This window comes from Arthrobacter citreus, from assembly GCF_038405225.1.
Taxonomy (GTDB): Bacteria; Actinomycetota; Actinomycetes; order Actinomycetales; family Micrococcaceae; genus Arthrobacter_B; species Arthrobacter_B citreus_A.
In genome coordinates, this window is sequence record NZ_CP151657.1 from 454,288 (window position 1) to 569,630 (window position 115,343).

A 115,343-nucleotide genomic window follows, 5' to 3' on the forward strand; every position below is an offset into this window, starting at 1 on the left:
GGCTGATCGGGAGTAATGCCGAACAGGGCTTCGAGTCCCTTAATGTAGTCGTCCTGCTGTCCGCTGGCAGCGAGCTCGCGTGCGCGGACCGTGGGGACGTGCAGCAGCTGCTTGACCATGCGGCGCATGGCGAATTCCACTTCCTCGGCGGCACCGGTGCAGCCGTGCTGCGCGCGGACCTTCTCGAGCTCGGAATCCAGGACGTTGAGGGTGTGCCGGCGCAGGGCCACAATGGCGGAGTCCATCTGCCGGCTTAGCTGCAGTTCGGAAAAGGCCTTGGCGGCGTCAGCCACTATCCCGCTGGCCTGCTTCAGGGATTCGGCCTGCTCCGCGGGAGCCGCCAGGCGCACCGACTCGAGGGTGATCAGGTCCACGCCCTCAACTTCGCGCACGGCGGGCTCGAAGTCGTGGGTCAGCGCCAGGTCAATGATGATCAGCGGCTTGTTGCTGTGCGCCCGGACCCTGCTGATGTCCCTTGCGCTGACCTGGCTGTCGCTGCCGCTGCAGCCAATGACGACGTCGGCGGCGGCAAGGGCGGCGGGAAGCGAATCGCGGGTCAGCGGTGTTCCGCCGCGGGAAGCCGTAAACGACTCAGCCCGGTCGGAGGAGGAATACACGCTGATGTCGGTGCAGCCGCGCTCCTTGAGCAGCGACATGGTGGCCCCGGCGTAGGCGCCGGTGCCGAAGACGACCACCGACTTGTTGCGCCAGTCGATGTCCACTGACAGATCGGTGGCCAGCTCCAGCGCCACAGACACAATGGAAAGCCCCCGTTTGCCGAGGGCTGTCAGGGCGCCAACATCTTTGGCGGTGCGGGAAGCGGTCTGGAAAAGCCTGGTCAGGCCGCCGCTGGCTGTGCCTTTTTCCTGGGCTTCAATCAGCGCCCTGCGGACCTGGCCGGCAATTTCACGTTCGCCGACGACGGCGGAATCCAGTCCGGCGCCCACGGCGAAGAGGTGCTTGGCCACCGATTCACCCGTGTTTGTGGTGAAGGAGCGCGACACCAGGTCTTTGTTCAGTCCGGAGTGCCGGCTGATTTCCGCGACGACGGCGGAGCGGGCTGCTTCGATGTCCGCCTCCGACCGCGCTTCGCAGTAAACCTCGAAGCGGTTGCAGGTTGCCAGGACCACGGATCCGGACACCGGCGAGCCGGTTTCGAGCAGGGAGGAGGAGACCTGGGATGCACCGGCGCTGAGGCGGGCAACAGTTTCCAGATCAACATCGGAATGCGTCGCAATAAGGGAAAGTAGAACCACAGTGCCTCAATACTAGCCACCGGGGTGGTGTTCACCCCAATAGGGCGCCCTAACAAACACCCCTTTCCGGGGTGTTTCCCATCACCCCTGATGCCATCCGGGCCCCGGCCCGGGACCCTGGTTATCCTTCGGCGGGGATTTTGGAGAGAATCAGGGTATGACTCTTAGCGCCTCTCATCCGCTCATGGATGGCCGCACGGCCGATTCCCCCCTGATTACCGCTTACCGCGGCGGAACTCCGTCCCGCCGGCCGGTCTGGTTTATGCGGCAGGCCGGCAGGTCACTTCCGGAATACCGCAAGCTGCGGGAGGGGACGGCCATGCTGGATTCGTGCCTGGACCCGGCCATGGCTTCGGAAATCACCCTGCAGCCGGTCCGCCGGCACGACGTGGACGCCGGGATCTTCTTTTCGGACATCGTTATTCCGCTCAAGCTCGCCGGCGTTGACGTGGACATCGTTCCGGGTGTCGGCCCGGTCCTGGGAGCGCCGGTGCGGACCGCAGCCGACGCAGCCGCCCTGCCGGTCCTGACCGAGGAATCACTGGAACCAATCCGTGAAGCCGTCCGCCTGACCGTGGCCGAGCTGGGCAGCACGCCCCTGATCGGCTTTGCCGGTGCGCCCTTTACGCTTGCCGCGTACATGGTGGAGGGGAAGCCGTCCCGCGACCACCTCGGCCCCCGCACCATGATGCACGCCGATCCCGAGACCTGGCAGGCATTGACGCAGTGGGCCGCCGACGCTTCGGGCATGTTCCTGCGCGCCCAGCTTGAGGCCGGAGCCAGTGCCGGGCAGCTGTTCGACTCCTGGGCGGGATCCCTTGGCCTGGCCGATTACACCCGCCATGTGGCACCGGCCTCGGCGCGCGCCCTGGACCATGTCCGTGACCTGGGTGCCCCGCTGATTCACTTCGGCACGGGCACCTCCGAACTGCTCGGAGCAATGCGCGACGTCGGCGTTGACGTTGTCGGCGTGGATTACCGACTGCCGCTTGATGAGGCCAACCGCCGGCTGGGCGGCACCACGCCGCTGCAGGGCAACATTGACCCCGCTCTGCTGGAAGCTCCCTGGCCGGTGCTCGAGGCCCACGTCCGGGACGTGCTGGCAGCCGGAGCGAATGCGCCGGGCCATGTGGTCAACCTGGGCCACGGAGTTCCGCCGGACACCAATCCGGACGTCCTGACGCGCGTCGTTGAGCTGATCCACTCGGTGGAGCCGTAACCATGCCGCACCGCCCGGTTCTTCCCCATTTCCCGGCCGTCCGCAAGCCCGCTCCCGCGGCTGAACCCGTATCCGTGCCCATCACTGAGGCCCGCAGCGCCGTGGTGGTTGGCGGCGGTATTTCCGGACTCATCGCAGCGCGGGACCTGGCCCGCCGCGGCCTGGCCGTGACGCTGCTCGAGGCCGGCGCTTCCCTTGGCGGCTGTGTGGGCACCCATTCGGTTGCCGGGCTGACCCTGGACAGCGGAGCGGAGTCCTTCGCCACCCGGTCCCGCGCCGTGCCCGACCTGATTGAGGAGCTGGGACTCAGCGGCGCCGTCGTGAACCCCAACCGGGACGGCGCATGGCTGCAGCTGTCCGGTGACGACGTCGCAGCTGCCGCCCAGCGGATGCCGCAAACCGGGATGCTCGGCATTCCCGCGGACCCGCGCGCTCCCGAGATTGTCCGGGCGATTGGACGCGCCGGTGCCGCACGTGCCGCCCTGGACAGGATCCTGCCGGTTGGCTCCCTGGCCCGGAAGGAAAGCCTCAGCCTCGGCGAGGTTGTCCGTGCACGCATGGGTGATGCCGTGCTGCGCCGGCTCGTGGCACCCGTGGTCGGGGGCGTCTATTCCTCGGATCCGGACGTCCTGGACGTGGACTCGGTGGCACCGGGACTGCGCGCGGCGCTGGCAAAGCACGGTTCCCTTGCAGCCGCGGTGGGTGCCATGCGGGCCGCGGCTCCGGCCGGGTCCACCGTTGCCGGCCTGGCCGGCGGCATGGGCATGCTCAGCAGGGCGCTGGAAGAGGACCTGGCGGCGCTGGGCGTCAAGATCGACACCGGGGTGGCCGTTGAGTCGGTCCAACGCGGCGCTGACGGCTGGATTGTGTCCGCCGCCGGCCGCACGCTGTCCGCTGATGCGCTGGTGATGGCCACCGACGGGCCCACCGCCGTCGAACTGCTGGCCGACACCGTCCCGGAACTCGCAGCCGCGCGTCCCGGTCCGGGGCCCGGCGTCGCCCTCGTGACCCTGGTGGTGGACCAGCCGGACCTGGATGCCAACCCCCGCGGCACCGGTGTCCTGGTGGCGGAGGACGTTGAAGCGGTGGACGCCAAAGCGCTGACGCACGCCACGGCCAAGTGGCAGTGGCTGGCGGACTCCACGGGACCGGGGACGCACGTTCTGCGGCTGTCCTACGGGCGCGCACTCAGTGCGGCCCCCGCCGGCGCGCAGACGCGGCCAAGCCCGGTGAACCGGGACGACGAGGACCTGTTTGCCCAGGCGCTGGCGGACGCGTCCGTGCTGCTGCAGGTCCCGCTGGGCGTTGACGACGTGGTGGGCTGGGATGTGGTCCGCTGGGTTGGCGCTCTGCCCTCCGCCGCCGTCGGGCACCGGGAGCGGGTCACTGCGGTCCGTGCGGCGGTGGACGCCGTGCCCGGACTTGAAGTGGTGGGAGCCTGGCTCGCCGGCACTGGACTGGCTGCCGTGACCGCCGATACCAGGACCCGGATAACGGGCCTGGCGGAGCAGCTGGACCAACTGTGACATTAACCACTTTCTACAAGAAGTAGAAGTGGAGTATTTCGTCTAAGCCTGCCCGGAAGGGCAGACTGTTAATCATGAGTGAGCCCATGGGTCAGACCACCGAAGAAACAGCCGCCGCCGAAGAGCAGTTCTTTACCCTCTGGACCGTTTTCAAGCGGTCAGCCGAGGGTGGAGCCGGCGCTGAACCCGCCGACGCCGAAGAGAACATCAGGGCCTTCGAGGCCCTGACGCAGGACCTCTCCTCACGGTCAGTAACCCTGCGCGGACTGTACGACGTATCCGCAATGCGCGCAGACGCCGACATCATGGTCTGGCTGCACGGCGGCCGGGCCGAGGACCTGCAGGCGGCGATCCGCGAAATCCGCCGGTCCGGACTGTTTACCGGCACTGAAATCGTCTGGTCCGCCATGGGCGTGCACCGCGACGCCGAGTTCTCCAAGAACCACTGGCCCTCCTACGCCCGGGGCATCGCTCCCGAAGCATGGATCTGCGTGTACCCGTTTGTCCGCTCCTACGAGTGGTACATCCTCCCCGCCGAGGAGCGCGGCAAGATGCTGCGCGACCACGGCATGCTGGGCCGCGAATTCCCCCAGGTCCTGGCCAACACCGTTGCCTCCTTTGCCCTGGGTGACTGGGAATGGATCCTGGGCCTGGAAGCACCCCAGCTGGTTGACCTCGTGGACATGATGCGCCACCTTCGCTCCACCGAGGCACGCAACCACGTCCGCGAAGAAACTCCCTTCTACACCGGCCGGCGCATCGCCGCCGCCGAAGTTGCCGAGGTACTGAAATGACAACATCCCTGAACAACGACTCCAGCAGCGGGTCCGAAGCCCTGAACCCGTTTGAGGGCGTTGACGAGAACGGGCGGATGGCTCCCAAGCACTACGACGCCATTCTGCTGGCATCCTTTGGCGGCCCCGAAGGGCAGGAAGACGTCATCCCGTTCCTGCGCAACGTCACCCGCGGGCGCGGCATCCCGGATGAGCGTCTGGAAGAGGTGGCAACCCACTACCGCGCCAACGGCGGCATCAGCCCCATCAACGAGCAGAACCGCGCCCTGAAGGCGGCCCTCGAAGCCGAGCTGAAGCGCCGCGGCATCGACACCCCGGTGCTGTGGGGCAACCGCAACTGGGCTCCGTACATCAAGGACGTGCTGCAGGAAGCGTACGACTCGGGTTACCGGCGCCTGCTGATGGTTACCACCAGCGTGTACTCCTCCTACTCCAGCTGCCGCCAGTACCGCGAAGACCTGGGCATGAACCTGGTCGCCACTGGCCTGGACAAGAAGCTGCAGGTGGACAAGGTCCGCCAGTACTTCGACCACCCCGGTTTCGTGGAGCCCTTCGTTGAAGGCGTCCGCGACTCCCTGGCGAACGTCCGTGAGCAGCTGGCCGCTCGCGGGGACGAAGACGGGAAGATCGAGATCCTGTTCTCCACCCACTCCATTCCCACCGCCGACGCCGAAGCCTCCGGCCCGCGCGACCGCGAGTTCGAGGAAGGCAGCGCCTACGTGGCGCAGCACCTGGCCAACGCGCGCGCCATCATGGACCGCATCCCGGAAGCCGCCGGCGTGGACTGGCAGCTGGTCTACCAGTCCCGCTCCGGATCCCCGCACACCCCGTGGCTGGAACCGGACATCAACGACGCCATTGCCGAACTGCCCGCCAAGGGCGTCAAGGGCGCCGTCATTGTTCCGCTGGGCTTCGTCAGCGACCACATGGAAGTTCTGTGGGACCTGGACACCGAGGCCATGGAGACCTGCAGGGAGCTGGGCCTGGCTGCGCACCGAGCCCCAACCCCGGGCATCCATGAGACCTTTGTCGCAGGCCTCGTGGACCTGCTGTGCGAGCGCACCGAGGAAAACACGATTACCGACCGGCCGGCCCTGACCAAGCTTGGCCCCTGGTACGACGTCTGCCGTCCGAACTGCTGCGCCAACCTGCGCGGCGAGAAGCCGACCATCGCCGGCGCCGACTCCACCGTGGGTGTGCAGTAGTGGCGCATGATCCGGTGCTGGTCGGTACCCGGGGCAGCGCCCTGGCCGTCACGCAGACCACCACCGTGGCCAACGCGCTGTCGGAACTGGGCGGGTTCGACGTCGAACTGGTGCGCGTGCGCACCGAAGGCGACATCAACCGCGCCGCGCTGTCCCAAATTGGCGGCACCGGAGTTTTTGTCGCGGCGCTGCGTGACTCGCTGCTGGCAGGGGACTGCGACGTTGCCGTGCACTCATTGAAGGACCTGCCCACCGGGGCTGCCGATGGCCTGACCATCGGAGCCATCCCGGCACGGGCCGACGTCCGGGACGCCCTGTGCGCCCGGGACGGGCTGACCCTGGCCCAGCTGCCGGAGGGTGCCAAAGTGGGGACCGGTTCTCCGCGCCGGGCCGCACAGCTGCGCGCCGCACGCCCGGACCTGGACGTGGTGGATATCCGCGGCAACGTGGACACCCGGCTGGGCCGCGTGGCCGGCCTCATTGAAGGAGCTCCGGGTGATCTTGACGCCGTTGTCCTGGCGGCAGCCGGCCTGGCCCGGCTGGGCCGGCTGGAAATGGTCTCAGAGTTCCTGGACCCGTCTCTCATGCTGCCGGCACCGGGCCAGGGAGCGCTGGCGGTGGAATGCCGCAGCCCCGACGCCGCCGAGGGCCGGCTGAGCCGCGCCCTGGCCGCGTATGACAACAATGCCGCCCGTCTGACGGTCACCGCTGAACGGGCACTGCTGAACCGGCTCGAAGCCGGCTGCACCGCACCCATTGGCGCGCTGGCCTCGCTGACCGAAACCCGCCTGCACCTGGAAACCGTGGTGTGCAGTGATGACGGAACCCGGGTTATGCGGCGTTCGGCCGCAACCGCGGTGCTGGATGAGGACGGCGCGCGTGCCCTGGGCGTCCGCCTCGCCGAGGACCTGCTCGCTGCGGGTGCGGCGTCCCTGACGGACCTCGCGGTCAGCTGATGCGCCGCGCTCCGGGCTGCTGACGTGGCAGCGAGGAAACCCGGTTCCGGACTGGCCGGGCTGACCGTGGTCCTGCCGCGCACGCCCGACCGCGCGGCGGCCATGGCCGCCGAACTTGGACAGCAGGGTGCCAACGTGGCCCTGATGCCGCTGATCGACTTTCAGTTTCCCGCCGACACCGCCGAGCTTGACCGGGCGTTAAAGGCGCTGCGGTCCGGACGTTTCGCCTGGGTGATCTTCACCAGCGTTACCACCGTCCGGGCCATGGTCCGGCGCTGCGCGGCGCTCGGTGTTCCGGTGACCTCCGCCGTACCTTCCGCCACCTGCATTGCGGCTGTGGGGGCCGGCACGCGGCAGGCGCTCGAGGACATCGGGCTGGACGTTGACCTGATGCCGGAGGGAGACCAGTCCGCCCGCGGACTCGCTGAATCCTGGCCCCATCCCTCGGGAACGGATCCCGAGGGCCGCGGCCTGAGGATCCTGCTCCCGCAGGCTGACCTGGCTGACCCGGCCCTGGCAGCGGCCCTGACCGGCCTCGGCTGGGAGGTCCGTCCGGTGACCGCCTACTGCACCGTTGATTTTCCGGCAACCGGGGTGCGCTTCACGCCCGCCCTGGAGGGCAGCCCCGCCGGCGGCCCCCGCATCCTCACTCCGCAGGAGTTCCTGGCCGACATTCCGAAGGGACCCCGCGCCGTCGTCCTGACATCGCCCAGCATCGCCAAGCGTTTCCTGCAGCAGTGCTCGCCGCTTCCGCAGGGGACGCTCCTGGTGGCCATTGGCGACAGCACCGCCGGCCGGATGGCGGAGCTTGGCCAGCCGGCGCACGCCGTGGCGGAGCATCCAACACCGGCGGGAATAGCGCAGGCCCTGGCCGTTGCTGTGTCTACGGGCCCCTCAACTTAACCAACCCCAGATCCGGAAGGCAGAACTTCATGAGCTTCCCCCAGCACCGCCCGCGCCGACTGCGCACCACGCCCGCCATGCGGCGCCTTACCGCCCAGTACCGGCTCGATCCGGCCGAACTGATTCTTCCCGCCTTTGTCCGCGAAGGCCTCACCGAGCCCAACCCCCTCTCCTCGATGCCCGGCGTCGTCCAGCACACCCTGGACAGCCTGAAGAAGGCCGCGTCCGAAGCGGTTGAGCTGGGTGTGGGCGGCATCATGCTCTTCGGCATCCCTTCCGAGCGGGACGCGGCCGGCAGCGCCGGAACCGATCCGAACGGTATCCTGAACCGCGGCATCGCCGCTGTCCGGGAGGAGGTCGGCGATGATCTGGTGATCATGAGCGATGTTTGCCTTGATGAATTCACCGACCACGGACACTGCGGCGTCCTCGATGACCAGGGCCGCGTGGACAATGATGCGACGCTGGAAATCTACGGGCGGATGGCCGTGGAGCAGGCCCGTGCCGGCGCGCATGTCCTCGGCCCGTCCGGCATGATGGACGGACAGATCGCCGTCATCCGGCAGGCTCTCGATACGGCCGGCCACACGGATGTCTCGCTCTTCGCCTACGCGGCGAAGTACGCTTCGGCGTTCTACGGCCCGTTCCGCGAGGCCGTGGATTCCCAGCTGAAGGGAGACCGCCGCACGTACCAGATGGACTCCGCCAACCGCCGGGAAGCACTCCTCGAAGTTGAACTGGACCTGGAAGAGGGCGCGGACATGGTGATGGTCAAGCCGGCCATGAGCTACCTGGACGTGCTGGCCGATGTGGCCGCCATGTCCCCGGTTCCCGTGGGTGCTTACCAGATCTCCGGCGAGTACGCGATGATTGAAGCGGCCGCCGCCAACGGCTGGATTGACCGCCGCCGGGCCATTGAGGAGTCCGTCCTGGGCATCAAGCGGGCCGGCGCCAACATGATTCTCACGTACTGGGCCACCGAGCTGGCGGCCTGGCTGAAGGAAAGCAAGTAATGACCTCACCTGTCACCGCCCACTCGTCCTCCGAGGAACTCTTTGACCGTGCCCGGGCCCTGATGCCCGGCGGAGTGAACTCCCCGGTCCGCGCGTTTGGCTCCGTGGGCGGCACGCCCCGGTTCATGGTTTCCGCCAAAGGCCCGTACATCACGGATTCCGAGGGCCGCGAATACGTGGACCTGGTCTGCTCCTGGGGTCCGGCGCTGGTGGGGCACTCCCATCCCGACGTCATCGCCGCCGTGCACGCAGCCGTTGACAACGGCCTCTCCTTTGGCGCCTCCACTCCGGCGGAAGCCGAGCTGGCGCAGCTGGTGATGGACCGGGTACCCGCCGTGAAGCGCCTGCGGATGGTCTCCACCGGAACCGAGGCCACCATGACGGCGGTTCGGCTGGCCCGCGGCTTCACCGGCCGGAACCTGATCATCAAGTTTGCCGGCTGCTACCACGGCCACCTCGACGGCCTGCTGGCCGCCGCCGGCTCCGGGCTGGCCACGCTGGCGCTGCCCGGATCCGCCGGGGTCACCGAGGCCACGGCCGCCGAAACGCTGGTCCTGCCCTACAACGACATCACCGCCGTCGAGGCCGCCTTTGCCGAGCACGGCGCGAATATTGCCGCCGTCATCACCGAAGCGGCACCCGCCAACATGGGCGTGGTCACGCCGGAGCCGGGCTTCAATGCAGCCCTCTCACAGATCACCGCATCCCACGGTGCCCTGCTGATCCTCGATGAGGTCCTTACCGGCTTCCGTACGGGTCCGGCCGGCTACTGGGGCCTCACCGGCATGCAGGAAGGCTGGACTCCGGACCTGTTCACCTTCGGCAAGGTCATCGGCGGCGGCATGCCCGTGGCAGCCCTGGGCGGCCGCGCCGACGTCATGGACCACCTTGCTCCGCTGGGACCGGTCTACCAGGCCGGCACCCTCTCCGGTAACCCGATTGCCATGGCCGCCGGCGTCGCCACCCTGAAGGCAGCCACGGCAGAGGTCTACGCCACCGTGGACGCCCGCTCCGCCGAGCTGTCCGCCGCCGTGTCCGCCGCTTTGACGGACGCCGGCGTGGACCACAGCATCCAGCGTGCCGGCAGCCTCTTCAGCGTCGCCTTCGGCACCTCAGCCACCGGCGTGCACAACTACGAGCAGGCCCAGGCGCAGGAGGCCTACCGCTATAAGCCGTTCTTCCACTCGATGCTGGAGTCCGGGGTCTACCTGCCGCCGTCGGTCTTCGAGGCCTGGTTCCTCTCCGGAGCGCACGACGACGCGGCCATGGAGCGCATTTACGCAGCCCTTCCGGCAGCGGCGAAGGCAGCGGCCAACGCCAAGCCGTAGCCCTGTACGCCAAAAAGGAGCCCCGCACCGGTTGGACCGGTGCGGGGCTCCTTTGACGTTCGGGACCGAAACCTAGAAGGCGGCGGTGACGTCGCCGTTGGGCCAGGTTTCCTCGATGTAGGACTTGACCTCGGGGGAGTGCAGCAGCTCTTCGAGCTTGTCGATGCGGGCGTCTTTGTTGCCGGTCTTCCAGGCCAGGAAGTTGGCGTACGGGTTGTCCTCGACGGACTCCACCAGCAGGGCATCATCGGTGCTTAGCTCGGCAGCCAGGATGTAGTTGCCGTTGATGATCGCCAGGTCGACGGTGGCGTCCGAGAGGTCGTTGACCAGCAGCTCGGGCTGGTTTTCGACGAATTCCAGGCCCTTGGGGTTCTGTTCATCCGTCAGCGAGAGCACCGAAGCCTCGGCATCGACGTTTTCCAGCAGCCCGGCTTCTTCCAGCAGCGTCAGCGCGCGGGCCTGGTTGGAGGGGTCGTTGGTGATGGCGACACGGGCACCCTCGCCAACCGAGGAGATGTCCTCGTGCTTTTCGGAGAACACGGCATACGGTTCCACGTGCACACCGGCACCGTGTTCAAAGTCGTAGCCCTGGGACTCGACCTGGGACTCGAAGTACGGCAGGTGCTGGTAGTAGTTCGCATCCAGGGAACCGTCATCAAGGGCGATGTTCGGCGTGACGTAGTCGTCGAATTCCTTGATTTCCAGGTCCAGGCCGGTGTCGGCCACCAGGTTTTCGTCAATGAACTGCAGGATCTTCCCGTGCGGCAGCGGGCTGGCGCCGACGGTCAGGGTGACGGGATTGGCCGGATCAAGGGTATCCACGGTGGACGACGCTTCGCCGGATCCTCCGCAGGCGGAAAGGGCCAGGGCAGCGGCCACACCGGTGGCAACAAGAGTCAGAGATTTACGCAAGGAAAGCGTTCCTTTCAAGTGACCCGGGCATGGAAACTTCAGACCCGGACAGGGAGCAGCTAGCGGCTACTGGCTGCGGCTTCGCGGGCCGCCGCACCGCGGACGGCGGGGACGGCGGACCGGAAATTCTGGATGGCAACGGGTGTTGCCTCTCCGGCGGGGTGCTCAGCGCCGGACACGTGCTTCGGAGACAGCGGAGGAGTCCTCAGCGGAAACGGACTGGGCGGAGCCGGCGGATTCTGCCGGCACTGCCGCCACACCGGCGGCCGCCGCTGCGGGCTCCGGGCGGCGCCGGCGCTTTCCCGAACCGCCGGCCGAGCGGTGGTCCACGCGGCGGGCAACGATGTCGCCGGTGATTTGGATGACCTGGACAATGGCCACGATCACGATGATGGTCACCACCATGACACCGCTGTCGAACCGCTGCACGCCGTAGTTGTACGCCAGGCGGCCCAAACCGCCGCCGCCCACGATGCCGGCCATGGCCGAGTAACCGACCAGCGTGACCATGGTGGTGGTCAGCGCGGCCACCAGGCCGGGCATGGCTTCGGGCAGCAGGACCTTGGTGACGACCTGCATCTTAGTTGATCCCATGACCAGGGCGGCGTCGATCTTCCCGCCGGACACATCCCGCAGCGCCGTTTCGACAAGGCGGGCGAAGAACGGAATGGTGCCGATGCTCAGCGCCACGCAGGCAGCGATCGGCCCGATCGAAGTGCCGGTGATGATCCTTGCCAGCGGAATCAGGGTGACCATCAGGATGGCAAACGGAATGGAGCGCGTGATGTTGACAATGATGTCGCTGACGATCCGGTTGATCACGGGGAAGGGCCGCAGCCCGCCCGGAGCACTGGTATGCAGGAAGATGCCCAGCGGAAGGCCGATCAACAGCGTCACGATGCCGGAAATAGCCACCATCTGCAGTGTTTCCACAATCGATTCGGGCAGCGCCTTGGTAATGCCGGGATTGTTCAGGAGTTCGGTGAGGAAGTTCATGCTGCCACCTCCACGGCAACGCCCTGGTTGGCGAGATAGTCGGTGACGGCCTGCATGTCCGTATGGACATCAAGCTGGATGCGCAGGCGGCCGAAGCGGCTGCCCGCGAGGGTTTCGACACTTCCGGCCAAAACGTTGACATCCGTGTTGAAGCGCCGGGTCAGGGCGGAAAGGACAGGTTCGGTGGCGCTGCCGCCGGTGAGCAGCAGCTCCAGGACCGGGCCGGTGGGGTCACCCGGAAGAAGCGGGGTGGGCGGCAGCGGAATGAGCGCCTTGGCCAGCCGGCCGCGAAGGTTGGAGGCAACTTCGTTCAGGGGGCCGTGCTCGGCCACGCGGCCGGCTTCGAGCAGCGAGACGGAATCGCAGATGCGCTTCACCACGTTCATCTCGTGCGTGATGATCAGCACGGTCAGCCCCAGCCGGTGCGACAGATCGGAGATCAGGTCAAGAATGTCGTCGGTGGTGGCCGGATCGAGCGCGGAGGTGGGCTCGTCGCACAGCAGGATGTCCGGGTCCGAGGCCAGGGCCCGGGCAATGCCCACCCGCTGCTTCTGCCCGCCGGAGAGCTGGGCGGGGTAGGCATCGGCAAAGCTCTCGAGGCCAACCAGGCGCAGCAGGGCTGAGACCTTGTCCCGGATGTCCTGCTTCTTGGCGCCTACCAGCTCCAGGGGATGGGCGATGTTTTCCGCGGCCGTGCGCGAATCCATCAGGTTCGCGTGCTGGAACACCATGCCGATGCGGCGGCGGGCCGTGCGGATTTCAGAGTCTTTTACCGCGGTCAATTCCCGGCCGTCGATGGTTACCGAACCCGACGTCGGCCGGTCCAGGAGCGTGAGGCAACGCACCAGTGTTGACTTGCCGGCGCCTGAATGTCCGATGATCCCGTGAATGGAACCCTTCGGGACGCTCAGGCTGACGCCGTCGAGCGCGGTGACATCGCGGTCGCCCTGGCGGTATACCTTGCGCAGGTCGGTAACTGTGATCATTAATCCTCGTGGTCTACGTATCGGGGCTGGTCAGCGGCCGGATGAGGGCACAGGAAAGTGCCTTGCACGTCCGGGTGCTGAGGCCTTTGCGGGGTGTCTGCCAATCACGTGGCACGAGACGCCGGTCCGCCGGAGGGTCCTGAAACGCAGGTCTCCTTGGTCGCGCCTGGGGCGCCATCAGCGCCTAACACAGGTGCAAGTATCTCATGTACAGGCCGCCGGACAGGACTCGAAGGCACACTGCGAAGTGATGTTGCGCCCCATGACGTTCACGGGCCCATGTGTCAGGAACGGGTGGGCCACGCACCGTCCACCACTGCCGCCGGATCCTTGCGCCGGAGGTAGTCCTGGAAGCTGGCGGCCTGCGCGCCGGCCCATCCGATCTGCGCCCGGTGCAGGTCCGCGGCATCTCCGTGCAGTACCGGATACCGTCCGGCCATGGCGCGGGCGACACCCAGCGTGGCCATCACATCGGCGGCTGAGGTGTGTGCGTTCTCGAAACCGACGCCGTAGTGCTCGGTCAGCGCAGTCAGCGTTCGCTTGCCGCGGCGGTACCGGTCCACCTGCTTGTCCAGGATATAGGGATCAATCACCGGTGCCGGCGCCGGTGCGGTCAGCCCGAAGCGTTCGCATTCCCGGTTCAACACGGTGAAGTCGTAGCAGGCGTTGAACGCCAGGACCGGGACGCCTGCCGCAAAGAAACCGCCGAGCACCCCGGCGATTTCTGCGGTTACTTCCGGGGCCGGACGGCCCTCGGCCCGGGCCCTTTCGGTGCTGACACCGTGAATGGCTGCGGCCTCATCGGGGATGTCCTCTTCGACGGCGGCCAGCCACTCGTGGTGCTGCAGGACCACGCCCTGCCCGTTGACCAGAATGACGGATGCGGTGACGATGCGCGCGGTATGCGGGTCACGGCCGGTGGTCTCAAGATCAAAGGCCGCGTGGGGGAGTTCATGCCAGCTGTTCATGAAGCAAACGTACCGGCGGGCACTGACATTCGAAGATTCCCGGGCGCCGAGCGGCGGGGACTAGGCTGGTGGCATGCGCGATGAGTATGTCGAAGCCGTCCGTTCAGTGGTTGCGCTGATACCGGCCGGCAGGGTCCTTTCCTACGGGGACGTCGCCGAGATTCTGCACGCCGGCGGTCCCCGCCAGGTTGGCGCCGTGCTGTCCGGCAGCGGTGCGGGGCTTCCCTGGTGGCGCGTGATCAGGGCCGGCGGTGAACCGCCGCGCTGCCACGAAAAGCGCGCCCTGGACCACTACCGCAGCGAGGGAACTCCGCTGTCCGGAAAGCCTGACGACGACGGCGGGGGATACCGGGTGCGGATCGGTCCGGCCCGGTGGTTCCCGTCGGAGGGGGACTGGACCGTGATTGAGAGCGTCCGCGCGGAGCTTGCGGGGCGGGAAACGGGAATGTCGGCGGGACATGATGAAGTAGAGGCATGAGCGTAAAACTGCAACTGGTTGGACCGTCGGCCGGAACCGCCGAAGCCCCGCAGCTGAGCCCGGACCAGCAGGCCGTGGTGGACCTGCCGTCGGGCAGCGGTCCGGTCCTGGTCCTGGGCGCTCCCGGCACCGGGAAATCGACGGTGCTGGTGGAAACGGCCGTGGCACGGATTGACGCCGGACTTGACCCGTCAGGCCTGCTGCTGCTTGCGCCCACCCGGCTGGCTGCGGCTGCGCTGCGGGACAGCCTCTCCGCCAGGCTCCGCGGCACCCTGAGCACGTCCCCGGCACGCACCTGGGCCTCCTACGCCTTTGACCTGATCCGCCGGGCCAAGGCCGAGGGCCGGCTGCCGTACATAACCCGGGCGCCCAAGCTGCTCTCGGGAGCCGAGCAGGACGTCATCATCAAGGAGCTGCTGGAAGGGCACGGACAGCAGGGCGTACCCGCCCTGCCCTGGCCGGATTCACTGGACCTTGCCCTGCCCACGCGCGGTTTCCGGCAGGAAATCCGGCAGCTCTTCGACCGCATCATCGAATACGGGATTTCCGCGGAACGGGTCGCCGACCTGGGGCGGCGGCACAACCGCCCGGACTGGGTGGCCGCCGGCGCGCTGTACGCGGAGTACCGCGATGTGCTCGACATCCGCATGCCGGAAGCCTTTGACCCGGCCGGCATCATCACCACCGCCCTGGAGATCCTGCAGTCCGACCCGGAGTTCCTGGCGGCGGAACAGGCGCGGCAGCAGCTGATCCTCGTTGATGACCTGCAGGAGGCCAATCCGGCCATCCATGCCCTGCTCGGGCTGCTGGGCCGGGGACGGGACACCGTGGTGACGGCATGCCCGGACACCGTGGTGCAGGGCTTCCGCGGAGCCCGGCCGGACCTGCTGGGCAAGCTCAGCGACACGCTGGGAGAAGGACTGCGGACCTTCGTCCTGTCCGGACCGCACCGGCTGACCGGCTCCGTTGCGCTGGCCTGGCTTCGGACCGCTTCCCGGATCTCCGTCGTCGGGCAGCTTCCGCGCTACCGGGCCGCGGTGCTGCCGGCGGCGCCGCAGGCCGAAGCGGACGTGCAGGAGCCGGACGTGCAGGCGCCGGGCGAGCGGGAACCGGTGGCGGAGGAGAGCGGAGAGGACGCCGGACCCGCCGTCGGCCGGGCAGAGGCGCACATTGTCGATTCGCCCATGCACGAACTGCGCTACATCGCCCAGCGCATCCTCGAAGCCCAGCTGCTGGACGGGCGAAGCCTGGAAGAGATTGCCGTCATCGTGCGCACCGGCGGCCAGCTGGCCCGCATCCAGCGCTACCTCAGCGGGCAGGGAATCGATGTCAAGGTGCCCGTCGCGGAAAAGGCGGTGCGCGATGAAGCCGCGGTGAGGCCGCTGCTGGAGGCGTTCGCCGTCGTCCTGAACCCGGACCTGCTCACCCCCGAGGCGGCGGTGTCGCTGCTGACCTCACGGATCGGCGGGGCCAGCTCGATCGAACTGCGCAGGCTCCGCCAGTCGCTGCGCCGCGAGGAGATGCGCGGCGGGGGCGGTCGCACCAGCGATGCCCTGCTCGTGGAAGCCCTGCTTGATCCGCTGTCGCCCAGCGGGATTGCGCTCGCCGGACTGTCCTGGGAGGCACGCTCGGCCCAGCGCACCTCAGCCATGCTGCGGGCTGGCCGCGAGGCTGCCGAACAGCCCGGCGCCACTGCCGAAACGGTGCTGTGGGCCCTGTGGTCGGTTTCCGGCTGGTCAAAGAAATGGGCCGAAACGGCTCTGTTCGGCGGGCCGGCGGGGGCCAGGGCAGACCGCGACCTGGATGCCATCATGGCCCTGTTTCAAACGGCCGAACGCTACGTGGACCAGTTGCCCGGCTCCACACCGGCGCAGTTCCTGGACTACCTGACCAGTTCCGAGCTGCCGATGGACACCCTCGCCGCCCGCGCGCAGCGCCGGGACGCCGTGGAACTGCTCACTCCGGCCAGCGCCGCCGGCCGGGAATGGCCTCTGGTGATCGTTGCCGGCGTGCAGGACGGTGTCTGGCCCAACCTGCGCCTGCGCGGTGAACTGCTCGGCAGCGGAGACCTGGTTGCCGCCGTCGAACACGGTGACGGATTCGCCAAACACCGCAGCCCGCAGTCGCTGATGCATGCGATCCGGCACGATGAACTGCGTAGCTTCTCCACCGCGGTCTCACGGGCCCGCGAGCTGCTGATCTGCACCGCGGTGTCATCCGACGACGAGCAGCCCTCAGCGTTCCTGGACCTGGTGGATCCGCTGCCCCCGCAGGCCGTGAAGCGCGAACGCACCGAGGTGCTGCGCCCCCTGACCCTGCGGTCCCTGGTGGCGGAACTGCGCGCCTACACGCAGCAGGCGCAGGAGAAGCCTGAACTGGCCCGTGAAGCGGTGCACCATCTGGGCACCATGCTCAACCACCCGGTCCGGGTTCCCGGCGCTGCCCCGGCGGACTGGTGGGGTCTGGCCGAACTGTCCACCACCGCTCCAGTCATTCCGGAGGAGACACCCATACCGGTGTCTCCGTCCAAGGTGGACGCCGTGATGAAGTCGCCGCTGAGCTGGTTCGTTTCCGCCGCCGGCGGGGAGCAGGCCACCGACTTCGCCCGGTCCCTGGGCACCCTGGTGCACCAGATTGCGCAAGATATGCCCGACGCCTCCGGCGGCGAATACGTCCAGGAACTTCAGCGCCGCTGGCCGACACTGGGCATGAAGGACAACTGGGAAGGAAAGCTGGATTTCCGCCGCGCCGAGACCATGGTGCGCAAGCTTGCCGCCTACGTCATCACCATGCGCCAGGAAGGACGTTCCCTGGTCGACGTGGAGCGGGACTTCGCCGCCGAGGTGCCGGTGGAAATCCGGGGACGGGAAAGGACGGCACTGCTGCGCGGGCAGATTGACCGGCTGGAGATCGACGCCGAGGGGCGGCTCTTCATCGTTGACCTCAAGACCGGAAAATCAGCTCCGAAAAAGGACGACCTGGAAAAGCACCCGCAGCTGGCCGCGTATCAGGAGGCGGTGCGGGAAGGCGCGGTAAACCGCGAGGCACCCGACCCGGAGAACCTGGCGGCCGCGCCGGCGCAGCCGTCCCGGCCCGGAGGGGCTGCCCTGGTCCAGCTGGGAACCACCAGCAAATCAGTCGCCGTGCAGCAGCAGCCCCCGCTCGACCCCGCGGACACCACAGCCCGGGACATGGTCCGGACAGCGGCCGAACTGATGTCCGACGCCAGCTTTGAAACCGTCCATGACCCCACCCGCAGCGGATTCGGCGGGCACGGCTGCCGGCTGCCCGAAATATGCCCGCTGTGCCCCGAAGGAAAGCAGGTCACCGAATGAGTGTCTCCCTGACCGAAACGCTTCCCCCCGAAGTTCCGCAGCCGCCGCGCTATTCCGCCCGGGAGCTGGCGGAAATGCTGCACACCGACCCGGCCAATCCCGTGCAGTACCCCACCAAAGACCAGATTGGCATCATCGAGGCACCCCTTCAGCCGCTGCTGGTGATCGCCGGCGCCGGTTCCGGCAAAACCAAAACCATGGCGGACCGGGTTGTCTGGCTCGTGGCCAACCAGCTGGTGCGTCCGGAGCAGATCCTCGGCGTGACCTTCACCCGCAAGGCCGCCGGCGAACTGGACTCCCGGATCCGGCAACGCCTGGATTTGCTGTACCGGGTCCAGGCCGCGGGCACCGCGGACCCCGGCCTCATTCCGCCGGGAAGCGGACCGGATGTCACCGAGGACGCCCGGCTGGATCCCGCCGTCTCCACCTACCATTCCTACGCCAACGGCATCGTCAATGATTACGGACTGCGCCTGGGGGTGGAACGGGATTCCGTGATGCTCGGGGGAGCCCAGTCCTGGCAGCTCGCCACTGAAGTGGTGGAGGCCTACGCCGGAGACTTTGAGCATTTCACCGCCGCAAAGTCGACACTGGTCAACGGAGTCCTGCAGATGGCCGGTGAATGTGCCGAACACCTGACCAGTCCGGCGAAGGTCCGGGAGAACCTTGTTGAACACCTCCAAGCGGTGAGCAGTTTGCCGTACCTGGCGGGCAAGCCCAAGGCTGCCACTGCCGCCGTGCAGAAACTGCTGGACCGGCTGCGCACCCGGATCTCCGTCACCGAACTTGTCGAGGCCTACCGCCGGGCGAAGTTCGAACGCCGGCAGCTGGATTTCGGCGACCTTGTGGAAATGGCCGCCACCATCGCCGAAACCATCCCCGAAGCGGTGGAAATGGAGCGGGCCAAGTACAAGGTGGTGCTGCTGGATGAATTCCAGGACACCTCGCACGCCCAAATGGTGCTCTTCTCCCAGCTCTTCGGTGACGGCCGTGCCGTAACGGCCGTGGGAGACCCGCACCAGTCCATCTACGGATTCCGCGGCGCCTCCGCCGGTCAGCTGGGGACTTTCCGCGACCAGTTCCCGCTGTTCCTGCCGGACGGCTCCCGTGCCCTGGCGCCGGTTGCCAACCTTTCCGTCGCCTGGCGCAATTCAACGTCCATCCTGGCCGCCGCCAACACCGTTTCCGCGCCGCTGAACAGCACCGCGCCGTGGCTGACCCGCCAGCGGCTGCCGCACGTTCCCGAGCTGCAGGCCAAACCCAAGGCGCCGGTGGGGGAAGTCCTGCTCGGCCGTTACCTGACGGATGTATCGGTTCCCCCGGAAGGCGGGGCCGAGGGCGTTGTGGGCGAGGCCGACGCCGTGGCGGATCAGGTGCAGCGGTACCGGAACCCGCGGCCCGGGTGGCGCGGCTTTGAAACGGACGACGCCGGACGGCCGCTGCAGCCCACCGTGGCCGTCCTGTGCCGCGGACGCAAACAGTTCGGGCCAATCCGGGAGGCGCTGGAAGCGCGAGGCATTCCGGTGCAGATTGTCGGCCTCGGCGGGCTGCTGTCCACCCCGGAAGTGGTGGACGTGCTGGCAGTCCTCCGGGTCCTCGGAGACCCGGGCCGTTCGGATTCCATGCTGCGGATCCTGGCAGGCGCGCGCTGGCGCATCGGCCCGGCGGACCTGATGGCCCTGGCCGACTGGTCACGGCATCTGGTCCGGGTCCGTGAGCGCGCGGTCTCCGTGGCCGACGCCGCCAATGTCCACCGGCCGGATGAGCAGCAGGACGGCTCCGAAACGGTTGTCGAGGCGGACATGGCCGAGGCCGGGTCGCTGGTGGAAGCCGTTGACTCCCTGCCGCGTCCGGAGTGGGTTTCCAGCTCCGGACGGTCCCTGTCAGTGGAAGGGCTGCGCCGGCTGAAGCTGCTGCGCGATGAGCTGAGGGACCTGCGCAGCTACGTGGGCGAAGACCTCACCACGCTCATCGGCGAAGTCGAGCGCCGCATCCTGCTCGATATCGAAGTGGCGGCAAAGCCCGGCGTCTCCATCCATGAGTCGCGCCGGAACCTTGACGCCTTCATCGACGCCGCGGCCACGTTCAGCTCCTCCAGCGAACGGGTGGACCTCACGGCCTTCCTGGCCTGGCTTGAGGCCGCGAACGATGAGGAAAACGGACTCCCCGTTACCCAGCTGGAGGCCAGCCGCGAAGCAGTGCAGCTGTTGACCGTCCATGCGTCCAAGGGGCTGGAGTGGGACGTCGTGGTGGTTCCGGGCCTGAACGAGGGGCAGTTCCCCAACGACCGTGATTCCCGGTGGAGCAGCGGAGAGGGCTCCATTCCCTGGCCGCTGCGCGGCGATGCTCCCGACCTGCCGCAGTGGGACTGGGAACAGGAGGACCAGAAGGGCTGGGTGGACAGCGAGAAGCTCTTCAGTGAGGACGCGCGCGGGCATGCCGAGCGCGAGGAACGCCGTTTGGCCTACGTGGCCTTTACCCGCGCCAAGTACGTGCTGATCTGCACGTCAAGCGTATGGGGCGGCGGACGGTCCAAGCCGACGGCGGTCTCCCGCTATCTGCAGGATCTTTACGACCTGGGTGCAGCGGGCGCCCCGGGTTTCACTCTGCTGTCCTGGGTACAGCCGGATGAGGAGGGCGATACCAACCCGGCAAATGCCGACATCCGCCGGGAACGCTGGCCCATCGATCCGCTGGGGAACCGGCGCGGATCGATGGAAGCGGCAGCGGCGGCCGTGCTGGACGCCGCAGCCCGCCAGGCCGGCCGTGTCGGCCAGGCGGAAATCGACATCCTGACCGGTGCCGGGGACCTGGCGGAGGAACCTCCGCGGGAGTCTTCACCTTCCGTTTTTGAACCCACCCGGTGGGCCCGCGAAGTGGAGCTTGTCCTGGCACGCCACCGCCCGCCGAATCAGGTGGTGGAGGTCGAACTGCCGGCGCACATCTCTGCGTCACTGCTGGTGGACCTCAAGGACGATCCTGATGAAGTCACGCGCCAGCTGCGGCGTCCGGTTCCGCGGGAGCCGGGCATGGCCGCCCGCAAGGGCACGGCCTTCCACGCCTGGGTGGAGGAGTTCTTCGGCACCAGCGGAATGTTGGACATTGACGAGCACCCCGGCGCAGCGGATGCCTACGTGGACGAGGCTTACCAACTCGAGGACATGATCGCCACCTTTGAGTCATCACCCTGGGCACAGCGCACTCCGGCCTTCATCGAAGTGCCGGTGGAGACCCGGGTGGACGCCGTAGTGGTGCGCGGCCGCATTGACGCCGTGTTCCAGGACCCCGACGGCACCTGGGACTTGATCGACTGGAAAACCGGGGCTCCGCCGTCCAGGGACAAGCTGGAAATCCGGGCCGTGCAGCTGGCGGTCTACCGCCTGGCCTGGGCGCGGCTGAAGCAGGTGCCGTTGGAGAAGGTCAACGCCGCGTTCTACTACGTGGCGGCGGACAAGCTGATCCGGCCGTTCAATCTGCTGGGCGAGAAGGAGCTCGAGGACATCATCCGGACGGCGAATTCTCCGTCCTAGCGCACCGAACCCCCTGCCCGGAACCCAGACAGGTAGTTGGCCAGAAAAGTCGGGTATTTGAGGTGTCAGAAAAGGGATCTTTTGGGCTTTTTGAGGCTCTTTTCCCGGCGGAAATGTCAGAGGCAGGTGAAAGCCTGAAGGCATGGATCAGCCCAGGACTTTTCCCGGCCGCTCGGTTTTCCACGCTGTACCGGTTCCCGCTGCCGGTGTCTCTTCTGCTGATGTTTCCGCCCGCCCCGATACCTCGCCTGCTCCGGACGGCTTTCCTGCTCTTTACGGCCCTCCTGGTCCGGGGGACGCTGCCGGTTTCTCAGGCACGTTGGTCCTGCAGGGCGCGGACGGGCTGGATGAGGAGACCGCCGGTATTGTGCTCTCCCGCCTGGATCATCTGATCCGGTGGGCGCAGGCCCAGCAGGCCAAAGTCCTGCACAGGATGGAAAACATCTTCCAAAACGAGATGCACTTCCCGTCCGGAAAGCCTGACAACGGGATGGCCTTCAGCCTTGCGGCGTCCGAGGCAGCTACGATCCTTTGCCTGCCGGATACTGCAGGGCAGCGGCTCATGTCCGAGGCGGGGAGTCTCTGCAAGGCGTACTCGGCGACCCTGGCCCGGCTCGAGAAGGGCACAGTCGGCTACAACCATGCTCAGACCGTGTTGGACCAAACTCAGGGCATTGAGCTCGAAGAGCTCCCGGCTTTCGAAGCGAAACTGCTGGATGTTGCAGAAGGCCAGACCCCGGCTCAGTTCCGGGTGGGGGCACGGAGGCTGCGGGAAAACCAGTATCCGCAGAGCATCGTCGGGCGCCAGCTGACCGCGTTTGGAAAGCGGAAGGTCTGTTTGGAGCCCGCGGCGGACGGAATGTCGTGGCTTTCGGCGTTCCTTCCGGCGGAGAATGCGCAGGCGATCTTCACTCAGTTGAGCAGAGCCGCCCGGGGTGAGCAGGCCGACGGTGATCCCCGCAGGGTGGACGAGCTGCGGGCGGACATCCTCTCGGATCTGCTGTTGTCCGGCGGAGGTGCCTCATCCAGCGCCGGCGGCCCATCGGGTATGGGGCGAGTCGGACGCAAGGGCACATCCGACAACGGAACCAGCTGTGGCAGTGACGCCAGAGCCGACGCCCGGGCCAGAGCGAAGGCCCGACGGAGATCCTGGTGCTGATCAGCGCCGAAACCCTCGTCGGCGCCGATGACCAACCTGCCGAGCTGCTTGGCTACGGGCCGATCAGTCCGCAAACAGCCCGCCGAATGGCCCGCGAGGCCATGAAGTGGACTCCCGTGGAGAGGGATCCTGACACCGAGGAAATCCTGCGGGTTGGGCGCCGGAGGAAAGTTCCGTCAGGACTGCAGCGCTGGCAAAGAGCCCGGGACGGGACCTGCCGTTTTCCTGGGTGCCGGACCAACGCGGTGATATCCGAGATTGAACACACCAAACCCTGGGTTCAAGGTGGAGCCACGGATCATGACAACCTTGAACATCTGTGCCGGCGGCACCACATGTTCAAGACGCAGGGATTCTGGAAGGCATGCCAGCCGGTGGCCGGGATCATCGAATGGACATCCCCGGGAGGACGGATATACCGCACCGAACCGCATCTGGAACTTGCCCCGGTCATGTATGAGGGTCGTACGGATGGCGTCGGGGAGCGCCCCGGTCCAGGGCCGACGCACACGGCCCCGGCCACAGATACAAGGGCGGGCAGCAGTTCGGATGACTACGGGGGAGATCCGCCGCCGTTCTAGGAGATTCTCCTGCGCGGTTGGGCTCAGCCGGTTACGCGGGGTAACGGCGGCATGACGATTAAACGACATGAAAGACCTCCGGTTCGGCGGATGTTCTCAACAAACACCACCTCATCCGGAGGTCTTTCTATGCAACTCAGGTGCGCAGCCCGTTCCAAGCGTCTGCGGCCAATAGCGCTACGGCACTGCCCGCCGCAGTGTTCCGTACGATCCGGCGGCCAACGCCACTCCGCCCAGCAGCAGCCAGCCGGTGAGGGCGAGCGGCGTCAGCTGGACGAACCATGCTCCCACCGCTGCCCAGGACTCCGTCCAGGTCGCGGACGCCACGGCGGCCAGCAGAATCAGGGCAAACGCGACAAATGCGGCAACCAGGCCGCCGGCGCGCCACCGCTTGTAAACGGTCGCGAACCAGAAACCGAACATGAACAGCAGGGTCGACAGCGCGAAGTACAGCAGGATTTGCGTGTACCACGCAGCCTCCGCTATCCACGGCAGGGCGAAGATGTGGGCGTTCAGTCCCCAGCCGCCGGTGGCTTCCTCCACCAGGCCGAGCAGCCAGTAGAGCATGCCCAGGCCAAGGGCCATCACCGCGAAGAGGCCCAGCGTGCCCAGGTAGAAGGAGCGGCGGCTGACACTCATTGCCTGCGAGAAGGGGAAGGTCAGGGTCAGCGCTTGAACCCCGATGCCCAGGAAATACCACATCACGGCTTGGCCGGAAAATGCCAGATTGGGTGCCCCGCTGTCGGGAATGATCGCGATGATGGCCAGGGCAATCAGGGTGGAGGAGACAAGGATGATTGCCGGTATTCCCAGATAGATCCATTTGTTGAGCAGCTGCATGCGCGCCACTGCCAGCGGCCGGTTCATTGCAGTACCTCCAGATCGGTGTCGTTGTTCGCAGGCGCGGAGCCGTAGGCTTCGTTGGCCTTGAGGGTCCGCCGGATAATCAGCTGCTGCAGGGAAACCGGAGCAAGCTCCAGGCCGAGGCTGCGTGCAAGTGCCCGGTCGTCGTCGGACAGCGGGGTGTCCACCGTGAGGGAACTCAGTGCTCCCAGGCCCTCCCGGTGCAGCACCGGACGGCCGCCCACAAACTTTTCCACGGCGGCGGAGGAGCCGGCGACGGCAAAGGCGGAGCCGGTGATGGCGTCCACTTCGTCATCCATGACAATGCGTCCGTGGTCGATGACGATCACGTGTTCGAGCAGGTTCGCCACCTCATCAATCAGGTGCGAGGAAAGAATGATGGTGCGGGGATGATCGGCAAAGTCGGTCAGCAGGCGGTCATAGAACAGCTGCCGCGCAACGGCGTCCAGGCCCAGATATGGCTCATCAAAGAAGGTCAGTTCCGCCCGGGACGCCAAACCGATGATGACGCCCACCGCCGACAGCTGACCGCGGGAGAGTTTCTTGATCCGGTGCTTCTTCGGGTTCGGCAGCTGAAAATCCTCCAGCAGCGTCTGTGCCAGTTCCTTGTTCCAGTGGGGAAAGAAGAAGGCCGCAGCATCGAGGGCGTTGCGGATGGTGAAGTCGTCCGGGTACTTCTGTGATTCCCGGACAAAGCAGAGACGGGACAGCACCTGTTCATTTTCGAACGGGTGGGCTCCGAAGACCCGCACGTCTCCGGAGCTGGCAAATTCCTGTGCGGTGAGGATGGACATCAGTGTTGTCTTGCCGGCTCCGTTGCGGCCAAGCAGTCCGTAGATCCGGTTGGCCCCGACGTTCAGGTTTATGTCGTCCAGGGCCAGCTGGTCGCGATAGCGGCGCGTCAGTCCGCGGGTTTCGATGACGTTCATGGTGCCGGGGTCCCTTCATGTTCAGCGGCACTGCGACGGATGAGTTCGGTCAGTTCTTCCGCGCCGATTCCGAGTTTCCGTGCTTCATCGGCGACGGGTTGGACGTACTGGCGGTAAAACTGTTCCCGGCGCTTGGCCAGGACGACGGCGCGGGCGCCGGGAGCCACAAACATGCCGATTCCACGGCGTTTGTACAGCAGGCCCTCGTCAACCAGCAGATTGACGCCCTTGGCCGCCGTCGCGGGATTGATTCGGTAGAACGCGGCAATCTCGTTGGTGGAGGGCACCTGTCCCTCCTCCTGCAGCACACCGTCCAGGACATCCCCTTCGATGCGTTCAGCAATCTGCAGGAAGATGGGACGGCTGTCTTCAAAAGTACTCACGGTGTCGGCCTGTGGTTCACGTGGCGGTCTCCGTTTCAAGGACCGGGAACCGCCGTGTGCGGCCCTTCGGTCAGCTGGTTAGTTAGTTATGTAGGTAACCATAGGACCTAGCGGGCGATTGGGCAAGGAAGATGCGAAAGAGTTTTCAGGGAAGGGGGAAGGCCGCTTCCCGGGCACATGCCGGTCCACCAGGACGAGCGCGGACTGACGGGCCCGTACGGACGGACCGGCGCGTACTGACGGGCGCGTACTGACGGGCGCTTAACGGAGAAAGGGCGGGGAAACAACGTTCCCCGCCCTGTCTGTGTTCGTACGTTACTTGCCTGTTCCCGCGGACTTGGTTTCTGGATCCTTGCCCGCCGGTACTGTGGGCTTGCCTGCCGGTACTGCGGTTTTGGTTGCCTGTACGGTCCCTGACGGCTCTGCCTTGCCCGGGCCGGAGGCCGGATGCTTCGTGGGGGACGTGGAGCCGGGGACGGGGCCGGGGCCGGGCTTGGCATGGGGGAGCGGCTGGGCCGGCAGCGCCGTGACCCGGGCGATGGGGCCCGTGGCGTCGCCGGGTTCCGGGACCTGGGCAGCTGCAGCCGTGGAAATCGGTGTCACACTGACGCGGTCCGAGCCGGGGCTTACCGACACGGCCTTGGCGGCCGGCTGACTTGTGGGGGCGGCCGGACTCTTTGACGCTGCTGCGCTTGGGTCCGAAGGGTCCTTCTCCTGAGCGGGGCGGGCAGCGGAGTGCGGGGCGGTACTGGCCACGGCCTGCTCCTGGGCAGCCGCAGCCCCGGCGGCTTCCTGCTCGGCCGAGACGGCGGCAGCCTTGGCGGCTGCCGCTGCCTCCGCTTCCTGAGCCTTGGCGGCAGCATCCTGTTCGAGGATGTCCGCTTCCAGGGTGGCCAGCATTTCTTCGGCTTCGGCAACCATCGCCGGGTTCTCGGCTGCGACGCCGCGCACCAGCCACTGGGCCAGGGCGAACTCGGCGGACAGCGCCGCGCGGCGTATCAGATGCGGGTCGGGAGTCTCGGGCCGTGCCGCGTTATACGCCGCATGCACGGCTTCCGTGAACGCGGGATCGTTTGCGGCAACCAGCCAGGCAAAGTCGTCCGCGGGATCACCGATGCGCAGATCGGTCCAGCCGGTAACCGCACTGATGCGTCCGTTGGAAACGAGGAGGTTGTCTTCGTGCAGGTCGCCGTGCACCACGGACGGATTGAACCGCCACAGGGTGACGTCCTCCAGGGCATGCTCCCAGCGGCGCAGCAGCACCGGGGGAATCTTGCCGGTGGTGGCGGCCTGGTCCAGTTCGTTGAGCTTGCGCTGCCGGAATTCGTTGGCGGAGTAGCTGGGGAGGTCCGCGTCGTTCACCAGGTCCTGGGGCAGGCTGTGGATGGCGGCCATGGCCCGTCCCACCTCCAGCGGCAAAGCTCCGCCTTCAGCCACCAGCGAATCGATGTCCCGGGTGGATCCCGGCAGATGCGAGTAAACAAATGTGCACAGGTCGCCCTGCCGGACGGTCCCGGCAACATGCGGAAGCGCGAAGGGCAGCTCCGCCCGGACAGCGGGGACAAACGCCCGCAGCACCAGCAGCTCGGTTTCCAGTCTCATGCTGGCATCAACGTGCTTGGGGGAACGTACCCGCCACTGCTTTCCTGCTTCGTCAACCAGCACGGCAGCGTCGAAGTCCGCAGCGTCGTCGGGGGAGCCGGCTACGCCGGTGGGGGCCAGCCCGGGGACGGCGGCGCTGGCCATAGCGGCCAATTCCATGGGGGTGCGTTTCACATCTTCAACCGTAGAGGTAGATGTGGCACGAATAACCATAGGCTGGCGGCGAGTCGCCGGATGCGTGAGCAATAACTCAGCACGGGCAGGTAGTCCTGTTCCAACTACAGGTTGGGGGGTGCAAGTCAGTACGGTAGAGACATGAGCAGCCCAGCACCGTCAGCAGTTGTACCCCCTCTTGGAATTTTGCCGCTGGCCCGGACCGCAGTGGACCGCGGATCGGACCGGCGTGTGGCCCCGGACCTGTTCGAGCAGATCCGCGAGAACCCGGGCACCCGCGTTATGTACATGGCCGGCGGCAAGGCCCTGATCAGCGACACCGAGGTTGTGCTGGCTCCTGTTGCCGAGGCCGGTTTTGGTGATGGTCCCGTGTACCTGGGCCGCATCCTTGCCGACGCCCAGGAACCGGCCGGCACCGACGTCGTGCTGGTCACCCTCGCGGAGGAGGATCCCCTGCTGGAAACCGACGGTGCCCGGTGGGCAGCGCTGCGGGAGGTGGCGGTGCTGCTCGGCGAGCTTGACGCCGCCCTGTTTGTGCAGGCCGCGGCGGTCTCCAACTGGCACGCGGTCCATACCCACTGTCCGCGCTGCGGCGCCCCCACCGTACCGGAACAGGGCGGCTGGGTCCGCCGCTGCACCGAGGACGGAAGCCAGCACTTCCCGCGGACGGATCCGGCCATCATCGTTGCCGTTACCGACCCTGATGACCGCATCCTGCTGGGATCGGCCGCTGCATGGAAGGGAAACCGGTACTCCACCCTGGCGGGATTCGTCGAGCCCGGGGAATCCCTGGAAGGCGCGGTGATCCGGGAAATTGCCGAGGAATCCGGCCTGGTGGTCCACTCGCCGCAGTACCTGGGCTCGCAGCCCTGGCCGTTCCCGTGCTCCCTGATGCTGGGTTTCACCGCCCGGACCGAGGACCCCGCAGCCGCCGTTCATGACGGCGTCGAAATCTCCGATGTCCGCTGGTTCACCCGGGATGAGCTCCGCGACGCCGTCGGCAGCGGTGAAATCACCATCGCCAGCGGGATTTCCATTGCCCGGAACCTGATTGAGCGCTGGTACGGAGGGCCGATCGCCGAACCGGAAACCGGAGCCGGGGTATGAGCGGGACCTCTGTCGAGGCTCGGATCCTGGCCGGGCTGGATGATGAGCAGCGCGAAGTGGCCACCTCCCTGACCGGGCCGCTGTGCGTGCTCGCAGGAGCCGGCACCGGCAAGACCCGGGCCATCACGCACCGGATGGCCTACGGCGTCCACACCGGCGTATACAAACCCCAGCGCGTGCTCGCCGTGACCTTCACCGCCCGGGCCGCCGCGGAAATGCGGACCCGCCTGCGGGATCTCGGCGCCGGGGGAGTCCAGGCCAAAACCTTCCATGCCGCAGCGCTGAAGCAGCTGCAGTACTTTTGGCCGCAGACCGTTGGCGGGCAGATGCCGGACCTGCTCAGCCACAAGGCCCAGTTCATTGCCGAGGCCGCGCGCCGCCTGCGCCTGTCCACCGACCGCGCCGCCATCCGTGACGTTGCGGCCGAAATCGAGTGGGCCAAGGTTTCCATGCTCACCCCCGAGAGCTACGTGTCCGCCGCCAAGGACCGCGACGCTCCCGCCGGTTTTGACCACATTGCCATTTCGCGGATCTTCCAAGCCTACGAAGACGTCAAAGTGGACCGCAACGTCATCGACTTCGAGGACGTCCTGCTGATCACCGTGGGCATCCTGCAGGAGGACGCCCGGGTGGCCGCAACGGTCCGGGATCAGTACCGGCACTTCGTGGTGGATGAGTACCAGGACGTTTCCCCGCTCCAGCAGCGGTTGCTGGACCTGTGGCTGGGCGGACGCGACGAGCTGTGCGTGGTGGGCGACTCCAGCCAGACCATTTATTCCTTCACCGGTGCCACCTCCAAGCACCTGCTCGGTTTCCCCTCCCGCTTCCCCGAGGCGCCGATCGTCAAGCTCGTCCGGGACTACCGCTCCACGCCCCAGGTGGTGGGCCTGGCCAACCGCATCCTCGCGGCCCGCACGGCCGAGGGAGAGCGCTCGCGGTTTGCCCCGCCATGGCCCAAACCGCTGGAGCTGATAGCCCAGCGCCCCGCCGGCCCGGAACCCACCTTCACTGAGTGCGCCGACGACGACGCCGAGGCCGCCTCCGTGGCGGAACGCATCAAGGCGCTGATCAAGGACGGCGTGCAGCCGGCCGAGATTGCCATCCTGTTCCGCACCAACGGGCAGTCCCAGGCCTATGAACAGGCGCTGACCACCGCGGGCATCGGTTATCAGCTGCGCGGCGGCGAGCGGTTCTTCGCCCGGCGCGAGGTGCGCGACTCCATGGCGCAGCTGCGTGCAGCCTCCCGGGCCGTGGGCAACGACCCGGTGCCGCAGCTGGTGCGGGACATCCTGGTGTCCCTGGGGTACAGCCCTGAGGCTCCGGCCGGCGGCGGAGCCGTCCGGGAGAAGTGGGAGTCCCTGGCCGCCCTCGTGGCACTGGCCGATGAGCTTCACGCCGCCCGCACGCAGGACCCCGACGCCATTTTTACGCTGATGGACTTCGTAGCCGAGCTCGACGAGCGTGCCGCCTCACAGCACGCGCCGACCGTCCAGGGCGTCACGCTGGCATCGCTGCACTCGGCCAAGGGCCTGGAGTGGGACGCGGTGTTCCTGGTGGGACTGAGCGAGGGACTGATGCCGATTTCCTTCGCAGATACCCCCGAGGCAGTGGATGAAGAGCGCCGCCTGCTGTACGTGGGCATCACCCGTGCCAGGGAACACCTGCACCTGTCCTGGTCCACCGCACGGACCCCGGGCGGCAGGGCGAACCGGAAACCGTCGCGGTTCCTGGACGGGCTCCGTCCGCAAACGGCCCGGGACGTCCAGCGCACGGCGGCTCCGAAGACCGCATCGCGCCGCAAGGCCAGCGGTCCGGCCAAGTGCCGTGTCTGCGGAACGCTGCTGACCACGGGTTCGGAACGCAAGGTGGGACGCTGCGCAGAGTGCCCGGTGACCTACGAGGAAAGCACCTTCGACGCACTGCGGGAGTGGCGCCGCGCCGCGGCTTCCGAAGCCGGTGTCCCGGCCTTTGTCGTGTTCACCGATTCCACCCTGGTGGCCATCGCCGAGGACCGGCCGCCGTCATTGAACCGGCTGGCCACCCTTCCCGGCGTCGGTCCCTCCAAACTGGAACGCTACGGGGAAGCCGTCCTGCGCGTGCTGGCGGACAACTAGGGCGCCCGCCCGGCCACCCCGCGGGCCGGCCACCCCGCGGGCCGGCCACCCAGCGGCCCGGCTGCCAGAGGCCGGCCGCCAGAGGGCCGGACGCCGTCAGGACGCCCGTGCCGGGGAGTCCTGGTGCTGCAGCCGGCACCCGCAGCCGGGGTGAAACGAGAGGCTTTTCTGTCCGAGATACCCGTCCGCCGCCCGCAGCGACACCACGGCGGACCACGTGGTTGGTTCGACAACACCGTCCAGGAAGGCCAGCACCTGCCCTGCGGCGATGCCGGCGGCAACAACCGCCGCCGACGTTTCAACTCCGCTGGGTGCGGCCTCGATGCGCTGCCGGGCCAGGGCTTCCGCCGCGGAGTACCACGCGCTGTTCCCGTCTGCCTGCTGCCGGTCCAGGCATTCAAGGCAAGGGGTCAGTCCCGGAACCACCAGCGGACCGACGTCGACTCCGGTCTCCCGCACGGTGACCGTCAGGTGCGGATGTTCGCTGGCCGGGCCCGTGCTCCGTCCGGTTGGGGGTTCAGTCCCCATCCGGACCCCCAGATCCAGGTGCGCCCGCACGGTGCCCGGGGAACTGATGAGCACCTGGACCGTGGGATCCAGCCGGTAAATGTGCCGTTTCACGGCTTGGGCCCGGCGCATGCCCTGATCTGTCAGCGGGTATCCCGGTCCAATGTCGGTGGGGAGCACCACCCCCGGGTCCGACAGCACCAGGGTCCCCACCCCGGCACCGGCCAGAGTTTGGGCCAGCAGTGCTCCAATACGGCCCAAGCTGTTCACCTCCACCGCCGAGTGGGACCGGCGCCGGAGAACGGATGAACCGTTGATGCGGTAGGCAGCCGAAAGGCGGCCGCTGTCAGCTGACAGGCGTTCTCCGCGCAGCGCCGGCACGGCGGACTCGCCCGGCCCCGCCGTGTCCGGGAAGGGGAGGAGCACCGGGGACAGCGCCTGGGTCAGCGCGCGGGCACGCTGGGGCGGAACATTGTGGCGGCCGCCCTCGGCCATTTCCCTGCCGTCCTGCAGGCCCTCGCGGAGAGCAGCCAGAAAGGCCAGATCACTGTCCTGGAGTCCGCGCAGGACCAGGGCCTCCGGTCCCAGGCCAAACTGCCGGGCCGACGGCGATAGCGCCAGGACATGGAGTCCGGGGTTGATCCGCACGGGGACCTCCCTGTTGGTAGCCGGTCCGCCTGTTGGTAGCCGGTCCGCGCAGGCGCCGATGGCCTGCGAAGCCATCTTGGCATGCGGTTCCGGTCGTCATCCGGTTATCCACAGGGGCCGGAGCGTGCCCCGGCCTCGCCTAGGGTTAAGACATGCCTTCAGGACAAACCCGCCCCGCGAAGCACCGCCTGCAGCCGGCCGTTCCGGCCGCTTCGGTGTCCGCCGCCTCATCCGCCGCGCGGGCCGAGGTGCCACTGGTGACCAGCACGGGGATTCCCATTGAAGTGCGCCGCTCAGCCAAGCGCCGCCGCACGGTCAACGCCGCCTTCCGTGATGGAAAAGCTGTGATTTCCATTCCGGGACACTTTACGAAAGTCCAAGAGGCGGAATGGGTCCGGCGCATGGTGACCCGGCTGGAGCAGCGCACCGCCGCAGCGCCTCCGGCCGGTCCCGGGGCCGCAGCGGATCAGCTCGCCGACCGGGCGGCCGAACTGTCCCGGCGCTATCTGCGTGGGGCAGCGCAGCCGGTGTCGGTGCGCTGGGTGGGGAACCAGAACTCCCGCTGGGGTTCGGCCACGCCGGCCCGCGGCACCATCAGGCTTTCCGACAAGCTGCAGGGAATGCCGGCCTGGGTTCAGGACTATGTGCTGCTGCATGAATTGGCGCACCTGATCGAGGCCTCACATTCAGCGGCGTTCTGGCGCCTGCTGGAGTCCTATCCGCACACCGAAACCGCCAAGGCCTATCTGCAGGGAGCGGCGTTCGCCAGCTCGCGGGGGCTTGAAGGCAACATGCAGGAGGACCAGGGCGCCGAAGAGCCCGGGGATCTGTAGCCGGTCAAAAACGCAGTGAGCCCGGCAGCCGAAGGGCTGCCGGGCTCACACTGTGCCGGGTGGATCAGGCCTGCGGTGCTCCGCCCTTGCCGGAATCCGTGCCGTCGCCGTCGTCCTCGGGCTTGTCATTCTCCTGGCCGGCGTCAGGCGTGCCGGCCTCATCTGTGGCACCGTCTTCCGGCGCGTCAGTCTTGCCGCCGGCAATCTCGTCGCCGGCAACCTCGTCACCGGCGGCCGTGTCATCGCCGTCGCCTTCCGGTGTGTCGAATCCGCCGTTCAGGAGCCGCTCAAGGGCAGCATCGACGTCGGAATCGGAAGCATCCAGCAGCTCGCGCCGCTTGCTGAAGCCCTTCGGATCATCCAGGTCCTTGGATGTGGGCATGAGGTCCGGATGCTCCCACACGGCGTCCCGGCCCTCGATGCCGCGCTCCTCGCGGAGCTGGGACCACAGGGCGGCAGCGTCGCGGAGCCGGCGGGGGCGAAGTTCCAGTCCCACCAGGGAGGAGAAGGTGTGCTCGGCCGGGCCGCCGCTCGCGCGGCGGCGGCGGATCATTTCCCGCAGGGCACCCGCGGAGGGAAGGTTTGCCGTTGCCGCAGCCGTGACCTCGTCAACCCAGCCTTCCACCAGGGCGAGGGCGGTTTCGAGGCGTTCCAGGGCGGCGTCCTGCGCGGCCGTCCGCTCCGGTTGGAACACGCCGCCGGACAGGGCCTCCTGAATGGATTCCGGGTTGGAGGGGTCCAGATCCCGGGCCACTTCCTCGATCTTGGAAATGTCGATGTGGATGCCGCGGGCGTAGCTTTCGATGGTGCCGAAAAGGTGGCCGGCCAGCCAGGGCGCATGCGTGAAGAGCCGGGCGTGCGCGGCTTCCCGAACTGCAAGGTAGAGCCGGATCTCCGTTGCCGGGATGTCCAGGCCCTCGCCGAACTTCGCGACGTTTGCCGGCAGCAGGGCCATGGTCCCGCCTGCCAGGGGAAGTCCGATGTCAGTTGAGCTGACAACTTCCTTGGAGAGGGCCCCGACAGCCTGCCCGAGCTGGATGCCGAACATGGCGCCGCCCATGTTGGCGAGCATCGAGGAGGCCCCGCCCATCATGGATTTCATTTCTTCGGGCATCTGCGTGCTGATGGCGTTGGAGAGGGCCTGGGAAATGCTCACGGCAACGGGTTCGGTCAGCCGCTTCCAGGAGTCCATGGTGGCTTCGACCCATTCGGCACGGCTCCAGGCCTTGCCGAGCGCGGAGGTGGAGGCAAAGTCGGTGACCGGATCAAGCCACAGCTGTGCAACGTGCAGCGCCTCGTCCACCTCCCGGCCCTGAGCGGGGAGTACCGAGGGATCGCTGTCGGTGGCGGCAACCCGGCGGGCATTGTCCTTGGCCAGCTGCCAGTTGACCGGTCCGTCCGACGGCGCACTGAACATGGCCTGGACCTGCTGGAAGATCATTGCCATGGCATTGGGGTCGGAGGGCAGTCCTGCTGCCTTCGCCAGTTCCTGCGGGTCCATGCCTCCGGCGCCTGCTCCGCCAAACAGGCGGGCGAGCATCTCGGAGAGCGGATCCTGGGGCGTCTCGCCGGGGTCGGAAGGGTTCGAACTCATGGATACCACCGGTCCTGTGGAAGATTGACGTGCATGACGCGGAGCAGGCAGCCGCGGATAGCGGACCTGGCTGCTCCGGACCATGGCCGGAAAACCGGACCATGGTTTCCTTACGTTACCGGCAGCCCGGGATGCCTGTCCCGCATTCGCCGATTCGTTCGCTCATGGCAAAGCGGCCACAGGGCCAAACACCCGCGCGGAAAGGCACCGGCGGCGTAAGCTGGGTGGCAGCATCCGCCGTTTCAGCCTCAAGTGAGCTGCCTCGGGTTCCCACCTCAGAAAAGGGTTGGCCACTTGCGCCCCTCAGACCACCAGCACAACCCTTCCGTTCCGAGCGCCCATACGGCGGGGCAGTATCCGGCGCAGGGTGCACCGCCCGCGGGTCCGATGCTGTCTCCGGGGCCGGTGCCGCCCGGAGGGTTCGGTGGCTTTTCCGCCGCCTCCCGGCCGGATCCGCGGTCCCGGGCCCTGATGGTTTCGGGGGCCCTTACTCTGGTGCTCGGCGCCGTCGCCCTGTTTTTGCCGGCCCCCTATGTGGTCGAGTCGCCCGGGCCCACCTTCAACACCGTGGGCACGGTGACCCGGGACGGCGAGGAGACTCCTCTGATCGAGATCGACGGCGCTCCCACCTATCCCACCGACGGCGAGCTGGACCTGACCACGGTCTATGTTTCCGGCGGTCCGGGCACAACCATGAGTTTCCTGGAGGCCGTCGGAGCGTGGCTGAACCCCGAAGACGCCGTCGTCCCCCAGGAGTTTGTCTATCCGCGCGGGACCACCGGCGAGGATATCGACCAGCAGAACGCTGCCGCCATGACGTCCTCCCAGGAGTCCGCAGTGGCTGCGGCGCTGCGCGAACTGGACATTCCCTTTACCGAAGACCTTGCCGTGGCCGAACTGGTGGATGGTTCGCCGGCGGCCGGAGTGCTGGAAGCCGGGGACACGCTCATCAGCGTCGGCGGTACTGAGATAGACGGCATCGACACCCTGCGCGGGCAGCTGCAGGAAGGCGGCGGTGAACCGGTGGAGGTCGAATTCCGCCGTGACGGCCGGGAACAAGCGGGGACCGTGACGCCCGTTGCCGGTGACGCGGGCAGCTACCAGCTCGGAATTTTCCTGGCCACTAGTTTTGAGTTTCCCTTCGACGTCACCATTGCGCTGGATGACGTCGGCGGTCCCTCCGCGGGGATGATGTTTGCGCTGGGCATCATGGACCGGCTCACCCCCGGCGGCATGACCGGAGGCAAACACTTCGCCGGGACGGGCACCATCGACTCGGCGGGGAATGTGGGCCCCATCGGCGGCATTGCACAGAAGATGGTGGGAGCGTCCGACGCCGGCGCGGAGTTCTTCCTCGCTCCGGCTGATAACTGCGGCGAAGTCGTGGGGAACGTTCCGGAAGGGCTCGGCGTCGTGCGCGTTGCCACCCTCGAGGAGGCACGCACCGCAGTTGATGCGCTGGCCTCCGGAACCAGCCCGTCGGACCTGGCGCAGTGCCTTCCGGAGTAGCGGCCCGCCCATCACGATCGGGAAAAGGTTTTTCGGCAAAGGCGGGGCAGGTGGCCCCGTGCAAGCAAGACAAGGCAGAATGAGAAATGCACGGCAACTTGCAAAGGGGACTAGAAAATGTCCTGTAATACCCGCTGCAGGCGCCGTGGACCGACGTACCGAACGATGAGGTAACAGTGACTTCCGGACCAAACGGCCCATTTTCCAGACCGAGCCCGAGTACGGGCACCCGTCCCGGCTCCCGGCGCGGACCGAGCCCCCTGATTGCAACGCTGATCGTGGTGGCAGTCCTCGTGATCGGCTTCGTATACTTTTCGCAGGTTTACGCGGATGTCCTCTGGTACAACCAGCTGGGCTACCTTGAGGTCTTCGTCAAGGAAAACCTGACGCGGATCGCCATGTTCCTCATCGCGTTCATCGTGATGGCCGGCTGCGTGTTCCTGAGCATCCGGACCGCGTATGCGTCACGTCCCGTTTATGCTCCGGACAGCGCACTGCAGGACAACCTGAACCGTTACCAGGCCCAGCTGGAGCCGGTCCGCAAGCTTCTGATGATCGGTATCCCCGTCGTCGTCGGCGGGTTTGCCGGCACCGCGGCCATGTCCATGTGGCAGCAGGCGTTGCTGTTCCTGAACCGCCGCGAGTTCGGCCGGCAGGATCCGGAATTCGGCCTGGACTTCAGCTTCTACCTCAACACGCTGCCCTTCCTGGGCTTCATTGTGGGCTTCCTGATCAGCGTCGTGGTCATTGCCGGCATCGCCGGACTGCTGACCCACTACCTGTACGGCGGCATCCGCCTCGAGGAAAAGGGCATCTTCACCTCCCGTCAGGCACGCATCCACATCGCCGTCATCGCCGCAGCCTTCCTGCTGCTGCAGGCCGCCAACTTCTGGCTGGACCGCTATGACACGCTGCTGAGCACCTCGGGAACCTGGACCGGCGCCCTGTACACGGACGTTGAAGCGGTCATTCCCACCAAGACCATCCTGACCGTGGCGTCCGTGATCGTGGCGATCCTCTTCATTGTGTCCGCCGTTATCGGCCGCTGGCGCCTGCCGATCATCGGTACCGCAATGCTCATCATTACGGCCATCGTGGCCGGCGGCGTGTACCCCTGGATTGTCCAGCAGTACCAGGTCAAGCCCTCGGAGCTGAGCAAGGAAGCTCAGTACATCCAGCGCAACATCGAACTCACCCGGGAGGCCTACGGCCTGGATGAGACCGAGGTCATCGATTACAAGGCAACCGTTGAAGCCAACGCGGGAGCCCTGGCCGCGGACTCCGGCACCACTTCCAACATCCGCCTGCTGGACCCGAACGTCGTGTCCCCGGCATTCTCGCAGCTGCAGCAGTTCCGGCAGTACTACCAGTTCCCGGAAACGCTGAACGTTGACCGTTACGACATTGACGGCGAAATCCAGGACACCGTCATTGCAGTGCGTGAGCTGAACACCGACGGCGTGCCCGACGGCTGGGTCAACGAGCACATTCTCTACACCCACGGCTACGGCGTGGTGGCCGCCCGCGGCTCCACGGTTCAGGCCGACGGCAAGCCCAGCTTCATGGAATCCGGCATCCCGTCCAGCGGGGTACTGGGGAATTACGAGCCCCGGATCTACTTCGGTGAATCCTCACCCGACTACTCAGTGGTGGGTGCGCCCGAGGGAGCGGCACCGCAGGAAATCGACCGTCCGCAGACCGGTGATTCTGACACCGAATCCCAGACGACGTTCGACGGCGAGGGCGGCCCGAGCGTGGGCAACCTGTTCAACCAGCTGGTCTACGCCATCAAGTTCCAGTCCACCGAGCTCCTGCTCTCGGACGCCATCAATCCTGAGTCCCAGATTCTCTACGACCGTGACCCGCGCGAACGCGTGGAGAAGGTCGCCCCGTACCTGACCGTGGACGGCAATGCCTATCCCGCAGTTGTCGACGGCCGGGTGCAGTGGATCGTGGACGGCTACACCACCAGCAAGTACTTCCCATACTCCACCCAGCAGGAACTCCAGGCTGCGACGACTGACTCGCTGACTCCGGGAGCGGCGGCGCTGCCCGCCGATCAGGTGAACTACATCCGCAACGCAGTGAAGGCCACGGTTGACGCCTATGACGGCTCCGTGACTCTGTACGCCTGGGATGACGAGGATCCGCTGCTGAAGTCCTGGCAGAGCGTGTTCCCCTCCACCCTGAAGCCGTACAGCGACATGTCAGCCGACCTGATGGCGCACGTCCGGTACCCGGAGGACCAGTTCAAGGTCCAGCGTGAACTCATGGGCAAGTACCACGTCACCAACGCCGACTCGTTCTTCAAGAACGACGACGCCTGGAGCGTTCCGAATGACCCGACGGTTGCCAATGCCGAGGTCAAGCAGCCGCCGTACTACCTGTCCCTGCAGATGCCGGGCCAGGAAGACACAGCGTTCTCCCTCACCACGCCGTTTATTCCGTTTGTGTCTCCCAACGGTGAAGCCCGCAACGTGCTGTACGGCTTCCTCGCAGCGGAGGCCGATGCAGGAACCGGCGAGGCCGGCGTCAAGAGCGAGGACTACGGCAAGCTCCGGCTGCTGTCACTGCCCACTGACACGGTGGTGCCGGGCCCGGGCCAGGCACAGAACCGGTTCAACTCCGATCCGACCGTTTCGAACGCCTTGAACCTGCTCCGCCAGGGCGCCTCCGAAGTTATCAACGGCAACCTGCTCTCCCTGCCCGTTGGCGGCGGCATGCTCTACGTGCAGCCGGTCTACGTGCAGTCCTCCGGTGACGCGTCCTACCCGACGCTGCAGCGCGTGCTGGTCAACTTCGGTGAAAAGGTCGGGTTCGCCCCGACCCTTGACGAAGCCCTGAACCAGGTCTTCGGCGGCGACTCCGGTGCCATTACCGGCGACTCCGAAAACGTGGGTCAGACACCTGCACCCGGAACCGGTGAAACTCCGGGCGACACCACTGCCGAGGCCGACCTGGCCGACGCACTGGACGACGCCGGTGCCGCAATCCAGGAGGGACAGGCAGCTCTGGCAGCAAACGACTTTGCCGCCTACGGTGCCGCGCAGGACAAGCTCAACGAAGCCATCCAGCGGGCCATCGCCGCGCAGGAGGACATGGAAGCCGCAGCCGGAGGAACTGCCGACGGCGGCACCACGGGTGCCACGGAGGGTGCAACTCCGGCGCCCACCGAGAGTGCGCAGGGCGACTAACCGCACCCAGCCGCAGGCGATTTGCGGCTGGGCCCCGCGGCGGGTAGAGTTAACTATCACGCCGCGGGGTGGAGCAGTTCGGTAGCTCGCTGGGCTCATAACCCAGAGGTCGCAAGTTCAAATCTTGCCCCCGCAACCAAACAGTAAAAAGAAGAGTCCCGACCAGCAGAAATGCCGGTCGGGACTTTTTTGCGTTGTGGCAGCCATCGGCGGATCCTAGACTCGCAGAATGGGCAAACGCGCGCTGCCTGCCAATAACGACGGCCCTGACCGAAACCCGGCTGCACCGGCCGATCCCTCGGTGGAGCGCCGGGAAACCGCTCTGGAAAAAACCGACCGGAACTGGAATGACCTGCTGCAGGAACTGAGGGTGCTGCAAACCGGCATCCAAATCCTGACCGGATTCCTGCTTACCCTGCCGTTCCAGCCGCGCTTCCGGGAACTCTCCACGGGGCAGATCCTGGTGTACCTCTCCCTGGTGGTCATGTCAGTGTTGATAACCGCCCTCCTGATGGCCACAGTGGTGATGCACCGGACCTTCTTCGCCCGGCGGATCAAGTCCGAACTGGTGCGCAGCAGCGACGGGCTGCTGCGCATCACCCTTGTCCTGGTGGGCCTGATCCTCATTGGAACACTCGGCCTCATCTTTGACCTGGTGCTGGGGGCCAGCGGCGGGTTCATTGCCGCGGGATGCCTCACAGTGGTCCTGGCGGTGCTGTGGATTGTCCTGCCCCGGCGTATCCGCGGGCAGGCACTGCGCCGCCGGAAGGACTAGCTTGCCTGCGCTGTGCACCAATGCCGAAGGGGCGGCACTCCGTGATGGAGTACCGCCCCTTCGGGGAAAGCTGCTAGTTCTGGCCGATGGCGGACTGGCCCGATGCCGAGTTCTTCAGCGCCGCCAGGCGGGCCTCAACCTCGGTCTGCTCGCCCAGGTCCTCAAGGCTCTCAAACTGGGCATCCAGGCTGGAAGCTGCCAGTTCGTTGGCGCCGCGGACGCGGGCCTCTTCGCGGCGGATCTTCTCTTCGAAGCGGCCCACCTCCGAGGTCGAGTCCATCACGTCGATGCTCTTCATGGCCTCGTGCATCTGGGTCTGTGCGTGGGCGTTGCGGGCACGGGCAATCAGCTCGTCGCGCTTGCTCTGCAGCTGGTTCAGCTTGCCCTTCATCTGGTCCAGGCCGGTCTTCAGCCGCTCCACGATTTCTTCCTGGGAAGCGATCGTGGGCTCGGCACCCTTTGCTTCGTTTTCCGCGGCCATCTGGCGCTGGATGGCCACCTTGGCCAGGTTGTCGAACTTCTGCGCATCGGCGCTGTTGCCGGAGGCACGGAACTCGTCGGCCTTCCGTGATGCGGCCAGCGCCTTGTTGCCCCAGTTGTTGGCGTTCTGGATGTCCTCGTTGTAATCGTCCTGAAGCATGCGCAGGTTGCCGATGGTCTGGGCAACTGCGCTCTCAGCCTCGGCAATGTTGTTGCTGTAGTCCCGGACCATCTGGTCCAGCATCTTCTGCGGATCCTCGGCCTGGTCCAGGATGGCGTTGATGTTGGCCTTGGCCAGCTGGGTGATACGTCCAAAGATTGACTGCTTTACCACGGTGTCTGCCTTTCGATTTTTGGAAACGAACTTGCTGAAAAGTTGTGGAGCCATGACCGGATAGTGTTCCTAGAAGCTTCCGCCGCCGCCGTCGAAGCCGCCACCGAAGTCGCCGCCTCCGCCGCCGCCGAATCCGCCGAAACCGCCGCCGCCCCAGCCGCCTCCTCCGCCTCCGCGGAGAATGGAGTCGATCAGGATGCCGCCGAGGATGGCGCCGCCGAGTCCGGACCCGCCGCCGCGGCCGCCGTACATGCCGCCGCCGCCGAAACCGCCGCCCATGCCGCCGCCGAAGCCGTCGACATCCTGCTGGGCCATATCGGCTGCCTGGGCTGCCAAAGCGTTGGCCTGTTGGGCATAGGCGAGGGCGCTGACGGGATCCGAGGACTGCAGCGCGATGGCCTGCTGGAGGTTGCGCTCTGCTTCCGCAAGCCGGGTGCGGGCCTCGCTGCCGACGCCACCGCGCCGCGCGCGGATGTAGTCAGCCGTTCCGGAGATCTGGGCCTGGGCCGACATCACTGCGTGCTGGAGGGAGTCCCGTGCCCGGCGTTCCTGCTCCTGCCGGTCACGGATTCCTTCCAGTGCGCTGTCCAGCTGTGCATTGGCCTTCTCGAGACGGCGCAGCAGATCCACCGGATCGTTCCGGGTGGCACTTTCGCTGTCGATGGCGGCCAGAGCCGCCTCTACTCCGGCGACCGGTCCGGCCAGTCCATTGTTGGCGCCGTTGGCGGCAAAAGCCCGTGCCTGTGCCAGATCCTGTTTGGCATCAGCGACTGCCCGCTGGAGTTCACCATGGGCGGAATCCAGCTCATGGCCGGTTTTTTCGATGGCGTCCAGCAGCACGTTGGTCTGGTGCACGCTTTCTTCGGCGGCACGGACAGCGACCACCGCCGACGCGGTGTCGCCTTCGGCGAGTTTCCCGGATGCTGCTTCCGCCGCGTTGTCGACGAACTCCAGCCGCTGCCTTGCCTGCTCAACGTTGTCGGCGACCTGGGCGAGGGCGGAGTCGGAGTAGCGCTGACGAAGTTCCAGCAGCGAGTTCTCGGCTGCGTCCAGCCGGCCTGCCGCTGCCTGGGCGCTGCGGCGCGCCTCTGCCAGCGCAGACGGAGCGTTCTTCTCCAGTTCGCGCAGTTTGTCGAAGTCTTCCTTGTGCGCCTGCAGGGATGAATTCACTGCCTCACACCGACGAATGATGTCCTTGAGCCAGGTCCGCTGCTGCTGTTCGGTGTCAGGAATGTGGTCGTCCAGCTGCTGCTGCATCTTGAACGACTCGCTCATGTGGTTCTTTGCTGCCGCAAGATCCTCGCTGAAAGTCTTCACCGCGTCGTCCCCGTAGGAAGCCATGGCGAAGGACAGCTCCTGCTCACTGGACTTGATGGCATCATCCGCAGCGATGAGCAGGCTTCCGGCGCGCTTGCGCAGGTCTTCCACGCTCAGTTCATCCAGCGGATCGGTGGGCGCAGCGTCCTCCCGGCGTGCGGGTCCGGCCGTGACGGCGCCCTTGTTACGGCTGCGCACAAACAGGAACAGGGCACCCCCGCCGAGCAGGATGATTCCGCCAATCAGGAGGATCGGGGCAAGGCTGGCTCCGGACGACGAGGAACCGCCGCCCGAACTGCCGCTCCGCCCGGACTCCAGCGCATCGGCGGCACTGACCGCAGCGGCTGCCCAGTCCTCGGAGTTGATGGTTTCCTTGCCGAACAGTTCGTCGGTGGCCGCTTCGATCATCGCGGTTTCCTGCTGTTCCGTCAGGACCGTATCCGCAGGGGCCGAAACTTGAAGCTGCCGGCTTTCCGTGGCAATGCTCAGGAGGGCTTCGCGCTCACCCAGGTTCCGTTTTGCTACGACCTCGTTGCCCCACTCGGTGCGGTCGGTGGGATTCGTGAACTCATCCACGTAGACCACAAAGAGGGTGTAGCCGCTCTCCTGCCGGGTCTCGGTAATCGCGCTGCGGACCTCTTCAGTCTCCGATCCCAGGACACCTGCTTCGTCGACCACGAACTGTCCCGGGGGAATGGTCACGGGAGGCACGGCAGAGGCGGCGGTCGCCGAACCCAACAGTGCCGTGACACTCAAACCCAGCACGGCACCTAGCCGCTTGGTCTTCAACCGCATAAATTGTCCTCAGGTTCGTAGTGGCATCGTGAATGATCCGCTGCGTTTTCCGTCCCTCCGGTCCCCTTACGGGAGCGGGCAGAGACTTGCATCGATTCTATGGTTCACCAGATACCCAGTCCACCACGTTCACCGCCGCGCGGTATTCGGCGAACTCTCAGGAACCATTCAGCCAGCTCCGAAGCAGGTCACAGAAAGTCCTGTCATAGTTTAACGAGCACCAATCATGGGCATACCGATTTGGAAAGGACAGCACATGTCTGAGCAATACGGAGGCGCCGAAGGACCGCAGCGTCCGCTGCCTCCCCGTCCGCCTGCCCCGCCGTCGTCGTCCGAGGAAGACACCGCGGGCCGCGGCGAGGGCCAGACGCAGCAGTTCCCCGATCATCCGGACACTCATGCACCCACCCAGCCGCTTGCCCCCCAATCTTCGCCATCAGAGCAGGCATCGCCAACAGGGCAGGGCCACGAACCACATCAGCCGCAGCAGGAACACGCGTCGGCATCTTCATCAGAGCCGGGCGCCCGGCACGCGCAGACGCCGCCGTCCGGACAGCCCTTCTACGGACAGCCGGCTCCGGGCGTTGCAGCCCCGCCGTCCTACGGCCCGGCCTCCGGCGGCTACTCGGGCTCCGGTTACGGCCAGGACCCCTATGGCCCCGGCCACCAGCCGGCGGCCCAACCACCCAAGCGCAAATTTGGTGCCGGCACGCTGATCACCGGAATGGTGCTCGCGGGGCTGCTCGGTGGCGGAACGGCCGTCGCGGCCAACTCCTGGCTGGACAATGACGCCGCTCCGCAAAGCACTGGGCAGGCACAGACCGTTGTGGTGAACAACGATGACAGCGTTAACGCAGTGACGGCTGCTGCGGTCAAGGCTTCACCCAGCGTTGTGACCATCGATGTTGCCGCCAGCGGCAGCTCCGGAACCGGGTCCGGGATCATCCTCGACGACGACGGACACATCCTGACGAACACCCACGTGGTCACGCTGGGCGGCACGGCTGCTTCGCCGTCCGTGGAGGTCCAGCTCAACGACGGGCGCGTGTTCTCAGCCACCGTTGTCGGCACCGACCCGGTATCCGACCTGGCTGTCATCAAGGTTGACGCCGATGACCTGACCCCGGCCACCCTGGGGGATTCGAACGATCTCAACGTGGGGGACACGGTGATCGCCATCGGCGCACCGCTCGGCCTGGCCGGCACCGTCACTGACGGCATTGTTTCGACCCTGAACCGCACCATCAGCGTGCAGTCCTCCGCCGCTCCGGAGGAAACGGAGTCGGACGGATCGGGCGAGGACGACGGCTTTGGCTTCCGCTTTGCCCCGCCGGACGGAACCAGCCAGGAGCAGAGCGCCGCAGGGAGCTCCATCTACTTGGACGTTATCCAGACCGACGCGGCCATCAACCACGGCAACTCCGGCGGCGCCCTGGTGAACACCGAGGGTGACGTCATTGGCGTCAACGTGGCCATTGCCTCCGCCAGCGAGGAGAGCGGCAGCATCGGTGTCGGCTTCGCCGTGCCGATGAGCTACGCGGAACGGGTCGCGAACGAGATCATCGACAACGGCTCGGCTACGCACGGTTTCCTGGGTGTGTCAGTCACTCCGGCCTCGGCTTCCAGTTCGTCCTCCTTCACGGTGGGCGCTGAAGTTGCCGAAAACCCGGCGTCCGGAACTCCCGCGGCTGATGCCGGCCTGAAACAGGGCGACGTCATCACGTCGGTGAATGGAATCCCCGTTACCGATGCGCAGTCGCTGACCGCAGCCATCCGGATGCAGGCGGCCGGCAGCAAGGCCACCATCGATTACACCCGGGGTTCGGACACTGACAGCGTTGACGTGACGCTGGGGAACTCCGCCGACCAGTAGGTAAACCAACAGTCCCGGCCAGCGGCCGGGGCGTCAGCAGGGACCGTCTCTCCACTGAGGGGACGGTCCCTGCGCTGTTTGGCGCCGGAGCAGGCACGGGGCACCGGAACAATGTGATTAGCTTATTGAGTCGCCCTGCGCGGGTGGTCCCGGAGCCGGTGCGCCCGCGCCCGGGAAGATCTTCAACGCCAGAAAGGCCCCGCATGCAGGAATCGAAGAGGCCGCTGAACATCGTCGTTTTGGTGAAGCACGTTCCCGATACCCAGTTTGACCGGCATCTCTCCGGCCCGGGCCACACCCTGGACCGTTCCGAGTCCATTCTGTCCGAGCTTGACGAGTACGCCCTGGAAGCTGCGCTGCAGCTGGCCGAAGCCCGCGGGGGACAGGCAGCAGGGAACATGGTCACCGCCCTGACGATGGGACCCGATGCCGCGGTCAACGCAGTGAAAAAGGCCCTGCAAATGGGCGCGTACCAAGGGATCCACGTCAACGACGCCGCCCTGGCGGGGTCGGATGCGGCAGCCACATCGGCGGTGCTCGCCGCCGCCGTCCGGCACGCTGCCGGACCGGAGCAGGATCTTCCGGACCTTGTGGTGACCGGAATGGCGTCCACCGACGGGGAAACGTCGCTGGTTCCCGCGCAGCTGGCTGAACGCCTGCAGCTGGCCCAAATCACCTTCGCCTCCGAGCTGGAGGTGGCCGACGACGAAAGCGGTGCCGCTGTCGTCAGCGCCCGGCGGGACGGAGACTCCTACTCCGAAACGCTGGAGGCTCCGCTGCCGGCTCTGGTTTCCGTCACCGACCAGGCCAATGACCCGCGGTACCCGAATTTCAAGGGCATCATGGCCGCCAAGAAGAAGACGGTCACAGTGTTGTCGCTGCAGGACCTGGGGATCGACCCGGCAGAGGTGGGGCTGGACGGCGCCTGGACCACAGTGGCTGCATCGGCTCCCCGCCCGCCGCGCTCCGCCGGAACCATCATGACCGACGACGGCACGGCCGGCGTCGCGCTGGTTGACTATCTGGCCTCCCGCAAACTGATCTGACAATCCTCCCACCGGCGCCGCCGCGGCTGCGCCCGAAGCACTAAGGAGAGCCACCATGGCCTCTGTCCTGGTCTTTATCGACGTTCCGGGCCTGCCGCTGCCGCGGGCGAGCCGAGAACTCCTGACGATCGCCCGCAGCCTGGGTGAACCCGCCGTGGCCAGCCCGCGCGCCCTGGGCGACGACGTGCTGCAGGCACTCGGCGAATACGGAGCCGGCACAGTGTATGAGCCTGCTGACGAGCTGCCCGATGTCCTGGTCGCCGCCAAGGCCGCGTTCCTGGCCGACGCAGTGCGGGCAGCGGCGCCGGCGGCCGTGCTGCTTGGCAACTCCTTCGAGGACCGGGAAGTGGCGGCCCGCACCGGAATCAAGCTCAACTCCGGTGTCATCACCGATGCCGTGGCCGTGGCACCGGATCTGTCAGTGACCAAATCGGTCCTGGCCGGTTCCTACACCTCGACCTGCCGCGTGAAGAACGGGGTGCCGGTAATTACGGTTAAGGCCAACAGTGTTGAGCCCGCTCCCGCCGATGTTCCATCCGCTCCCGGGCGCCGGCAGCTTGCCGTGTCCGACGCCGGCCCGGCTGCCCGCGTCACCGGGCGCACCGAAAAGCGCGACAGCTCCCGCCCGGAGCTTTCCGAGGCGCGGGTTATCGTTGCCGGCGGACGCGGCATGGACGGAAACTTTGGCCCGGTCGAGGACCTTGCGGACGTGCTCGGCGGTGCTGTGGGCGCCTCGCGCGCCGCCACCGACGCAGGCTGGATTGAGCACTCCGCGCAGGTTGGCCAGACCGGCAAGACGGTATCGCCCCAGCTGTACATCTCCGCGGGGATCTCCGGGGCGATCCAGCAGAAGGCGGGGATGCAGACCGCCAAAGTAATCGTGGCGATTAACAAGGACCCGGATGCTCCGGTGTTCGAGATTGCGGACTTCGGCATCGTGGGAGATGTGTTCTCCGTGCTGCCGCAGGCCACCGAGGAAATCAAGAAGCGCAGGTCCTAGCATCGTGGATTCACCTCTCAGCCCGTCACCGCAGCCGGTGTCCCCGTTCCCGGCCGGGGCATCCCTTCGCCGGGTGCTCGCCTTCGCCGCCCATCCTGACGACATTGACTTTGGTGCCGCCGGAACCGTGGCCGCGTGGACGGCGACCGGCGTCGAAGTTTCTTACTGCGTGATGACCTCCGGCGACGCGGGCGGCTTCGAGGCCGGAGACCGTGACGCTGTGTCGGAGCTGCGCCGCCGCGAGCAGCGGGCCGCCGCCGAAATCGCGGGGGTCCGCGACCTCCATTTCCTGGGCGAGAAGGACGGCTTCCTGGCGCTGACACCGGAGGTGGTGGAAAAAACGGTGGCCCTGATCCGGCGCATCCGCCCCGACGTCGTGCTGGCAATGCATCCGGAACGGAACTGGGACCGGATCCAGGCCAGCCACCCGGACCATCTGGCGTGCGGAGAGATTGTGACGCGGGCGGTCTACCCCGCGGCGGAGAATCCGTTTGCCTTCCCGCACCTGGCCGAGCAGGGGCTGCAGGCCTACAAGGTGCCGTGGCTGTGGTTCTACGGTGCCCCGCGCGAGAGGGAGAACCACGCGGTGGACATCAGCGCCACCGTGGAAGAGAAGCTCGCAGCCATCCGGATTCACGCAAGCCAGCACCCGGACCTGGCTGGCATGGAGACGGCCGTGCGCGGAATGCTCCAGGACAATGCCCGCCGCTTCGGACTGGCCAACGGCGCAAGCGCTGAAACATTCCACGCAGTGGGCGTCAACACGGACCGGACCATCGCCGGGTTCTGATCCTTAGGGAAACTCCTAGTCCGCGAGGTTGGCCCCGGCCCAGACTTCCATGGCTTCGGCCAGGTAGGCCGCCACGCCGGGAGTTTCACTGTCGTAGAAGGCCGTGAAACGCGGGTCCTGGACATACATGGCGCCCAGGCCAAGGTAGGCGGACCTGCTCGGTGTCCAGGCTGCGCAGACCCACCGGTAATGGCGCGCGACGACGTCCTGCACCCGGGGGTTGCCCGGTTCCAGTCCCGCCTCCAGGCAGGCCGCGAGCTCGCGGTTTATAGCCTGGGCTTCGCCGGCAAGCTCCTGCCGGCCGTCCGGCCCCAGCGCGGCCAGGGCGGCCTTGCTGGATTCAACGCTGGCGCTGCCCCAGCGCTGCCGCGCCTCCTCCTCATAGGGGTTCTCCTCGAATCCCTTGAACATGTTCTGCGCTTCCATGGTGCCTCCCTGTTGCAGTGCCTCCATTGTTGTCCGCACGGTGAAGGCTATGTCCTGCAGCCTCCGGCTTTCCGCCAGCAGCCACCGGTGATGGACTTCCAGGGCCTGCGCCTCATCCGTCTGGCCGGCGAGGATATCCGTAATGGACTCCAAACCCAGTCCCAGCCTGCGCAGCAGGAGGATCCGCTGCAGGCGCCGCAGTTCCGGCATCCCATAAAACCGGTAGCCATTGGCTCCAGTGAAGGCCGGTGCGAGCAGCCCGCGCTCGTCATAGTGGCGCAGGGTGCGGGAGGAAATCCCCGCCATGCGGGCGACGTCGGAAATCGGCCAAGCCTGAGTGTTCCGGGTTGTCACAGCCGGCTCCTTTCCCACCGTGCGTGCCGGAGGATTCCGGCCACACCACTCACCGTAGGGGTTGACGCAGCGTCAACGTCAAGCGGCGTTTCAGGCACTGAAGGCTTTCAGGCGCTTAAGGCTTTCAGGCGCTGAAGGGAATGACCAGAACCACGGGCATGGTGGGAGTGGGGGACCCGCCGTCGGGCTCCACAGTGACAGCTACGGCCGTGTACGGATCAATGTCGGTCAGCTCGGTTTCCTTGGTTCCGGAGACTTCCTCGCCCGTCATTGTGCCCACGGACACCGGGTCCGAACCATCCGCCGGAAGGCGCCACATCTGGTAAACCGACCCCTCCGGCGGCGCCGGAACCCCGCTCAGCGTGACCACGGCGGCGTTCTCGCCGGCGGATGTCGCCACCTCGGCGGTGCCGCCGGTGGGCAGCTCAATGGTGCGCTGCTGAACATCCGATGCCTGCAGCACTTCCTCCCGCACCGAGTCGGATCCGATGTTGCTGCCAATGGTTACCCCGCCCACCACGATGGCCGCAGCAGCGGCGCCGGCGAGGATCCACCGGCCCGGGGCGGACCGGAGCAGGGAACGGCGGTTGCGGCGGGCAGCGACTTCATCAACGGGCTGCGGGGTGCCTCCGGCGCCCGGATCGGTGTGTTCCCCGACGGTGTGTTCCCCGACGGTTTGTTCCCCGCCGGTCTCCCGGCCGGACCCGGAGTCCTGGTCGGGCAGCCGGGACAGGATCTTTTCGAACAGGTCCGCAGGCGGTTGTTCCTCGGCCCGGTAGCCGCCGGCAAGCGTCTCCCGGGCGCCCCACACCCGCTTGAGGAACTCGTTGCGGACGGCCGGTTCCGCTTCCTCCAGCGCAGTATCCAGTGCCTGCCGCTCGTTGCTCGGCAGCGCATTCAGGGCATAGAGCTCGGCCCATTCCAGGAGCCGGCCTTCGGACAGGTCCCTGTTCAGGGCGTCCGACGCGGCATCAAAGCTGTTATCCGGCATCTGAATTCACCCCCAGGCATTTCTTGAGTCGAATCAGTCCGTCGCGGATCCGCGACTTGATGGTGGGGACGGCGGCGCCCAGTTTCTCGGCAACCTCGCGGTACGTAAGTCCGCCGTAGTAGGCCAGTCGGACTGATTCCCGCTGGGTGTCCGTGAGCGTGTCCAGGCATTGGACCACTGCGTCGGCTTCCATCCGCTGGGTGACCGTGTCCACTACGTTGTCATAATCCGGTTCCTGCATGGCGGCACCGAAGCGCGCCTCCCGGTTGGCGGAACTCTGCTCGGACCTCACGCGGTCCACGGCCCGGCGGTGGGCCAGGGTCAGCAGCCATGCCAGTGGAGAACCGACGGAGGGGTCGAAGCGGGATGCATTGGTCCAGACCTGCAGGTAAACCTCCTGCGTGGTGTCCTCGCTGAGCTCGGCGTCGATGAGCACCCGCCGGGCCAGGCCGTACACGCGGCGGGACGTCAGGGCGTAGAAGGCGGCAAAATCATCTTGGCTGCCGCCGGCAATGCCCGCCAGGAGCGCTTCCAGCGAGGCTTGGGGCCGGGCTTGCTGACCGGCTGTTTCTGCGGCATCGGCGGCGCCCTCCGGTGTGGAGGCCTGCGCGGCGGAGGGCCGTCCCGTGTTGGACGTGTCCATAGGGTTCCAGCATAAACGGATAAAGGTCCCTGCCGCTGCAGGCGCGGGAACAGCGTGATGGCGGCGGGCCGGGTCGGAGCACTCGGCAAGGCACAGCGGGCATGCGGGAGCACTCACGGGTGAACCCGCCGGTGCAGCCTTTACCATCACTTCCATACCCGCTATTCGGCGCCGGACGGTCCGGGGATGGGCCGGCCGCGGCAGGAATCCGTGACGGGGAACTAGGGGCGGCGTGCGGTGGCAATCAGGGTGTCGGCGTTCAGGTTGTGCTCTTCGCCCAGCTGGCCAAGGAATCCTGTTTTGACCCGTTCGGCTGCTTCGGGATCGGTGGGCAGGAGGTGGCGGAGCCCGCTGCCCAGGACCAGGGACCAGGCCAGGGACGGACTGAGCTGGACCTGGGCGGGCGTTTCCAGGACCTTGATGTCCCGGAGTCCCAGCGACTCCAGCCATGCCGTCATTTTTTCCGGCGTCGCGAGGCGTTCGGCGTTGTTCCGCGAACGGGAGGGGCCCTCGGCGATCTCCGGTGTTTCCTTGCGGCACTCCTGCACCAGAAGCTCGGTGAACGGGGACATGGACCCTTCGGCCCAGGTGCTCAGCGCAAGCCGGCCGCCGGGGCGCAGGTTCGACACCAGGTGCGCCGCGCCGGCGTCCATGTCGGGAAGGAAGAACATCGAGTACGCGCTCAGCACCACGTCGTAGGGTTCCTCAGCGGTCCACTCAGTGACATCACCGAGGTGCAGGGTGACGTTCTCCAGGGCCAGGGTGGATGCCTTGGCCTGCGCGAGGGCCAGCATTTCGGCGGAAATGTCCACCCCGTCCACCCGGGCGCCGGGTCCGGCGTACTGGGCGGCGGGGATGGTCGTGGCGCCGCTGCCGCAACCGGCGTCCAGGATGCTGTCACCGATGCCGATTTCCGCTGCAGCCACCAGTGCGTTGCCCATGGGATTCCACAGCGAAGGTGCCAAACGGTCAAAGTCTGAGGCGCCGTCGTCGAACGCGGTTCCAATGTTGGTCTCGGGCATGGGGAGTCCTTAGAGCTGGGCACCTGCGAAGCCGTGCTGGCGCCAGGCTTCGTAGACGGCAATGGAGGCGGAATTGGCGAGGTTCAGGGAGCGCAGGGACGGCAGCATGGGCAGGCGGACCCGGGCGGTAACGTGCGGATCCTGCAGCACTTCCTGGTCCAGTCCAACGGATTCCCGTCCGAACATCAGCACGTCGCCCGGCTGATAGGAGATGTCAGTGTAGGAGGTATCGCCGTCGGACGTGAACGCGTAGACACGCTCCGGAGCCAGTGCCTTCCAGGCCGCCTCAAGCGTTGGGTGCACGTGGAGGACCGCGAGGTCGTGATAATCCAATCCGGCGCGGCGCAGCTTGGAATCCTCCAGTTCGAAGCCCAGGGGCTCAACGAGGTGGAGTTCGGCTCCGGTGATCGCGGCAAGGCGGATGGCGTTGCCGGTATTACCGGGGATTTCAGGGGTGTGGAAGAGGATGCGGAACACACCCCCATCCTATGCCTGGAGCTAGCGCACAGACGCATCGATGAGTCCGCCGAGCACGGGAAGCTGCACCACATTGGGCTGGGGGCCGTCGTTGAAAAAACGGCGGAGCTCCCGCTGCAGGGTTCCGGCGTTGGCCACGTGGACCATGGCGGGGGAGCTGCGGCTGAGCGACGGCGGATAGTCGACCACGGGTTCGAAGGGATTCCCGTTGGGGCTGTGCAGGATGACCCAGCCGCTGACGTTGCACTCCGGGAAGCGGTCCTGGAGCGTCCGCACGGCATCGGGCAGCCGGCCAATGCTGACCTCCCGGCCGCGGCTGCGCAGGTGGCGTCCGTCCCAGCTGTAGTTGCCGGAGGAAGCCATCTGGGATTCCAGCACGGCCATCCGGTAACCGCCCAGCAGGACGTGGCCCACATCGAGGTTCCCGCCGCGCGGAGAGCGGTCGGGCATGTGCAGCCCGTTCACCAGCCTGCCGGCCGGATAGTCCTCAAGCAGGGTGCGCTGCAGCAGTCCGATGGTGAGGTTCTCTCCGTCGTACCGGGCGGCGGCGGAACCCAGCCGGGAGAAAAATCCCGGGCGGCGCGGCGATCCGTGGATCTGCTGCCCCGCCAGTGCGAGCGGCAGCACGGGTGGTGAATCGGGGGAGAAGTCGGGAACAAACCGCGGGGGAGTGTCGAGTGCGTCCTCGCCCGGGGCGGAACCGGCGCGCTGATAGCCGGTGCGGGCGCGGGCCGCAGCACCGCCCGCAGCGGGTCCGCCCTGTCCGGTTCCCGGCCTCCGCCCCAGGCTCAGGTCATAGGCCGCCTTCTGCTGCGGGTTGGACAGGACCTCGTACGCCTCCGCCACAACGTGGAAAGTCTCGCTGCTGCCGCCGGCGTCCGGATGCGTGGCGCGCGCCGCCCTGCGGTAAGCGGCCTTGATCTGTTCCGTGGTGGCCGTGGGGGTAAGACCCAAAACCTCATACAGCGTCTTGGGAGACGGGCTCACGGGCGTTCCTTTCGGTGCGGCGTCGCGCAGGTTATTCGGTGCCGAACGTGCCGGCGGGTCTTGGGGTTGGCAGTGCATTTGAAGTGGACAGTGCATTTGGAGCGGACAGTGCTTGGAAGTAAACAGTGCATTGGAGTGACAGGGCATTAGCGCTGCAGCGGCTACAGGCCGCAGCAGGTACAACGACGCAGCGGCACACTACGTTTCCTGAACCTCCCCGGTGGGAACGGCCCGCGGGGAACTTTACTGTGCGGAAGGACGATTCTAGCCGGATGCGGCCGGTCCGCGGCGATAGTTCGCGTCAGCGGCGGATATGACGCGGGGATGCTCCGGATGGCTGTTCTCCACCACCACTGACGCCTGCAGCGCCGGATCCGTGTCAGCGAAGTACAGCAGCTGGCCGCCCACATACCGGTGCATGTCCGGGTGATGCGGGTCCGAAGGCGAGCCGTCCCGCACCGCCATGCGGGCAGCAGTAACGGCGAAGGGAACGTCCAAAAAGATTGAAAAGTCCCAGTCCGCGGCCAGCTCGGCCCGGTGCAGGAACAGTCCGTCCACCAGGATGACGGCGGAGGCGGCGGCACGCTCCGGCGGCGGCGCCAGCACGGCGTCTGATGCCAGGTCGTGGCCGGCCGGCCGGCAGCAGCCGGATCCGCCGGGCTTCAGCGGATCAAGGACGTAGGCGCGGAACTGCTCCAGGTTGTAGGAATCGCGCCGGAATCCTTCGGGCGACCGGCTGCCGAGCCGGTGGCGGACGGCGCGGGGATGATGGAAGTCATCCAGTGCTATCCGCACCACGGGGCGGCGGAGCGGGTTCGCGGCAACAGTGTCGGCCAGGGCATCGGCAAAAGTCGTTTTCCCTGAACCGTCAACGCCGTCCACGGCCACGAAGATGCGCCGGCCCGGATGCAGGGCGCACAGCCGGGCAGCCAGGGCAGCCAGGAGCGGCGCCCGTCCCTCCGCTGCGGACTCCGGCACGGGTATCGGAAGCGGGCGGCGGGCGGCTGGTCCTGTCGGCGGCGTCACGGCAGCAGTCTGCCACGGAAAACCCCTTCACCCAGGGGGGAATCGGCATACACCGCGAACACCGTTAGAATTGGACGGTGCCCGTGTATCTAGATCACGCGGCGACCACGCCTATCTCGGCATCGGCCCTCGCCGCACTTACTTCAGAACTTCGCCGCAGCGGAAACCCGTCCTCGCTGCACGGCTCCGGCCGGCGCGCCCGGATGGTGGTGGAGGAGTCCCGGGAAGCCCTGGCAGCCGCCGCCGGCGCCCATCCGTCGGAGATCATCTTCACTTCGGGCGGAACCGAGGCCGACAACCTGGCCGTCAAGGGCCTGTACTGGTCCCGCCGGGATGCGGATCCCGCCCGCACCCGCATCCTCTGCTCGCCCATCGAGCACCACGCCGTCCAGGACACGGTCCAGTGGCTGGAAAAGCATGAAGGCGCCACCGTCGTGTGGCTGCCCGTGGACGGCGACGGCGTCGTACCCCTGGACGCGATCCGGGCGGAGCTCGAAGCCCACGCTGACACGACGGCGCTGCTGACCGTGATGTGGGCCAACAACGAGGTCGGCACGGTGCAGGACATCCCCGCCATCACGGCGCTCGCCCACGCCCACGGCGTGCCCGTGCACACCGACGCCGTGCAGGCGTTCGGCGCCCTGCCGGTGAACTTCCGCGCCGCCGGCGTGGACACCATGGCCATCAGCGGCCACAAGATCGGCGGACCGGTGGGCATTGGGGCGCTCGTCGTCGGCCGGGCGGTCAAACTCACCCCGGTGATGCACGGCGGCGGCCAGGAACGGGACATCCGCTCCGGCACGCTGGACACACCCGGCATAGCCGCCTTTGCCGCGGCGGCCCGCGAGGTCACTGAAAACCTGCCGGCGGAAGCCGAGCGGCTGCGGAACCTGCGCGAGAAACTCATCACCGGCGTCGAGGAAGCGATTCCCGACGCGGTGCTGCGCGGCGTAAGGGACGACGGCGGCGCCGGCGCCTACAGTGACGGCATGCCCCGCCGGCTGCCCGGGAACGCGCACTTCACCTTCCCGGGCTGCGAAGGCGACTCGCTGCTGTTCCTGCTGGATCTGGCCGGTGTGGAGTCCTCCACGGGTTCCGCCTGCACCGCCGGAGTTCCCCGGCCATCCCACGTTTTGCTGGCCATGGGCCTGAGCGAAACGCAGGCCCGCGGCGCGCAGCGATTCAGCCTCGGGCATACAACCACCTCCGAAGACGTTGACACATTGTTGGCTGCCCTTCCCGAAGCCTATGAACGGGCAAAAAAGGCCGGAATGGCTTCCCATGTCAGCAGCATCCAAACAGCAGGAACAGGTTTTACTTCATGAAGGTTTTGGCAGCAATGAGCGGCGGAGTCGACTCCGCGGTAGCCGCAGCACGAGCAGTGGAGGCCGGGCACGACGTCGTCGGCGTCCACCTGGCGCTTTCACGCATGCCCGGAACGCTGCGCACCGGCAGCCGGGGCTGCTGCACCATCGAGGACTCACGCGACGCCTGGCGTGCGTGCGACATCCTCGGCATCCCGTACTACGTGTGGGACTTCTCCGAGCGGTTCAAGGAAGACGTGGTGGATGACTTCATCGCCGAGTACGCCGCCGGCCGCACCCCCAACCCCTGCATGCGCTGCAATGAGCGGATCAAGTTCGCCGCGCTGCTGGAAAAGGCGCTGGCCCTTGGCTTCGACGCGGTCTGCACCGGCCATTACGCCAAGGTCCTCACCGACGCCGACGGCAACCCGGAGCTGCACCGCGCCGCCGACTGGGCCAAGGACCAGTCCTACGTCCTGGGCGTGCTGACCCATGAGCAGCTCAAGCACTCCATGTTCCCGCTGGCCGACACCCCGTCCAAGGCCGAGGTCCGCGCCGAAGCCGAGCGTCGGGGCCTGTCCGTGGCCAACAAGCCCGACAGCCACGACATCTGCTTCATTCCCGACGGCGACACCCGCGGCTGGCTCGAAGAGCGCATCGACCTTTCCGAGGGCGACATCGTGGACGCCTCCGGCGAGAAGATCGGCACCCACCCCGGTGCCAACGCCTTCACCGTGGGCCAGCGCAAGGGCCTGAAGCTGGGCCGCCCGGCCGACGACGGCAAGCCCCGCTTTGTGCTGGAGATCCGGCCCAAGGAAAACAAGGTCATTGTCGGACCGGAGAAGCTGCTGAACATCGACCAGATGCGCGGCATCAAGATCTCCTGGGCCGGCCTGCCGATCCCCGAGATCGCCGCCCGCGCCGAGTTCGACTGCATGGTCCAGGTCCGCGCCCACGGCGACCCCGTGGCGGCCCGCGGCTGGATGGAAGACGTCATCTCCGAAGAGACCGGCGGCGCCCGCGAGGAGCTGGTGGTCCGGCTGAACGAGCCGATGCGCGGCGTGGCCCCGGGCCAGTCCATGGTGATCTACCAGGGCACCCGTGTCCTGGGGCAGGCCACCATCGACAAGGCGCGGTCACTGGAATGGGATCCGACGGCGGTCTCCTAGCGGCGGTCGCCCAGCAGGTGCTGCACGGCCCGGATCCGACTTCGGCTCTGTCCCTGGGCGGCGGCTGCCGCGGCGTAACGATCTCCGTCACGCCGCGGGCCGGACCCTAGACTGGACCCATGACTGATACCCCCGCAGACGAGTTTGACCCCACGGCCAGTTCCCTTTCCGGGAAGGTCTCCGACGAGGTCATGCAGGAACTGCTGGCAGTGCGCAGCAGCATCGACAACATTGATGCCACGCTGGTGTACCTGCTGGCCGAGCGGTTCAAGGCCACGCAGCGGGTGGGATTCCTCAAGGCCGTCCACAGCCTTCCGGCCGGAGACCCGGGCCGTGAGGCAGCCCAGATTGCGCGGCTGCGCCGTCTCGCCGAAGACGCGCACCTGGACCCGGCCTTCGCCGAAAAGTTCCTGAATTTCATCATCAGCGAGGTCATCCGGCACCACCAGGCGATCTCCGACAACCACAACGGCGGCAACAGCAATGCAGCAGGACTCTAGACACCCGGATCAAGCAGAGCCGGCGCCGGACGCCGCAGCCTCCACCACGGTGACGGCAACAGCCCTCGGTGCCTGGCCGGGAACGGATCCGCTCGAGGCAACCCGGATCATCCGCGGCGAACTCGGCGACCCGCACCTTCCGTTTCTGGTGGAACTGCCTGCCCGGGGACCCGGGGCCGACGCCCTGGGACGCACCGCGGCCCTCCTAGTGGACCTTGCCGTTGACGTTCAGCCCCACGGCTGGCGGTTGGTGCCGCGGGCCGGAAAGGACCACCGGCGTGCCGTTTCCCTGCTGGGCCAGGACCTGAACGCCCTGGCCGACGTCGCCGGCTTGGAGGACAGCCCGTCCCGGCAGGTGAAGGTGTCCCTGCGCGGACCCCTTTCCCTGGCGGCCGGACTCCACCTGCACAACGGGGAGCGGGCGCTGTCCGACTCCGGCGCCCGCCGTGAACTGCTCCAGTCCCTGACCGCCGGGGCGGCGGGCTTTGTTGCGCGGGTGCGCGATGCCGTGCCCGGGGCTGAAATCAACATCCAGCTGGACGAACCGGAGATCGCCGACGTGCTCGGCGGAAACATTCCCACGGCCAGCGGATACCGCACCCTCCGCTCCGTGCCGTCCGCGGAGGTGTCGCAGGCATGGCACCAGATCATCTCGGCGCTGTCCGACGCCGGGGCCGCCCAAACAGTGCTTCGGCTGCCGGACACCGGCCGCACCGCCGCCATGCGTCCCGGGGCGCAGTCTCCCTTTACGCTGGCGCTCGGAGCCGGCGCCCATGGAGCTGCCATGCCCGCAGCCGGACTGACCGGAGCGGACTGGGAGGCGATCGCCGAAGCGGTGGAAGCCGGAAAATCGATCTGGCTGGGCATCCTGCCGGTGCTGCCAAACGGCGCTGAACCCCGCCAGGTCACCGCCCTCGTTCAGGACGTGATGCGGCCCTGGACCAAAATTGGCCTGGGCGCCGGCGCTCTGCCGGCTCTGCGCCTGACGCCGGCGTCGGATCTTGCGGAGGCATCGCCGTCGTCCGCCCGGAAGGTGCTGGCCAGGCTCACCCAGGCCGCTGAGGCCCTCACCTCGGTCGCAGCGGAAAGCTAGGCGCAGCCGAAAGCTGGGCGAAGCCGCGTCAGCGGCGCCGTTCCCACCGGGCCGGAACCGCGTCTGCGGGCAGCAAACCGTTCCAGGTCCGGCGGCGGTAGTCGAAGCTGCCGTCATAGACGAACACCGTTCCAACCTGCCGCTGAATGACCCGGGTTTGGATCCGGAAGGTGCCGGCGGCGTCGTACCACTGCTCCACATGGGCGTCAGCGGCGGCGAACCCCGGCAGGGGCAGCCGCAGCGGGCCCAGGAAGAGGCGGCTGTGGGGGGAATCCATCAGCAGATGGCCCTCCCCGGTCACGGACAGCACCAGATCGGTGGCGAGGTTCCGCCTGCGGCCCAGGTAATCAGTGAGCTGGGCCGGCCCGGTGAGGCTGGTGGTGTCCTCGAAGATCCGGTCGCCGCGGGGGAAATGGAAGGTCCGGACCGCCGTCAGCGAAGGGCGGCCCCACGGGTCCAGATGCGGATAGTTGCGGATGCTGAAGGGAATCCGGGTGCCGAAGTCTGGGAAAAAGGCGTTGGACACCGGAATCAGTCCCAGCAGCGGACGCAGCCACGGGCGGGGACAGCCTGCGGTTTCGAAAACCCCGGTTCCTTCACCGCAGGTGCCGGCCTCAGGAACCAGTGAGAAGTATTCCTGCAGCTGGGGCTGCAGCCGCTCAAAGTCAGGGCCGAGGACTTGCCGGTAGATGGAGGCCGGGGGACCGGCGGGCGGTGGGGCGCCGAAGCTGTTCATGAACTCCTACAATCTGCCGGAGGCCTTGAGCCGGATATACAGATCAGCGAGCTTGGGCGGCAGCTCATGCGGTGTCTCGTCAACCACCTCGGCGCCCATGGAGCGCAGCTGCGCCGTAATTGCCGCGCGGTCCAGCAGGGCGCGTTCGGCGGCGGCCGCACGGAAGGTCTCGGTGGCAGTGTTCCGCTGCCCGCGGAGTTCCTCCAGCTCGGGGTCCCGGACCGAGGCGATTACCACCACGTGCTTGTCCAGCAGCGCAGGAAGAACCGGCAGCAGCCCCTCCTCGACGGCGCCCGAGTCCAATGCGGTGATGAGCACCACCAGCGACCTCCGGGTGGAGGCGGACCGGACGGCGCCGGGCACCAGGGTGAAGTCCGCTTCAATCAGCTCCGCTTCCAGCGGAGCCATGGCCGTGACGAGATGATTGAGGAGGTTGCCCTTGGCCGCGGACTGGACGCGGGCACGGATCCTTCGGTCAAAGGCCAAAAAGTCCACCCGGTCCGCTCCGCCGTGGGCCAGCATTGCCAGCAGCAGTGCCGCCTCGATGCCGGTGTCCAGGCGGGGCTCATCCGCTATCCGCGCTGCGGAGGTGCGGGATGTATCCAGCAGCAGCACCACCCGCCGGTCACGTTCCGGGCGCCAGGTCCGCACGACGGTATCCCGCCGCCGGGCCGTGGCACGCCAGTCAATGGACCGGACGTCATCACCGCGGACATAGTCGCGCAGTGAATCGAACTCGGTTCCGGCACCGCGGAGCTGGACCGAGGCATTGCCGTCCAGTTCCCGCAGCCGCCGCAGCTTGGACGGCAGGTGCCGCTTGGCATGGAACGGGGGCAGCACCCGCAGCACCGCCGGGCTCTGCAGCGTGCGTTGCCGGGCGGCCAGGCCCAGCGGCCCGAAACTGCGGACCGTGACAAAGCCGGAGCGCAGTTCTCCGCGGCGTTCGGGCATCAGCTCCACCGAAAAACGCCGCGCTTCACCGGCCGGAAGACGCAGCTCCTGCACCGGATTGCGAGCACCGGCGGATGGCTGCCATCCGTCCCGAAACATGCCGCGCAGGTTCCGGGCTCCGTTGTTCCGCATGGTCAGCACCACGGTGGCGGGCTCCGTCAGGCGGACGCCGGCGGGGACGGTCCGTTCCAGGGACAGGGAGCGGGGCGACGCCGCCGCCAGCAGGTCCGCGGCTGCCGCCACGGCCAGGAACAGCAGCCACAGCCACATCGCGGCGGTGCCGGGAAAGAGCAGCACCGCCGCTGTGCCTGCTGCGGCAAGGAGGACCAGCCGGCCGGAGATCGCCATGATTGCCCGCGCCCTAGCGGGGCACCGGGACGGTGGCCAGGATGCTGCCCAGCACGTCGTCAACACTGACGCCGTCCATTTGGGCTTCCGGACGCAGTGAGACCCGGTGCCGCAGGGCGGGCAGTGTCAGCGCTTTGACATCATCCGGCGTCACAAAGGCCCGGCCGGACAGCCAAGCCCAGGCACGGGCGGTGTTGAGCAGGGCCGTGGCGCCGCGCGGCGATACACCGAGCTGGAACGAGGGAGCCTCCCGGGTGGCCCGGACCAGGTCTACAATGTAGCCCAGGATTTCAGGGGACACCGTTACTCCGGCGACCGCCGCCCGGGCCAGTTCGAGGTCTGCGGCCGTGGCCACGGCACGGACACCTGCTGCGCCGAGGTTCCGTGGATCGAACCCTCCGCTGTGCCGGCGGATGATTTCGATTTCCTCGTTGCGGCCGGGCAAATCAAGGGTCAGCTTCAGCAGGAACCGGTCCAGCTGGGCCTCGGGCAGCGAATAGGTGCCTTCATATTCCACCGGGTTGGACGTAGCCGCCACAATGAACGGATCAGGGAGCGGGCGCGTCACACCGTCCACGGAGACCTGGCGTTCCTCCATGGCCTCCAGCAGCGATGCCTGGGTCTTGGGCGGGGTGCGGTTGATTTCATCGGCGAGCAGGATGTTGGTGAAAACCGGTCCTTCCCGGAAGGAGAACTCCGACGTGCGGCCGTCGTAGATCAGCGATCCGGTGACGTCTCCGGGCATCAGGTCCGGGGTGAACTGCACCCGCTTGGTGTCCAGGTCCAGGGCTGCCGACAGGGTCCGCACCAGCAGGGTCTTGGCCACCCCGGGAACACCCTCCAAGAGGACATGCCCGCGCGCCAGCAGCGCAATGATCAGCCCGGTGACGGCCGCATCCTGGCCGACCACCGCCTTCGCCACCTCAAGACGGACATTCAGCAGGGCCTGCCGGACGGGGTCGGAGGCACCGCCGGCGTGGGGTGCCGGCGGCTGGGGCTGCGCGCTGTCCCGCAGGCCGGCCGGGTTCGGCATTCCTGCCGGCTGCGGTGCGTAGGAGCCGGGCGGCGGAACCGGACCGGGAGCTGCTTGCGGCTGGTACTGCTGACTCATGATGCGGTGACCTCTTCCTCTAGGGCTTGCAAATCCTGCGACCATCGCACCAGCTCCACGTCACCCTCGGGCGGTGCGGAATTCAGGAGCCGGTCAACGTCGTCCACCGTGCGGCCGGTGGCGTGTGCCGCTGCCCGCACCACTGACTCCGCCGTGGCCTGCGGACCCAGCCTCAGCCTGGCGGCAAGACGGGTGAGTGCCGCGGCACGGAGCGTTTCCGCCGCGCGGCCGGACGCCCGACCGTCCTGGTAAAGCCGGGCGCGGCCTTCGGCTGTCTCAGCGGACCGTACCACCACCGGCAGGGGTTCCACTGCCAGGGGGCCCAGACGGCGTCCGCGCCAGAACATGGCCAGCACTGCCACCACCAGCAGCCACAGCAGCAGCGGATCCACCCAAGATGGCAGCAGCGCCCGTGGATCGCCGGGCAGTTCGGCGGCGGGAATGTCTGCGGCCGTTGGCTGATACCAGATCAGCGTGGGGGCCGAACCCAGTGTGCGCAGGGTGAGGGCGGCATTGCCGCGGCTGGCCAGGGTTTCATTCGCGAGAAGCGCAGCATTACCCAGGACGACGGCGCCGTCGTCGTCGGCAGCGTAGATACCGGCATCGCCGTCCCCTGCCTCTGCCGCAAAGCAGACCACCGGTGCCCGGTAGGCCAGGCCGCCGGCATCCACGCTTGATGCCGCCCGCGCGTCGGGCACCCCGCATCCAGCCTGCAGTGCGGTGCCGTCCCTGTCCCCGGGAACCACGCCGGCGGAGCGGATATCGGGGGCCAGCGCTGACAGCTGTTCAAAACCCGGTTCCACCAGGACAGTGCGCCGGGCCGTGCCGGCGAGTTCAGCCAGTTGATCTCCGCCGAGAAAACCGCTGGGATCGATCAGCAGCAAAGTGGCCTCGGACCCCTCGTCCTCAAGCAGCTTCAAGGCTTCGTCGAAAGATCCGGGGGACTGAACGTCCACACCCTGTTCAGCCAGGATCCTGGCAGCGGCCATGGCTCCCTCGGGCGCAGGATTCGAGGGGGAAAGGGCAGGCTGTCCGGTGTCCGAACTGCGCAGGATGCCCAGGACCACGATCAGGCAGAGCACCAGGGCAAAGATGATCCACACCCTCCAGGCACGCAGGCGCGCCCGGAACCCGCTTTGTTCGGCGGGGCCTGCTGTTTCGGCCGGTTCCGCCGGTTCAGTTGTTTCGGCCGGTGCCGCCGTTTCCGCCGTCATCGGGGGACCGCCAGTGCCGCCGGAGCTGTTCCGGGCGGGGCTGGGGTTGATGATTGCAGGCGGCTGTCGAGGGCAGCGGCCTTTTCGGCGTCGACTGCCGCAGCCGGAAGACGCCCGTAGCGTACTTCGTCAAAGCGGCGCGCAAGCCAGAGAATCTCCGGGGCGTCCGCAGGGAACGCAAGGGCCAGGTCCTGTCCTGCCTCGGCCGCCGTGCGGCCGGCGCGCAGCTCGAGGATGACGCGTTCCTCAGCGGACCGGATCACCGCCCGCAGCCGCTCCGCCAGGGCAGTGTCCCACTCGCCGCGGGCCGCAGCTTCCTCCGACAGCCTCCGGTGGTCCACGGCATCCCGCGTCTCCCCGGCATCAAAAACCTCCTTGCGGCGGCGGGCATTCAGGCGCGGACGCACCAGGAACACGGCCACGGCCAGCACCACCGCGGCGCCGACGGCCAGCAGCAGCACGCCGAGAGAGGGATCAACGCCGGACAGGCCATCCAGGAGGTCCGCGAAAAAGCCTCCCAGCCAGGACCAGAACCGGTCCAGAAGGCTCGGCTGAGCTTCCTGGTATACGGACCGGGCAAGTTCCTGCTCGGCCCAGCTGCGCGCCTGTTCGCCGTCGGGAAGAACCGGGACTTCCGCCCTTGGCCCTGTTATCGGCGGCATGGTCACAGGCTGGGACTCCGGTTCCTGCCGGGCACGAGGTCCGCACCGTCCGCCACCGCAAGCTCCTGCTCCTTCATCAGGGTGATGTCGAAGCCCTCACGGCGGATCCGCAGGTCAACGTACAGGAGAGACGTTACGGCTGCTTGGAAGGCGTATCCGATGGCGCTGAAGAACGCGGTAATGGCCAGGTTCAGCGCCACCAGCGTCATAGTGGCGGCGGGTCCCGGCTCCCCACCGCTGCCCAGGGCCCCCACGAAGCTCAGGATCAGGATCACGGGGGTGCTGATCACCGAGGAAACGATGGTCACCAGCAAAGCGGTCAGGGCCAGGATGCCGAAGGAGCGCCAGAAATTGCGCCGGGTCAGCTGCCAGGAGCGGCGCAGCGACGCGAAGATCCCGGCCGGTTCGAACACCAGGGCCGCCGGAGCCAGGGCAAGCTTGACGGCGAGCCACACGGTGACGGCGATCAGGGCCAGGACACCGAAGATGACCACGGGGATGCCCAGGGCACCCAAGGCCTCAACAATCACGACCAGGAAAAAGGCAAAGGCAAATAATCCGATAATGAGGATTACCGTCAGCGCCACTCCCAGCCCCGCCAGCGGCAGCAGCCGTGAGCGGGAAAGCTTCCAGGTCTGCCCAAATCCTGTTTTGAGGTTAAGGATGGAGCGGGCAACCGGAACGACAAGCACGCCCTGCAGGAGCAGAACCCCGACGACTGAAACCACGGTCAGAAGGGAAGCGGAGGTCAGCGCCGGGCCCACTGCCTGGTCGGCCATTTCGAACTCTTCGCTGCCCAGAAGCTCGGGAGTAAACACGCTGCGGGCAAAAATCAGCGTCAGCACGGAGATGACGGCTTGAATCAGCAGCGCGCTGCCGAAGGTCGCAGCGGCATTCCGGCGGCAGGCCTGGAAGGCGCCGTCCAGCAGTTCGCCCAATCCCAGCGGCCGCAGCGGAATCACTCCGGGCTTGGGCGGGGGCGTCCACCCGTTCTGCTGGGGAAAGCCGGGAGGGCCCCACTGCTGCTGGCCCTGCTGGGGGAAGCCGGGAGCGCCCCACTGCTGGTCCTGCCGCTCCCAGGGGTTTGGCGGCGGGACGGGTTGTCCCCAGGGCTGGGCCTGGCCCGGCGGCGGGACGGGTTGTCCCCAGGGTTGGGCCTGGCCCGGCGGCGGGACGGGTTGTCCCCACGGCTGGCCGGGCGGGGGAGCTCCATCACCGGGCCCGGAAGACTGATCCCGCTCCCGCGGAGTATCGCCGTTGTGATTGTCCTGACCCAAGGTATGCCCCCAAAAGAGTTGTTTGCCCTCCTCCGACTATAGTTCCAGACGCTTCCGGGCGCCCCCCGTAAAATGCGCCGGAAACTATGTCCTCTAGGATGAAAGGGATATCGTCAGTTGTCACAGTGCCGCACGGCACGGCGGATGCGCAGCATCCAAGGCAGCGGGCAGAGGTTCGGCGGGAATGCCCCGGCCAGCCCGGAGGCCGGCAGGACAAGGCGCCGCAACGAAGAACCGGTTTGAACAGTCAGCCGGGGACAGGGAGTTATGAAGGCACGCATATTGGTCGTGGACGACGACGAAGCACTGGCCGAGATGATCGGCATTGTGCTCCGCAACGACGGGTTCGACCCGGTCTTCTGCGCGGACGGCTCCAAGGCATTGGAGATCTTCCGCAGCTCAAAGCCCGACCTGGTGCTGCTGGACCTCATGCTGCCCGGAATTGACGGCATTGAGGTATGCCGGCAGATCCGCGGCGAGTCGGACGTGCCCATCGTCATGCTGACCGCGAAGTCCGACACATCCGACGTCGTACGCGGTCTGGAGTCCGGGGCCGATGACTATGTGCCCAAGCCGTTCAAGCCCGCAGAGCTCGTGGCCCGGGTCCGTGCACGGCTGCGTCCGGGCGACACCAAGACCCCGGAATCCCTCAGCATTGGCGAAGTGTCCATCGACGTTGCCGGCCATGTGGTTGCGCGCGGCGCCGAGACCATTTCGCTGACCCCGCTGGAGTTTGACCTGCTGGTGGCCCTGGCCCGGAAACCCTGGCAGGTGTTTACCCGTGAAATGCTGCTGGAGCAGGTGTGGGGGTACCGCCACGCCGCGGATACCCGGCTGGTCAACGTCCATGTGCAGCGGCTTCGTTCCAAAATCGAGCGCGATCCCGAAGCACCCGAAATTGTTCTGACGGTGCGCGGTGTCGGTTACAAAGCCGGCCAGAGCTAGGCGCCCGCGGACTTCCGCGCTAAAGACCGAAGTCCTGCCGGCAGCGGTCCGCATCCTTAAGCAACTCCGGGATACGCTGCGCCGGGCAACGTTCCAGCGCATTGCGCGCCGGTGGCGGCGGTCGCTGCTGTTCAAGACGGTGGTTTCCACCCTGCTGCTGGTGACTTTGGCCTGCGCCGGCGTGGGAGCCTTTTTGTCGCACCAGATTGCGGGCGCCCTTTATGAGGAGCGCCTGAGCCAGTTCCAGTCCGAGGCAACCGCTGGTCTTATCTCGGCAAAGGAAAACTTCCGGACCACTGCGGCGACGGACCGTGAGGGAACCGAGCGGCTGGTCTCCAACACCCTCTCGCTGCTTGAGGGACAGGGCGCCGACGCCCGCCGGCTGTACCTGCTCACCCCCATCCCGGGCCAGGAACAGAACCTGTTTGTCTCCCAGACCCTGGGTGAGGGAATCACGGCCGGCAGCATTCCCTCGGTGTTGAGCGAGTCCGTCCGGAGCATCGACGTCAACAGCGAGCAGGACACCATTCACTGGTCCCCGCTTGCCCTGGCCCACGGGGAACCGGGCCTGGCTTTCGGCACAAAAGTGACCCTGCCGCCGGACCGGGCGGAGTACGCCCTGTACCTGATCTATGACCTGCAATCCATGCAGCAGACGCTGGATGACATCCACCGCATCCTTTGGATTGCAGGGGGCCTAATGCTGGTTATCATCGGCACGATCGCATGGATCGTGGCGAAGGCCGGCGTGGGCGCCGTCAGCGACGCCGCCGCCGTGTCCGAAAAGCTGGCCGCCGGCGAACTCCAGGAACGCATGGTGGTCAAGGGCGAGGACGACGTCGCCCGCCTGGCTGCATCCTTTAACCGCATGGCCGCAACCCTGCAGGACCAGATCACCCAGCTGGCCCAGCTCTCACGCATGCAGCAGGTTTTTGTTTCCGACGTGTCCCACGAGCTGCGTACCCCGCTGACGACCGTCCGCATGGCCGCGGAGGTGCTTTACGACGCCCGCGACGGCTTTGATCCCATTAGCCGCCGGTCCACGGAACTGCTGTACCACCAGGTGGAGCGCTTCCAGGCGCTGCTTGCCGACCTCTTGGAGATATCGCGGTTCGACGCCGGGGCCGCATCACCGGATCTGGAGCCCACCGACATTTTTGCCGTGGTCCGTGAAGTCATCGAAGCCACGGAACCCCTGGCCCTGAACATCGGTTCCCAGGTCACCATCGTTTCCAAGGAGACGAGCTGCATGGTTGACGCCGATCCGAGGCGTATCGAACGGATTCTCCGGAACCTGCTCGTTAATGCCCTGGAGCACGGTGAAGGCCAGCCGATCGAAATCGCCATCGGCTCCAATATCGACGCCGTCGCCGTGGCCGTGCGCGATCACGGCATCGGCATGACCGACGACGAAGCCTCCCGCGTGTTCGACCGTTTCTGGCGTGCGGATCCGGCCCGTGCACGGACCACCGGCGGAAGCGGTCTGGGGCTGTCCATCGCGGTCGAGGATGCACTGCTGCACGGCGGCCTGCTCCAGGCATGGGGGCGCCCCGGCGACGGGGCCTGTTTCCGGCTCACGCTGCCGCGCCGCAACGGTGTTCCGTTCTCGGATTCACCCGTGCCCCTTTCACCGTACGACGGCGCGCCGGGCACCCGAGCCCTGGCCGCCCCGGCAGCACCAGTGGAGGAGAAAACCGATGCCAGCTAGCCCGGCTGCGCGGCCGTTTGCCCGGATCATCCTCATGGCCGCAGTACTGCTGGCCGTCCTGAGCGGTTGCTCGTCCATTCCCACGACCGGTCCGGTGGGCACGGCCACGGCCCACAGCGACGGGAACGCACTGGTGGACACCTTCGCCGCGGCCCCGCGCGGACCCAGCGAAGAAGGGGGAGAAACCCCGGAAGAAATCCTGCAGGGATTCATCGCGGCGGGAACCGGGGCCGCGGACGACTACAGTGTGGCGCGGGAGTTCCTCACTGACTCAGCGGCCGAAACATGGACTCCCACAGAGCGCGTACTGATCTACGGTGCGGACCCCAATATCGTCCCCGGAGCCGATGGAAGCAGCTACTCCATCCGCCTGGAAGTGGTGGGCTCGCTGGATGACCGGGGAATTCGCACGGACCGGGCATCCGGCACCACGGAAACCCTCTCGGCCACACTCGGCAAAGAGGACGGGCAGTGGAGAATCAGTGCGGTTCCCAACGGCATCATGGTCTCCGAGGTGAGCTTCTCGCTGTTGTTCCTCTCCCACAACCTTTACTTCTATTCGAGCAGCTACGATTTCTGGGTGCCGGACACCCGCTGGTTCGTCCAGAAATCGGGTATCGCGGCCAACGTGGTCAAAGCCATGCTCCAGGGACCGGCACCGTACCTGCAGGGCGCCGTCAGCAGCGCCTTTCCGGCCGGGACTGCCTTGGCACGGGATGCCGTGCCAGTGGTTTCCGGCGTAGCCACCGTCGATCTTTCCGCAGATGTGCTGGAGGATTCCAGCGACCTGAACCGGCAGCAAATGGCGCTGCAGCTGCGGCAGAACCTGGGAAATCTGAACAACGTTAATTCAGTGACCATGACGGTGAACCAGCGTTCCGTGGACCTGGGCAAGGAAAGCGGCGATTTGGTTGAGGCCGTTGCTGATCCCGAGGTTGGCGGAACGCAGATTGCCGCCTACCAGAACGAGCTGGTCTACTTCAAGGATGGGCAGCAACAGCCCATTGAAGGGATCCCCAGCGTTGCCGAGTACGGGCCGCGGGATCCGGCGCTGTCCCTGGACCTGGCAACCATTGCCTTCCTGAACGGGGACCGGTCGGCGCTGTTCCTCACTGGACCGAACCAGGCCGTCCGTGAGGTTGCGGAAGGCAGTTCGCTGACGCCACCCAGCATCGATCCGGGCCGCTGGACCTGGACGGCAGCACAAACCGGCAGCGGAGTGTCCATTCTGGCGCTGCCCCCGGACGGCGCCGCTGAGAACATCCTGTCCCTGCCTGTTCCCTGGCTGGCCGAAGCCACTGTTTCGGAGCTGAGGGTCTCCCGCGACGGTGCGCGTGCCCTGCTGGTCGCCAACCAGGGCGGGCGCAGCCAGGTGCTGGTGGCCGGAATTGTGCGGGATGGCGACGGCGTGCCGCGCACCTTGACCACACCGCTGGAACTGGCCGTCACCTCAGAATCCGGTTTGGGGATACCCCAGGCCCTTCCCGTAAACCGGGCGAAATGGATGTCCGAGGATTCCATTGCGGCCGTGCAGACTTCCGCCGACGGGCAGGTCACGCCCATCATCCTGGGCCTGGGCGCCCGTCCACAGCCGCTGGCCGGCCTTGCCGGGATCACCGGAATCAGCGCCGGCAAGGGGGAGCAAGACATCTACGTGCAAACGCCAACGGCAATGTACAAGCGGATGGGCAACAGCTGGTATGAGGTAGCCGTGGGACTCACCGATCCGGCGTTCCCCGGCTAGCACTGCTCCTGCACAGGCGGCGGCAGACGCTGGCCCGGGCGTCTTTTCCCCGCCATCGGCAGGCGAACGGGCACCCGGTGCGGGAACCGGGGCACGCTGGCTTCATGTGCAGGCTGTGTCTTTCGGTTTCCGGGGCGGCAGCGGCCGCGGACCGGTTTCGACAACACCCGTGGCCGGCTGCCGCGGGCGCCGCTTGGGACGAGCTGGCCGCGGCCCTGCTGCCGGCGTCGTGCGTGGTGTGCGGTGCGGCCGACTCGTCCCTGTGCCGCAGCTGCCGGCGCGCGGTGCGGCACAGCGGGACGCGTCCCTACTACGCCCACGATGCAGCCGAGCTGCTCCCGCCGGCCGAAGCGGACGGGAACCGGCAAGCTGATGACTCCGGATCCGTGCTGCCGGTTCTCGCCGCCGGGCGTTACTCCGGCGGCCTCGCCCGGGTCCTGCTGGCCTACAAGAACCATGGACGCACCGGCCTGGCTGCCGTCCTGCGCCCCATGCTGGCCGGAGCCCTTCACCAAGCTGCAGAGGATGCCGGCCGCAGCAATCTCGTGCTGGTCCCGGTGCCTGGAACGGGCCGTGCCCTGCGGCGGCGGGGATACAGTCCGCTGGGACTGCTCCTCGGTACCCTCCGGACCCGGGGCCTGCTCCCTGCCCAAACGTCCCTGGAACCGCTTCTCCGGCACACGCGGACAGGGCCTGCGCAGCTGCTGCGTGCCGGAAGCCCGGCTGGTGCTCTTTTGCGAAGCCCCGGCCACAGCCAGAAACATCTTGGCCGAAAAGGGCGCCGAACCAATGTTTACGGGACTATGACGGCGGGAAGGGCTGGAACGCTGGCCGGCGTCCGCATCCTTGTGGTTGACGACGTCTTGACCACCGGAGCCACCATTGCAGAGGCCGCGCGTGCGCTGCGGGCGGCGGGTGCCCGTGTGGAGGCTGCCGTGGTGATCGCTGCAACGTCCGCTCCCGTGCGTGACGCAGGTAACACAAAGGGGGAATCCTAGACCAAACCCGACGGCTCAGGTAATCGGTATGTCCGGAGGTGAATAACCTTCCGCGGTGATCTAACGTGTTGGTATGGACAGCTTCAAGAAGAGGAGCTTTCCTGCGGCAGCGGTCGCAGAGATTTTGGCAGCGGCCGTTGCTGTGTCACCGAAATCTATTGGAGGGCACCATGGAATTCATGATCAGCGGACGCAACGTTGCAGTATCCGACCGGTTCCGGGAGTATGCCGAGGAACGAATCGCCAAGGTTGAGAACCTGGCGAACAAGGTCCAGCGAGTAGACGCGCGAATCACCAAGCAGCCCAACGTCCGTGAGGCAGACAGCTCTCTTACCGTTGAACTGACCGTTATTGGCAGGGGACCGGTGGTCCGGGCGGAAGCGACGTCCGGCGACAAGTTCGCGGCCTTTGACCTGGCCTACGCCAAACTCATTGAACGCCTCCGGCGGGCCAGCGACCGCCGCAAGGTCCATCACGGCCGGCATACTCCGGTTGCCGTACGGGTGGCCACTGCCGACTTGGATACGGTCAGCAGCAGCGAGCCGCTGTACGTGCAGCTGGAAAACGCCGCAACAGACAGCAACGCCGCAACAGACAGCAACGCCGCAGCTGACACTAACGGTGCGGTCGAGGCGGATGCCGATGAATACAATGCCGGCGAAGCGACTGACGACAGCCCTGTCCTGATCCGGCGCAAGGTTTTCCCGGGTGCCCCCATGAGCCTTGACGCCGCCGTGGACAACATGGAACTGGTCGGCCACGACTTCTATCTGTTCGTGGATTCCGCCACAGGCGCCCCATCCGTCGTCTACCGGCGCAGGGGCTGGACCTACGGGGTTATTACCCTGGATTCCCGCTGTGCCGAAGGTACCGAAGACCTGCGGGAAGAAACACGCGCCTACCGCCCTTCCGAAGGAGCGGCGGCCACTGCGTGAGGTGAGCCGGTAGCCCCGGGCTGCACCTGGGGCACCGGTTGAGGCCTCCGGGCAGGGTGGAACGGATTTTCCGGTCCACCTGCCCGGGGGCCTTTTGCTGCCGGACGGCCCTGACCCGGCCCGTGGCCGCGGGAGGGCCCGAAACGTGCACGCCGGCGGACCTAGGATGGGCTTCATGGAACTAACGCTTACCGCTGCACAGGCGCGCCTCGCCGCACTTGGCGCCCAGGGCCTGGCAAAGGGGCGGCCGGCCGGCGTCACGGCCGGATCGGTGCGCCGGGTTCTGGCCCAGCTGCACCTGCTGCAGATTGATTCCGTAAACGTCCTGTCCCGCAGCCATTACCTGCCGTTGTTTTCGCGTTTGGGCCCGTACGACACTGCCATTGCCGACCGGCTGGCCGGACAAGCTCCGCGCCGAATGGTGGAGTATTGGGCGCACGAGGCCAGCTACGTCCGCCCGGAGCTCTTCGCGGATCTGCGGTCAGTCCAGCGGCGCGTGTGGATGACCGCCCATTCGATGCCCGCCGAGGTCAGAGACGCGCTCAGCGGGGAAATTATGTCGCTGCTGGCCGGCGGCCCGCCGCTGACGGCGCGCGAAATTGCAGAACGGACTGGCGGCAGCAGTGGAAAGCCGGCAGCGAACTGGGGCTGGAACTGGAACGCATCCAAACGGGTGCTCGAAGACCTGTTTGCCTCGGGCCTGCTCAGTTCCGCAGGACGCACTCCCCAGTTTGAACGGCTGTACGCTCCCACATCCGCAGTGCATCCGGCGGGGGAAGCCGCGCTGGAACCGTCCGACCCGGAAGAAGCGGTCCTGCGGCTCACCGAATTGGCTGCCCGGGCGCACGGGGTCTCGACCGTCCGGTGCATGGCCGATTACTTCCGGCTGCTGCAGCGGGACACCGCGGCCGCGGTTGAGACTTTGGTCAAAAGGGGAACACTGAAGCCGGTGCGGGTCCCCGGCTTCAGGGCACCGGCCTACCTCCACGCCGAGGCCGTCATTCCGCGGCGTTCCTCGGCGCGGGCCCTGCTCAGCCCCTTCGACTCCCTGGTCTTCGAGCGGAAACGGCTGGAGACGCTGTTCGATTTCCGGTACCGCCTGGAGATTTACACCCCCCAAGTCGCGCGCCGCTACGGTTATTACGTGCTGCCGTTCCTGCTGGGGGATGGGTTTGCGGCCCGCGTGGACCTCAAAGCGGACCGGGCCAACAAGGCGCTGCTGGTGCAGGCGGCCCACCGTGAAGAAGGAGCTCCCGCAAGGACGGCCGTTGAGCTTGCCGCTGAACTGCGTATGATGGCAGATTGGCTGGGGCTGGACGACGTTATTGTAAAACCATCAGGTGATCTGGCGGGGGCACTAAAACTGGCAGTATGCCGGGAATAGACCTGCCGTGGGAACCCCCGCACACCGCCAAACGTCTCTCACGTAGACTGGGGACGCCAGAATTAGGCAACACTAGATTGGGAGCAAATCAGTGGCATCACTACTCGAACGGGTTCTTCGTACAGGCGATAAAAAGACGCTGAAGACGCTGCGCAACTACGCCGATGCGATTAACGTGCTCGAGGATGAGTACAGGGGCATGACGGACGCCGAGCTGCGGGGGGAAACGGACCGCTTCAAGGAGCGTTACGCAGACGGCGAGAGCCTGGACGACCTGCTCCCGGAGGCCTTTGCCGCCGTGCGCGAAGCTGCGGGACGCACCCTGGGAATGCGCCACTTCGATGTCCAGATGATGGGCGGCGCTGCCCTGCACCTGGGCAACATTGCCGAAATGAAGACCGGTGAGGGTAAGACCCTCGTTGCCACCGCCCCCGCTTACCTCAATGCGCTGACCGGGCGCGGCGTGCACATCGTGACGGTCAACGACTACCTCGCGGAGTACCAGTCCGAGCTGATGGGCCGTGTCTTCCGCTTCCTGGGCATGACCAGCGGCTGCATCCTGTCCAACCAGGACCCCACGGTCCGCCGCGAGCAGTACGCCGCGGACATCACCTATGGAACCAACAACGAGTTCGGTTTCGACTACCTCCGGGACAACATGGCCTGGAGCGCCGCGGAGCTGGTCCAGCGCGGCCACCACTTCGCCATCGTTGATGAAGTGGACTCCATCCTCATTGACGAGGCCCGCACCCCGCTCATCATTTCCGGAGCTGCCAGCGGAGACGTCAACCGCTGGTACACGGAGTTCTCCAAGGTGGTGCAGCGCCTGACCCTGGACACCGACTACGAGGTTGACGAAAAGAAGCGGACCGTTGGCGTGCTGGAATCCGGCATCGAAAAAGTCGAGGACTACCTCGGCATTTCCAACCTCTACGAGTCCGCGAACACACCGCTGATCGGTTTCCTGAACAACGCCATCAAGGCCAAGGAACTGTTCAAGCGGGACAAGGACTACGTGGTCCTCAACGGTGAAGTCATGATCGTTGATGAACACACGGGCCGCATCCTTGCAGGCCGCCGCTACAACGAAGGCATGCACCAGGCGATTGAAGCCAAAGAGGGCGTGACCATCAAGGCGGAGAACCAGACGCTGGCCACTGTGACGCTCCAGAACTACTTCCGGCTCTACGAGAAGCTCGCCGGCATGACCGGTACGGCCGAAACCGAAGCGGCCGAGTTCATGAGCACGTACAAGCTTGGCGTGGTGCCCATTCCCACGAACCGGCCCATGGCCCGGATCGACCAGCCGGACCTGATCTACAAGAATGAAATCGCCAAGTTCGACGCCGTTGTTCAGGACATCGCCGAGCGCCACGCCGCCGGACAGCCGATCCTGGTTGGCACCACGAGCGTGGAAAAGAGCGAGTACCTCTCCAAGCAGCTGGCCAAGGCCGGCATCCGGCACGAGGTCCTGAACGCCAAGAACCACGCACGTGAAGCTGCCATCGTCGCCCAGGCCGGACGCAAGGGTGCCGTCACCGTTGCCACCAACATGGCCGGCCGCGGCACCGACATCATGCTGGGCGGAAACGCCGAATTCAACGCCATCGCCGCGTTGGAGCGCCGGGGCCTGGATCCGAGCGAAAACCCGGAAGAGTACGAAGCCGCATGGCCCGACGCCCTGGAAAAGGCGCGCGAAGCCGTTGCCGCCGAGCAGCAGGAAGTCATTGATCTGGGCGGACTGTATGTGCTGGGAACGGAGCGCCACGAATCCCGGCGCATCGACAACCAGCTGCGCGGCCGGTCCGGCCGCCAGGGAGACCCGGGGGAGTCGCGTTTCTACCTCTCGCTCACCGATGACCTGATGCGGCTGTTCAACTCCGGTGCCGCCGAGCGCATCATGAACAGCTCGTCCATGCCCGACGACGTCGCGCTGGAGTCCAAGCTTGTTTCCAAGGCCATCCAGAACGCCCAGGGGCAGGTTGAGGGGCGGAACGCGGAACAGCGCAAAAATGTCCTGAAGTACGACGACGTCCTGAACCGCCAGCGCGAGGCCATCTACGGAGACCGCCGCCGCATTCTTGAGGGAGATGACCTGCAGGAAAAGGTCGGGTTCTTCCTCGAGGACGTCGTCACATCCATCGTGAACGAGGCCACTGCCGAAGGCCACGGCGACGATTGGGACTACGAGCAGCTCTGGACGAACCTCAAGACCCTGTATCCGGTGGGCCTGACCATCGACGAGGTCGTGGAGGAAGCCGGCGGGCGGTCCAAGGTCACCCGCGAGTTCCTCCAGGAGGAAATTCTCTCGGACGCACGACTGGCCTACCAGGCACGCGAAGATGCCCTCGGCGCCCCGGCCATGCGTGAGTTGGAACGCCGCGTGGTGCTGTCCGTGATTGGCCGGAAGTGGCAGGAACACCTGTACGAAATGGATTACCTCAAGGAGGGCATTGGGCTGCGGGCCATGGCCCAGCGCGATCCGCTGGTGGAGTACCAGCGCGAAGGCTTCGTGATGTTCCAGACCATGACCGAGGCCATCCGCGAGGAGTCCATCGGCTACCTGTTCAACGCTGAAGTGAAAGTCAACCAGCCTGCGGCGGACGCACCTCCGGCACTTGCCGGGTTGAAGGACGGCCGCGGCGTGGTTGGCCAGCCAACCATCACCGCCGCCGGCCTCGAGGCGCCGCAGCGCCCGGCGAGCCTGCAGTTCTCCGCCCCGAACACCGAGGGCGGGGTGGAGACGCGCGTGGAGCGGGCAGCTTCCACCAAGACCGTCAAACCAGGCGCAGCCGGTGCCGGTGCAGCGGCGTCCGCCTCCGATGCAAACCGCAAGGCGGCCCAGAAGAAAAACAAGCGCCGCAAGTAACGCGGCCACGGTGCTCGCCGGCACCGGTCCACGGCTGGTCGCATGAGGCAGGCTAGCCGATTTCCAGGACCGTGATTTTCCAGAGTCCGCGCCGCAGCTCGATCCGAAGAGCTGCGGCGCGGACTCTGCTTTGCTCCGCCGCAACCACTGACGCCTCGTAAACTCCTTCCGACACGGGGCAGATCCGGCAGCAGCGGATCATGACCTGCCGGTGCAGGCGCACCGGCGCCGCAGCTTTCGCCCCGGCGCCGGTGCGGCCCGGACCGGACCAGCTTCCGGCGGTGCCCGGCTCCCTGGTGCGGACAAGATTGGCCCGCAGTGCAAGGCGTTCAAAACTGGATGGGTCGAGCCAGCGGGCCATTTGCTGCAGGGGCCGGGTCCCTCCCAGAACTTCCAATGCCGCCTGCGTCACTGAGCGGGCTATGGCATCCACCCGTGCATCATCCTCCGGGTTGCTGTGCCAGTGGACGTCCTCCAGGGTCCCCGGCCCGGTCCCGGAGGGCTGCTGGGCCGGCGCCGGAGCGGGCCGGAGCGGGCGGTGCTTCACGGGCGGCGCTCCCGCCGCTGAGTATCCCGTGACGGGGACGCGGTGCACCGTCAGCGGCCGGGGAGCGCCGGAGGCTGCGGCGAGTTCTTCGGCTGCCTCCTGGACGGGGAACGTAATCACGGTGGTCATGGCGGCTGTCCTTTCCTGCCGCGCCCGTTCTGGCCGGGCGCCTGGCTGCTGGGGCTGGAACTGGGGCACTATCTGAGGGGCAAATCGGGTGCTTCAAGAACCTGCCCGGGAATAATCAGGTGCGGATTGCTGCCGATGGTTTCCCGGTTCCGTTCGTACCAGCGCGGCCAATGGGCTGCGATTTCCGCGTCCGTCGCCTGTGGTCCCAGCTGATTGGCGGTGATGCTCCAAAGGGAGTCACCTGCCCGCACCACCACAGCCTGTGCTGCCGCGTCGGAGCGTCCAGGCCGGATAAAGACGTTCGTGGAGGGGAGCCCCGTGCTGGGCTGCCAGTGTGCAGACGCCGGGCTCTCCGCGTCGGAACTGCCGCTGGCCGTACTGGAAGTGTTCCCGGATTCATCCGTTGTTGGTCCCCACTGGGGATGGACCGCGGCGTTGAGGGGGCTTTGCGGCAGCGAAACGCTTTGCCCGGGATTTGCGGAGGGCAGTGGATCGGCTGCCTGGGCAGCGCCGGCGCCGGTGAGCAGGTTGATCCCCAGGGCTGCTGCGGCGAGCCGCTTCATGAACGCCGGGGCAAAGGCGCCCGCTGCTGCCGCGGCAGCGGCACGGCCCGCCTTGTGGAGCAGGACTGACACCACTGCCAGGGCCATCGCCAGGATCCACCACAGGGCGATGGCCAGCCCGGCTGCCGCGGCGGCAAACCCGGCGACTCCCTGCAGGGCTGACACCGAGCCCGAAAACACCGTTTCCGGATCCGGCCGGATGGCAAGCGCCGATCCAAGAAGGACCACGACGGCGCCGCATCCGGCTGCCAGAGCCAGGAGGTCCCGCACCAGGTGTTTCATGTCGTGCCTCCTTCTCCGCATCGGAGCTCCCCGTAGCTCTACTGGATGCCGCTTCAGTCCGTTTAGCGCCATTTGATGTCGTTTAGTGCTGTTTGGAGCCGTATAACTCTTTTTGACTCCGTTTGGTGGAAGTCTGTCTACATGCCCGCTTCTGCCCTGTCTAGGGTGGTTTTCAGATTGTTTGATCCGCGGGGCCGTGGGCGGGAGCCAAGCCACCCGCTAGCCTGAGCGCATGCGATGGGACGCACTTTTTGCCGACATGGAGGCCCAAATGGCCTCCGCACACCAGCTGGCACAGGACTCGGAGGTATCAGAGCGGCTTCGGACGGATTTCGCCTCTATTGAGCTGGCAGCCCGGCTGCACAGCCAGATGGGCAGGCACTTGAAAGTGGATACCGGGCCGCCCGGATCCTTCGAGGGAGTGCTCAGCCATGTGGGCCGCGGATGGATTGTGCTTCAGGGCCGCCGCCCGGCCGTTGTCGCTCTTGGTCATGCGGTGCTGGTAACGGGCATGGACCGCTACTCCGCGGTGGAAGCACCGCCCGCGCGGCTGGGGCTTGCTTCGGCACTGCGCGGTCTCTCCCGAGACCGGGCCCAGGTGCAGGTTTTCCTGGCCGGGCGGCCGGCGGCATCCGCCCTCGACGGCAGCGTGGACCGGGTCGGGAAGGACTTTTTTGAACTGTCCCTGACATCGCGGGGCGAACCCCGGCGGGCCGGCAACGTCCGGGGAGTCGGGCTGGTGCCACTGCATGCGGTGGCGGCGGTCTGCTCGGCCGGATAGCCGCGGGCGGATAAGCCAGCGCGGCACTGATCCCTGCCGCGCGGGCCAGCCCCGCGGCCCGGTGGAACCGCCGGATCTTCTGTTCCCGCAGGCCCTAGTGCTCCGAGGGTGCGCTCTCCGAAGCATCCTCACGTTGCGGCGCGGCGGAACGGCGGTAGGCCTCGGCGATGAATTCCTCCAGCACACGGGATTCCACCCGCCACTGGCCCCGGCCGCCAATCTGGATGGCAGGCAGCTCGCCGGACCTCACCAGGGCGTACGTCTGCGAGGAGGATATGTTCAAAACCTCGCCAACATCGGCCAGTGTCAGGAACCTCTTTTCACCCACGAATCCACTTCGCTTCCATTAGCCGTTCCCTTCGCCGCACTGTTGCCTTCAGTCTCCCACCCCGGCCGGTGCTCCGGCCAAGTTATCCACACTTTGGAATTCCACGAAAATCACCGTTTCCTTCCGCCGGTTTGTGGTCAACAATGGCAGCGATTGCACGTCCGGGGTTGTGCAGCCCCGGATCCAGGTGCCACCAGGGGGAAAAATGAGTCTCACTACAACCGTGCCGGCCTCCGCGCCGCGCCTGAAAAAACCGTCGTGGAAGGATCCGCGGCTGCTGCTGGGCATCATGCTGGTGCTGGCCTCCACCGCAGGCGTCGTGGCGCTGGTGGGCTCGGCGGACCAGACCACTGAGGTGTTCGTCGTGGACGAGGACATCCCGGTGGGAACGCCCGTCAGCGCTGAGGATCTGGCCGTGGTGCCGGTGCGGCTGGGCGATGTCTCCGGTTCCTATCTGCCGGCGTCCGAAGGAATCCCCGAACGGTCAGTGGCATCGTCACTGCTGCGCAAGGGCGAACTGGTGGCCCGCAGCCAGCTGGGAACCGCCGACGGCCTGAAACGCAAACCGGTGGGTCTGCGGGTGGACGACCTCCTTCCCAGCGGAACCCGGGCCGGGTCGAGGGTCGATGTCTGGGTGGCCCTGCCGGACGAACGAAACGGTTTCAAGGAGCCGCAGAAGATCCTCACGGCCGCTGAAATCTCGGAGCTGACAGTGGACGAGTCCGTGCTGGGCGCCAACCGGTCCACGCAGATCCTCGTCCTGGTGGAGGACGAGGACCTTGCCGGCCTGCTGAGCGCGCAGTCGAACGGCGCGAAAATCGCAGTGGTCCAGAACCCCGGCGCCGGCTCATGAACATTCCGGTGGTGACTGTCGGCAGCGGTGTGGGCAACCTGGTCCAGGACCTGGAGCGGCTTCACGGCCCGCTCACCGTGGTCCGGCGCTGCGCCGAGCTGCCGGAACTGGTTGCGGCGTGCCAGAGCGGCATTGCCCGTGCGGCCATCGTGGCCGACGACGCCGGGGAGGTCACCGCAGCGCTGGCCGAACGCCTTGCCGCGTCGGGCGTGGCGCTGCTGGTGCTGGCGGACGACGAAGGGTCCCGCGAGCGGCTCAGCGCGCTCAGCATTGTCCATGCACCCCGGGGATCCGCCGCCGAAATGCTCTCGGACCTTGTGGCCGACGCCGTGCATCAGCTGGACGGGCGGCCGGCTGCGGCCTTGCTGGCGGATCCGGCCGGGGCGCTGCTCACCTGGTCGGCTGATGGTTCCGGATGGCCGGTCCGCCCGGCAGGCCGCGCCGATGCTCCGGGAAGCGGTCCTTCTCCGGAGCAGGAGGGCGGGGACGGGGAAAGAGGGGAGGGGGACGGGAAACCCGCGGGCACCATTGTTGCGGTGTGGGGTCCGGCGGGCGCGCCGGGACGGACCACCTTTGCCGTGAACTTTGCGGCGGAAGCGGCGGCGGATGGGAAGACTGTCCTGCTGATGGATGCCGACACGTATGGTTCCTCGGTGGCCGCGAGCCTGGGACTCCTGGACGAGTCCGCCGGCGTGGCCCAGGTTTGCCGGCTCGCCGATCAGGGACTGCTGGACCGGCAGTCGCTGCTCCGCAGCGCGCTGAGCGTGTCTTTGAAGGGGCAGCGTTTGCTGGTGCTGACCGGAATCACCCGTTCCGACCGCTGGGTGGAGCTGCGCCCCACGGCCCTGGGACTGGTCCTGGACCAGGCACGGAAGACGGCGGACCTGATTGTCATCGACTGCGGCTTCAGCTTGGAGGCTGACGAAGAACTGAGCTTCGACACGCTGGCGCCGCGGCGAAACGGAGCCACCCTGCGGGCCCTCGAACTGGCGGACACCGTATATGCCGTGGGGGCGGCCGACTCCGTGGGAATTCCGCGCCTGGTCCGGGCGCTCGCCGAGCTGGAGGGCGCAGTCCCCGGCACCGTGCCCAGGGTGGTGCTCAACAAGGTCCGGGCGTCCGCCGTCGGCCGTTCCCCCGAGCGCCAGCTGCGTGACGCATGGGAGAGATTTGGCCCCGGAACGGAGATAACGGCCTTCCTCCCGGCTGACTTCACCTCGATGGATGCGGCTTTGCTGGGCGGCTCAGCTCTGCTGGAGACAGCTCCTTCCTCGCCCCTGCGGCAGGCAATTGCTGCGCTCGCCGGCGTGCCGGCGTCGTCCCGGGGCCGGCTGAAGCGGCGTGCGGCACGTGCAAAGTGACCTTTTCATCCTTGAGAGATAGGCTCGAGTAAGGCCACCCGCAAAGAAGCGGAGGGCGAAAAGGCTACAACGGAGGCGTATTACATGTCGTCTGGATCCCGTATTCCGGATCTACCAGGTACCGACGATTCCCTGGATGAATTTATAGGGAACTACTACGAGCATCTGGCAGGGGAAGACGCAGACGGATATCCGCGCTCTTCCCTGCGCGAAAGGGCCGAGCGCCACCGCGAAGTGGGGTCCATCCGGCCCGAAGGACAGGCCTCCGTTGCCGTCTTCGATCAGGGCGATGCCAGCATCGTCATGATCGTCACCGACGACATGCCGTTCCTGGTCGATTCCGTGACGGCGGAAATTGTTCGGCAGAACGCCGCCATCCGGCTCGTTGTGCATCCCACGTTCCTGGTGAGCCGGGACCGGGAAACCGGAGAGCTGCAGGCCGTGCACCGGGTGCCGGCCACCGCAGGGGTCTCCAGCGGCGACACCGCGGCGCTGCCCAATCTCTCCGCCCTGCTGGGCCGGCAGGACGAGACCACCCGCATTGAATCCTGGATTGCGGTGGAAATCGCACGACTGCCCGATGAGGCGCAGCGCAGCGGGCTGACCGGGGGACTGCGCAAGGTCCTGGAAGACGTGCGCCTGGCCGTCACCGACTGGCCGGCCATGCGGGCCAAGGTCCACGAGGTGTCCCGCTCTCTCGAAGAAGTGCCCACTGCCGGACAGATCCCGGACCTGCAGCAGGCACGGGAACTGCTGTCCTGGCTGGACAACGGAAACTTCACGTTCCTGGGGTACCGCGAGTATGACCTCATCACCGAAAACGGTGAGGATGTCCTGCGCGTCAGCGAGGACAAGGGACTGGGGCTGCTCAGCCGTGCCTCGGCCTCCGGACGGGTGCAGCACCTGACCACTGCCGGCCGGGCAAAGGCCCGGGAAAAGCGCGCGCTTGTCATCACCAAGGCAAACTCCCGCTCCACCGTGCACCGTGCCGCCTACCTGGACTACATCGGCATCAAGCGCTTCGACGCGCAGGGCAACGTGAACGGGGAGCGCCGCTTTATCGGCCTGTTCTCCACCGGCGCCTACACCGGCTCCGTGCGTAACGTGCCGATCGTGCGGGACAAGGTGCGGGAAGTCATGCAGCGCGCAGGGTTCCCCGCGGATTCGCACTCCGGCAAGGACCTGCTGTCCATCCTGGAGACCTACCCGCGTGATGAGTTGTTCCAGATCGATGGGGACGCACTGCTGGACACCGCGCGGAGCATCCTTCGGCTGCAGGAGCGGCGCCGGACCCGGCTGTTCCTGAGGCCGGATGTATACGGCCGGTTCATGTCCGCCCTGGTCTTCCTGCCGAGGGACCGGTACAACACCTCCGTGCGCCTGCGCATCCAGGACGAGCTTCGTTCAACCTTCAAAGCCGAGTCCATCGACTTCGAGGCACGGCTTACCGAGTCCGCGCTTGCCCGCATCTTCTTCCGGATCCGGCTGCCCCGGGGCGCCGAGATTGTGGAGCTGGACGCGGCGGCACTGGAACAGCGCCTCGTGCAGGCAGCCCGGTCCTGGAGCGAAGGCATCGGCGAGGTGCTCCGCTCCACCTTCAGCGCTGACGCCGCAGGAAAGCTGACAGGCCTGTGGGCGGAAGCTTTCCCGGCCGACTACCGCGTGGCTTACGAGGTGGAGGATGCCCTCGAGGACATTTGCCGCTTGGAAGCCCGTGCCGCGTCGCCTGACACCGCGCCGGAACTTTTTGTCTACGTCCCGGAGGCCTCCCGCCGCAGCGGCGGTGAGGATGCCCGGCTGAAGCTGTACCTGCTGCAGCCGCGTTCCCTGACGCAGATCCTTCCCATCCTGCATAACCTCGGCCTGGAAGTCCTCGATGAAAGGCCCTTTGAAATCAGCCGCGGGGACGGCACCACCTTCCACCTGTATGACCTGGGCCTGAAATACCCCGCCGGCATGGATCCGGAAAAAACCGGATCCCTCCTGGCCGAGGCCTTCGGCGCCGCCACTTCCGGAGCCAGCGAATCGGATTATTTCGACCGGCTGATCCTGGAGCTGGGGATGTCCTGGCGTCAGGTGGTGATCCTGCGCAGCTACGCCAAGTACATGCGCCAGCTGGGGAACACCAATTCCTACGGCTTTGTCGCAGGAACGCTCAGGCGCAACCCCGACGTGGCCAGGGCCCTGGTGGGGCTCTTCGACGCCCGTTTCAACCCGGATCTCTCCGACGAGGAACGAAGCGCGGCGGAGGAAGCGGCACGAAACGCCCTCGACGCCGGTTTGGAGAAGGTGCCCACGCTCGACGCCGACCGGGTTCTGCGCACCGTGGCTAACCTGATCAACGCCACGCTCCGCACCAACTTCTACCAGGACAAGCCGTACGTCAGCTTCAAACTGAACACCGCAGCTATCGAGGGTGCTCCGTTCCCGCGTCCCAAGTTTGAAATCTGGGTCTATTCCCCGCGGGTCGAAGGCGTGCACCTGCGCTTCGGCGAGGTGGCGCGGGGCGGTCTGCGCTGGTCCGACCGGCGCGAGGACTTCCGCACCGAGATCCTGGGCCTGGTGAAGGCACAGACAGTGAAGAACGCCGTCATTGTGCCCACCGGTGCCAAGGGCGGGTTCTACGCCAAGCAGCTGCCGGATCCCGCCGCGGACCGCGCGGCGTGGATGGAAGAGGGCAAGGAAAGCTACCGCACCTTCATCCGCGCGCTGCTGGACATCACTGACAACCTGGTCATCTCCGACGGCACCGAGCAGGTTGTCCCGCCGCGGCGCGTTGTGCGCCACGACGGCGACGACAGCTACCTGGTGGTTGCCGCCGACAAGGGCACGGCGTCCTTCTCCGACATCGCCAACGCCCTGTCGGCAGAGTACGGTTTCTGGCTCGGCGACGCGTTCGCCTCCGGCGGCTCCGTCGGCTACGACCACAAGGCCATGGGCATCACCGCCCGCGGCGCCTGGGAATCGGTCAAGCGCCACTTCAGCGAGCTCGGCGTCGACACGCAGACCGAGTCCTTCACCGCCGTCGGTGTGGGCGACATGAGCGGCGACGTCTTCGGCAACGGCATGCTCCTGTCCGAACACACCAAACTGGTGGCCGCCTTTGACCACCGCCACATCTTCCTGGATCCGAATCCCGATCCGGCGGCTTCACACGCGGAGCGCCGGCGGCTGTTCGAGCTTCCGCGTTCATCCTGGGCCGACTACGACTCATCGCTGATCAGCACCGGCGGCGGGGTCTTCCCGCGCCAGTCCAAGAGCATTCCGCTGAGTCCCGAGGTCCGTGCGGTCCTGGGCCTGGAGGACTCGGTGACCAAGATGAGCCCGCCGGATCTGCTCCGGGCCATCCTGAAGGCACCGGCGGACCTGCTGTACAACGGCGGAATCGGCACCTATGTGAAGGCCTCCACGGAGACCAACACCGAGGTGGGCGACAAGGCCAACGACGCCATCCGGGTGGATGGCCGGGACCTGAGGGTCAAGGTGATCGGTGAAGGCGGAAACCTGGGCATGACCCAGCGCGGACGCATTGAAGCCGCCCGTGCCGGAGTTATCCTCAACACCGACGCCATCGATAACTCGGCCGGCGTTGACTGCTCCGACCACGAGGTCAACATCAAGATCTTCGTGGACCGGATGGTGGCCGCCGGGCGCCTTGACCCGGCTGAGCGCGCCGAGTTCCTGCACTCCATGACCGACGAAGTCGGCCGCCTGGTGCTGCAGGACAACAAGGACCAGAACATGCTCCTGCTCAACGACCGCCGGCACGTCATCGAGTGGAGCCCCAGCTTCGAGCGCCTGATGGACTGGCTCGAGAAGCACGCTGACCTGAACCGGGAGCTGGAGGCCCTGCCGACCAACGCCGAGCTCCGTGCCCGGGTGGCAGCAGGCGAAGGCCTCACATCCCCGGAACTGTCGGTGCTGGCCGCATACGCCAAGATCGAGCTGACCAAGGCACTGACCAACTCCGACCTGGCTGATGATCCGTACTTCAGCGGCACGCTGCGCCGGTACTTCCCGAAGCAGCTGGTGGAGCGGTTCGACGACCAGCTGGACACCCATCCGCTGCGCCGCGAAATCATCGCCACCATGGTGGCCAACGACATCATCAACATCGGTGGCATCACCTTTGCGTTCCGTGTCATGGAAGAGACCTCGGCCACCGAGGCCATGGTGGCGCGCGCCTTCACCGCCCTGCGCGAAATCTACGAGATTGACGGAGTCATCCGGGTGCTCAACTCGCTGCCGGCGAGCTTCCCCACCCGGAACTGGACCACCATCCACCTGGACATGCGCCGGCTGCTGGACCGTGCAGTGCGTTGGTTCATCAACCACGTGGGCCGCGGGAGCTCGATCGACGAGGACATCGAGGCCTTCAAGCCCGTTGTGGGGCCGCTGCGCGCCAACCTTTTGGATTACCTGCAGGGAACGGACCGGGAACGGTTCCAGGCAGCACTGGAACGCTCCCGCGAGTGGGAGCTGCCGGACGATCTCGGCACCTATTGGGCGGAACTGTTCGAAAGCTTCGGGCTGCTGGACATCTCCCTGTTGACGGCGAAGCGGGTGGACGAGCCGGCCGCGAACGTTGCCGGGGTGTACTTTGCCCTGTACGAGCGGTTCGCCGTTGATGACCTGCTGGAACGGATCACCAAACTGCCCCGCGGCGACCGGTGGCAGGCGCTGGCCAGGGCGGCCCTGCGGGACGACCTGTACTCCACTGTTGCCGACATGACGGTGGCCGCGCTGAAGGCAACCGCCGGACATGCGGGGGAGGACCCGCTGAAGCGGGTGGAACTGTGGGAAGAGCAGAACTCCGACAATTTGGAGCGCGCCCGGGTGATGTTCGAAGATGTGAACAAGCTCGAGCACGACGACATGGCTTCCCTCTCGGTTGCCCTGCGCCTGCTTCGCTCCATCGTTCGCCGCTAGAAACAACGAAGAAAACGAGACTGTGGCCATATTTACCGATCCCATCAAGGACCATGCTGATTTCGGACCGGGGGACGCGGAGTGGCTGCACCTCCTGGTCGGCGACTGGCAGCTGGTCGCCGACCTGGCCTTCGCCGACCTGGCGCTGTGGTTTCCGCTGCCGGACGGCAGCTACGTGGCGCTGGCACACGCCCGCCCCTCGACGTCGCACACTGTCTTCCACAGTGACTTCGTCGGGGAGCGGATCCGCGCCGATCTGCAGCCGCTGGTGGACAAGGCGTGGGCCAGCCAGGTCATCGAGCGTTCCAGCGAAACCGACTGGACCACTGAAACGGCCATGCGGGTGGAGGCCATCCCCTTCGTCCGCAACGGCCGCACCCTGGCCGTGGTCACCAGCCACATGGACCTGTCCTCCTCCCGGATGCCCTCGCGGCTGGAACTGACCTACCGGCAGTGCGCGTACGACCTGCTGCGGATGGGGACGCTGGGGCTGTGGCCAGACTTCGCGACGCCCACCGGCTCGCGGCGGGGTGCGCCCCGCGTCGGCGACGGGCTGATCCGGTTGGATGCCGACGGCGTCGTGCAGTACGCGTCTCCGAACGGCGTCTCGGCGTTCCGCCGGCTCGGTGACATGGAGACTTTGGAGGGGCGGTCCCTGGCGGAAATCACGACCGCGCTCCTCAAAGACCGCCGCATGGTGGATGAAACCCTTCCCCTCGTGGTGACCGGGCGTATGCCATGGCGCACCGAGATTGAATCCCGGGGTGTCAGCCTGTCGCTGCGGGCCATCCCGCTGCGGGACGAGAAGGAGCGGTTCGGAGCCCTGGTGCTGTGCCGGGACGTTTCCGAGCTTCGCCGCCGCGAAATGGAACTGGTGTCCAAGGATGCCACCATCCGGGAGATCCACCACCGCGTCAAGAACAACCTGCAGACCGTGGCCGCCCTGCTGCGCATGCAGTCCCGGCGCATGGAGAGCGAAGAGGGCAAGCAGGGGCTGGCGCAGGCCATGCGCCGGGTCTCGACCATTGCCCTGGTCCACGAGACGCTGTCCCAGGGGCTGACGCAGAATGTGAACTTCGACGAGCTCATTGACCGGCAGTTCCGGCTGGCGGCAGAGGTTGCATCACCCACCCAGCAGGTGCGCACCGAGAAGGAGGGGTCCTTCGGGGAGCTTCCCAGCGACTTCGCGACGCCGCTGGCACTGGTGATCAATGAGTTGGTGACCAACGCCGTCGAGCATGGGCTTTCGGACCGCAAGGGTACGGTGTGGCTCAGCGCTGCGCGCCAGATGGGGCCCGACGCCGAGGAAATCCTGACGGTCACGGTGGCCGACGACGGCGTGGGGCTGCCGCCGGGGCCGCGCCGGGAAGGACTGGGGCTGCAGATTGTCCGGACACTGGTGCAAAGCGAGCTGGACGGCACCATCGACTGGTCCTCGCGGCCCGGCGGTGGCACCGAGGTGCGCATCGAAATGGGGCTGGACGCCGAATCACGCAGGAGCTGAACGGTTAAACACCAAGGGCCGCTGCCATCAGCAGCGGCCCTTCAAAGTCTCGCGGAACAAAAGGTCCGCAGGTTTATCCGATTCCTAGGACGCGCGGCGTGCGCGTGCGGCGCGGCGCTTCAGGGCGCGGCGCTCATCTTCACTCATGCCGCCCCAGACGCCTGCGTCCTGGCCGGTTTCGATAGCCCACTGGAGGCAGGTATCCATGACCGGGCATCGGCGGCACACACTCTTGGCTTCTTCAATCTGAAGAAGAGCCGGGCCGGTGTTGCCCACAGGAAAGAACAGCTCCGGATCTTTGTCCAGACACGCTGCGCGGCTCCGCCAATCCATGCTAATCACAATCTCCTCTAATAGTTGACTCCCACGTGTTTGTGAAAACATTCACGAGCAACTGCAAACGAAAGGGGCCAGCTCCGGCCCCTGATTTCCCCAACTACTAGGATTCCACGATACGGAAACCCAGACAAGGGTTAGTAAGCTCTTACTTTGCGCCAAACCATGAGGGATGCGTCACAGCGCCCCGGGTGGGGGACCGGGGACCTGGGCGTCCTCCGACTATCTCCGGTAGTGTGCCAGTGTGTCAAGACCCCATGAGCCCCACCCTGACGCCGGTCATCCGGCGCCGCGTCCGCCGGCAGTCCTCGTTATTTCCGCCATCCTGGTCCTGGAGGCACTGGCGCTGCTGGGAGTTGCCGGCTGGTTCGTTTACAACCTCTTCACGGTTGCCCCGGTTTCAATGGGTGGAGCGGTCTTCACCACGGTCCTGCTCGCGGCCGCCGGCATCTGGCTGCTGGCACTGGGACACTTCTTCTTCCGCGGGTACCGCTGGACCCGCGCGGGCGCGCTCGTTTTCCAGCTTTTCGCAGTCGTCATCGCCGTGCCCACCCTTCAAGGCGGAGTCATTCTGGCGGGCCTGCTCCTGCTGCTGCCGGCCGCCACCGTACTTCTGCTGCTGTTTACCCGGCCTGTCCTGGAGCACACCAGCAAAGTCTCCGGAGACCCCAAGGCGTTCTAGCCGTTTTTGCCGTAGTCTTCCGGTTTCGCGTGTTCGCTCTGCCACAGCGGCTTCCGGCGCCGGGTGCACCGGTATCCGGCCGTCCGGGACCAGGCGAGGGGACAAGTACCCCGGAAATGAAGCATTAGGCGGGCCTCCAAAATTGGAAGCGGCGGTGCAGGCGCGGCGGCCCGCCACCGCCCCCGCGCCCAGGAGTCCCAAGGTCGTGGGGGTAGAGTCTATGGCTGAAATGCTGTTCCAATGAGAGGTCTTTGTGTCTCAGCTGCAAACGGATGCTTCCGGGCCCTCCGCCAAGGGCGCTCCGGAGGCGGCACGGCAATCCCGCTACCGCCCGGAAGTACAGGGCCTGCGGGCCCTGGCCGTGCTCATGGTCGTGACCTATCACATCTGGTTTGGCCGGGTATCGGGCGGGGTGGACATATTCCTGCTCATCTCCGCTTTCCTGCTGACGCTGTCCTTTGTCCGCAAAGTGGAGGAAGGCCGGGCACTGAGCCTGGGCCGCTACTGGCTGCGGCAGTTCAAGCGGCTGCTTCCCCCGGTTGCCGTGGTCCTGATTGGCACGCTGGCCGCCGCGGCGCTGCTGGTTCCGCAGAGCCGGTGGACGGAAATCCTCTCGCAGAGCTGGTCTTCCCTCCTCTATTTCCAGAACTGGGTACTGGCGGCAGAATCGGTGGACTACTACGCCGTCGACCACAGCACCGCGAGCCCCCTGCAGCACTTCTGGTCCCTTTCCATCCAGGGGCAGGTCTTTATTCTCTGGCCGCTCCTCTTCGCCGCCTCGGCTTTGCTGGCCAGATGGACCAGAGTGTCCTTCCGCAAGGTCGTGCTGGTGGTGTTCGGCCTGATCTTCGCCGGGTCACTGGCCTATTCCGTGCTGGAGACCTACGGGAACCAGTCACACGCATACTTCGACACCCGGACAAGGCTGTGGGAGTTTGCCCTGGGCACCCTGCTCGCCCTGGCCCTTCCGTATCTGAAACTGCCGCGGAGCCTGCGGATCATCGGCGGCTGGCTGGGCCTGGCCATTATGTTCAGTGTTGGTTTCCTGCTGGACGTGCAGGGCCAGTTCCCGGGCTACGTTGCCCTGTGGCCCCTGGCCGCGGCGTCGCTGATCATTGTTGCCGGGCAGACGGAAAGCCGTCTTGGTGCTGACCGCCTGTTGTCATGGAAGCCGCTCATCCGCCTCGGCGACATGTCGTACGCCCTTTACCTCTGGCACTGGCCGGTCCTGGTGATCTACCTCATCTGGCGCGGACAGGAGGAAGCCGGTCCCCTCGGCGGCACGGCCATCATCGCCCTTTCCCTCGTCCTGGCCTACCTGACCACCAAATTGGTGGAGCGGCCGCTGCGGTCCTCCGCATGGGTCAACCTCAACTCGCGCCGCGCCGTCGCGGTCATCGCGGTGTGCATCGCAGTGGTGGCCGCGCCGCTTACGGCGTGGCAGCAGGGGCTGCAGCTGCAGTCCGAACGGCTGACGGCCCAGGCTGTGCAGGAAAACCCGGGTGCACGGGTGCTGCTGGCGGATTTCGAGGATAGAAGCAGCGGGGAGGCGCTGCCGATTCCCACGGCGAGCATGCTCCCGCATGAATGGGGCGTGCTGCCGGGAAACTGTGAAAACCTGGAAAATGCTCCCTCCGATCCGATGCTGTCGGCTGTCTGCATGAGCGCCGAGCCCGTGGAGCAACCGCGAAAAACCATTTTGGTGGCCGGGGACTCCCATGCCGAGCAATGGCTGGGCGCCCTTGAGCCCATGGTCGAAGAGCACAATTACCAGATCATCGCCCTGCTGCAGGGGGGATGTTCCTTTGGCGAATATTCGGACGCCCGCCTTCCCGGCTGCAATGACTTCAACGGTGCCGTCCTCGATTACGCCCTGGAACTGCAGCCCGATGCCGTCTTCACCGTGGCAACTGCTGCGCAGGCTGCCCGGCCCGCTGATCCTCCTGTCACGGGTCTTCCGGAGGTGTCCGAAGTGTTGAGGCAGCAGGGTATTCCGGTGGTTGGCGTGCGGGACAATCCGCGCTTCGACTTCAACATGATCCAGTGTGCCGAGGCCAACGGAAACACGGCTCCGGAGTGCACCAGGGACGTGTCCGAGAAACTTACCGATCCGGACACGGTTAACGAGTTCTTCGATTCGCTGCCCGCCATGGAACTGATGGACATGACCGATATGATCTGCCCCGGCGGTGTCTGCGGGCCGGTGGTGGGCAACGTCTACGTATATATGGACGACAACCACCTGACGAACACCTACACGGCGTCGATGGCGGGCGAGTTTGACCGCCGGTTCCATGCCGCCCTGGGCTGGTAACCCCCTCCCGGCCGCCTAAAAGTGCCCGTTACCGGAATGTCAGATAACCTAGACCGTCGGGTGCGTGCCCGGTTAGGCCGTACCGAAACAATCAGGAGAATCAAGTGAACGTTGACCTCGTCGTCGTCGGGTCGGGCTTTTTCGGCCTCACCGTAGCCGAAAGGGCTGCCAAGGAACTGGGCCTGAAGGTCGCAGTGCTGGACCGCCGCCACCACATTGGCGGCAACGCCTACAGTGAGAACGAACCACAGACCGGTATCGAGGTGCACCGCTACGGAGCACACCTGTTCCACACCTCCAACGAGCGGGTGTGGGAGTACGTCAACCGGTTCACCGAGTTCACCAACTACGTGCACAAGGTCTACACCAGCCACAAGGGCGAGGTGTACCCCATGCCCATTAACCTGGGCACCATCAACCAGTTCTTCCGTTCCTCGATGGGTCCCGCGGAAGCACGCGCCCTGATTCAGGAGCAGGCCGGGGAACTTGCGGGCACCGATCCCGCCAACCTCAACGACAAGGGAATCCAGCTGATCGGCCGCCCTCTCTACGAGGCGTTCATCAAGCACTACACCGGCAAGCAGTGGCAGACGGACCCCAAGGACCTGCCGGCGGAAATCATTTCCCGGCTGCCCGTGCGCTACACCTATGACAACAGGTACTTCAACGACACCTATGAAGGCCTGCCGAAGGACGGTTACACCGCGTGGATCGAGCGGATGGCCGACCACCCGAACATCCAGGTGCACCTGAAGACCGACTTCTTTGATGAGGGCCACGAGTTCTCGCGCAATTCCACCCTGGGACAGGTTCCGGTTGTCTACACGGGTGCGGTGGACCGCTACTTCGACTATGCCGAAGGCAACCTGTCCTGGCGGACCATCGATCTCAAGGAAGAGGTCCTGCCCGTCGAAGACTTCCAGGGCACCTCCGTGATGAATTACCCGGACGAGGACGTCCCCTACACCCGCATCCATGAGTTCCGTCACTTCCATCCGGAGCGTGACTACACCAAGGACGCCACTGTCATCATGCGGGAATACTCCCGCTTTGCGGAAAAGGGCGATGAGCCGTACTACCCCGTCAACACAGCTGAGGACCGCGCAAAGCTGCTGGCCTACCGTGACCTGGCCAAGGGCGAAAAGTCGGTGCTGTTCGGCGGCCGGCTCGGTACCTACAAGTACCTTGACATGCACATGGCGATCGGATCGGCATTGTCGATGTACGACAATAAGATCAAGCCCCACTTCACCGGCGGGGCAAAGCTTGAAAGCGGAGGAGTAGACGCGTGAGCCAGCTGAAGACCGAGGAAAAGCAGGGCACAGCCAGCGAAACAGGCGGGGAATCAGCTCAGTGGCACACACTGCAGCGCATCATTTTCCCTGACCAAAGCCAGATGGACACGGCACTGCTGTATGTGGACAGCGGTTCGGCCATGGGTGCGCAGTTCAACACCATGGACGGCTCGATGATGAAGTCGACCTCCACGAAGAACACAGAGGCAATTGCCGCCGGAGGAGAAGTGCACGTGGAGGACTTCCTCTCACGCACGTCGACCATTGCCCGGCCCGGGCAGCGGCTTTCCTTCGGTACGTATTTCAATGCCTTTCCGGCAAGCTACTGGCGCCGCTGGACCAACGTTGAATCCGTTCGGCTGCACGTGGAGACCAAGGGCGCCGGCGCCATCAGCGTCTACAAGTCCAATGCGCGCGGTTCCCTTCAGCACGTGGAAACCCGCCGCGTCGACGGCGAAACGGAATCCAACTTCGATCTCACGCTCAAGCCTTTCGGCGACGGCGGCTGGTACTGGTTCGACCTGGTGGCCGGGTCCGAGCCCATGGCGCTTGTCAACGCCGGGTGGCTGGCACCCGGAGAGGCCAAGAAGCCGGGTTCGATCACCCTGGAAATCACCACTCTGAACAAAAATGAATTCTGCCTCAACAACCTGCGGATCCTGGCCGAGAACCCCGAAGCCCTGGAAAACGTTGCCGAAGTGCTGATTGTTGACCAGGGCACGAAGAAGCTGGTGGACGCCGAAGGTTTCGACGAGGCCAAGGCGGCCCTGGGCGGCAAGCTGCGGATGATCCACCAGGGCAACCTGGGTGGCTCCGGCGGGTTCGCACGCGGCATGTACGAAGCCGTGGAAAACGGCAGCGACTATGCGCTGCTGCTCGACGACGACATCGTCATGGAGCCGGAGAGCATCACCCGCATGCTCACCTTCGCAGACCACTGCAAGACGCCGACCATTGTCGGCGCCCATATGTTCGATCTCTACAACCGCTCGGTGCTGCACACCTTCGGCGAGACCGTAAACCTCTTCCGCTTCCAGCCGGACCATCCCTTCAAGGAGCAGGTCCTCGGACACGACTTCGCCCGCACCAACCTGCGCACCACATCCTGGATGCACCGGCGCGTTGACGTGGACTACAACGGCTGGTGGATGTGCATGATCCCCACCGAGATCATCCGCAACATCGGGCTGTCCCTGCCGGTGTTTATCAAGTGGGACGACGCCGAATACGGCCTGCGGGCCAAGGCTGCCGGCTACAACACGGTATCCCTGCCCGGGTCCGCCGTCTGGCACATCACCTGGGCCGACAAGGACGACGCCGTGGACTGGCAGGCCTACTTCCACAGCCGAAACCGCATCATCACGGCGCTGCTGCACAGCCCGTACCCCCGCGGCGGCCGCGTAGTGCGTGAAGGCAGCTTCATCGACATCAAGCACCTGATTTCCATGCAGTACTTCACCGCCCAGGGCCGGGTTATGGCACTGAAGGACCTGCTTGCGGGCCCGGAGCAGCTGCATGAGATCCTGCCGTCCAGGCTGCCCGCCATCCAGGCCATGCGCAATGAATACTCGGAGGCTCAGTTCAAGGCCGATCCCGAGGCGTTCCCCCGCCCCGGCATGGGCAAGCCGCCGCGGCACGGCCAGGGCTTCAAGGCTCCGTCCTATGTCACCCTCGTTCCGTGGGCTGCCAAGACCATTGTCAGGCAGCTGACCAAGCCCGTGGCCAAGTCAAGTGTCGAACGGCCGCAGGCACGCGTTGCGCACATCGACAACAGGTGGTGGCGGATGTCCCAGTACGACAGTGCCGTTGTCACGAACGCCGACGGCACAGCCGCATCCTGGTACCAGCGCGATCCGCGCAAGCTCCGCGCGCTGCTTGCCGAAGGTACCCGGCTGAACGCCGAAATCCTGAGGGACTGGCAGAAGCTGAGCCAGAAATACCGCAAGGCACTTCCGGAAATCACGTCGATGGAAGCTTGGAAAGCGACCTTCGAAAAGCACTCGGAAGAGAGTAAATAAGCTTGTCTACCGGTGAACTCGTCACCCCCGGCTCCGGGGGTGGCCTGCGCGACGTGCTGCGGTCGCGCTACCTGCTGAAGCTGCTTGTCGCCAAGGAGCTCAAGGTCCGCTACCGCGGATCGGTGCTGGGCCTGCTGTGGTCCTATGTGAAGCCCGGTGTGCAGTTCCTCGTCTTCTGGTTTGCGCTGGGAGTCTTCCTTGGGTTGAACGAGAGCACACCGAACTTTCCCATCTACCTGTTCTCGGGCATCATCCTGATCAACTTCTTCAGTGAAGCGCTGGGCAACGCATCGCGGTCCATCGTGGGCAATGGGGGACTGATCAAGAAGATCTATCTGCCCAGGGAGCTGTTCCCCGTGGCTTCGGTCTGGGTCTCGGCCGTGCACTTCCTGCCGCAGCTGCTGATTCTCCTGGCTGCTGCCCTGATCACCGGATGGCGGCCGGGGCTCTCGGAAGTCGGTGCGGCCGTCATCGGATTCGTGATCGTGGCACTGCTGGCAACCGGCCTGGGCCTGTTCTTCGGCGCGGTCAATGTTTACTTCCGCGATTCCGAGAACTTTGTGGACATGCTGCTGATGATCGCCACGTGGGCCTCACCGGTGCTCTATCACTGGCAGATGGTCCGCGATTCGCTCGGCACGACGGCGCTGACCATCTACCAGATGAACCCGTTGACCACCGCCGTGGAACTTTTCCACCACGCATTCTGGCTTCCGACCACGGGGTGGGACGACGCAGCAGTCATCGCCGAGACCCCGCCGTCGCTCCTCACGCTGTGGATGCCCGTGGCCCTGGTCACGTCCGTCCTTGTCCTGTTACTGGGGCAATTCACCTTCCGGCGGCTGGAAGGCCGCTTCGCACAGGAGCTCTAGCCGTGTCCACAGCAATTGAAGTGCGCAACGTGTCGAAGGAGTTTGTCCTCCGGCACACCAGATCCATAAAGGAAGCCTTTGTCTGGTTCGTGAAGGGACGCAAGGGCGACTTGTCCGAGAAGTTCTTCGCGCTGAAGGACGTCTCCCTGGAGGTGAAGCAGGGCGAATCAGTGGCGCTGCTGGGACTTAACGGGTCGGGAAAGTCGACGCTTCTAAAGCAGATATCCGGCGTCATGCTTCCCGACACCGGCACCGTGGGGACACGGGGCCGCGTGGCCGGACTGATTGAGGTGGGAGCCGGATTCCATCCCGACCTCAGCGGCCGTGACAATGTCTTCCTGAACGGCGCCATCCTTGGAATGAGCGAGGCGGAGATCCACGAGAAGTTCGACTCCATCGTCGAGTTTTCCGAGATCGGGCAGTTCATCGACACCGAGGTGAAATTCTATTCATCGGGCATGTACCTTCGCCTGGCATTCTCCGTGGCGGTGCACACCGATCCCGAGGTTTTCCTCGTCGACGAAATCCTGGCCGTGGGGGATGAACCCTTCCAAAAGAAGTGCATCGCCAAGATCCGTGACCTCGCCGAGGAAGGCAAGACCCTTGTCGTTGTGAGCCATGACCTGGACCTCGTGGCCAAGATCTGTGAACGTGGCGTCCTGCTGGAACACGGCCGGGTTGTCATGGACGCTCCGGTGGCCCAGGTGGTTGCCCGGCTGCGCGGCCAGGAATAACTTCGGAGCCGGGAATACCGTCGATCGGCAGCCCGGACCGGCCATCCGGTAACCGGCGCAAAAAAGAGCGGGCCCCGCGGGGCCCGCTCTTTTGCTTTCCGTCCAGCGGGCTGGCTTACTTTTTGCCGGACTGCAGCAGTGACAGCAGGTAATCTCCGTAACCACTCTTCACGAGGGGCTCGGCACGCTTGCGCAGATCTTCGTCCGAGAGGAACCCCTGGCGCCAGGCGACTTCCTCGGGGGAGCCGATCTTCAGGCCCTGCCGGCTCTCCACCGTGCGGATGAAGTTTGAGGCATCGTTGAGTGAATCGAACGTTCCGGTATCCAGCCAGGCCGTGCCGCGGGGAAGGATTTCGACCTGGAGTTTTCCGCGTTCGAGGTAAACCCGGTTGACGTCGGTGATTTCCAGCTCGCCACGGGGCGAGGGCTTAAGCGCCTTGGAAATCTCGACGACGTCGTTGTCGTAGAAGTACAGACCCGGAACCGCGTAATTGCTCTTGGGCTGTTTCGGCTTTTCCTCCAGGGACAGCGCCCGGCCCTGCGCGTCGAACTCCACCACACCGTAGGCGGACGGATCCTGGACCCAGTACCCAAAAATGGCACCGCCGTCGATGTTTTCGAACCGGCGCAGCTGGGTTCCCATGCCGTGCCCGTAGAAGATGTTGTCGCCGAGCACCAGGGCCACCGACTCTGAGCCGATGTGATCTTCGCCCAGCACAAAGGCCTGCGCCAGGCCGTCCGGGGAGGCCTGCTGGACGTAGCTGATGTTCACCCCGAACTGGCTGCCGTCACCGAGCAGCCGCTGGAACTGGTCGGCGTCGTACGGAGTGGTGATGATCAAAATGTCGCGGATGCCGCTGAGGATCAGCGTGGACAGCGGGTAGTAAATCATCGGCTTGTCATAGACGGGAACCAGCTGCTTGCTGATTCCATGAGTAATGGGGTGCAGCCGGGATCCCGTGCCGCCGGCCAGTATAATTCCGCGCATGCCCCCATCTTCTCCCAGCCCCCTGCGGCGGCAAAATCGCGGGAGGGTGTGACACGCGCTCAGTGAACCGTGCCGGCCCCGTCTTCCTGTGCAGGCGGCAGGACCGCTCCGGTAAGGTGGATCGGTGGGAGTTCTGAGGTCCCGGCAGCGGCCGGGCATCAACGGGCCGGCCCACCCCTTCGGGGACCGAAGGCGCTGCGGACACGAGGTGAAAGAACAATTAGGTTCAAGTTGGGCAAAACCGCCAAGGCTCCCGGAGCCGATGGTGCGGACAAAGGCATGGGACAGGGCTCGGCAGCCGGAGTGGGCGCCGCGTCGCTTGCCTCCGCCGCCGTCGGCTACGTTGTCATAGTCGTTGCCGCACGGACCCTGGACAAGCAGGACAACGCTGCCTTCCTCACCTTCTGGTCAGCGGTGTTCCTGGTGATCGGCGTACTGGGCGGCATTGCCGTTGAAACGACGCGGGCAGCCAAGACCGCCCGCAGCCTGGCCGACGCCGGAACCGGCGAAGGCGGGCCGCGCCGTCCCCGGATGGGCCCGGTGGCCCTCGCCATTGGAGCCGGAACCGGACTTGTCCTGGCTGCCGCGTCACCGCTGTGGGCCCCGCCCGTCTTCGGCTCCTACTCCGGTGCGCTTGTCCCGGTCGTGTGCGTGACTGCCCTCTTCTATGCCGGGCACGCAGTGATGATGGGCCAGTTTGGCGGACTGCAGCAGTGGGGCATGTACTCGCGCGTTGTTGCCTTCGAATCAGTGGTCCGGCTGGCGGCTTTGATCGCCGTGGTGCTCATCGGAGCCTCTGTGGCCGGGCTGGCCTGGGCAACTGCGGCCGGTGTGGCCGCTTGGCTGGTGTTCATCATGCTGTCGCCCCGGAGCCGGCAGGCTTTCCTGCTCCGGGCCGACGTCGGTCTTCGCCCCTACCTGCGGACGGTATGGCACGCCTGCATGGCAGCTGCCGCCAGCGCGTCCCTCGTGGTGGGCTTCCCGGTCCTGCTGCGCCTGACCACCACCGACGGCGTCTACCTGGAGTCGGCGGCCCTGTTGATGGCGCTGTCGCTGACCAGGGCGCCGCTGATGATCCCGCTGCAGGCCTATCAGGGAGTGGCCATCACGCACTTCATGTCCCGCCGGTCCGAGGGGCTGAAGGCTGTGGCCCCCATTTTCGGCCTGGTGCTGGGTGTGGCAGTGGTGGGGGCGGTGGCCGCTTGGCTGGTCGGGCCGTGGCTGATGGTGGCGTTCTTCGGAGAGCACTATGAGATGTCCGGAATGGTGCTGGCCGCACTGACCTTCGACGCAGGCTTCCTGGCCCTGCTGACGCTCACCGGCGCGCTGACCATCGCCTCAAACCGCCACCGTGCCTACTCCCTGGGCTGGGTGAGCGCGTCCGTGGTGTCCTTTGCCCTTCTGTGGCTTCCCCTGGACATCGAAACCCGGGCCGTAATCAGCCTCGCCGCCGGACCGTTGATCGGCATCGCGGTCCATCTCTGGGTCATCGTCCGGGCATCCCCGCGGTCCACCGCGGGCGGATCCGTTGCTGCCGCCCCGACGGCGTGAGCCGGCCTTCCCGCACACTGGCCGAACAACAGCGCCCTAACGGGCAGGTAGGGTTAAATTCATGCAGAAACTTCTGGTGACCGGCGGCGCCGGTTTTATTGGGTCAAACTTTGTCCACTACGTCCTGGAGCACACTGATGCCCGGGTGACCGTGCTGGACAAGCTCACCTACGCCGGAAACCGGGCGTCCCTGCAGGGCCTGGATCCGTCCCGGTTTACCTTTGTCGAAGGTGACATCTGCGACGGGGAGCTGGTGGATTCCCTGACCCGTGACGCGGACGTGGTGGTGCATTATGCGGCGGAGTCACACAATGACAATTCGCTGCATGATCCCCGGCCCTTCCTGGACACGAACATCATCGGCACCTACACGCTGATCGAGGCTGCCCGCAAACACGGCACCCGCTTCCATCACATTTCCACCGACGAGGTCTACGGGGACCTGGAGCTTGATGATCCGGAGCGCTTCACCGAAGCCACCCCGTACAACCCTTCCAGCCCGTATTCCTCCACCAAGGCCGGATCGGATCTGCTGGTGCGCGCCTGGGTGCGGTCCTTCGGCCTGCAGGCCACGATCAGCAACTGCTCGAACAACTACGGGCCTTACCAGCACGTGGAGAAGTTCATTCCGCGGCAGATTACCAACGTGATCGACGGCGTGCGGCCCAAGCTGTACGGTGCCGGTGAAAACGTCCGTGACTGGATCCACGCCAATGACCACTCCTCGGCGGTGCTGCGCATCATCGAAAAGGGCGAGATCGGGCAGACGTACCTGATCGGTGCGGACGGGGAGAAGAACAACAAGGAAGTTGTCGAACTGATCCTGTCGCACATGGGCCAGCCGTCGGATGCTTACGATCAGGTCATCGACCGGCCCGGACATGACCTGCGCTACGCCATTGACTCCTCGAAACTGCGCAGCGAGCTGGGCTGGAAGCCGGAATTCTCCAACTTTGAGCAGGGCCTGGAAGACACCATTGCCTGGTACCGGGCGAACGAGGCCTGGTGGCGGCCGCAGAAGGACGCCACCGAGGCCAAGTACAAAACCCAGGGACAGTAAAACCATGACACTGAAGTTTTCACAGCCGCTGGCCGCCCGCACCACGCCCATTCCCGGCGTCGTGCTGTATGACCTGCCGGTGCACGGGGATAACCGGGGCTGGTTCAAGGAGAACTGGCAGCGGGAGAAGATGCTGGCCCTGGGACTGCCGGACTTCGGGCCGGTGCAGAACAACATTTCCTTCAATGAATCCGCCGGCACCACCCGCGGCATCCACGCCGAGCCGTGGGACAAGTACATTTCCGTGGCCACAGGCCGGATTTTCGGCGCCTGGGTCGATCTGCGCGAAGGCCCGAGCTTCGGCACGGTCTTCACCGCCGAGATGGGCCCGGAGTCAGCGATCTTCATTCCCCGGGGAGTGGGCAACGCCTTCCAGACCCTGGAGGACAACACGGCCTACACCTATCTGGTGAATGATCACTGGAGCTCCGATGCCCAGGACCGGTACACGTTCCTGAACCTTGCTGACGAGACCGCGGGCATCAACTGGCCGATCCCGCTGGAACGTGCCGAGCTCTCGGACAAGGACAGGAACCATCCGCGCCTGGCCGATGTGGTTCCCATGGCGCCGAAGCGGATCCTGGTTTTGGGAGCCGACGGGCAGCTTGGCCGTGCCCTGCGCGGCGCGTACGCGGGGGAAAACCGTGTGGAGTTTGCCTCCCGTGCGGACTTTGACCTGGCCGATCCGGCCTCCTACGCGGGGCGGAACTGGACGGACTATTCGGCGGTCATCAATGCCGCGGCGTACACCGCGGTGGATATCGCCGAGACGCCGGAGGGCCGGGCGGCTGCCTGGGCCGTTAATGCCGGTGCTGCCGCGCAGCTGGCGCGGGCCGCCGTCAAGCACCGGTTCACGCTGGTGCAGGTGTCCTCGGACTATGTTTTTGACGGTACGGTGCCGGTGCATGCCGAGGACGAGCCGTTTTCACCGCTGGGCGTGTATGGGCAGACAAAGGCCGCCGCTGACAGTGCGGTTTCCGCGGTTCCGGCGCACTACATTGTGCGCACCAGCTGGGTGATCGGCGAGGGCGGGAACTTCGTGAAGACCATGGCTTCGCTGGCGGCGCGGGGCATCGCGCCGTCGGTGGTCGATGACCAGGTGGGGCGGTTGACGTTCACTGAGGACCTTGCCGCGGGAATCCGCCATCTGCTGGATACCGGGGCCCCTTACGGGACGTACAACCTGACCAACACCGGCCCTTCGATGTCCTGGGCCGAGGTTGCCCGGGAGGTGTACCGGCTCTCCGGGGCGTCCCCGGATGCCGTGACCGGTGTCTCCACAGCGGAGTACTTCGCCGGGAAAACGGGAGTGGCCCCGCGCCCGCTGCGCTCGACCCTGGAGCTGGGCAAGCTGGAGGCCGCGGGATTTGTGCCCGAGCATGCCGCCCAGCGGCTTGAGGCCTACGTGGGCCGTCTGAGCGGGGCACAGTGAGCGGCACGCCTTCAGATCCGTCCCGGGCCGAGTCCCTGGGCGTTTACATCCCGTTCTGGGGAGATCTCGATTACCTCCGCACGGCCGTGGAAAGCGTCCGGGCCCAGACCAGCCCACACTGGCAGCTGACCGTGATCAATGATGCCCACCCCAACCTGGCGGTTGACGAGTACTTCGCCGGGTTGAACGACCCGCGCATCCGCTATATCCGCAATGAAAAAAACTGCGGGATCACGGAGAACTTCCGGCGCTGCGTGCAGATGGCAACTGAGCCGCGGATAGTGGTGATGGGCTGTGACGACTTCATGCTGCCCGACTACGTGCGCACGGTGATGGAAGCCCACCGGGCAGCTCCGCGCGTCGGCATCATCCAGCCCGGCGTCCAAGTGGTTGACGAGCACGGAAAACCATCCTTCACACTGGCCGACAGCGTCAAGCAGAAACTGCTGAGACCGCACACGCCGCCGGTCAGAACCCTGCACGGCGACCGGCTGACCGCCGGGTTAATGCACGGAAACTGGCTGTACTGGCCATCGCTGGCCTTCCGCCGGGATGCCATCCAAACCCACGACTTCCGCAATGACTTTTCCGTCATCCAGGACCTGGCACTGATCCTTGACCTTGTCCTGGACGGCGAGGACCTGCTGGTGCTGCCCGACCCGGTCTTCTGCTACCGGCGGCACAGTTCCAGCGCGTCGTCGCTGGAACTTGTGGACGGTAGCCGCTTCGAAGGGGAGCGGCGCTTCTTCCGGCTGGCCGCCACACTCAGCGGTGACAAGGGCTGGAGCCGGACCCGGCGCGCCGCACTCCTGCACCTGACTTCCCGGGCGCACGCCCTGGTGCTGATACCGGGGGCACTGCGCCGGCGCAGCTTCCGCGCCGTGGGGGTCCTGCTGCGCCACGCGTTCGGGAGCTGACACAGCCGCCCTGGCTGACGGCACCGCTGGACCGTTAGCCGTGCTGCCAGCACAAAAAACGGCGCCGTTCGTCCGGAGAACCGGACAGACGGCGCCGTTTTTCGGCTCTGGGAGGGCCTGTCAGCAGCCTACGAACTCATAAAGGCGCGCGTCCCCGACACTGCTGACAAGCCGGAAGTCATCATCGGTGTCCAGCCCTTCCAGCCCCGGGTACGGATGATCGCCGCCATGCACTTCCCGGTCGCCAAAGTCCAGGACATAGTCCACACCGGTGGCTTCCACGGCCTCGCAGACGCCAGGCGTATCTCCCGCTTCCTTCAGGCTCGCATCAATGACCGCCTGTGCCTCAGTGCTGGTGTAGAAGATGTGCTTATGCGTGGTTTCCCGGTCAGCGAGGGCGTAGGCCAGTGAACCGCCGGTCCAGGGGTTCACTGCGATAACCGCATCTTCAGGCACCAGCTCGTCCAGTTCCTCCAGCAGGGCGAGCTCATCGGTGCTCACCAGGCTCGCGTCCGGCGTGGTCATGTAATTCATCCGGGCTCTGGCGATTTCATTCTCGATGCTCTTTCCCTGGGTAAGCGGGAGCAGCAGCAGCGCCGGAAGGAAGGCCAGCACCGCGCTTGTCACGCCTGCTGCTGTCCGGGTCATTCGGCTGCGGCTGACAGCGCTTCCCAGTGACCCGGTCAGGGGCTTGAGCAGCAAATTCAGGCCCAGGACCGCGAGCGGAGCCGCGGCAAGGGGCAGCACTGCGGCGAGCCGGTGCGAGTCGTTGTACCAAACCCCGGACAGGAACATCCGGGTGTCGGAAATTGGTGTGCCGGAAGACACCGCGAAAAGGGCGACAACCACTGCCCACGCTCCGGCAACCCAGAGAAGGCGGGGCATCCGTACGCACGCGACGATGCCGGCGACCATGAGGATGCTGACGGTCCAGGCTGCAGGTGCTCCCATTGGCCCGTTCAGCAGGCTTTCCCCCACGGCCTGGGGAACGGACTGGACGGGTCCCCAGAACGCTGCTTCGGCCTCCGGACGGATAAGGGTCCACAACACGGCGACGGCAACCCAAGCGGCGGCGAACAGAAGGGTCGGAAGCAGGTAACGGAGCGCCGGCGCCTTCTGGACAGCCAAGCCGCGGATAAAGAAGACATAGGCGGAAACCAGAATCGGAAGGGACAGCGCCATGAGGGTCATGATGCCGTTGGGATGGGAAACCGCAATTCCCGGCAGTGTGAGCACCGCCAACAGCCAAGCGCGGGGCAGATCCAGCACCGTTGCCGGGGCCTGCCTCAGGATGATGGCAACCAGGGCGACCCCGGCGGGCACCATCGCCAGGGACAGCAGATTTGGATAGAGCACGCCAAAATCGAGGAGCAGGAGCGGGAAGGCAGCGAAACTTCCGGCCAGGACCCCCGCCCCCAGGACGGCAGCGGGAACCAGCCGGGCCAGCTGCCGGACGGCGAACAGCAGGCTCAACGGCCAGACGACGGCGGCGATGGCAATGCTCACAGCGCTCACACCCACGGTGAGGGGAGCGCCGGACAGCTGGACCACCAGTGCGGTCAGGGCATGCCATGCAGCCGGGTAAAAGCTCGCGGGCTGGTCCCCGGAAGTCATGCCACCCACAGTGAGCGACGACGCGTCGGCGGTTTCCATGACATAACGCACAGCGTTGAGATGGAAATTATTGTCAAATGTTTGGGAAAAGTTGTCCGGGGCACCGATGGCCCGGGCCACTTGCCGGCCGATCAGCAGGAAGGAGACCAGTGCGGCCGCGCCGTACAGCAGCTCACGGGTGAACGGGGTGCGTTGAAGGGTGCGGGGACGGAACCGGTGTTCTGCAATGGCGAAAAGTGCGGCGATGAGCAGGGCGGCAACCGTCGCGGCAATAAGGACGCCGACGTTCCAATCCGCGCCGAGGATGGAGGCTGAAATGGCTGAAATGCTGATCAGGGTAACGGAGATCAGGGGAGCGAGTGCAAGGGCATCGAAGGCACGGAGACGAAGGACCAGCCCCACTGAGATGCCGGGAACGATCAGGATCAGCAAACCGATGAGCAGTGCGGGCGTGGCGCTAAGCCAGTCCATTTAGGGCCTCCGGGACGTAGTCAATGGCCGTTGGGCCGCGTTAAATCCTAGCTCTTGGTTCCAACGTTCCTCACATTGAGGGTACTTGACCTCCCGTTTTGGCCCGGTATATACACCCTTTGCAGACACTACCTGCACACGGGCGGCCGCTGGGAACGCGCCTCAATGCGGCAGAGCACGGAGCCTGAGATACTTTAGTAAGAGATGCCTAAGGCTTCCGGTGCAAGCCGCGGGTCAACACGCTTCAAGGACTACGTAGGAGTTGGAACCACTGAGCGGGCAGAATATTCACGAAGAAGCCACGGACGGAACCCTTCCGACGGCGGTTGAGGACCGGATCCTGGTCATCATGCCGGCCTGGAACGAGTCCGAATCCGTAGGCAACACTGTGACCGAAGTCCTGGGGGCCGTAGCAGACGCCGATGTGTTGGTGGTCGATGACGGGTCCTCCGATGACACGGCGAACATCGCCGAGGCTGCCGGTGCCACAGTCCTGCGCCTGCCGTTCAACCTCGGCGTCGGTGGAGCCATGCGTGCCGGCTTCAAGTTCGCCAAGCGGCACGGCTACACGCGTGCCATCCAGGTCGATGCGGACGGACAGCATGATCCGAAGGACCTGATAAACGTGGTCGACGGACTGCAGTACGCCGACATTTCAATCGGCGCCCGATTCGCCGACAAAGGCAGCTATGAGGTCAGGGGCCCGCGGAAGTGGGCCATGGTGTTCCTGGGGTGGGCCATTTCCAGGATTGCCAAAGTGCGCCTGACGGACGTCACTTCAGGGTTCCGCGCCGCTAACGCACGGGCCATCGACCAGTACTGTGAGCATTACCCGGCGGAGTACCTGGGAGACACCATCGATTCCCTGGTGGTTGCCATTCGGTCGGGACTTACCGTTGTCCAGGTTCCGGTGGAAATGCGTCCCCGGCAGGGCGGCACCCCCAGCCACAACCCCGCCAAGGCAGCGCTTTACCTTGCGCGCAGCGGCTTTGCCCTGCTCATTGCCATGTCACGCAAGAAGACCAACGTGGGAACCGACGGGAGTTCAGCTAAATGACCACCACAATTCTGCCGTTCATACTGGCACTGGCAGTTGTTTGTTGGGTTGTGCTCCTCCTGCGCCAGCGCAAGCTCAAGGAGAAGTACGCCGTCCTGTGGGTCATCGTGGGCCTGCTCATCATCATTCTTGCCGGGTTCCCGCAGCTGCTTGGCTGGGCCTCGGAGGTGTCCGGGTTCGTCGTTCCGGCGAACCTGCTGTTCACGCTGGCCATATTCCTCGTCCTCGGTGTGTGCCTGCACCTGTCCCTCGAAATATCGGTTGTTGAGGACGAAACCAGGGCTCTGGCCGAAGAGGCCGCAATCCTGCGGAGTGCACTCGAAAAGCTGCAGGCACGCGTTGACGCCCTGCCCTCCGGACACCGGCACGGCGTTGAGCATGGCGCCGCTCCGCTCGGCGAGCACGATGACGGTGCGTAACCGCTGCTGACACCTCCCATCCCGTCAACTATGCTTATCCCGCGTGCGGCAGCCGGACAGCTGCTGCACCTGGCCGTAAGCCCGGAACGCTGCGTAGGAGAGCCATGATCCGCCATTCCCGCAGGATTGTTTCGGCGGCAGTGTGTGCGTTGATGCTGACGGCTGCAGGAATGCCGGCGGCCCACGCCGACCCTTCCGCAGCAAGCGCCATTGAGCAGGCGTACCGGCAGCTGGGCGGCGCATCGAGCGGAATCGGGTCAGCCACCGGTCCGGAAACATGCGGTCTGCGCGGCGACGGCTGTTACCGGCATTATGAGTACGGCAGTATCCACTGGTCTGCGGAAACCGGAGCCCAGCCCACCTGGGGTGCCATCCGCACCGCTTGGGCGGCGGCATCGTCCGAGAACGGTGCCCTCGGCTACCCGACGGCCCCGCCCGCCTGCACGGGTTCGGCCTGTTCCCAGCCGTTCCAGCGCGGAACAATTTCCTGGCAGGTGGGCACAGGCGCCACATCAACGCTGAGCATTGATGATCCCGCCGGCACCGCCGTCGTGGTCAACAAGGCCCGGCCCCTTGCTCCAGCCGACTATGCCCCCCGCGACCTGCAGAGCGTGGACGGGCAGCTCCTGCGCCCGGAAGCTGCTGCCGCGCTGACACGCCTCCAGGCTGCCGCCGCCGCAGACGGCGTGGGGGTCACCGCCATCAGCGGTTACCGTTCCTTTGCGGACCAGACCGGCCTGTACGCCGGTTACGAAGCCGGATACGGCACGCATCAGGCAGATACCATTTCGGCCAGGCCCGGCCACAGCGAACACCAAACAGGACTGGCCGTGGACGTCGCCTCTCCTGATGGTCTGTGCACCCTGCAGGCGTGCTTTGAGGGAACCGCTGCCGGCGCATGGGCGGCGGAGAACGCCCACCTTTTCGGCTTCATCATCCGCTATCCGTCCGATGCCACGGACATCACCGGGTATTCCTACGAACCATGGCACCTGCGTTTCGTCGGGGAGGACATTGCCGCGGGCATGGCCACAGAGGGAATCACCACGCTTGAGGAATACCTGGCCCTGCCGGCTGCCCCGCGGTATTAGTGCCGCACGCGGTCCCCTCGGGCGCAGGCCCCTACCGGGATCCGAAAGCGGGCCGGAGTCTCCGCAGCCGAAGGAGGAGGATGGCGAGGTTCTCCGCAAAAACTGCGCGTGCCCGCAGGATCGCCAGAGGCCCGCGGATCCTGGCGGGAGTCAGGTTGTTGCCGTGCAGCCGATGCAGCACCGTGTCCTCCTCCAAATAGACGATGCTGCCGGCCACATTGCCCGCCATGGCCAGGAACTGGTCATACGATTCCCGCATCCGGCCCGGGAAAGGCAAGGCGAGCTGCAGCAGGTCCGCCCGAAGGGCCATGGCACAGCCCCAGTGCAGCCGGTAACCCACCAGGATGCCCGCGATATTCGCCGCGCGGCGGCCCGAATCGGCTGACCTCAGCCGGATTTCATGGAACCGCCCGGCACCGCCCCCGAAATGGGAGCAGTTCGAAACCACCATCATCTTGTCCTGAAGCGCTTCCATCATTTGCTTGACCCGGCCCGGCAGCCAGATATCGTCCTGGTCCGACAGGAAAAGGTAGTCCCCGGTGCCCGATGCGAGCGCGCGCTCGAAAGTCTTGACGTACCCCATGTTGTGCTCGTTGGTCAGCAGCCGGATCCGTGGATCGGGGATCCCCTTGACAACGTCCGCCGTTGAGTCCGTGGAGCAGTCATCAACGATGACAATCTCGTCTCCCTCCTCCAGCTCGGGAAGGATGGAGCGGATCTGCTCCTCAATAAACAGCGATCCGTTATAGGCAGCCATGCAGACGCTTTTGCGCGCGGGGTGATCCATGGGAACGGTGCCCTTCTCTTCGCAGTCCTGGGATTCGCCCGTTCCGGGGCCGGATCCATTGCCCCATAGTGGCTGCGGCAGCCGCGCCTGTCCAGCGCCGGATACGCCGTGCCAATTTACGTGCTCCGGTGCATGAACCGGGCATGAGTGCTGGAACATCCGTCCCGACCCAGCCATAGTGTGCCGTACGGATAAAGGGGGCACTGACGAAAAATGGCAATCGATGTCGTACTTCCCTATTACGGTGACGTGGACCTGATGAAGCTGGCCGCGCAGAGCGTCATGAACCAGCAGTACCGGGAATGGCGCCTGGCCGTCATCGACGACGGGTACCCGAGCCCGGAGCCTGAGCGGTGGTTCGCGGCGATCAATGATCCCCGGGTGAGTTACCGGAAGAACGAGAGGAATCTGGGCGCAAACGGAAACTACCGCAGGGCCCTTGAGCTCGTTGAAGCACCGATCGTCGTCATCATGGGGGCCGATGACGTGATGCTCCCGAATTATCTGCAGCTGGTGGCTGCTGTTTTCGCGGCACATCCGGACGTCTCGGTGGTCCAGCCCGGCGTGCAGGTCATCGATGAAGCGGGCCGGGCATGCTGGCCGCTGACCGATCTGGTGAAAAAACTTTACGCGCCCCGGGGGCGGGAACGGCAGATCCTCCGCGGGGAGGACATGGCGACAAGCCTGATCCGGGCTGATTGGGCGTATTTTCCGTCGCTGGCCTGGCGGTCGGACGTCATTACCAGGATTGGCTTCACCCCCGGCCTGGACGTCGTCCAGGATCTGGCCCTGCTGATGGATATTGCGGCGGAGGGCGGGGCCATCGCGGTGGAGCCGGAACTGGCGTTTCTGTACCGGCGCCACTCCGCCTCGGATTCCTCGGTGCGTGCCCTGGACGGACGCCGCTTTGATGAGGAACGCGCGTATTTCAGGTCCCAGGCTGAACGGTTCGCCCGGCTTGGCTGGACGTCGGCGGCGCGCGCCGCCCGACTGCACAGTACCTCCCGGCTGAACGCGGCCACCCTGATGGCCCGCTCGCTGGCCCGCGGCAAGACGAATTCCCTGCCGCGGCTGGCCAGACACGTCATCGGCTAGCTCCCGTCCGGCCACTTCGGCCACTCCGGCTCCACAAAGGTGGGACAAAATGCCCACGTCGGCCGCACTACTGGTTCCGCGGCGGCCCGCCGCGGGTACCGCTACCCGGTTATCCACAACTCCGGGGCTACCCTCGCCAAAGACAGCCGGTACTCCTAGTCTGTTCGCCGTGGCCGCAAAAGGGCCGCGCAGTCTCGCGGTAGGACGGTTCAGCCGTTCCTGTCGTGCTGAACCGGGGGAACAGCAATGGATGCCGTTGCAATTGTGGAAGACGAGGTCCGGGAGCTCATCCGCGTCCGCGGCCTGGATCCAGGGAGCCAGCTCGCGGAAGTCCGCCGGCTGGTTGCGGAGGCGGTCACTGATTACGACGAGCGCTCCCTCCTGGGGCAGCTGCCGCCACTGGGCGTCCTTGAACAAGCGCGCCGCCGCGTCTTTGACGCCGTGGCCGGATTCGGCGCCCTGCAACCGCTGCTCGATGACCCCACGGTCGAGGAAGTTTGGATCAATTCGCCCACCGAGATCTACGCTGCCCGCGACGGGCGGTCCGAGCTGACCTCACTGGTCCTGTCCTCGGACCAGGTGCGGGACTTGGTGGAACGGATGCTGAAGAGCTCCGGCCGCCGCCTGGATCTGTCCTCGCCCTTCGTTGATGCGTCGCTTCCGGACGGGTCGCGGCTGCACGTGGTCATTCCTGACATTACCCGGCGCCACTGGGCGGTGAATATCCGAAAGTTCATTGCCCGTGCCAGCAGGCTGGAGCACCTGGTGGAGCTGGGAACCCTGACCCCGCAGGCCGCCAGGTTCCTGGGCGCAGCCGTTGCCAGCGGCCTGAACGTCCTGGTTTCCGGAGCCACCCAGGCCGGCAAGACCACCATGCTGAACTGCTTGGGCGCATCGATCGGTGCGCGGGAACGGGTGGTCACCGTCGAGGAGATCTTCGAACTGCAGCTGCCGCTGCGCGACGTGGTGGGGCTGCAGTGCCGGCAGTCGAACCTCGAGGGCATGGGGGAAATACCGATGCGGCGGCTGGTCAAGGAGGCGCTGCGCATGCGCCCGGACCGGCTGATCGTGGGCGAGGTCAGGGAGGCGGAGAGCCTGGACATGCTGATAGCCCTGAACTCGGGTTTGCCGGGCATGTGCAGCGTGCACGCCAACAGCGCCCATGACGCCGTCACAAAAATCTGCACCCTTCCCCTGTTGGCCGGCGACAACATTTCCAGTGCCTTTGTGGTTCCCACTGTTGCTTCCTGCATCGACCTGGTGATCCACTGCGCCCGGAATGCCGCGGGCAAACGGCAGGTGATGGAAATTATGGCCCTGGGCAGCCGGGTCGAAAACGGGATCATCGAATCCTCGTCCATCTTCCAGCGTACGGACGGGCGCCTTGAAGTCACTGCCGCCTCCATGCCGGCGCCTGAAAAGTTCGCCCGCGCCGGATTCAATGTGGCTGAGCTTCTTGAGGTGCAGCCGTGAGCGCCGCCGCGGGGCTCGTCTTGGGGCTCGGACTGTTCCTGATCTGGCGGTCCTGCTGGGTGGTGCCGCCGGCTGCCGCCCGCAGGCCGCGCACCAGCCGGCTGGAGGACGAACTGCTGCAGGCCGGGATCCAGCGGGTAACTCCGCGCGCCGTCGTTGCCGCCAGCGTCGCTGCGGGACTCCTGGTCGCGGTGCTGGTTCTCGCCGGGACGGGCGCCGTGCCGGTGGCTGCCTGTTTCGGTCTTTTTGCCTCCGGTGTTCCGCTGGTCCTGGTTCGGTGGCAGGCCCGCAAGCAGCGCAGCTCACGGGCCGAGCTGTGGCCTGATGCGGTGGACCACCTGCGCTCCGCCATCCGGGCAGGGCTGTCCCTGCCCGAGGCACTGATCCAGCTCGGCGAAAACGGACCGCAGGAGCTGCGGCCGCCGTTTCGAGAATTTGCCGCCGATTACCGGGCGGGCGGCCAGTTCGACTCCGCCCTGACGCGGCTGAAAGCCAATTTGGCGGACCCCGTGGCCGACCGAATCGTTGAAGCGCTGCGTCTGACCCGCGAGGTCGGGGGATCGGACCTGGGCCGGCTGCTGGGCACGCTCAACCAGTTCCTTCGGGACAACGCGCGGACCCGCAGCGAACTGCTGGCCCGCCAGTCCTGGACCGTCAACGCGGCCCGTCTGGCCGTCGCCGCCCCGTGGATTGTCCTGATGCTGCTGGCCACCCGGCCTGAAGCGATCAGCGCCTACAACTCCGCGGCCGGAGCAACGGTGCTGGTGGGCGGGATCGTGGTGTCGGTCCTTTGCTACCGGCTGATGCTGCGCATCGGAGCCCTGCCGGAAGAGGAACGGGTGCTCAGATGACATCGCCGTGGTTTCTTGCCGTCATCTGCGGCCTTGCCTTGGGTTCCTCAGCATGGTTCGCTGCTCTCCGGCTGCCGCCGCTGCGCCCGGTCACCTTCAGCGAACGCATCGGACCGCAGCTGCGCACCGGCGGTCACGGCTCGAGGCTGCTTACAACGGCTGCGGACGATCTCACACCGTTCGGGCCGCTGGAACGCATCCTGCGGCCGGCCCTTCATCTGGCCGTCCGGCGGCTGAACAGGCTCAACCCTGTCACCCGTGATCTGGAACGCCGGCTTGCGCGCGCCGGGAGGAACATGACCGTCCTGGATTACCGGGCCGAGCAGGTTCTCTGGACCGGTGGCGGCTTCCTCGCCGGCGGCACGGTGACCGTGTGGCTGGCCAGCATGGAGAGAACGGGTGCCGCCGGAGTCATCGCAGGCACCATCCTCGGGGCAGTCCTGGGGTTCGTGCTCAGGGACTACCGGCTGAGCTCCCAGATCAAGAACCGTGAAATGCGGATGCTGGCCGAATTTCCCAGCCTCGCCGAAATGATGGCGCTCGCAGTGGGTGCCGGAGAAAGCGCCAACGGCGCCCTCGAACGCATCGCCCGGACCGCGCACGGCGAACTTGCCGGAGAGTTTGGGCGCATCCTCACCGAAACGCGCTCCGGCATACCCCTCACGAACGCACTGCAGCACTTTTCGGACCGGGTCCGCCTGGCGCCGCTGTCCCGGTTTGTCGACGGACTCACGGTGGCCATTGAACGGGGCACTCCCTTGGCAGATGTCATGCGTGCCCAGTCCCAGGACGTCCGCGACCTGGCTAAACGCGACCTGATGGAAAGCGCCGGCAAGAAGGAAATCGCCATGATGATCCCCCTTGTTTTCGGTGTCCTTCCCCTGACGGTGCTCTTCTCGATTTTTCCCGGCATATCCCTGCTGGGGATTGGACTCTAGGACCCTCCAATGAAAGGAACTTCCCATGCGCATTCTCCACGCACCGCAACAGCTCCTGCTTCTGCTCGGCACCGCGCTGCTCATTCGGCTGACCCAAACAGTGCAGGACGGAGACCGGGAACGCGGCGACGTCCCCGGCTGGGTCATGATCACCCTGATGTCGGCCTCGCTTGTCGCACTCATCATGGTCCTGGCACAGGACGCCCTCGAGGCTATGTTCCGGTCCGCCATGGAGAAGGTAAACAACCCCTGACAGTACGCAGACGCACCGCCGGGCACGCCGCGGACGGGCGGGACGCAGGCTCGGCGGTGGTGGATTTTGTCATGGTGGGAGCGCTGGTCACCCTGCTCTTCCTGTCCATCCTTCAGCTGGCGCTCGTGCTGCATGTGCGCAACACCCTGATTGACGCCGCCGCGTCCGGTGCCCGGTACGGAACCCTTGCGGACCGGACACCAGCCGACGGCGCTGAACGCACGGCCGAGCTCATCCGGGTTGCACTCAATGACGCGTGGGCCGAGGACGTCAGTTACGCGGAAACCACGGAGGGCGGGGTCCGGATGCTCCGGGTCACGGTGCGGGCGCCCCTTCCGGTGCTGGGGTTCCTCGGACCCAGCGGTGGCTTGGAGGTGAGCGGGCATGGGGTCTTCGGATACGACACCGCCGGTTCCGGCTGACGCCGCGGCAGCGGGAGGCACGGCTGAGCCCGCCGGCCGCGACACCGGCAGTGCAATGGTGGAGTTTATCTTCCTGGGCCTGCTGCTGCTGGTGCCCGTCATCTACCTCATCGTGACGGCGGGCCAGGTGCAGGGGGCCGCCTTCGCCGCAGCCGGCGCCGCAGAGTCGGCGGCGAAGGTTTATGTGGCTGCCGGTGACCCCGCCGCGGGAGAACAGCAGGCGAAACTGGCCGCCGAGCTGGCGTTCACCGATTTTGGGTTTGAGCCGGGGGATGTGCTGCTGGACATCTCCTGTTCGGCGGAGTGCCTCGCCCCCGGCTCCACAGCCACTGCGCTGGTGAGTTTCGACGTGCCGCTGCCGCTGGGGTCCGGTTTGGGCATGGACTTCGCGCCCGTTACGGTTGACGCCGCGTCCACCCAGATTGTGGAGCGCTACGGATGAGCGCCGGCACGCCTGCCGCTTCGCTGCGCGTCCGCCTGCGCACCGGAGCCAGCGGCGAAGAGGGACAAGTGGGGGTTCTCATCCTCGGATATCTGCTGGTAAGCCTGCTGACGCTCACCGTGGTGATGGGAGCCTCGGCACTGTATCTGGGCCATAAAAAACTGCTGTCGACGGCGGATGGAGCTGCGCTTGCCGCGGCGGACACGTTCTCGCTGGGCCCTTCGGGGAACCCGTCAGGGGGACCGGCGGCGGTGCTGTCTCCCGCAGCGGTCCAGCTGGAAGTTGACCGGTACCTCGCCGCAACCAGTGCTGTGGACCGGCTGCCGGGACTGGCCGTCGCCGCCGAAACCGGAACGGCGGACGGCCGCACCGCCCGGGTGGTGCTGACCGGCGTCGTGCATCCGCCACTGGTGAACTTTCTGGTGCCCGACGGAATCCCGATTACCGCCGTCGCCGAGGCCCGGGCACGGCTAAGCCAATAGGCATGGCGGGCTCAGGATGCCTTGGCATGCTCCTGCACGGCAGCGGGTGGATGCGCCCAGCCGTCGTGGTCGATCTCCAGCAGTCCGCCGTCGTCGCCGTAGCACAGCGTGGCAGGCTCTCCAAAGAGTTCGCAATCCGGATCGGGGCAGCGGTCCTTGACGGAGGCCCTGTACTCGTTGGAAAAGTGCAGGTCCCACTCGTCGGTCTTGGTCATGGCCCAGGCGTCGCCCTCGGCCGCAAGGGCTTCGAGCTCCTCGATCGAGTATTTGCGCCCGGATTCCGGGTGGCGGACGGGCACGGGGGCTGGTGCACCTTCAGCTTTCCGACTGTTCAGCAACGTTTCCTCCTGCGGTTCTTTCGGAACGGCTCACTGACAGAACCAAGATACGTCCGAAGGGGCGGAAACCGGGAAACGACAGGCCGACGTGTGGACTGCCTCTCAGCGGAGGCGGTCGGCCTCATTCTCAAATTCAGGATCGGCCGCAGCCGGGGGAGCTGGCAGCGCCGGGGCGGGTTCCGCCGGCTTGGCGCTGGGAAAGATCCAGTACTTGTAGATAAAGAAGTTCCACACCATGGTCGAGATGGTCGAAACCACCTTGCCGGTTGCGTACGTCAAGTCCGTGCCGGCGAAGAAGAGCACGATGAGGTCCGTGGCAAAGATGTTGAACACCACGAGGATGCCGTACTTTACTGCGCTCACATGGCTCTTGTTCGTGGCCTGGAACGTGTAGCGGCGCTGCAGCAGAAAATTGAAGATGAGGCTCGTGATGAACGCCACCGGTGTGGCAATCCACAATTCAACGCCGGCGATCTCGTGCAGGGCCATGAGCAGACCCAGGTCGATGGCGAACGACAAGGCGCCGACGATGAGGAACCTGATGACGCGGCGCTGCAGGAAAACCGATACCGTCTCCCTGATCTTGCGCGTTCTGCTTTGGGCCATTGGATCTTTCGGGTTGCTGAGCTAGAGAACCTGCCCCGGGCAACAACCGCCGCAGCGCACTCAAGAGGTGGACTAAGACTAGCGCCTGCTCCCGGCTTTGCTGAACTGAAAGAGCAGCGGGACCGGACAAGTAGACTGGGCGTATCTGCGGCATCGGCTCCCGGCCGGCCGGTCGGCCCGACACCCTGACGAAGTAGGACACTGACGAAATGAACGTGCTGAACCGCCGCGCCCGCTCCCGGCCCACCGCCGGGAAGCTCTTTCTCCCCGCGGCATTTCTTATCCTGGCTGCCTTGTCTACGCTGTGGTCGCTGGCCTCACCCCTCATGGCCGTTCCGGATGAACCGGCGCACGCCATCAAGGCCGCCTCGGTGGTCCGCGGTGAACTCATGGGCGAATCCGCCGGCGGCCAGGGAGACCGGGCAACCGTCCAGGTTCCCGGCTACATTGCCGACCTCCCGGCACAGGCCTGCCACGCCTATGACGGCCGGATCACGGCCGACTGCGCGCCGGTCGTCAACGCTGACGACACTGAACTCACTGAGGCGGAAACCAGCGCCGGCAACTACAACCCGATGTACTACTTCATGGTGGGATGGCCGTCCCTGCTGATGTCTGGCGCGCCGGCCGTTTATGCCATGCGGATTGTCAGCGGGCTCATCGGTGCCGCTTTCCTGGCCGTTTCCCTGGGGGCGGCCTGGCGGCTGCGCAGCCCCCGCTGGCCCACGGTGGCAGCCATGGGTGCGCTCACCCCGATGGTGCTGTTCCTGAACGGGTCGATCAACCCGAATGCCCTGGAAATCGTCACTGCGGCGGCCGTATTCCTGAACCTGTGCGTTGTGCTGGAGAACACGGAAGCCCTCCGCACCGTGCGGTCCAACATTGTCCTGGTCGGAATTTCCGGGGCTGTCCTGGCCAACACCCGTTCCCTGTCGCTGGTCTGGCTGGCCATGGCCGCCGTCGTTCCCCTGATCATCTATGGCTGGAAGCCGCTGGCGGCAGTCGTCAGGAACCGGCTGGCCCTTGCCATGACTGCCCTTATCGGCGCGGGCTGCGCCGCCGGCCTTTTGTGGGTCCTGCAGGCGGAAAGCCTGAAGAGCCTGACCGGAACCCCCATCGACATGGACCGCAGCGACGCGGCACAGATCATGCTGGACCGAACCTTCGACTACGTCTCGGGCTACATCGGTTACCTGGGGTGGCTGGACACCCCGCTGCCGATGGGGGTCTACATCTTCTGGCACTTCGTCATGGGTGCCCTCGTCCTGATGGGGCTTGCCGCGCCGAGGCTGCGTGACCGGATGGCCGTTGTGCTGATGGCAGCGGCAGTAATCGTGCTCCCTCCCATCCTGCAGGCCCAGGTCATCCAGCAGCTGGGCTGGATCTGGCAGGGCCGGTATCTGCTCGCCGTGGTGGTCCTGCTCCTTTTAACCTGCGGCATGGCCTTCCGGACCGTGGCCTTCCCCTCAGGCGCCGTCGCCCGCCGCGCGGGCGGCTGGCTGCTCGCCGGTGCTGCAGCGGCCCACCTCTACGCCTTCGTCTACACCCTGAGGCGTTACACAGTGGGACTGGAGGAAGACATCCGCTGGCCGGGAATGCTGGAGGACGTGTGGCAGCCGCCCTTCACCTGGCCGGTGCTGGTTGTCCTGTACTTCCTGGTGCTGGCAACAGCTGCAGTGCTTGCCCACAAGGCTCTCTTCGCCCGCGTGCCCGGTGCCGCCGGACACCTGCCCGGGCCGGCGCCTCAGGATCCAGTCTCCGAAAAGCAGGCGGAACCGGTTGAATCGACGGAACCGGAGGCACCCGACGCCGCGGTGATGCAGCCGTCGGGAACGGCACGGCACCGCGGATGACCAGTGGGCGCCCCGGGCGGGATTTCGCCGGACAGCGGCGCCCACTGCTCATGGCGTAGGCTGTAATAACCATGGCTGAAATCGATTTTCCCGCGGAGATCCGCGCCCTCAGGTCCACCTTTGCGTCCATCGAGCAGGTCTCGGATGTGGCGGCAATCAAGGAGGACATCGCAGAGCTGAGCGAAATGGCCGGGGTTCCCGACCTTTGGGATGACCCCTCGGAGGCGCAGAAAATCACCTCCAAACTCTCGCACCGGCAGACGGCGCTGGAGCGGCTGGAGAAGCTGGAATCCCGCATCGACGACCTTGAGGTGCTCGTGGAGCTGGCCCAGGATGAGGCTGACGCCGAGTCCAAGGCCGAGGCCGCCGTCGAACTGGAATCCCTGCGCAAGTCCCTGTCCCAGCTGGAGGTGGTCACGCTGCTCTCCGGTGAGTACGACGAGCGCGAGGCCGTCGTGACCATCCGCTCCGGCGCCGGGGGAGTGGACGCCGCCGACTTCGCCGAAATGCTGCTGCGCATGTATCTGCGCTGGGCTGAACGCCACGGATATCCCACCACCGTTCTGGACACCTCTTACGCCGAAGAGGCCGGCTTGAAGTCAGCCACCTTTGAAGTCAAGGCTCCCTATGCGTACGGCACCCTGGTGGTGGAGGCCGGCACGCACCGCCTGGTCCGCATCAGCCCGTTCGACAACCAGGGCCGCCGCCAGACGTCCTTTGCCGCCGTCGAAGTCATTCCCCTGATTGAGCCGACGGACCACATCGACATCCCCGACAATGACATCCGGGTTGATGTGTTCCGTTCCTCCGGCCCGGGCGGGCAGTCAGTGAACACCACCGACTCCGCCGTGCGCCTGACCCACCTTCCCACCGGCACGGTGGTCTCCATGCAGAACGAAAAGTCCCAGCTGCAGAACCGGGCCGCCGCCATGCGTGTTCTGCAGTCGCGCCTGCTGCTGCTGAAGAAGGAGCAGGAGGACGCCGAAAAGAAGGCCTTCGCCGGTGACGTGAAGGCGTCCTGGGGGGACCAGATGCGCTCCTACGTGCTGAATCCATACCAAATGGTCAAGGACCTGCGCACCGAACACGAGGTGGGCAACACCTCGGCGGTGTTCGACGGCGAAATTGACGACTTCATCGACGCCGGCATCCGCTGGCGGGCCAACGGCAGCGTGTCTGCCCGCAAATAGCCCTTTCTACGTGTGAACGGCCCGGAGCTTCCCTGAAGCTCCGGGCCGTTCCGTTTCTCACCGGTGTTTCCCTCCAGGCCCGGTTCGCCGCCGCCGCCGTCGACGGCCTTGCGGGCATTGAGGTTTAGTGACCCGGGCCGTAGGTTTTCCCTCGAGAAGGTGCACCGAACACGGGATGGCGCGGACGCGCCGGTGAAGGAGCTGGGCCATGATCGTTCCGGGAGCTGCCGGAGAAGACCTCAGCGGAAAGTCGGTGCTCGTCACCGGTGGAGGGAGCGGCATCGGTGAGGCCTGCGCCCGGAAATTCGCGGACCTTGGCGCTAAGGTCACGGTCGCCGACGTCAACGGGCAGGCGGCGGAGCGGGTTGCTTCCCTGACCGGCGGTGAAGCCTGGGTGGTGGACCTCAGCGACACGCGTGCCCTGGAGGAGCTGTCCCTGGACACGGACATCCTCATCAACAATGCGGGGATCCAGCGGATCAACCCGATCCAGGATTATGATCCGGACACTTTCCGGCTGGTCCACCGGCTCATGGTGGAGTCCCCGTTCCTGCTGATCCGGGCCGTCCTGCCGGGGATGTACCAGCGGGGGTTCGGC

At 66.2% G+C, this 115,343-nt stretch carries 97 protein-coding genes, 1 tRNA gene and 1 pseudogene (2 of these 99 only partly in view); 64 read left to right on the forward strand and 35 right to left on the reverse strand.

Annotation, left to right across the window (positions count from 1 at the left end; translation table 11 throughout):
• Positions 1-1,256, reverse strand: the 5' portion of a protein-coding gene (locus tag AAE021_RS02195; protein ID WP_342024035.1) for a glutamyl-tRNA reductase. 97 nt of this gene lie to the left of the window's left edge; the window shows 1,256 of its 1,353 coding nt (coding positions 1-1,256); the start codon lies at positions 1,254-1,256; the stop codon falls past the left edge of the window.
• A gap of 157 nt (positions 1,257-1,413) precedes the next feature.
• On the opposite strand from AAE021_RS02195, the gene hemE reads away from it, so the two are divergent.
• The 8 genes from hemE to hemL all read left to right on the forward strand — a co-directional run bounded on the left by hemE (position 1,414) and on the right by hemL (position 10,200).
• Positions 1,414-2,475 (forward strand): uroporphyrinogen decarboxylase, encoded by a 1,062-nt coding sequence (gene hemE / locus AAE021_RS02200; protein ID WP_342024036.1) that lies wholly within the window; start codon positions 1,414-1,416, stop codon positions 2,473-2,475.
• A gap of 2 nt (positions 2,476-2,477) precedes the next feature.
• Positions 2,478-4,001, forward strand: coding sequence for a protoporphyrinogen oxidase (hemG, locus tag AAE021_RS02205; RefSeq protein ID WP_342024037.1), 1,524 nt, complete (start codon positions 2,478-2,480; stop codon positions 3,999-4,001).
• 74 nt (positions 4,002-4,075) lie between these two features.
• Positions 4,076-4,795: a hydrogen peroxide-dependent heme synthase gene (hemQ, locus tag AAE021_RS02210; protein WP_342024038.1), complete on the forward strand. Its 720-nt coding sequence runs from the start codon at positions 4,076-4,078 to the stop codon at positions 4,793-4,795.
• A complete protein-coding gene (locus AAE021_RS02215) occupies positions 4,792-6,000 on the forward strand; it encodes a ferrochelatase (RefSeq protein WP_342024039.1) in 1,209 nt (402 codons plus the stop codon). The genes hemQ and AAE021_RS02215 overlap by 4 nt, the downstream gene beginning before the upstream one ends.
• Positions 6,000-6,956 (forward strand): hydroxymethylbilane synthase, encoded by a 957-nt coding sequence (gene hemC / locus AAE021_RS02220; protein WP_342024040.1) that lies wholly within the window; start codon positions 6,000-6,002, stop codon positions 6,954-6,956. The genes AAE021_RS02215 and hemC overlap by 1 nt, the downstream gene beginning before the upstream one ends.
• Positions 6,957-6,980: 24 nt before the next feature.
• Positions 6,981-7,859 carry a uroporphyrinogen-III synthase gene (locus AAE021_RS02225; RefSeq protein ID WP_342024042.1) on the forward strand — a complete coding sequence of 293 codons (879 nt, stop codon included), beginning with the start codon at positions 6,981-6,983 and terminating at the stop codon, positions 7,857-7,859.
• A gap of 29 nt (positions 7,860-7,888) precedes the next feature.
• Positions 7,889-8,872: a porphobilinogen synthase gene (gene hemB, locus AAE021_RS02230; protein ID WP_342024043.1), complete on the forward strand. Its 984-nt coding sequence runs from the start codon at positions 7,889-7,891 to the stop codon at positions 8,870-8,872.
• A complete protein-coding gene (gene hemL, locus AAE021_RS02235) occupies positions 8,872-10,200 on the forward strand; it encodes a glutamate-1-semialdehyde 2,1-aminomutase (protein WP_342024044.1) in 1,329 nt (442 codons plus the stop codon). The genes hemB and hemL overlap by 1 nt, the downstream gene beginning before the upstream one ends.
• Positions 10,201-10,272: 72 nt before the next feature.
• Here hemL and AAE021_RS02240 read toward each other — a convergent pair whose 3' ends face one another.
• The 4 genes and pseudogenes from AAE021_RS02240 to AAE021_RS02255 all read right to left on the reverse strand — a co-directional run bounded on the left by AAE021_RS02240 (position 10,273) and on the right by AAE021_RS02255 (position 14,062).
• Entirely contained in the window at positions 10,273-11,112 is an 840-nt protein-coding gene (locus AAE021_RS02240) for a MetQ/NlpA family ABC transporter substrate-binding protein (RefSeq protein ID WP_342024045.1), read from the reverse strand.
• A 318-nt stretch (positions 11,113-11,430) separates the two neighbouring features.
• Positions 11,431-12,108: pseudogene (locus AAE021_RS02245) on the reverse strand (methionine ABC transporter permease); the annotation flags it as partial.
• On the reverse strand, positions 12,105-13,094 hold the full coding sequence (locus AAE021_RS02250; RefSeq protein ID WP_342024046.1) for a methionine ABC transporter ATP-binding protein: 990 nt from the start codon (positions 13,092-13,094) through the stop codon (positions 12,105-12,107). The pseudogene AAE021_RS02245 and the gene AAE021_RS02250, both read right to left, overlap by 4 nt.
• Before the next feature lie 284 nt (positions 13,095-13,378).
• Positions 13,379-14,062 carry a 3'-5' exonuclease gene (locus AAE021_RS02255; protein WP_342024047.1) on the reverse strand — a complete coding sequence of 228 codons (684 nt, stop codon included), beginning with the start codon at positions 14,060-14,062 and terminating at the stop codon, positions 13,379-13,381.
• A 73-nt stretch (positions 14,063-14,135) separates the two neighbouring features.
• Here AAE021_RS02255 and AAE021_RS02260 point away from each other — a divergent pair, with 73 nt between their 5' ends.
• From AAE021_RS02260 to AAE021_RS02280, 5 genes are all read left to right on the forward strand, one after another.
• On the forward strand, positions 14,136-14,540 hold the full coding sequence (locus AAE021_RS02260; protein WP_342024048.1) for an MGMT family protein: 405 nt from the start codon (positions 14,136-14,138) through the stop codon (positions 14,538-14,540).
• Complete coding sequence (locus AAE021_RS02265) at positions 14,537-17,875, forward strand: ATP-dependent DNA helicase (RefSeq protein WP_342024049.1); 3,339 nt, start codon at positions 14,537-14,539, stop codon at positions 17,873-17,875. The genes AAE021_RS02260 and AAE021_RS02265 overlap by 4 nt, the downstream gene beginning before the upstream one ends.
• The gene (locus AAE021_RS02270; protein WP_342024050.1) at positions 17,872-21,405 is read left to right on the forward strand and encodes an ATP-dependent DNA helicase; all 3,534 of its coding nucleotides are present in this window, start codon (positions 17,872-17,874) and stop codon (positions 21,403-21,405) included. Before AAE021_RS02265 ends, AAE021_RS02270 begins: the two co-directional genes overlap by 4 nt.
• 142 nt (positions 21,406-21,547) lie before the next feature.
• Positions 21,548-22,564: a DUF222 domain-containing protein gene (locus AAE021_RS02275; RefSeq protein ID WP_342024051.1), complete on the forward strand. Its 1,017-nt coding sequence runs from the start codon at positions 21,548-21,550 to the stop codon at positions 22,562-22,564.
• Complete coding sequence (locus tag AAE021_RS02280; protein ID WP_342024052.1) at positions 22,558-23,145, forward strand: HNH endonuclease signature motif containing protein; 588 nt, start codon at positions 22,558-22,560, stop codon at positions 23,143-23,145. The genes AAE021_RS02275 and AAE021_RS02280 overlap by 7 nt, the downstream gene beginning before the upstream one ends.
• A gap of 177 nt (positions 23,146-23,322) precedes the next feature.
• Here AAE021_RS02280 and AAE021_RS02285 read toward each other — a convergent pair whose 3' ends face one another.
• From AAE021_RS02285 to AAE021_RS02300, 4 genes are all read right to left on the reverse strand, one after another.
• Positions 23,323-24,012 (reverse strand): hypothetical protein, encoded by a 690-nt coding sequence (locus tag AAE021_RS02285; RefSeq protein ID WP_342024053.1) that lies wholly within the window; start codon positions 24,010-24,012, stop codon positions 23,323-23,325.
• On the reverse strand, positions 24,009-24,938 hold the full coding sequence (locus AAE021_RS02290; RefSeq protein WP_342024054.1) for an ABC transporter ATP-binding protein: 930 nt from the start codon (positions 24,936-24,938) through the stop codon (positions 24,009-24,011). Before AAE021_RS02290 ends, AAE021_RS02285 begins: the two co-directional genes overlap by 4 nt.
• On the reverse strand, positions 24,935-25,321 hold the full coding sequence (locus AAE021_RS02295; RefSeq protein ID WP_152219482.1) for a GntR family transcriptional regulator: 387 nt from the start codon (positions 25,319-25,321) through the stop codon (positions 24,935-24,937). The genes AAE021_RS02290 and AAE021_RS02295 overlap by 4 nt, the downstream gene beginning before the upstream one ends.
• A gap of 315 nt (positions 25,322-25,636) precedes the next feature.
• Positions 25,637-27,097: a macrolide 2'-phosphotransferase gene (locus AAE021_RS02300; RefSeq protein ID WP_342024055.1), complete on the reverse strand. Its 1,461-nt coding sequence runs from the start codon at positions 27,095-27,097 to the stop codon at positions 25,637-25,639.
• A gap of 141 nt (positions 27,098-27,238) precedes the next feature.
• Here AAE021_RS02300 and nudC point away from each other — a divergent pair, with 141 nt between their 5' ends.
• Both nudC and AAE021_RS02310 read left to right on the forward strand, forming a co-directional pair.
• Positions 27,239-28,204 carry an NAD(+) diphosphatase gene (gene nudC, locus AAE021_RS02305; protein WP_342024056.1) on the forward strand — a complete coding sequence of 322 codons (966 nt, stop codon included), beginning with the start codon at positions 27,239-27,241 and terminating at the stop codon, positions 28,202-28,204.
• A complete protein-coding gene (locus AAE021_RS02310; RefSeq protein ID WP_342024057.1) occupies positions 28,201-30,318 on the forward strand; it encodes an ATP-dependent DNA helicase UvrD2 in 2,118 nt (705 codons plus the stop codon). Before nudC ends, AAE021_RS02310 begins: the two co-directional genes overlap by 4 nt.
• 96 nt (positions 30,319-30,414) lie before the next feature.
• Here AAE021_RS02310 and AAE021_RS02315 read toward each other — a convergent pair whose 3' ends face one another.
• A complete protein-coding gene (locus AAE021_RS02315) occupies positions 30,415-31,473 on the reverse strand; it encodes a ThiF family adenylyltransferase (protein ID WP_342024058.1) in 1,059 nt (352 codons plus the stop codon).
• A gap of 152 nt (positions 31,474-31,625) precedes the next feature.
• Between AAE021_RS02315 and AAE021_RS02320 the strand changes: the two genes are divergently transcribed.
• On the forward strand, positions 31,626-32,306 hold the full coding sequence (locus AAE021_RS02320) for a M48 family metallopeptidase (protein WP_342024059.1): 681 nt from the start codon (positions 31,626-31,628) through the stop codon (positions 32,304-32,306).
• 64 nt (positions 32,307-32,370) lie between these two features.
• On the opposite strand, the gene AAE021_RS02325 is transcribed toward AAE021_RS02320, so the two are convergent.
• Positions 32,371-33,900 carry a zinc-dependent metalloprotease gene (locus AAE021_RS02325; protein ID WP_342024060.1) on the reverse strand — a complete coding sequence of 510 codons (1,530 nt, stop codon included), beginning with the start codon at positions 33,898-33,900 and terminating at the stop codon, positions 32,371-32,373.
• Between the two features lie 294 nt (positions 33,901-34,194).
• On the opposite strand from AAE021_RS02325, the gene AAE021_RS02330 reads away from it, so the two are divergent.
• The 4 genes from AAE021_RS02330 (at position 34,195) to AAE021_RS02345 (ending at position 39,378) form a co-directional block, all read left to right on the forward strand.
• Positions 34,195-35,409, forward strand: coding sequence for a YlbL family protein (locus AAE021_RS02330; RefSeq protein ID WP_342024061.1), 1,215 nt, complete (start codon positions 34,195-34,197; stop codon positions 35,407-35,409).
• Positions 35,410-35,585: 176 nt separating this feature from the next.
• Positions 35,586-38,603: a UPF0182 family protein gene (locus AAE021_RS02335; RefSeq protein WP_425362436.1), complete on the forward strand. Its 3,018-nt coding sequence runs from the start codon at positions 35,586-35,588 to the stop codon at positions 38,601-38,603.
• A 62-nt stretch (positions 38,604-38,665) separates the two neighbouring features.
• A tRNA-Met gene (locus AAE021_RS02340) sits at positions 38,666-38,742 on the forward strand.
• 90 nt (positions 38,743-38,832) lie between these two features.
• Positions 38,833-39,378: a DUF6328 family protein gene (locus AAE021_RS02345; RefSeq protein ID WP_342024062.1), complete on the forward strand. Its 546-nt coding sequence runs from the start codon at positions 38,833-38,835 to the stop codon at positions 39,376-39,378.
• A gap of 73 nt (positions 39,379-39,451) precedes the next feature.
• Here AAE021_RS02345 and AAE021_RS02350 read toward each other — a convergent pair whose 3' ends face one another.
• The gene (locus tag AAE021_RS02350) at positions 39,452-40,192 is read right to left on the reverse strand and encodes a PspA/IM30 family protein (RefSeq protein WP_342024063.1); all 741 of its coding nucleotides are present in this window, start codon (positions 40,190-40,192) and stop codon (positions 39,452-39,454) included.
• A 69-nt stretch (positions 40,193-40,261) separates the two neighbouring features.
• The gene (locus AAE021_RS02355; protein ID WP_342024064.1) at positions 40,262-42,304 is read right to left on the reverse strand and encodes a TPM domain-containing protein; all 2,043 of its coding nucleotides are present in this window, start codon (positions 42,302-42,304) and stop codon (positions 40,262-40,264) included.
• Between the two features lie 256 nt (positions 42,305-42,560).
• Here AAE021_RS02355 and AAE021_RS02360 point away from each other — a divergent pair, with 256 nt between their 5' ends.
• From AAE021_RS02360 to AAE021_RS02375, 4 genes are all read left to right on the forward strand, one after another.
• On the forward strand, positions 42,561-44,177 hold the full coding sequence (locus tag AAE021_RS02360) for a S1C family serine protease (RefSeq protein ID WP_342024065.1): 1,617 nt from the start codon (positions 42,561-42,563) through the stop codon (positions 44,175-44,177).
• A gap of 203 nt (positions 44,178-44,380) precedes the next feature.
• A complete protein-coding gene (locus AAE021_RS02365; protein WP_342024066.1) occupies positions 44,381-45,223 on the forward strand; it encodes an electron transfer flavoprotein subunit beta/FixA family protein in 843 nt (280 codons plus the stop codon).
• A 55-nt stretch (positions 45,224-45,278) separates the two neighbouring features.
• A complete protein-coding gene (locus tag AAE021_RS02370; protein WP_342024067.1) occupies positions 45,279-46,223 on the forward strand; it encodes an electron transfer flavoprotein subunit alpha/FixB family protein in 945 nt (314 codons plus the stop codon).
• Positions 46,224-46,227: 4 nt separating this feature from the next.
• Positions 46,228-47,013: a PIG-L deacetylase family protein gene (locus tag AAE021_RS02375; protein WP_342024068.1), complete on the forward strand. Its 786-nt coding sequence runs from the start codon at positions 46,228-46,230 to the stop codon at positions 47,011-47,013.
• A gap of 15 nt (positions 47,014-47,028) precedes the next feature.
• Here the strand turns inward: AAE021_RS02375 and AAE021_RS02380 are convergent, their stop codons facing one another.
• The 7 genes from AAE021_RS02380 to AAE021_RS02410 all read right to left on the reverse strand — a co-directional run bounded on the left by AAE021_RS02380 (position 47,029) and on the right by AAE021_RS02410 (position 52,939).
• Positions 47,029-47,793, reverse strand: a complete 765-nt coding sequence (locus tag AAE021_RS02380; protein WP_342024069.1) for a MerR family transcriptional regulator — start codon at positions 47,791-47,793, stop codon at positions 47,029-47,031.
• A 124-nt stretch (positions 47,794-47,917) separates the two neighbouring features.
• A complete protein-coding gene (locus tag AAE021_RS02385; RefSeq protein ID WP_342024070.1) occupies positions 47,918-48,784 on the reverse strand; it encodes an anti-sigma factor in 867 nt (288 codons plus the stop codon).
• Positions 48,774-49,427, reverse strand: a complete 654-nt coding sequence (gene sigK, locus AAE021_RS02390; protein WP_342024071.1) for an ECF RNA polymerase sigma factor SigK — start codon at positions 49,425-49,427, stop codon at positions 48,774-48,776. Before sigK ends, AAE021_RS02385 begins: the two co-directional genes overlap by 11 nt.
• Before the next feature lie 221 nt (positions 49,428-49,648).
• Entirely contained in the window at positions 49,649-50,449 is an 801-nt protein-coding gene (locus tag AAE021_RS02395) for a class I SAM-dependent methyltransferase (RefSeq protein WP_342024072.1), read from the reverse strand.
• 9 nt (positions 50,450-50,458) lie between these two features.
• Positions 50,459-50,926: a tRNA (cytidine(34)-2'-O)-methyltransferase gene (locus AAE021_RS02400; RefSeq protein WP_342024073.1), complete on the reverse strand. Its 468-nt coding sequence runs from the start codon at positions 50,924-50,926 to the stop codon at positions 50,459-50,461.
• 21 nt (positions 50,927-50,947) lie between these two features.
• On the reverse strand, positions 50,948-51,913 hold the full coding sequence (locus AAE021_RS02405; RefSeq protein WP_342024074.1) for a J domain-containing protein: 966 nt from the start codon (positions 51,911-51,913) through the stop codon (positions 50,948-50,950).
• A gap of 264 nt (positions 51,914-52,177) precedes the next feature.
• A complete protein-coding gene (locus AAE021_RS02410; protein ID WP_342024075.1) occupies positions 52,178-52,939 on the reverse strand; it encodes a uridine kinase in 762 nt (253 codons plus the stop codon).
• 77 nt (positions 52,940-53,016) lie between these two features.
• Between AAE021_RS02410 and AAE021_RS02415 the strand changes: the two genes are divergently transcribed.
• The 4 genes from AAE021_RS02415 to AAE021_RS02430 all read left to right on the forward strand — a co-directional run bounded on the left by AAE021_RS02415 (position 53,017) and on the right by AAE021_RS02430 (position 57,005).
• Complete coding sequence (locus AAE021_RS02415; RefSeq protein ID WP_342024076.1) at positions 53,017-54,264, forward strand: cysteine desulfurase family protein; 1,248 nt, start codon at positions 53,017-53,019, stop codon at positions 54,262-54,264.
• Entirely contained in the window at positions 54,261-55,412 is a 1,152-nt protein-coding gene (gene mnmA, locus AAE021_RS02420) for a tRNA 2-thiouridine(34) synthase MnmA (RefSeq protein WP_342024077.1), read from the forward strand. Before AAE021_RS02415 ends, mnmA begins: the two co-directional genes overlap by 4 nt.
• 119 nt (positions 55,413-55,531) lie before the next feature.
• Positions 55,532-55,912: a chorismate mutase gene (locus tag AAE021_RS02425; protein WP_152219443.1), complete on the forward strand. Its 381-nt coding sequence runs from the start codon at positions 55,532-55,534 to the stop codon at positions 55,910-55,912.
• Positions 55,896-57,005, forward strand: coding sequence for a hypothetical protein (locus AAE021_RS02430; protein ID WP_342024078.1), 1,110 nt, complete (start codon positions 55,896-55,898; stop codon positions 57,003-57,005). The genes AAE021_RS02425 and AAE021_RS02430 overlap by 17 nt, the downstream gene beginning before the upstream one ends.
• A 28-nt stretch (positions 57,006-57,033) precedes the next feature.
• Here the strand turns inward: AAE021_RS02430 and AAE021_RS02435 are convergent, their stop codons facing one another.
• From AAE021_RS02435 to AAE021_RS02460, 6 genes are read right to left on the reverse strand one after another with little or no spacing between them, the layout of a single operon-like run.
• Positions 57,034-57,741, reverse strand: a complete 708-nt coding sequence (locus AAE021_RS02435; protein WP_342024079.1) for a DUF4166 domain-containing protein — start codon at positions 57,739-57,741, stop codon at positions 57,034-57,036.
• 6 nt (positions 57,742-57,747) lie between these two features.
• A complete protein-coding gene (locus AAE021_RS02440) occupies positions 57,748-59,040 on the reverse strand; it encodes a DUF58 domain-containing protein (protein ID WP_342024080.1) in 1,293 nt (430 codons plus the stop codon).
• Between the two features lie 13 nt (positions 59,041-59,053).
• Entirely contained in the window at positions 59,054-60,151 is a 1,098-nt protein-coding gene (locus tag AAE021_RS02445) for a MoxR family ATPase (protein ID WP_342024081.1), read from the reverse strand.
• The gene (locus tag AAE021_RS02450) at positions 60,148-61,365 is read right to left on the reverse strand and encodes a DUF4350 domain-containing protein (protein ID WP_342024082.1); all 1,218 of its coding nucleotides are present in this window, start codon (positions 61,363-61,365) and stop codon (positions 60,148-60,150) included. Before AAE021_RS02450 ends, AAE021_RS02445 begins: the two co-directional genes overlap by 4 nt.
• A complete protein-coding gene (locus AAE021_RS02455) occupies positions 61,362-62,027 on the reverse strand; it encodes a DUF4129 domain-containing protein (RefSeq protein WP_342024083.1) in 666 nt (221 codons plus the stop codon). The genes AAE021_RS02450 and AAE021_RS02455 overlap by 4 nt, the downstream gene beginning before the upstream one ends.
• Before the next feature lie 2 nt (positions 62,028-62,029).
• Positions 62,030-63,304 (reverse strand): glycerophosphoryl diester phosphodiesterase membrane domain-containing protein, encoded by a 1,275-nt coding sequence (locus tag AAE021_RS02460; RefSeq protein WP_342024084.1) that lies wholly within the window; start codon positions 63,302-63,304, stop codon positions 62,030-62,032.
• A 267-nt stretch (positions 63,305-63,571) separates the two neighbouring features.
• Here AAE021_RS02460 and mtrA point away from each other — a divergent pair, with 267 nt between their 5' ends.
• The 7 genes from mtrA (at position 63,572) to secA (ending at position 73,887) form a co-directional block, all read left to right on the forward strand.
• Complete coding sequence (gene mtrA, locus AAE021_RS02465) at positions 63,572-64,249, forward strand: MtrAB system response regulator MtrA (protein ID WP_342024085.1); 678 nt, start codon at positions 63,572-63,574, stop codon at positions 64,247-64,249.
• Entirely contained in the window at positions 64,221-65,957 is a 1,737-nt protein-coding gene (gene mtrB, locus AAE021_RS02470; RefSeq protein ID WP_342024086.1) for an MtrAB system histidine kinase MtrB, read from the forward strand. The genes mtrA and mtrB overlap by 29 nt, the downstream gene beginning before the upstream one ends.
• Complete coding sequence (locus AAE021_RS02475; RefSeq protein ID WP_342024087.1) at positions 65,947-67,701, forward strand: LpqB family beta-propeller domain-containing protein; 1,755 nt, start codon at positions 65,947-65,949, stop codon at positions 67,699-67,701. Before mtrB ends, AAE021_RS02475 begins: the two co-directional genes overlap by 11 nt.
• A gap of 104 nt (positions 67,702-67,805) precedes the next feature.
• Positions 67,806-68,699: a ComF family protein gene (locus AAE021_RS02480; protein WP_342024088.1), complete on the forward strand. Its 894-nt coding sequence runs from the start codon at positions 67,806-67,808 to the stop codon at positions 68,697-68,699.
• Positions 68,700-68,869: 170 nt separating this feature from the next.
• Positions 68,870-69,634: a ribosome hibernation-promoting factor, HPF/YfiA family gene (gene hpf, locus AAE021_RS02485; RefSeq protein WP_342024089.1), complete on the forward strand. Its 765-nt coding sequence runs from the start codon at positions 68,870-68,872 to the stop codon at positions 69,632-69,634.
• A gap of 175 nt (positions 69,635-69,809) precedes the next feature.
• Positions 69,810-71,018 carry a winged helix-turn-helix domain-containing protein gene (locus AAE021_RS02490; RefSeq protein ID WP_342024090.1) on the forward strand — a complete coding sequence of 403 codons (1,209 nt, stop codon included), beginning with the start codon at positions 69,810-69,812 and terminating at the stop codon, positions 71,016-71,018.
• 91 nt (positions 71,019-71,109) lie between these two features.
• Entirely contained in the window at positions 71,110-73,887 is a 2,778-nt protein-coding gene (secA, locus tag AAE021_RS02495; RefSeq protein WP_342024091.1) for a preprotein translocase subunit SecA, read from the forward strand.
• A 52-nt stretch (positions 73,888-73,939) separates the two neighbouring features.
• Here secA and AAE021_RS02500 read toward each other — a convergent pair whose 3' ends face one another.
• Both AAE021_RS02500 and AAE021_RS02505 read right to left on the reverse strand, forming a co-directional pair.
• A complete protein-coding gene (locus AAE021_RS02500) occupies positions 73,940-74,563 on the reverse strand; it encodes an Rv3235 family protein (RefSeq protein ID WP_342024092.1) in 624 nt (207 codons plus the stop codon).
• Between the two features lie 68 nt (positions 74,564-74,631).
• Positions 74,632-75,408 carry a hypothetical protein gene (locus AAE021_RS02505; RefSeq protein WP_342024094.1) on the reverse strand — a complete coding sequence of 259 codons (777 nt, stop codon included), beginning with the start codon at positions 75,406-75,408 and terminating at the stop codon, positions 74,632-74,634.
• Between the two features lie 232 nt (positions 75,409-75,640).
• Between AAE021_RS02505 and AAE021_RS02510 the strand changes: the two genes are divergently transcribed.
• On the forward strand, positions 75,641-76,189 hold the full coding sequence (locus AAE021_RS02510) for a hypothetical protein (RefSeq protein ID WP_342024095.1): 549 nt from the start codon (positions 75,641-75,643) through the stop codon (positions 76,187-76,189).
• A 94-nt stretch (positions 76,190-76,283) separates the two neighbouring features.
• Here AAE021_RS02510 and AAE021_RS02515 read toward each other — a convergent pair whose 3' ends face one another.
• Complete coding sequence (locus AAE021_RS02515) at positions 76,284-76,517, reverse strand: helix-turn-helix domain-containing protein (RefSeq protein WP_342024096.1); 234 nt, start codon at positions 76,515-76,517, stop codon at positions 76,284-76,286.
• A 205-nt stretch (positions 76,518-76,722) separates the two neighbouring features.
• Between AAE021_RS02515 and AAE021_RS02520 the strand changes: the two genes are divergently transcribed.
• From AAE021_RS02520 to AAE021_RS02535, 4 genes are all read left to right on the forward strand, one after another.
• Complete coding sequence (locus tag AAE021_RS02520) at positions 76,723-77,370, forward strand: hypothetical protein (protein WP_342024097.1); 648 nt, start codon at positions 76,723-76,725, stop codon at positions 77,368-77,370.
• Positions 77,367-78,731 (forward strand): chromosome partitioning protein, encoded by a 1,365-nt coding sequence (locus AAE021_RS02525; protein WP_342024098.1) that lies wholly within the window; start codon positions 77,367-77,369, stop codon positions 78,729-78,731. Before AAE021_RS02520 ends, AAE021_RS02525 begins: the two co-directional genes overlap by 4 nt.
• An 84-nt stretch (positions 78,732-78,815) precedes the next feature.
• Complete coding sequence (locus AAE021_RS02530) at positions 78,816-83,660, forward strand: NAD-glutamate dehydrogenase (RefSeq protein ID WP_342024099.1); 4,845 nt, start codon at positions 78,816-78,818, stop codon at positions 83,658-83,660.
• Positions 83,661-83,682: 22 nt separating this feature from the next.
• Entirely contained in the window at positions 83,683-85,164 is a 1,482-nt protein-coding gene (locus tag AAE021_RS02535; RefSeq protein ID WP_342024100.1) for a PAS domain-containing sensor histidine kinase, read from the forward strand.
• Between the two features lie 84 nt (positions 85,165-85,248).
• Here the strand turns inward: AAE021_RS02535 and AAE021_RS02540 are convergent, their stop codons facing one another.
• Positions 85,249-85,497: a WhiB family transcriptional regulator gene (locus tag AAE021_RS02540; protein WP_104052537.1), complete on the reverse strand. Its 249-nt coding sequence runs from the start codon at positions 85,495-85,497 to the stop codon at positions 85,249-85,251.
• A 247-nt stretch (positions 85,498-85,744) separates the two neighbouring features.
• Between AAE021_RS02540 and AAE021_RS02545 the strand changes: the two genes are divergently transcribed.
• From AAE021_RS02545 to AAE021_RS02570, 6 genes are all read left to right on the forward strand, one after another.
• Positions 85,745-86,182 (forward strand): hypothetical protein, encoded by a 438-nt coding sequence (locus AAE021_RS02545; RefSeq protein WP_342024101.1) that lies wholly within the window; start codon positions 85,745-85,747, stop codon positions 86,180-86,182.
• A 253-nt stretch (positions 86,183-86,435) separates the two neighbouring features.
• On the forward strand, positions 86,436-88,496 hold the full coding sequence (locus tag AAE021_RS02550) for an acyltransferase family protein (protein ID WP_342024102.1): 2,061 nt from the start codon (positions 86,436-86,438) through the stop codon (positions 88,494-88,496).
• A 104-nt stretch (positions 88,497-88,600) separates the two neighbouring features.
• Positions 88,601-89,788 (forward strand): UDP-galactopyranose mutase, encoded by a 1,188-nt coding sequence (gene glf, locus AAE021_RS02555; RefSeq protein WP_342024103.1) that lies wholly within the window; start codon positions 88,601-88,603, stop codon positions 89,786-89,788.
• A 104-nt stretch (positions 89,789-89,892) separates the two neighbouring features.
• The gene (locus AAE021_RS02560; protein ID WP_342025288.1) at positions 89,893-91,809 is read left to right on the forward strand and encodes a glycosyltransferase; all 1,917 of its coding nucleotides are present in this window, start codon (positions 89,893-89,895) and stop codon (positions 91,807-91,809) included.
• Between the two features lie 2 nt (positions 91,810-91,811).
• Positions 91,812-92,681 carry an ABC transporter permease gene (locus AAE021_RS02565; protein WP_342024104.1) on the forward strand — a complete coding sequence of 290 codons (870 nt, stop codon included), beginning with the start codon at positions 91,812-91,814 and terminating at the stop codon, positions 92,679-92,681.
• A 2-nt stretch (positions 92,682-92,683) separates the two neighbouring features.
• A complete protein-coding gene (locus AAE021_RS02570; RefSeq protein WP_342024105.1) occupies positions 92,684-93,415 on the forward strand; it encodes an ABC transporter ATP-binding protein in 732 nt (243 codons plus the stop codon).
• Between the two features lie 115 nt (positions 93,416-93,530).
• Here the strand turns inward: AAE021_RS02570 and rfbA are convergent, their stop codons facing one another.
• The gene (gene rfbA / locus AAE021_RS02575) at positions 93,531-94,403 is read right to left on the reverse strand and encodes a glucose-1-phosphate thymidylyltransferase RfbA (RefSeq protein ID WP_342024106.1); all 873 of its coding nucleotides are present in this window, start codon (positions 94,401-94,403) and stop codon (positions 93,531-93,533) included.
• Positions 94,404-94,634: 231 nt separating this feature from the next.
• Here rfbA and AAE021_RS02580 point away from each other — a divergent pair, with 231 nt between their 5' ends.
• The 4 genes from AAE021_RS02580 to AAE021_RS02595 all read left to right on the forward strand — a co-directional run bounded on the left by AAE021_RS02580 (position 94,635) and on the right by AAE021_RS02595 (position 99,363).
• The gene (locus AAE021_RS02580; protein WP_342024107.1) at positions 94,635-95,954 is read left to right on the forward strand and encodes a hypothetical protein; all 1,320 of its coding nucleotides are present in this window, start codon (positions 94,635-94,637) and stop codon (positions 95,952-95,954) included.
• 61 nt (positions 95,955-96,015) lie between these two features.
• Positions 96,016-97,014, forward strand: a complete 999-nt coding sequence (rfbB, locus tag AAE021_RS02585; protein WP_342024108.1) for a dTDP-glucose 4,6-dehydratase — start codon at positions 96,016-96,018, stop codon at positions 97,012-97,014.
• A gap of 4 nt (positions 97,015-97,018) precedes the next feature.
• On the forward strand, positions 97,019-98,446 hold the full coding sequence (locus AAE021_RS02590) for a bifunctional dTDP-4-dehydrorhamnose 3,5-epimerase family protein/NAD(P)-dependent oxidoreductase (RefSeq protein ID WP_342024109.1): 1,428 nt from the start codon (positions 97,019-97,021) through the stop codon (positions 98,444-98,446).
• Positions 98,443-99,363: a glycosyltransferase family 2 protein gene (locus AAE021_RS02595; RefSeq protein ID WP_342024110.1), complete on the forward strand. Its 921-nt coding sequence runs from the start codon at positions 98,443-98,445 to the stop codon at positions 99,361-99,363. The genes AAE021_RS02590 and AAE021_RS02595 overlap by 4 nt, the downstream gene beginning before the upstream one ends.
• A 120-nt stretch (positions 99,364-99,483) precedes the next feature.
• Here the strand turns inward: AAE021_RS02595 and AAE021_RS02600 are convergent, their stop codons facing one another.
• Positions 99,484-101,448: a DUF6541 family protein gene (locus AAE021_RS02600; RefSeq protein WP_342024111.1), complete on the reverse strand. Its 1,965-nt coding sequence runs from the start codon at positions 101,446-101,448 to the stop codon at positions 99,484-99,486.
• Between the two features lie 349 nt (positions 101,449-101,797).
• Between AAE021_RS02600 and AAE021_RS02605 the strand changes: the two genes are divergently transcribed.
• From AAE021_RS02605 to AAE021_RS02615, 3 genes are all read left to right on the forward strand, one after another.
• Complete coding sequence (locus AAE021_RS02605) at positions 101,798-102,505, forward strand: glycosyltransferase family 2 protein (RefSeq protein WP_342025289.1); 708 nt, start codon at positions 101,798-101,800, stop codon at positions 102,503-102,505.
• On the forward strand, positions 102,502-102,924 hold the full coding sequence (locus tag AAE021_RS02610) for a DUF2304 domain-containing protein (RefSeq protein ID WP_342024112.1): 423 nt from the start codon (positions 102,502-102,504) through the stop codon (positions 102,922-102,924). The genes AAE021_RS02605 and AAE021_RS02610 overlap by 4 nt, the downstream gene beginning before the upstream one ends.
• Before the next feature lie 104 nt (positions 102,925-103,028).
• A complete protein-coding gene (locus AAE021_RS02615; protein ID WP_342024113.1) occupies positions 103,029-104,015 on the forward strand; it encodes a D-alanyl-D-alanine carboxypeptidase family protein in 987 nt (328 codons plus the stop codon).
• Positions 104,016-104,046: 31 nt separating this feature from the next.
• Here AAE021_RS02615 and AAE021_RS02620 read toward each other — a convergent pair whose 3' ends face one another.
• Positions 104,047-104,772: a glycosyltransferase gene (locus tag AAE021_RS02620; RefSeq protein WP_425362437.1), complete on the reverse strand. Its 726-nt coding sequence runs from the start codon at positions 104,770-104,772 to the stop codon at positions 104,047-104,049.
• Between the two features lie 243 nt (positions 104,773-105,015).
• Here AAE021_RS02620 and AAE021_RS02625 point away from each other — a divergent pair, with 243 nt between their 5' ends.
• The 8 genes from AAE021_RS02625 (at position 105,016) to AAE021_RS02660 (ending at position 110,758) form a co-directional block, all read left to right on the forward strand.
• Positions 105,016-105,897: a glycosyltransferase family A protein gene (locus tag AAE021_RS02625; protein WP_342024115.1), complete on the forward strand. Its 882-nt coding sequence runs from the start codon at positions 105,016-105,018 to the stop codon at positions 105,895-105,897.
• Positions 105,898-106,143: 246 nt separating this feature from the next.
• Positions 106,144-107,370: a CpaF family protein gene (locus AAE021_RS02630; RefSeq protein ID WP_342024116.1), complete on the forward strand. Its 1,227-nt coding sequence runs from the start codon at positions 106,144-106,146 to the stop codon at positions 107,368-107,370.
• Positions 107,367-108,221 (forward strand): type II secretion system F family protein, encoded by an 855-nt coding sequence (locus AAE021_RS02635; protein WP_342024117.1) that lies wholly within the window; start codon positions 107,367-107,369, stop codon positions 108,219-108,221. Before AAE021_RS02630 ends, AAE021_RS02635 begins: the two co-directional genes overlap by 4 nt.
• Positions 108,218-109,159 (forward strand): type II secretion system F family protein, encoded by a 942-nt coding sequence (locus AAE021_RS02640; protein ID WP_342024118.1) that lies wholly within the window; start codon positions 108,218-108,220, stop codon positions 109,157-109,159. Before AAE021_RS02635 ends, AAE021_RS02640 begins: the two co-directional genes overlap by 4 nt.
• Positions 109,160-109,184: 25 nt before the next feature.
• Entirely contained in the window at positions 109,185-109,412 is a 228-nt protein-coding gene (locus tag AAE021_RS02645; protein WP_342024119.1) for a hypothetical protein, read from the forward strand.
• Positions 109,413-109,483: 71 nt separating this feature from the next.
• Complete coding sequence (locus AAE021_RS02650) at positions 109,484-109,834, forward strand: TadE family protein (RefSeq protein ID WP_342025290.1); 351 nt, start codon at positions 109,484-109,486, stop codon at positions 109,832-109,834.
• Positions 109,797-110,276 (forward strand): hypothetical protein, encoded by a 480-nt coding sequence (locus AAE021_RS02655; RefSeq protein WP_342024120.1) that lies wholly within the window; start codon positions 109,797-109,799, stop codon positions 110,274-110,276. The genes AAE021_RS02650 and AAE021_RS02655 overlap by 38 nt, the downstream gene beginning before the upstream one ends.
• Positions 110,273-110,758 (forward strand): pilus assembly protein TadG-related protein, encoded by a 486-nt coding sequence (locus AAE021_RS02660; protein WP_342024121.1) that lies wholly within the window; start codon positions 110,273-110,275, stop codon positions 110,756-110,758. The genes AAE021_RS02655 and AAE021_RS02660 overlap by 4 nt, the downstream gene beginning before the upstream one ends.
• An 11-nt stretch (positions 110,759-110,769) precedes the next feature.
• Here AAE021_RS02660 and AAE021_RS02665 read toward each other — a convergent pair whose 3' ends face one another.
• Together AAE021_RS02665 and AAE021_RS02670 are read right to left on the reverse strand one after the other, a co-directional pair.
• Positions 110,770-111,057 carry a hypothetical protein gene (locus AAE021_RS02665; RefSeq protein ID WP_342024122.1) on the reverse strand — a complete coding sequence of 96 codons (288 nt, stop codon included), beginning with the start codon at positions 111,055-111,057 and terminating at the stop codon, positions 110,770-110,772.
• Positions 111,058-111,198: 141 nt separating this feature from the next.
• A complete protein-coding gene (locus AAE021_RS02670) occupies positions 111,199-111,702 on the reverse strand; it encodes a GtrA family protein (RefSeq protein WP_342024123.1) in 504 nt (167 codons plus the stop codon).
• A gap of 209 nt (positions 111,703-111,911) precedes the next feature.
• Here AAE021_RS02670 and AAE021_RS02675 point away from each other — a divergent pair, with 209 nt between their 5' ends.
• The 3 genes from AAE021_RS02675 to AAE021_RS02685 form a co-directional block, all read left to right on the forward strand.
• Positions 111,912-113,555, forward strand: coding sequence for a DUF2142 domain-containing protein (locus AAE021_RS02675; protein ID WP_342024124.1), 1,644 nt, complete (start codon positions 111,912-111,914; stop codon positions 113,553-113,555).
• 71 nt (positions 113,556-113,626) lie between these two features.
• Positions 113,627-114,745 carry a peptide chain release factor 2 gene (gene prfB, locus AAE021_RS02680; RefSeq protein ID WP_342024125.1) on the forward strand — a complete coding sequence of 373 codons (1,119 nt, stop codon included), beginning with the start codon at positions 113,627-113,629 and terminating at the stop codon, positions 114,743-114,745.
• A 208-nt stretch (positions 114,746-114,953) separates the two neighbouring features.
• Positions 114,954-115,343, forward strand: the 5' portion of a protein-coding gene (locus AAE021_RS02685) for an SDR family oxidoreductase (RefSeq protein WP_342024126.1). It continues 378 nt past the right edge of the window; 390 of the gene's 768 nt are visible here — the first part of the coding sequence; it begins with the start codon at positions 114,954-114,956; its stop codon lies beyond the right edge, outside the window.

What these genes read in the sequence shown, in the direction of transcription:
- hemE (WP_342024036.1), top strand. Translation starts at nt 1,414, where the DNA reads ATGACTCTTAGCGCCTCTCATCCGCTCATGGATGGCCGCACGGCCGAT.
- hemG (WP_342024037.1), top strand. Translation starts at nt 2,478, where the DNA reads ATGCCGCACCGCCCGGTTCTTCCCCATTTCCCGGCCGTCCGCAAGCCC.
- hemQ (WP_342024038.1), top strand. Translation starts at nt 4,076, where the DNA reads ATGAGTGAGCCCATGGGTCAGACCACCGAAGAAACAGCCGCCGCCGAA.
- AAE021_RS02215 (WP_342024039.1), top strand. Translation starts at nt 4,792, where the DNA reads ATGACAACATCCCTGAACAACGACTCCAGCAGCGGGTCCGAAGCCCTG.
- hemB (WP_342024043.1), top strand. Translation starts at nt 7,889, where the DNA reads ATGAGCTTCCCCCAGCACCGCCCGCGCCGACTGCGCACCACGCCCGCC.
- hemL (WP_342024044.1), top strand. Translation starts at nt 8,872, where the DNA reads ATGACCTCACCTGTCACCGCCCACTCGTCCTCCGAGGAACTCTTTGAC.
- AAE021_RS02250 (WP_342024046.1), bottom strand. Translation starts at nt 13,094, where the DNA reads ATGATCACAGTTACCGACCTGCGCAAGGTATACCGCCAGGGCGACCGC.
- AAE021_RS02255 (WP_342024047.1), bottom strand. Translation starts at nt 14,062, where the DNA reads ATGAACAGCTGGCATGAACTCCCCCACGCGGCCTTTGATCTTGAGACC.
- AAE021_RS02260 (WP_342024048.1), top strand. Translation starts at nt 14,136, where the DNA reads ATGCGCGATGAGTATGTCGAAGCCGTCCGTTCAGTGGTTGCGCTGATA.
- AAE021_RS02265 (WP_342024049.1), top strand. Translation starts at nt 14,537, where the DNA reads ATGAGCGTAAAACTGCAACTGGTTGGACCGTCGGCCGGAACCGCCGAA.
- AAE021_RS02270 (WP_342024050.1), top strand. Translation starts at nt 17,872, where the DNA reads ATGAGTGTCTCCCTGACCGAAACGCTTCCCCCCGAAGTTCCGCAGCCG.
- AAE021_RS02275 (WP_342024051.1), top strand. Translation starts at nt 21,548, where the DNA reads ATGGATCAGCCCAGGACTTTTCCCGGCCGCTCGGTTTTCCACGCTGTA.
- AAE021_RS02285 (WP_342024053.1), bottom strand. Translation starts at nt 24,012, where the DNA reads ATGAACCGGCCGCTGGCAGTGGCGCGCATGCAGCTGCTCAACAAATGG.
- AAE021_RS02290 (WP_342024054.1), bottom strand. Translation starts at nt 24,938, where the DNA reads ATGAACGTCATCGAAACCCGCGGACTGACGCGCCGCTATCGCGACCAG.
- nudC (WP_342024056.1), top strand. Translation starts at nt 27,239, where the DNA reads ATGAGCAGCCCAGCACCGTCAGCAGTTGTACCCCCTCTTGGAATTTTG.
- AAE021_RS02310 (WP_342024057.1), top strand. Translation starts at nt 28,201, where the DNA reads ATGAGCGGGACCTCTGTCGAGGCTCGGATCCTGGCCGGGCTGGATGAT.
- AAE021_RS02320 (WP_342024059.1), top strand. Translation starts at nt 31,626, where the DNA reads ATGCCTTCAGGACAAACCCGCCCCGCGAAGCACCGCCTGCAGCCGGCC.
- AAE021_RS02325 (WP_342024060.1), bottom strand. Translation starts at nt 33,900, where the DNA reads ATGAGTTCGAACCCTTCCGACCCCGGCGAGACGCCCCAGGATCCGCTC.
- AAE021_RS02345 (WP_342024062.1), top strand. Translation starts at nt 38,833, where the DNA reads ATGGGCAAACGCGCGCTGCCTGCCAATAACGACGGCCCTGACCGAAAC.
- AAE021_RS02355 (WP_342024064.1), bottom strand. Translation starts at nt 42,304, where the DNA reads ATGCGGTTGAAGACCAAGCGGCTAGGTGCCGTGCTGGGTTTGAGTGTC.
- AAE021_RS02360 (WP_342024065.1), top strand. Translation starts at nt 42,561, where the DNA reads ATGTCTGAGCAATACGGAGGCGCCGAAGGACCGCAGCGTCCGCTGCCT.
- AAE021_RS02365 (WP_342024066.1), top strand. Translation starts at nt 44,381, where the DNA reads ATGCAGGAATCGAAGAGGCCGCTGAACATCGTCGTTTTGGTGAAGCAC.
- AAE021_RS02370 (WP_342024067.1), top strand. Translation starts at nt 45,279, where the DNA reads ATGGCCTCTGTCCTGGTCTTTATCGACGTTCCGGGCCTGCCGCTGCCG.
- AAE021_RS02385 (WP_342024070.1), bottom strand. Translation starts at nt 48,784, where the DNA reads ATGCCGGATAACAGCTTTGATGCCGCGTCGGACGCCCTGAACAGGGAC.
- sigK (WP_342024071.1), bottom strand. Translation starts at nt 49,427, where the DNA reads ATGGACACGTCCAACACGGGACGGCCCTCCGCCGCGCAGGCCTCCACA.
- AAE021_RS02395 (WP_342024072.1), bottom strand. Translation starts at nt 50,449, where the DNA reads ATGCCCGAGACCAACATTGGAACCGCGTTCGACGACGGCGCCTCAGAC.
- mnmA (WP_342024077.1), top strand. Translation starts at nt 54,261, where the DNA reads ATGAAGGTTTTGGCAGCAATGAGCGGCGGAGTCGACTCCGCGGTAGCC.
- AAE021_RS02425 (WP_152219443.1), top strand. Translation starts at nt 55,532, where the DNA reads ATGACTGATACCCCCGCAGACGAGTTTGACCCCACGGCCAGTTCCCTT.
- AAE021_RS02430 (WP_342024078.1), top strand. Translation starts at nt 55,896, where the DNA reads ATGCAGCAGGACTCTAGACACCCGGATCAAGCAGAGCCGGCGCCGGAC.
- AAE021_RS02435 (WP_342024079.1), bottom strand. Translation starts at nt 57,741, where the DNA reads ATGAACAGCTTCGGCGCCCCACCGCCCGCCGGTCCCCCGGCCTCCATC.
- AAE021_RS02440 (WP_342024080.1), bottom strand. Translation starts at nt 59,040, where the DNA reads ATGGCGATCTCCGGCCGGCTGGTCCTCCTTGCCGCAGCAGGCACAGCG.
- AAE021_RS02445 (WP_342024081.1), bottom strand. Translation starts at nt 60,151, where the DNA reads ATGAGTCAGCAGTACCAGCCGCAAGCAGCTCCCGGTCCGGTTCCGCCG.
- AAE021_RS02450 (WP_342024082.1), bottom strand. Translation starts at nt 61,365, where the DNA reads ATGACGGCGGAAACGGCGGCACCGGCCGAAACAACTGAACCGGCGGAA.
- AAE021_RS02455 (WP_342024083.1), bottom strand. Translation starts at nt 62,027, where the DNA reads ATGCCGCCGATAACAGGGCCAAGGGCGGAAGTCCCGGTTCTTCCCGAC.
- mtrA (WP_342024085.1), top strand. Translation starts at nt 63,572, where the DNA reads ATGAAGGCACGCATATTGGTCGTGGACGACGACGAAGCACTGGCCGAG.
- AAE021_RS02475 (WP_342024087.1), top strand. Translation starts at nt 65,947, where the DNA reads ATGCCAGCTAGCCCGGCTGCGCGGCCGTTTGCCCGGATCATCCTCATG.
- AAE021_RS02480 (WP_342024088.1), top strand. Translation starts at nt 67,806, where the DNA reads ATGTGCAGGCTGTGTCTTTCGGTTTCCGGGGCGGCAGCGGCCGCGGAC.
- hpf (WP_342024089.1), top strand. Translation starts at nt 68,870, where the DNA reads ATGGAATTCATGATCAGCGGACGCAACGTTGCAGTATCCGACCGGTTC.
- AAE021_RS02490 (WP_342024090.1), top strand. Translation starts at nt 69,810, where the DNA reads ATGGAACTAACGCTTACCGCTGCACAGGCGCGCCTCGCCGCACTTGGC.
- AAE021_RS02500 (WP_342024092.1), bottom strand. Translation starts at nt 74,563, where the DNA reads ATGACCACCGTGATTACGTTCCCCGTCCAGGAGGCAGCCGAAGAACTC.
- AAE021_RS02505 (WP_342024094.1), bottom strand. Translation starts at nt 75,408, where the DNA reads ATGAAACACCTGGTGCGGGACCTCCTGGCTCTGGCAGCCGGATGCGGC.
- AAE021_RS02510 (WP_342024095.1), top strand. Translation starts at nt 75,641, where the DNA reads ATGCGATGGGACGCACTTTTTGCCGACATGGAGGCCCAAATGGCCTCC.
- AAE021_RS02520 (WP_342024097.1), top strand. Translation starts at nt 76,723, where the DNA reads ATGAGTCTCACTACAACCGTGCCGGCCTCCGCGCCGCGCCTGAAAAAA.
- AAE021_RS02525 (WP_342024098.1), top strand. Translation starts at nt 77,367, where the DNA reads ATGAACATTCCGGTGGTGACTGTCGGCAGCGGTGTGGGCAACCTGGTC.
- AAE021_RS02530 (WP_342024099.1), top strand. Translation starts at nt 78,816, where the DNA reads ATGTCGTCTGGATCCCGTATTCCGGATCTACCAGGTACCGACGATTCC.
- AAE021_RS02540 (WP_104052537.1), bottom strand. Translation starts at nt 85,497, where the DNA reads ATGGATTGGCGGAGCCGCGCAGCGTGTCTGGACAAAGATCCGGAGCTG.
- AAE021_RS02560 (WP_342025288.1), top strand. Translation starts at nt 89,893, where the DNA reads ATGGACACGGCACTGCTGTATGTGGACAGCGGTTCGGCCATGGGTGCG.
- rfbA (WP_342024106.1), bottom strand. Translation starts at nt 94,403, where the DNA reads ATGCGCGGAATTATACTGGCCGGCGGCACGGGATCCCGGCTGCACCCC.
- rfbB (WP_342024108.1), top strand. Translation starts at nt 96,016, where the DNA reads ATGCAGAAACTTCTGGTGACCGGCGGCGCCGGTTTTATTGGGTCAAAC.
- AAE021_RS02590 (WP_342024109.1), top strand. Translation starts at nt 97,019, where the DNA reads ATGACACTGAAGTTTTCACAGCCGCTGGCCGCCCGCACCACGCCCATT.
- AAE021_RS02600 (WP_342024111.1), bottom strand. Translation starts at nt 101,448, where the DNA reads ATGGACTGGCTTAGCGCCACGCCCGCACTGCTCATCGGTTTGCTGATC.
- AAE021_RS02605 (WP_342025289.1), top strand. Translation starts at nt 101,798, where the DNA reads ATGCCGGCCTGGAACGAGTCCGAATCCGTAGGCAACACTGTGACCGAA.
- AAE021_RS02610 (WP_342024112.1), top strand. Translation starts at nt 102,502, where the DNA reads ATGACCACCACAATTCTGCCGTTCATACTGGCACTGGCAGTTGTTTGT.
- AAE021_RS02615 (WP_342024113.1), top strand. Translation starts at nt 103,029, where the DNA reads ATGATCCGCCATTCCCGCAGGATTGTTTCGGCGGCAGTGTGTGCGTTG.
- AAE021_RS02620 (WP_425362437.1), bottom strand. Translation starts at nt 104,772, where the DNA reads ATGGCTGCCTATAACGGATCGCTGTTTATTGAGGAGCAGATCCGCTCC.
- AAE021_RS02625 (WP_342024115.1), top strand. Translation starts at nt 105,016, where the DNA reads ATGGCAATCGATGTCGTACTTCCCTATTACGGTGACGTGGACCTGATG.
- AAE021_RS02630 (WP_342024116.1), top strand. Translation starts at nt 106,144, where the DNA reads ATGGATGCCGTTGCAATTGTGGAAGACGAGGTCCGGGAGCTCATCCGC.
- AAE021_RS02640 (WP_342024118.1), top strand. Translation starts at nt 108,218, where the DNA reads ATGACATCGCCGTGGTTTCTTGCCGTCATCTGCGGCCTTGCCTTGGGT.
- AAE021_RS02645 (WP_342024119.1), top strand. Translation starts at nt 109,185, where the DNA reads ATGCGCATTCTCCACGCACCGCAACAGCTCCTGCTTCTGCTCGGCACC.
- AAE021_RS02650 (WP_342025290.1), top strand. Translation starts at nt 109,484, where the DNA reads ATGGTGGGAGCGCTGGTCACCCTGCTCTTCCTGTCCATCCTTCAGCTG.
- AAE021_RS02655 (WP_342024120.1), top strand. Translation starts at nt 109,797, where the DNA reads ATGGGGTCTTCGGATACGACACCGCCGGTTCCGGCTGACGCCGCGGCA.
- AAE021_RS02660 (WP_342024121.1), top strand. Translation starts at nt 110,273, where the DNA reads ATGAGCGCCGGCACGCCTGCCGCTTCGCTGCGCGTCCGCCTGCGCACC.
- AAE021_RS02670 (WP_342024123.1), bottom strand. Translation starts at nt 111,702, where the DNA reads ATGGCCCAAAGCAGAACGCGCAAGATCAGGGAGACGGTATCGGTTTTC.
- AAE021_RS02675 (WP_342024124.1), top strand. Translation starts at nt 111,912, where the DNA reads ATGAACGTGCTGAACCGCCGCGCCCGCTCCCGGCCCACCGCCGGGAAG.
- prfB (WP_342024125.1), top strand. Translation starts at nt 113,627, where the DNA reads ATGGCTGAAATCGATTTTCCCGCGGAGATCCGCGCCCTCAGGTCCACC.